The organism is Colwellia sp. SU-HH01172, from assembly GCF_057553355.1.
Genome location: NZ_BAAJMB010000010.1, coordinates 1 through 114,570 on the forward strand (window position 1 = coordinate 1; position 114,570 = coordinate 114,570).

Consider the following 114,570-nt stretch of genomic DNA (forward strand, 5'->3'; position numbering starts at 1 on the left):
TTAAAACCTTATGACTTAGTTAATTTATAAGTTAATTAATTCATAACGTTTTTTGTCTGATGACAATAGCACTGTAGACCCACCTGATCCCATGCCGAACTCAGAAGTGAAATGCAGTAGCGCCGATGGTAGTGTGGGAGTTCCCATGTGAGAGTAGGACATTATCAGGCTCCCTTTTCTTAAGGTATAAGTAAGCCCTTGTCTTTTGACAAGGGCTTTTTTCGTTTACAGTAGTGCAATATTTAAAATCTATACTTAAGGTAAGTGTATTAATGGCATGGCAACCAAGTATGAGTTGGCAGCACGCTAAGCAACGTGCACAGATACTAGCCACAATTAGAGGCTTCTTTAGCAAGCGTCATGTAATTGAAGTTGAAACGCCTCTACTGTCGAACGGCACAATTACGGATGTTTACCTCGATGCTTTTATCACTGAGTTTAATTACTCCGCTGATAGTGATATTGAGCAATCAATATCGTTATATGCACAAACATCGCCTGAATTCGCCATGAAGCGTCTTCTAGCCAGTGGCTATGGCTGTTGCTATCAAATATGTAAAGCATTTCGCCACGAACAGCACGGGCGCCATCATAATCCAGAGTTTACTATGCTGGAATGGTATCGACTCGGTTTTGATCATTTCCAATTGATGGATGAAGTTGCAGATTTATTATCTGCGGTATTGAGTTGTAGCGGCGTTGATAAAATTACTTATCAAGAGCTGTTTATGCGTGAAGTTGCCATAGACCCATTACTGACAACGAAAAGTGAGCTTCTTACATTAATTACTGCTCGTGGCATGTATAGTGATTGGCTTGCCAAAGAAGAGAGTATAGATACTTTATTACAGTTTGTAATGTCTGAGTTAATTGAGCCGAAGATAGGAAAAGAGCGTCCTTGTTTTGTTTACAATTTTCCTGCTAACCAAGCTTCATTAGCTAAAATTAGTTCGCAGGATGATAGGGTAGCGGAACGGTTTGAATGTTATTTTAAGGGTATTGAGTTAGCCAATGGTTTCAATGAGCTTACCGATGCAAAGCAACAAAAACATCGGTTTGACCAAGACAATAGAACGAGAGCTGAGCTAGGCAAAAAGCAAGGTGTAATTGATAAAAACTTTCTATCAGCCCTAGAGCACGGATTACCTCAATGTTCAGGTGTTGCTCTGGGAGTTGACCGGCTGCTTATGCTGGCATTTGATGCCGATTCAATTGATCAGGTGATTAGCTTTCCAATACAAGATGCATAGCTTCCCTAGTCAGGCATATTTAATTCTTTTAGTTTTCGAGTTAAGGTGTTTCGGCCCCAACCAAGGCGCTTAGCCGCTTCTTGCTTGTGTCCTTGAGTATGTTCTAAGGCACTGCTAAGCAAAACTTTTTCAAACTCTGGCAAGGCGTTATTTATGATATTACTGCTACCTTGCAATAGTTCGTTGTTTACCCAGGCCCTAAGGTTGTCCTGCCAGCTATTTTCACCACTAACAATTGCAACAGGGGCTTCAGTAAGTTCACTAGGTAAGTCATCAAGCAATACCTCTTTCCCACTGGCCATGACGGTAAGAAAACGACAGATGTTCTCAAGCTGTCTCACATTACCTGGCCACTCGCATTGCTCCAAATAACTTAAAGTAGACTTATGAAGGGTTTTGCTTTCGACAGAGAGCTCATTTGCAGCTTGCTTTAAAAAATGTAATGCAAGTTGTCCAATATCTTCCTTACGTTCTCTAAGGCTTGGAATATGTATTCTGATAACATTTAAACGATGAAATAAGTCTTCACGGAATTCGCCACTATTGACTCGTTCTTCCAAATTTTGATGAGTGGCTGCAATTATTCTGACATCAACTTTTATTGGTGAGTGTCCTCCAACTCGGTAGAACTGTCCATCCGCCAGTACCCGTAATAATCGGGTTTGAATATCAAGTGGCATGTCGCCAATTTCATCTAAAAATAATGTTCCTTGGTGAGCTTGCTCAAATCGACCTTGTCTAACTGCGTTGGCACCGGTAAATGCCCCTTTTTCATGGCCAAATAATTCAGACTCGATAAGGTCTTTAGGGATCGCTGCCATATTGAGTGGAATGAAAGGTGCTGTTGATCGTGGGCTATGCATATGTAAAGCATGAGCAACGAGCTCTTTACCTGTGCCTGACTCGCCGTTAATGAGTACGCTGATGCTTGAACGTGAAAGTCGGCCAATAGCTCGAAAAACTTCCTGCATTGAAGGAGCTGCGCCAATAATACCAACATTATCAACCGTAGGTATATTGAGTTGTTTCTTAGACTTTAATTCTCTGGCATGGGTTAATGCTCGGTTAGTCAGGTTGACAGCATCATCTATATCAAATGGTTTAGGTAAATATTCAAATGCGCCACCTTGGTAGGCATTAACGGCGCTATCAAGGTCTGAATGTGCGGTCATGATGATGACGGGAATATGAGTAAATCTGTCGTTGATCTGACTGAGTAGAGTCATACCATCAATATTAGGCATACGGATATCTGAAATGATGACTTCCGGCTGACTATGTTCAAGGGCAATTAATAGATCTTCAGGATTATGAAAGGTGCCAACGCTGATATTAGCATTGGACAATGCTTTCTCCAGTACCCAGCGAATTGAGCTGTCGTCATCGACTATCCAAACTTGTTCTGTGATCATTAGTTTTTCTCGCTGTTAAAAGGTAATAAAATGGTAAATTCTGTGTGTCCAGGTCGGCTTTGGCATGACAACTTACCGTTATGCTGATGAACAATGGTTTGACAAATAGATAGCCCTAAACCTGTGCCAGATGCTCTGCCAGAAACCATAGGGTAAAATAATGTGCTTTGAATATGTTCCGGTATGCCTGGTCCATTATCGATAATGGTAATTTCTGCACATAGTTTTATACGCTTACCGTTAATGGTTTTGTTGCTTGCAGCCCGAGTTCTAAGCGTAATTTTATTTTCACCACTCAGCACTTGAATGGCATTGTTGACAATGTTGATAACCGTTTGCTGCAGCTTGTCTTGATCAAAGATCATTTCTGGAATTGACGGATCATAATCACGTATTAAGGTGATATTTTTAGGATTGTCGTATTGAATGAGCTGAAAAACTTTCTCAATCACTATATGTATATTCTGCAATTTCATGACGGGCAGTTGGTTAGGCCCTAGTAAGCGATCAACCAAATTGGTTAGTCTATCGGCCTGTTCAATAATCATGGCAGTGTATTCTTTTTGTTCGCTATTTAGCTCTAAATCTAATAATTGCGCGGCTCCACGCAAGCCACCGAGAGGATTTTTGATCTCATGAGCTAAGCCACGAATTAAGTCTCGTGCAGATTCCCATTGTTGTTGCTGAAAAGCTTCTGCGCTGATCTGTTTTTGTTGGTCAATTTGTTTAAATTCCAACAATATGTGTGGTTGGTTATCAAAGTTGACCGATGATGCGGTAATTTCAACAGTAATTTTTCGATGATCAAAAAATTCTATGGTTACGTCACTATCGCTAAATTCTTGGCCAGTGGTCAGTAGCTGTTGCAGTCGGTTGTTATTAATTGGCGTGTTGTAAAATACTTGTTCGATAGGAAGTTGGTATAGTTTACTTAAACTTTTAACCAGTAAAGCTTCTGCCGCAGGGTTAACATAACAAATGCTGAGGTTTTTATCTAAAACAACTACCGCTGTTACCATTTGGTTAGGTAATGCTTGCTGGTAGTGAAATTTTAGCTTCTGTAAGTTTACGGCATTATTAGACATCATCATCCTTCGCACCAAAGTAGTGCGTTAAGTAACGAGTGTAAATAATTATGGTGCAATATGCACTTAAATCTTGCTAGTTAGCCTTGTTAACGGAGACTCTATGCATATAAAACGTTACAGGAGAAGATGTTGCAATAACCTTGCCTTTATCACCAAGTAAGACCATTTTTATTTGATGTTCGCCTCGATCAATATTTCTCAATACAAACATGGAGTGAGGTTGGGGTTTTTCGTATGGTTCGTCATCTAAATATAACTGTATTTTAAGGCCGCGCTTAAAGATGGGTTTTATTCTGCCAGCAACATAAACTGAACCTGTATTGTCGCGAACAGTGGCATTATTTTCTGGTTGAGTAATAGCAACTTGATATTTTTCTTCGATAACCTTTGGAGTGATATCTAGAACTGAAGTGTCAACGGAGGATTTAATGGTATTGGATTCTTTTACTTCTACTTCTTCAGCACCAGGTTTCGGGCTGTCTGAAAATACTAACACTCCTTGTTCATTGCGCCATACATATATTTTAGCCGAACCCGCAAATAACGGTGCCGCTTGCGTGAACAATATAAAAAATATACATATACGTGCAAATTTATTCAAAAATAAACTTCCTGTTCCATAGGTCTTTCTCTAATCTATCCAAATATTAACCTTTTCGCCACAAAAAAAGCTCACCGAAGTGAGCTTTTTTAGTAACTAACTATTTGAAATAGTTACACGCTGTAGTACATATCGAATTCAACAGGGTGTGTTGTTGAGTTTAATAATTCAACTTCTTCACGTTTTAAGCTGATGTAGGCATTGATCATGTCTTTGTCCATAACTCCGCCTTCAATTAAGAAGTCCATGTCATTTTCCAGCGCATCGAGTGCTTCTTCAAATGATGCCGCAACTTGTGGAATTGCTGCTGCTTCTTCTGCTGGCAGATCATATAGATCTTTATCCATTGCATCGCCAGGGTGAATTTTATTTTTGATACCGTCAAGGCCTGCCATTAGCATTGCTGAGAATGCTAAGTATGGGTTGGCTGTTGGATCAGGGAAACGTACTTCGATACGCATTGCTTTTGGTGTAGGTACAATTGGAATACGAATTGATGCCGAGCGGTTGCGGGCAGAGTATGCCAACATTACTGGAGCTTCAAAACCAGGAACAAGACGCTTGTATGAGTTTGTTGAAGCATTAGTAAAGGCATTTAGTGCTTTAGCATGCTTGATAATACCACCAACGTAGTAAAGCGCTGTTTCAGATAGTCCGCCGTATTTATCACCAGCAAATAAGTTAACACCGTCTTTAGCTAAAGACTGGTGAACATGCATACCTGTGCCATTATCACCGACAAGTGGTTTTGGCATAAAGGTCGCTGTTTTGCCGTAAGCGTGTGCAACGTTATGTACCACATATTTATAAATTTGCACTTCATCAGCTTTAAGTACCATAGTATTAAAACGACAAGCAATCTCATTTTGACCAGCAGTAGCAACTTCATGGTGATGTGCTTCAACAACTAAGCCCATTTCTTCCATCACTAAACACATAGCAGAACGTAAATCTTGAGACGAATCTACCGGTGACGTTGGGAAATAGCCGCCTTTTACACCAGGACGGTGTCCCATATTGCCTTCGTCGTATTCCGTACCAGAATTCCAAGAGGCTTCTTTATCATCAATCTTGTAGAATGAGCCGCTCATGTCGGTATGAAAGCGTACATCATCAAATACAAAAAACTCTGGCTCTGGGCCAATTAGTACTGTGTCAGCAATGCCTGTGCTACGCATGTAGTCTTCAGCGCGTTTTGCCACTGAACGTGGGTCACGGCTATAACCTTGCATCGTTGCTGGTTCAACAATATCACAACGAATGTTCAATGTTACCGCTTCAGTAAATGGGTCTAATACCGCAGAGTCAGCGTCAGGCATCATCACCATGTCTGATTCGTTAATGCCTTTCCAGCCTTCAATTGAAGAGCCGTCAAACATTTTGCCGTCTTCAAAAAAATCTTCAGTTACTTGATGATGAGGAATTGAAACGTGTTGCTCTTTACCTTTTGAATCAGTAAAACGTAAATCAACGAATTTGACGTCATGTTCTTTAATTAGATCTAAAACTGCGTTTGACATTGAAAGTCTCCGGTGTAGTGAGTTCTATATATTTTTAAAAAGTAATTTTCTATTGTCTGTGCATAAGCGAATATTATGCCAAAGCTAAAGTTATTGAAATGTATGGTTTTAATCTTTATTGATAATTCATAGCGCACTAATTTGGTGCGCGGTGCGCTGCATTGTGGTGCGTATGCTCTAATTTGGCCATTGGCAGTATAACAATTGAAAATTATTTTGTTATTAATAAAATTTATATTTTTTCAATACAGTGTATTTAATTGTACTTCTCCTGTACAATACGCGCCCAATTATAGCCCTATTGAGCAAAACGCCCGTGTTAGATAAATTACGTAATGTTGCCATCATCGCCCACGTTGACCATGGTAAAACAACTTTGGTTGATAAGTTATTAGATCAATCAGGTACTCTTGACGCCAGAAATGGTCTAGAAGAACGAGTTATGGATTCAAACGATATCGAGAAAGAACGCGGTATCACAATTTTAGCAAAAAACACTGCTATTAACTGGGGCGACTACCGTGTAAATATCGTAGATACTCCTGGCCATGCTGACTTTGGTGGTGAAGTAGAACGAGTAATGTCAATGGTAGACTCAGTGCTACTTATTGTTGACGCACAAGAAGGCCCAATGCCACAAACACGTTTTGTGACTAAAAAAGCTTTTGCTCAAGGTTTAAAACCTATTGTTGTTATCAATAAAATTGATAAGCCAGGTGCACGCCCTGAATGGGTAATGGATCAAGTATTCGATTTATTCGATAACTTAGGTGCCACTGACGACCAATTAGACTTCCAAGTAGTTTATGCCTCAGCAATTAACGGCTGGGCATCAATGGAAGAAGATGTTGTTGGTGACGATATGACACCATTATTTCAAACTATCGTTGACCAAGTGCCAGCGCCAGAAGCTGATGCCGATGGTTCATTCCAAATGCAAATTTCTCAACTTGATTATAGCTCGTACTTAGGTGTAATTGGTGTTGGTCGTATTACGCGTGGCAGTGTTAAGCCTAACCAACAAGTTACAGTAGAGGGTGCTAACGGTAAGTTACATAACGGTAAAGTAGGTAAAGTATTCGGTTACTTAGGTCTTGAACGTCATGAGACTGAGCTTGCTGAAGCGGGTGATATTATTGCCATTACTGGTTTAGGTGAGTTAAAAATCTCTGACACTATTTGTTGTCCAAATGAAGTTGATGCGTTACCACCATTATCGGTTGATGAACCAACTATCAACATGACCTTCCAAGTAAATACTTCTCCTTTTTCAGGTCAAGAAGGTAAGTATGTTACTTCACGTAACATTAAAGATCGCTTAGACAAAGAATTAGTTCATAACGTAGCGTTACGTGTTGAGCAATTAGATGATCCTGATAAGTTTAAAGTTTCGGGTCGTGGTGAGCTTCACTTAGGTATCTTAATTGAGAACATGCGTCGTGAAGGTTACGAGCTAGCGGTTTCTCGTCCTGAAGTTATCATGCGTGAAGTTGACGGCCAAATTGAAGAACCATATGAAACAGTGACCATTGATGTTGAAGAACAGCATCAAGGCCCTATCATGGAAAAAATGGGTATCCGTAAAGCGGAACTTACTGATATGGCACCAGATGGTAAAGGCCGTATTCGTATGGACTTTATTATGCCTAGCCGTGGTTTAATTGGTTTTCAAACTGAGTTTATGACGTTAACTTCAGGCTCAGGCTTAATTTACCATACATTCCTACAATATGGCCCTCACAAAGGTGGCGATATCGGTCAACGTTTAAATGGTGTAATGATCGCAAACGCTACAGGTAAAGCCTTAACTAACGCTATCTTTAATTTACAGTCTCGTGGCCGTATGTTAATTGGTCACGGCTTAGATATTTACGAAGGTCAAATTATCGGTATTCATTCACGTGATAATGACTTAACGGTTAATGCACTTAAAGGTAAGCAATTAACTAACGTTCGTTCATCAGGTACTGATGAAGCACAAACGTTAACGCCGCCTATTATCATGTCACTTGAGCAAGCGCTTGAGTTTATTGATAACGACGAGTTAGTTGAAGTAACACCTGATAGTATTCGTATACGTAAGAAGTTCTTAAAAGAGTCTGATCGTAAACGTGAAGGTCGCGCTGCTAAATAACGTATAGCTAGCCACTGACCTGAAAAACCATCTGAAGAGATTCAGGTGGTTTTTTTGTGCGTCATGTCTTTGACTAAGAGGCAATAAATGTAAGACATATCTCAAAATACTATCAGCAATTAGCACACTTAAAATTCAACATCGTTAGTTATTGTTAATAAAAACAGATGTTTGGTGAGTTTTTTTTGTCGTGTTTTTAGTCGCTTTCTAACATATCTCATTTCAGTTTTTTCTCTTCACCTTTTAGAACTTGTTTCAGGTGCTATATTTAATGTATCAACAAGCAGCTACAGCGCTTTTAAGAGCAACGTAAGGTTAAATATATGGAACCTAGTAAACTGGTACGATTAAATTGTTTATTTGAGAAAGCTGTGGCCAATAATGTAAAGTTATTAGAAAAGCGCGAACTTGATGAGCTCTACAATGAATTTATCAATGATGGACGTGATAGCGAAAGTAGTAATATGGTGATATTTCCTAGCACGAAGAGACGTACCGCGGGCTAAAGTTTTGCAGATAAAAAATAAAAATAAAAATAAAAATAAAAAAGAAATAGGATGTTTCTATGTCTCCAGAGCAATTAAAAACATTACAGCAGTTGAGTCAACTATTTGAAAGTGGCGCAGCTGGGCCAAAACAAATTAAGCAACTATCTGAGTTATTAGCAGAAATAAATCAGCTAGCGGATAGTTCTGAAGACAATTACGAACAGCTATTTTCGTAATTCCCCTTAAGCTTATTGGCTAAAACTATTTTCTATGATCTTTGCATCGAGAATATAAGCCATGTGCTTCCACAAGATACTTGAAAAAATGATATTGTAACAATGCACTATCGTTATTTTTGACATTACCTTAATATATAGCCAAGCTCTAAATAGCGTACTCACATAAAACTAAAGTGTGAAAGTTAGATCAATCAATAGTGGTATATATGTTATCTAAATTCGACAAAATTAAGCAGCATCGTTATATGATACGAATGCTAAGTTTTTTACACTTGTTTCTTAGCAATCTTAAAAAAGAACATATTCATGTCACCGCAGGATATTTGTCTTACGTGACACTCATGTCGTTAGTGCCATTAATGGTGGTTATGCTTTCTGTGATGACAGCATTTCCTATTTTTTCAGAAATTCGTGAATTGATTGAAAATTTTGTTTATCAAAACTTTGTCCCTGCGTCTGGTGATGTTGTGCAAGAACACATTACCGGCTTTGTTAGTAATGCCTCTAAAATGTCTGCGGTTGCTATCACGGCACTTTTCATTTTTGCTATGCTGCTAATTTCTGCCATTGATAAATGTCTTAATAAGTTATGGCGGGTTAATGAGAAACGTCGAGTGATGACCTCATTTTCAATGTACTGGATGGTTTTAACCTTGGGACCTGTGTTAGTGGGGAGTAGCTTAGTCATGACTTCCTATATTATTTCGCTGGTATCACTTGGTGATTATGATTTACTGGGCATAACCAATATATTTGTTCGTGCTTTACCGTTATTTGCTTCTATTGCGGCATTTTTTATCTTATACATGGTGGTGCCAAATAAAATTATCCCGGCTAAGTTTGCCTTTGCCGGGGCTACTTTAGCTGCCATTTTGTTCGAAATTGCAAAGAAATCATTTGCTATCTATGTTACTCAATTGCCATCTTATCAAGCAATTTATGGCGCATTATCAAGTATTCCTATTTTGTTTCTTTGGGTTTATCTGAGCTGGCTTGTGGTATTAATTGGTGCATTATTCACGGTATCGTTAGAGGATTTTGAATTAAAACAAAAAAATGAATTATTAGCGGAAAGCGTTGATTGATACGTAGTTTATAGTGATTAGTTGAAAGTCGTAATTTACTATATTTGCCGCTAAAATGATTATGTTCTTTGCAAGGGGAAAATATGTCTAGAATGCTTTTTCCGAATATTGCCGTTTATCAAAAAGAATGGTTAAAAGTTACAGGGGGGCACCAATTATATATTGAGCAATCCGGTAACCCAGACGGCATTCCTGTGATATATCTCCACGGCGGTCCTGGCGGCGGTTGTAGCCCAAATCATCGCCGTTATTTCGACCCCGAAAAATATCGTATTATTCTAATCGACCAAAGAGGTTGTGGTCGTTCTATCCCTTCGCCTAGTATAGATAACAACACCAGTGCCGATTTAGTTGAAGATTTGGAATATATCCGTCTGCATCTAAATATTACTCGCTGGTTGGTAGCCGGGGGCTCATGGGGAACGACGTTAGCGATTCTTTATGGTATTAAATACCCTGATGCAATATCGGGTTTTATTCTTCGAGGAATATTTCTCGGTAGCAGTGCAGAATATCAATGGCTTTATAGCCAATCTGGCGCGGCATGTTTTTTTCCAGAATACTTTCAAGAGTTTAGTCAGCATATTCCAACAACCGGGCACACAGAACTATTGCAGGCTTATTATCAGCTGTTAATTGGTAGCAATGAAATAGCAGCCATTGCAGCGAGTAAGGCTTGGTGTTTATGGGAGTTGCGCTTATCTACCATTGAGCATCACAATATTGATCAGGGCTATATTGATGATGCTCATCAAGCCTTATGTATGGCAAAAATTTCCAGTCATTACTTTGTCAATAGCTGCTTTATTGATGAAGGTTATATTTTAAATAACTTAGCAACGATATCTAAGATCCCTGCGATTATTTTACACGGTAGATACGATATGGTTTGCCAGCTGAGCAATGCTTATCAACTTGTACAGAATTGGTCTAATGCACAATTGCAAATTCTTCCTCAAGCCGGTCATGGTGGTTTTGAATCGCAAACTATTGATGGTTTTTGCAAAGCAGCAGATACTATGGCGAACTTTATTATCGAGCAGGGAAATTTGAATAAATGATCGCGTTATTGCAACGAGTAGCTGAAGCGAGTGTGAGTGTTAATAACCAGATAGTTGGTGAAATAGAACAAGGTTTATTAGTGCTTCTAGCTATTGAGCCGGAGGATAACCAAGCGAAAGCCAAACGACTGGCGGAACGGGTGGCGGGTTATCGCATCTTTGAAGATGACAACGGCAAAATGAACTTGAATGTTCAACAAGTTGCAGGAGAAATTTTAGTTGTTTCACAATTCACCTTAGCAGCTGATACCTCAAAAGGGTTACGTCCTAGTTTCACTACCGCGGCATCACCGAAAATGAGTGAAGAATTATATCAGGCCTTTTGTCAGCAATTACGCAGTTTTGGTTTTGAGGTTCCAACGGGAATATTTGGTGCCGATATGCAAGTAAGGTTACTAAATGACGGCCCAGTGACGATTAACTTACAATGTTAAATCTTCATTGTGGGCGCTAATATGATGTGCGAAATATTTTCGCCATCGACGATATTGCCACAAAGGAAGGTAGCTAGCTTTTGAGCGCTTTTTAAGATTAGTGATTGGCCAGTGACTGGGCAGAAGGTGAATGACAATATTAAGGTAGCGTGGAATATGAAAATATATGATTTGATGGCTACTTTGTAACTGCTGTAATATCGTTAAACAAAGATTAATTTCATGGTCATCAAGATCAGGTAAATTAATGGTTAAACAAGAATTTTCTGTTAAGTTATCGATTAATGCCGTTAATAGCTCGACTCGACTCTGAAAACTATTGGTGTGATGTTGATAAACGTCGCAAATTAACCAATCTACGTTGTTATTATCGGTATTTTGCAACCAATTGAGCGCTGAATCATTTTCAATGGTGACGCTATGCGCTAAGGGATTAAAAAACTCACTGAAACAGCGAATTACTTGCTGAGAAAGTTCAACACTGACGACCTCTATCTCAGAATGCAATGCTCTTAAAAAGCGGCTGATATTACCGCCCCCTAGCCCCAATTCTGCTATTCGCGTTGGCTTAAAAAAGAGTAACGGCATCAGTATCGCGTATTGGTGTGGCAAAGTTAATTTTTCAGGTTGGCGTAAATGCATAACGCTTTGGATAACGTCGTCAAACGTTAACCAACGATAATACTTATTCTCATTAATCGATATTTGGTCTTTGTCATTACTGAGGTAAACTAGTCGACCTTGATTAACATGTTGAGTAAGTTTCACGTGTTTTTAGCGCCCTGATTTAAATGGTTTAAGAGTAATAATAGATAATGTACACATGTAGAGCCCCAAAAGATAAAGTTGAATTAGCTGCTTATTATCAACTTCGCTGGCAAATACTACGTCAGCCATGGCACCAGCCTCTAGGCAGTGAAAAAGATGAATTAGAATCACAATCATACCATCGGGTAATTGTTGATGATATGGATAATATTCTAGGCGTTGGTCGATTGCATCAAAGTGCTCAACATCGCGTGCAAGTTCGCTATATGGCAATTGCTGAAAAAGCACAAGGAAAAGGTTTAGGAAAAGTATTACTTCAGGAGTTTGAGGAAATTGCTGCGCAGCGAGGAGCTAGTGAACTCGAGCTTAATGCAAGAGAAAATGCATTAGGGTTTTACGAGCAATGTGGTTATCAAAAAATTGGCTTTTCACACACCTTATATCAAGATATTGATCATTATAAAATGCTTAAGTCGCTTACTGGCTCAGCAGGGCATTTAGTAGAAAAAGCTCAGGCGTTACAAGAGATTTGGCATCAAACTATACCACTTAGCAAAGCGATGAATATAGCTATATGTCATTTTGATCAACAGCAGCTCATCACTAATTGTGAGCCTACATTCAATAAGAATTTACACAATACTATGTTTGCTGGCAGCATTTATACTCTAGCAACATTAACTGGCTGGGGCTGGGTTTACTTTGCTTTGCAAGAGTGCCAAGAGCAGGCGGATATAGTATTGGCAGAAGGTAATATTCGTTATCTTGCGCCATTGGCAGGGGTTGCGCATGCAAAAACCACTAAGCGCTTAGTTAGTGGTAGTAGTGATGCACTGACGTTGGGAAAAAATGCCCGTTTCACTATTGAGGTGCAAGTATATTGCGGCGATAAAATAGCGGCAATATTTACTGGCTGTTATGTTGCCGTTTTAAAAAGGCAACAGCTTGATTAAGCGCTGACAAGCAACACAAAATTCAGTTATCATGGTGAAATTAATTTTTACCAGGGAATAGGTCAACATGAACAAAGCAATATTCTTTCTTATTTTCTTTAGCTTTTTTGCTTTGGCAAATGAAGAGCTTGAGCAAGTACTGGATAGTTTTCACCAAGCGGCGGCCGAAGCAAATTATGATGAGTATATGGAGCTATTGGCTGATAATGCGATATATTTGGGGACAGATAGTGGTGAGCGTTGGAATAAATTGGAATTCTCTGCGTTTGTTAAACCCTATTTTAGCCAAGGTAAGGGTTGGTTATACCAGCCAATAGAGCGTCATATCTCTGTTACGCAAGCAAAAAATATCGTATTTTTTGATGAATTATTAGAGAACAAAAACTATGGTCGTTGTCGCGGTAGTGGCTTGCTTATTAAAACCAATCAAGGTTGGAAAATATTGCAATATAACTTATCTATTCCCGTACCAAATGCCATTGCGGATGACGTTGTTGAGTCGATTGAAGGTTACCGCAGCGAGCAAGCAAAAGGCGTTGGCTAAGTGTTTACAACGACGGTATCAATTTAATTAATTTATTGTGCTGTAAAGTGAGCGAAGTAGTGCGGTGACGAAAATTACTAATTGTGGAGAAACTCTTTTATGAGTGTGAGTATTATTGGCTGTGGTTGGTTAGGGCAAGCGTTGGCACAAGCTTTATTGGCTGAAAATATTGAAGTTCTTGCGAGTTATCAATCGCAATCAACGCTAGAAAAGCTTAATAGCTTAAATATACCGTCTACACAGTTAATGTTACCTATTACCGCAGATATCAATGAACTCGAAAATAACCTTGATATAGCTGGCGTTGAGCAAGCGTTGTTTCAACAAGACGTGTTAGTTATTGCTATTCCACCACAGCTAAAAAAGGGTCGATTAGATTATCCTTTGAAAATTCAGCAGTTGGTGAAATTAGCCGAATTAGGGCAAACCAAACAGATTGTCTTACTGAACACTACCGCTATTTATAACGGTTTAGTCGGCGAAATTGATGAAAGTAAAGCGTTGAACTTAAGTGCTGAAAAAGTTGAAACCTTGTTGGCTGCTGAACAAGCCGTACAGGAGTTTTCAAAACAGGTCCACATTTTACGTTTAGCAGGTTTAGTGGGACCGAATCGTCATCCAGGAAAGTTTTTACAAGCTGATCGTCTCTTTAAAAATGCTAGCGCGCAAGTAAATTTAGTACATCAAACTGATGTGGTAAACATTATTAAAATGTTGATTGAAGGCCGAGTAAAGCAGTCATCAAAAATTTATAATGTTGTCAGTGGTACTAAAATCAGTCGCAAAGATTATTATCAACAAACCGCAAAAGCGATGGGCTTAGTGGAACCCCGCTTTGAACAAGAGCAAGTTAGCAATGCCGGTAAGCAAGTTGTTGGTGATAAACTGCGCAAGGAATTGAATTATAATTATCTATATGATGATTTATTGCAGTGGGCGACAACAGTGAAAGTATAACGATTAGTGTCAATCTGTCGTTGTAACAACATCATTAGGAAGAAATAAGTTAAGGTTAATATTTTATGGCAAATAATGTTATTACCAAAACATTAAAAGCAATTTACCAATATAAAATAACATTGTTATTTTTACTGTTATGGGCACATGTTTCTTTATTGAATTTGTTTTACGTCTCGTACTCAGGTCCAGTGTTTCTTTGGCAGGAAAATAGCGAACCGATAACCATTCAAGTTCATTTCCTCATTGCCTTATTAACAACGGGGTTTTATCTGTTGGTAAGTAAATTACGGCAGGTAAATAAAGAAAAGAAAACCATCATAACTGATAGGATTTGGTTAGCATGTTCGTTGTTTTTAGTTTTTTCTATTGGTTTCCTTCTGCTATAACAATGATAAAAAACCGACGATCTTGTCGGTTTTTTATTACTTAAGACTCATTTCTTCTTTTCTTAGCTGAGCTACTTTTTATGAATGCCAGCGGTTGCTAGCCACTGTTGAAAATCGAGTAAATTAGCCGGCAAAATCACTTTAGTTGATTGTTGATTTAAGCCTTTCATTTGCTGTAAATATTGCTCACTTAATTGCATATCTAATGCTTGTTGACCGCCAGGTTGCTCGATGGCACTGGCGAGCTTGCTAATTGAATCACCGGTAGCTTGTGCAATAGCTAATATTTCAGCGGCTTTACCTTGAGCCGAGTTTATACGTCGTTGTTTTTCACCTTCAGAGAGGTTAATTAACTCCGTCATTTGCCCTTCAGAGCGATTAATACGACTGGCCTTGTCACCTAAACTTTTCGCTAATATTGCCCGACGTTCTCGCTCAGCGTTAACCTGCATTTCCATGGCATTGCGCACAGTGATAGGTGGCGTAATGTTCTTGATTTCATATCTGTGTACTCTAATGCCCCAACTTTCACCGGCTTTATCCAACACTTCTACAACTTTCGCACTGATAATGTCACGCTCTTCAAAAGTTCTATCCAATTCTAATGTCCCGATAACGGAGCGGGTTGTGGTTTGTGCCAATTGCATAGCGGCAAAGCGATAATCTGTTATGCCGTAACTGGCTTTAACCGCATCAACCACTTGAATATAAATAACGCCATCGACTTCCACATTTACTTCGTCTTTCGAGAAACATTCTTGTGGTGGTACATCTATGGTTTCTTCTTTGAGATCTTGAATAAAAGCCACGCGATCAATAAAGGGTAGCAAGACATGAAAACCTGCCGCTAACGTACAACGATACTTTCCTAAACGCTCAACCACATAAGCGGACTTTGTTGGTACTAAACAAATAGCTTGGAAAAACTTAAAGGCTAAGTACAAAAAGATAAACGCCCAAACCGCTAACACGGCTAATTCGATAGGATTTGCGTTAACTGGCATCATTATTTCGCTCCTTGAATATTTTGCGTTACTTTGTCCATACCTTGGAAGAAACCTTCAAGTTTAGCGACTTCACTTGGCACGATAGACACTTCGGCATTTTTGAGAATATTGCCGGTTTGACCAATAAATTGTTCTAATAAGCGCATTTTTATCGCTTGGTCACCGCTAGGCAATGCCGCCGCTTTTGCAATTAAGTTAATGCCCTCAGCAGAGGCTTGTGTGAGAATTTCTATTTCTTGCGCACGGCCATGTGCTTCGTTAATTTGCTTTTGTTTATCGCCTTCAGAAAGGTTTATGGCTTCTTGGCGCTCACCTTCTGACAAATTAATTGTGGATTCTTTTTCCGCTTCAGCTAACGTAATTTCAGCGCGTTTTTGCCGTTCAGCTTCCATCTGTTTTTCTAAGGTATGAATGACGTTTTCTGATGGCGTGATATTGCGTACTTCGTAGCGTAATACCTTAATTCCCCAAGGATCTGATGCTTTATCAATTTCTCGCACTATGGTTTCATTTAAGGTATCGCGTTCAGAAAATGTTTGGCTAAGGTTTAATTTACCAATTTCTGAGCGCATAGTGGTTTGTGCTAAATTGATGCTGGCGCGACGATAATCTTCTATGCCGTAACTGGCTTTCGCACCATCCATGACTTGAATATACACTAAGCCGTCAACACTAATTTGAATATTGTCACGAGAAATACAGCTTTGTGCAGGAATATCCAATACTTGTTCTCGAGTTTCGTGACGGTAAGCAACCCGATCAAAAAAGGGAATTAAAAAATGTAGTCCAGGTTGCATGACGGCGCGAAATTTACCTAAGCGCTCGATTACACATACCTCTTTCATTTGTACGATTAAGACTAGCTTTACCACAATAAACAGCAAAGCGAGAAAAACAAAGGTAATTGTTGCTAGCATAGGTATGCTCCTATTTTTATTTTAGATGTTAAATTAAGCGGGAGTTTATTTGATGGCTTCAACCACTAAAGAGATATTTTCTTTGCAAACAATTGATGCTTTGCTCCCAGGTGAAATGATCGAACCATCACTGAGCGCAGTCCACGTTGTGCCTTGAAACTTAACTCGACCAGCGTTAGTGCCTGGGCCTATTTGCTCAACAACTTGCACGGTTTTACCGTAAATATCGAGTTCTTCATGAACATTTTCTACTGTGGTATCACCGGCAAAAAAGCGATCAGTAAAAAAGTAAACCACAATTAATAACAGTGTTGCGAGAATAAACCAAGTGGTTAGGGTAAGCACCCAAGTATCGAGAATTTGTTGATGCACGCCAATTGCCACTAGCAGTGAAGCAATGCCTAAATTGAGGAGAATGCCACCGGGTACAAAAATTTCTAAACAGGCAAATAGTAAGGCAAGAACTATCCAAGTTTCAAAAAATAAAATGTATTCCATTACCACCTCCAATAAAACAATGACTATTAATTAGCCATTAACAGTGTATTAGAGACGGTAACAAGCTTGACATATTATGTCAAGCTTGTGTGAAGTGCTTATTTCTTGAGTGCGTTTAAATATAGGTTAACTAACATTAATCAAATTTAGCACTAAGCTCTCTATGCTCTAACTTAGCTGCAAGCGGCCTTAATATTCCTTCAGCAATAATTGCGGCATATAGCAGCACCAGCAAATTTACCGCGTAAGCTCGATGAAAAACAATGCTTTCTTCAACATTGGCATGTATGGCGATACTTCCCAACAATAAGCCAATGAAGGCCGCTCCGTAGATAAAAAATATTTGCTTTTTCAATATTATTGACAAAAATTCTGTCGCTGGTGTTGGCGATATCTCATTGGCGAATAAGTAACTAAGACCCTTAATTGACTTTATTAATCCTAAAGTGCCAAAAGAAATCACCGTAGCGGCATACATAAACAACAGCACAAATAAGATACTTGCAATATCAATGAACATGGTCAAATTCCCCGCAAGTACACCCAACATAATAACGGCTCCCATCACGACGAGCAGCGCTAAAAAACTTTGCATAATATTTTTCCTCTTCCAATTTACATCTAAGGTTGATGAAACAGGAAATAATTCTTTTGGAGAAATATTAAATGCTGCTGCTAGCGCCAACTGAGTTTCCGCTGAACTATTGCCATCTTTTTCTGCGCGTTGAATGGTTCTTAAGCTTAGGCCAGAGGCTTTGGCTAATAACTCTTGTGACCAACCATTATCTTTACGGAAAAATTTAACTCGTTCTGGGGATAAGTTTGAACTGAGCTTATTTAATTGATTCGTGTGCAATGAATACTCCTAAAATGTCATTCTCGTTTCGGTGGCCAATATGCAATTGAGCTGAAAAAATAGCGAGAGTTATGTTACGTCATTATAGCGTCATAGTTACGACAGGCCATATTTTATTGACTTGTAGCGAGCTTATCATGTTTCATTGCATCAAAATGCATGGGCGCTATTTTACCGTGAAAGACAAATAGTCTTAGAGAAATTCGGTACATACACGCTCATTCACATCGACATGTAAGGATATATTAATGTCGTGCTGCCATGGATGGCAAAGAACGACCATGTGATTGCGACATACCGCACATCCTGTGCATAAAAAAGCCAGCAGAAGCTGGCTTTTTAATAACTTAGTGGAATAATCAAATATTATAGTGATAAGTTATCTAAAATATCATCTTCAACTAGGTTGGCTAAGGTGACTTTAAGCTTAGGTGTGCGTGCCATTTCACGTTTAATAGCGAAATTAGCTTCTTCATTACGTGCCCAACTACGACGTGCAATGCCATTGTTAACATCAAACAGTAACATAGATTTTAGTCGGCGCTCTGCTGCTGCTGAGCCGTCAAGTAACATACCAAAGCCACCGTTAGTCACTTCACCCCAACCGACGCCGCCTCCATTATGGATTGAAACCCAAGTTGCGCCGCGGAAACTATCACCAATAACATTGTGAATCGCCATATCAGCGGTAAAACGACTACCATCATAAATGTTTGAGGTTTCACGGAACGGAGAATCGGTACCACTAACATCATGATGGTCTCGGCCAAGGACTACTGGGCCAATTTCACCATTGTTAATCGCATCGTTAAAGGCTTTAGCAATTTCCATGCGGCCTTGAGCATCAGCATAAAGAATACGCGCTTGTGAGCCAACCACTAGCTTGTTTTGCTTAGCGTCTTCAATCCAAGTGATGTTGTCTTGCATTTGTTGCTGAATTTCTTCAGGTGACTCTTGCATGATTTTTTTCAATACACTTGCAGCGATAGCATCTGTTTTATCTAAATCTTCTGATTTACCTGAAGCACACACCCAGCGAAATGGTCCAAAACCATAGTCAAAACACATAGGGCCTAAAATATCTTGCACGTATGACGGGTATTTAAAATCAATGCCATTTTCCGCCATAACATCGCCACCTGCGCGTGATGCTTCAAGTAAAAATGCATTACCATAATCGAAGAAATAAGTACCACGTGCTGTGTGCTTATTAACGGCATCAGCATGGCGCTTTAGAGTAGATTGTACTTTTTCTTTGAAAACTTCTGGCTCTTCACGGATCAATCGATTTGATTCTTCGTAGCTAATGTCAACAGGGTAATAACCGCCTGACCAAGGGTTATGCAGTGAAGTTTGATCTGAGCCTAAGTGCACATATATTTCTTGTTCATAAAAGCTTTCCCAGACATCGACGATATTACCGATATAAGCAATGGATACCACTTCATCATTAGCTTGTGCTGATTTAACACGAGCAATCAAGTCGTCCATATTGTCAATTAGCTCATCAACCCAGCCTTGCTGATGACGCTTAGTGGCGGCATTGGCATTAACTTCAGCACAAACCGTTACACAGTTTGCAATGTTACCCGCTTTTGGTTGCGCGCCGCTCATGCCACCTAAGCCGGCAGTCAGGAATATTTTACCTTGTGGGCTCTCACCCTTGTTTAGTACTTTGCGGAAAGCGTTCATTACCGTAATTGTGGTGCCGTGCACTATGCCTTGTGGGCCAATGTACATAAATGAGCCAGCGGTCATTTGACCATATTGAGTTACACCTAGTGCGTTGAATTTTTCCCAATCATCAGGCTGAGAATAATTAGGGATCATCATACCGTTAGTTACTACAACACGTGGTGCATCCTCACTTGATGGAAATAAGCCCATCGGGTGACCAGAGTATAAGTGTAAGGTTTGATCACTTTCCATTTCACTTAAATATTTCATGGCTAATAAGTACTGTGCCCAGTTTTGGAACACTGCACCGTTACCGCCGTAAGTAATTAGCTCTTCTGGATGCTGCGCGACAGCCGGATCTAGGTTGTTGTCTACCATCAACATGATTGCAGCAGCTTGTTGACATTTTGCTGGGTAATCCGTCACGGAATGAGCTTTTAGATCATAGTTAGGCTTAAAGCGGTACATATAAATACGGCCAAAGTCTTTTAACTCTTGAGCAAATTCAGTGGCTAATTCTTGATGCCACTCTTTTGGGAAGTAGCGTAGCGCATTTCTAACCGCTAACTGTTTTTCTTCACTAGAAAGAATGTCTTTACGTTTAGGGGCGCGGTTAGCACCTGCAGGGTAAGGCTTAGCTGCGGGTAATACCGTTGGGATCCCCTGTCTAATTGTTTCTGCAAAGCTCAGGGCTGTTTCTTGAAAATTTGTTGTAGTTGCCATAATAAAATTCTCTCTACTTACTTTCGTCGGTGCTAACGGTAAATGCTTGTGCTCTCACTAAGGCGATCATGGCATCAATATCAGGCTTTAATAGTCTGTCTTCTTCAAGTTTTGCCACTTTCTCTCTGATCACTGCAAAGTTTTTCTCAATAATGTCTGAGCACTTATTCGGGCGTCTAAAGTCAATGGCTTGCGCGGCATACATCAGCTCAATCGCTAAAATTTTCTCTAAATTACCTAAGATTTGGTTAAACTGTCGGCTTGAAATACTACCCATAGAAACATGATCTTCTTGTCCCATTGAGGTTGGCACACTATCAGCTGATGGTGGGAAACAAAGTGATTTGTTTTCAGTCACTAATGCCGCTGTGGCGTATTGTGGGATCATCATGCCTGAGTTTAAACCACCAGCAGTGGTTAACAACCGAGGTAAGCCGTGTAAGCCTTCAAGGAGTAAGTAACAACGACGGTCTGAAATATTACCTAATTCAGAGGCCGCAATAGAAGCGTAATCAAGCACCATAGCTAACGGTTGACCATGGAAACTACCACCTGAAATAGCTTCTTCGCTACTGATAACAATTGGGTTATCAGTAACTGAGTTCATTTCAATTTCAGCTAATTCTTCTAAATGGTAATAAGCGTTGCGTGATGCACCGTGTACTTGTGGAATGCATCGTAAAGAGTAAGGGTCTTGTACACGGTCACATTCTTCATGATCAGCCATGTTTTCTGAATTTTTAAAGAAGCTTCTCATGCGTGCAGCTACTGCTAAGTTACCTTTAAAAGCACGGGTTTGATGTAACTCTGCTCTAAATGGCGATTCACTACCTTGCATACCTTCAATACTCATAGCACCTGTTAAATCTGCTAGGTCTAATAAGTAACGCATTTTGGTTAAGCCAGTGATAGCGTGTGACAGAATAAACTGGGTACCGTTAATTAACGCTAAGCCTTCTTTGGCGTGCAATTCCATTGGCGCTAAACCATTTTCTTTTAGTGCTTGCGCCGCAGGGATAATTTTATCAGCTTGCCCCCCTTCACTTTGCCAGAATTCACCTTCACCAAGTAATGGTAAAAATAAGTGTGAAAGTGGTGCTAAATCACCTGATGCGCCTACTGAACCTTGCTCAGGTACCACAGGGATAAGATCAAGCTCAATAAAGGTTAGCATTCTTTCTACGGTTTCTAAGCGAATACCCGAAAAACCTTGGCTTAAAGCATGCACTTTAGTGATCAACATCAGTTTTGAAATAGCTTTGGCGATAGGCTCACCAACACCTACGGCATGGGTAATAAGCAGGTTTTTTTGCAGTAAATTAGTATCTTCTGGAGAAATTTGCGTATCGCATAATGGCCCAAAGCCAGTATTAATGCCATATACGGCTTCATCAGAAGCGGCCATTTTCTCAACACGTTGGCGACTTGTATTAATTTTATCTAAAGCTTCTTGGCAAAGTACAGCTTTGATACTGCCGTTGGCAATACCATTAACAATATCAAGATTTAGACGGTCGATACCATATTTAAACGTCATATTAACGCTCCTAAATTAAAAAACTAACTGGCTACTCGGTCGTTATCTATGACTAGCAGCCGTTCAAAAATTAAAAAACTAAATGGCTACCTAAGCGGTATTTATTACCAGGTGCCGTTAATATCGCTAAGCTGACAACGCCTTGGCTTGACCAAGTACGACGCTTAACCTGCAAACAAGGTGCAGACTCTGTAATGTTTAATAATTTACAGATATCAGCACTGGCAAGAATAGCCTCAACTTCATGTGTCGCTTCGGTTAGCGGCGCTTCAGAAGACAAATATTCATGCGGGGTAATTTTGGTGAAATCTTGTGTTAAGTAGTTAGCAACTAATTTGGGGTTTACGAAGCGTTGCTCTAATTGAATAGCCGCCTCGTTTTCAAAATGTAATACGCTAGAGAAATAAGCTTTATCACCGGTTTTTAATGATAACAAAATGGCCATTTCTTCGGTTACGTCAACCGCCTGTAATGCTAATTGCTGAGCATGATACTGATGACCGCGTTCATGAATTTCATCGGCAATATTGCGAATCTCTAGTAATGAAGATTGCGATTTAAATGTTGCAACAAAGGTACCTGAGCCTTGAGAACGTACCAATAAACCTTGCTCGGTTAATTCCTGTAGGGCACGGCGTGCGGTCATTCGGCTCACTGAAAATTGCTCGGTTAGCTCATTTTCAGAGGGCACTTTACTATGTTCAAGCCATTGACCAGATTCTATCTTTTCGCAAATGTATTGCTTGATGATGGTATACTTTGCGGGCTTTAATTGTGTCATTGTTATGCTCGGTAAATGTTGCAACAGGGTAATAACGAAAAGTCACTTTAACTTGTATATACAATCTCATCTTTTTTACAGTAGGTCAAGAGTTGTATATACAAGCTTGCTTGTTAATTTGCTATCGGTTAGAGTGCGAATTATTAATAATGCCAACTCACTTGGTATTAGAACCACTAACTATTAGTCACTAGTTTACTACATTGCAGCATGTAGGTTGAAACTAGCTGGCAATAAATGCTTTGGAATTTTTTATGTCGACTACAACTCAACATTGGCAAACACTTTGGATTAATGTAAATCTTGCAACCATGAGTGACGGTGCTAATAGTTATGGCACTATTGCACAAGGTGCACTGGCAATCGCCAATGGTAAAATTGCTTGGCTTGGCACAATGAACGAGTTACCGGCGTTTGACAATGAGGTTGTCACGGTAATTGATGGTGAAGGTGCTTGGTTAACGCCGGGTTTAGTTGATTGTCATACCCATCTGGTTTTCGGTGGTAATCGTGCCAATGAATTTGAAATGCGCCTTGAAGGCAAAAGCTACCAAGAAATAGCCAATGCTGGTGGCGGTATTGTTTCTACAGTGAAAGCAACACGTGCTGCCAGTGAAAGTGAATTGTTTGCTAGTGCGCATAAGCGTTTAACGGCGTTGCATCAACAAGGTGTTACCACGGTAGAAATTAAATCGGGCTATGGTTTAGATACCGCTAATGAAATAAAAATGCTGAAAGTTGCAGGGCAGTTAGCGCAAAGTTTGCCAGTGACGGTGAGAAGAACATTTTTAGGTGCTCACGCTTTACCTATTGAATATAAAGATCGAGCTGATGAATACATTGATTTAGTTACTGGTGATATGTTGCCGAAAGTGGCAAGTCTGCAGTTGGCTGACGCGGTAGATGTATTTTGTGAAGGCATAGGTTTTAGCATCGAGCAAACCGAGAAAGTATTCGCGGCGGCAAAGAAATATGGCTTGCCTATTAAGGTGCATGCTGAGCAACTCTCTAATTTAGGTGGCACAGCGTTAGCGGCAGAATATAACGCACTATCTTCTGATCATATTGAGTTTCTTGATGAAGCGGGCATTATTGCCATGAAAGCGGCAAATATGACTGCCGTTCTTCTGCCTGGGGCTTTTTACTTTTTACGAGAAACCCAACTGCCACCAATCGATTTACTGCGCAAACACGGTGTTAGCATGGCGATTGCCACGGATGCAAACCCAGGTTCTTCACCCATTACTTCAATTCAACTAATGCTCAATATGGCCTGTACGCTATTTCGTTTAACGCCGGTTGAAGCGTTAGCGGCGGTGACATCGCAAGGGGCTAAAGCGCTTGGTTTAGCTGACTCGAAAGGGCAACTTGCGGTTGGTTTTGACGCTGATATTGCCTGTTGGGATATTCAGCAACCAGCTGAATTATGTTATCAATTTGGTGTCAATCCACTCAATAAGTTAATGCAGGCGGGTGAGTTAGTTATCTAACGACTAATATTTTTGCCGCGCTAGTGCACCGGTTGTTAGAAAACAACCGGCTGTCGCTGCTGTACAAACTACATACGATTGATTAGTCTATGCAGATGTTCTCAGCAATGGGTTTGTTATGATGAATAACAGAGCTAGATCCTACTCGTTTTCTCTCTCTTTAGGTTTATGCTTAATTTGCAGTTTTTTTTCATTACCAGTTTTTGCCGCTAGCGGTACTTTTTCGTTTATTGAATTTAATATCGCCTTTGTTTTGGGATTGAGCCTACCGGTTTTATTACTAACTTTTGTTGTTAAGCCGTCTTCAGCTATTTCAAAGCGTTATCCCATTTTTTTAACCCTTGCTCTACTTTCTTTGCTTTACTCTTTAGCGTATATGCCACAGCGAAATGATTATGTCGCGTTAACCTTTTGTGCTTTGGTATTACAACTGAGTTTTTTTTGGACTGCGCAGTTTACTAGCCAGCACAGACCAGCAAGCAATACTAATTCAATGCTTTGGCAGGCCATAAGCTATGGCGTACTCTTGTTGTTATTTTTTACCGTGCTTTGGCTAGGTGTTGTCAATCCTGATAACGCTTGGCTCAGTTTTTGTTTGTTACAAGTATTGTTTTTTAGTAGTCAGCTTTTCTTGTTCTCACAAAATACTTTACGAAAGATAAGCCAGCGTTCTTTATTGCTAATAGCGGTTAATATCGCTTTTGCTGGTGCGGTTTATATTTGGTTAAATGATCAGCTGTCATATGATTTATTGGCAGCCCTCGCGGTGTTCACTTATTTGATGGTAATGGTAAATGGTTGTTGGCATGTCGCCTCGAGCTTAGTAAGTAGTCATAGTATTATTAAAGAAGCTATTGCGACGACTGACGCAATAATATTTGATCCTTCTACCAATTTACCGTCCTATTCATATGCGGTAAGAACCTTTGAATATCATGTTAAACATCAAACATCTGCACGATATGCTGCCGTTGCGTTCAAGCCGCTTAACTTTCAACAAGTTAATGCTGTTTTAGGGCATCATAATTCTGATATTCTGCTATTGCAGCTTGCTTATTGCCTGCAGAAATCAATTGAGGCTGACAGTGAATTACTAAACTTTTCCAATGCTGAGTCTCCGGTGCGTGTAGCTCGTTTACAAGGTTTGCACTTTTTGGTGGTTATAGATCTTGCACAAAGTAAACACAATGATGAAATTATTATTGAGCAACTTTGCCAAAAGTTAGCACAAGCTGTACCCGGACCAATGAGTTTCAAAAGTTTTTCATTATTTTTTAAATTGGTGTTTGGTGTTGCCTTTGTCGGTCAAAATAGCAATAACGTGAGTGAAGTTATTGCCTGTGCCGAAGATGCCTTGTTACAGGCTGATAAACAACAAAAGCAAGTCAGCTTTTTTGCCCAAGAATTAGCCACTTTTAATCAACAACAATTGCAGAAAATGGAGCAGTTGAAGCAAGATATATCGACTGGAGCCATTAACTGGCGTATACAGCCGCAAATTAAAATGGCCTCTAAACAGGTTTTGGGATTTGAGTTATTGTTAACTTGGCAAGACCGCGAAGGCGAAAAACTTGCTTTTAACGAGGTGATGGTCATTGCCGAGCAAAGTGGTGATGCCTATGCGTTGTGTCGAAAAATGGTGACACAGGCATTTACCTTTTTGCAGCAATTGCATCGTTTAGGCGCTAAGGTAGAAGTTGCGATAAAGCTGTCGAATAGCTGTTTATTAGAGCCTGACTTAGTCGATTATATTGAACAACAAGCAAAAGAGTTCGGCGTTGACTGCCAATATTTATTATTAGAAATTCAAGAAGAAATATTACTAAGTGCTTCTCTTGAGGCAAAAGCTAGCATTGATCAATTAAAATTCTTGGGCGTTAAAATTGCTATCGATGAATTTTCTGGCAGCTACGAGGCTCTGCGCTATTTAAGAAAACTGGCGGTAAGTGAAATTAAAATAAACTGTCAGGCTTTGGCACAAGCCGAAGCAGGCTCGTCAGATAAAGCGATCATTAATGCCTTAATTAATCTTACACGCAAGATGGACCTACCACTCATTGGTACTAATATTGACAGTGTAGTAATCGAAGATATGTTTCTTGCCATGGGGGGAGAATACGCCCAAGGTAAACACTATAGCTCAGGCGTTAATTTCCATGAACTGCCATTTTGGCTTGATGCTTGGCAGCAGCAATACGCTGCAAAAGTTTAATCGTATTATTCTATATCAAGCGGGTCAGGCGAGAGTATTATGCCGGTATTATCGGCATAAATGTGATCATCAGGTAAAAAAGTCACACCAGCGAAGTTAATGGCTAAATCACTTTCACCTGAGTCGATGGTACTAGCGCCGACGGGGATTGACAGTAGACCTTGGATACCAATATCAATATCCTCTAAGGCATCAACATCTCGGACACTGCCAAAACAAATAATACCTTCCCAATTATTTTTACTGGCAAGTTCCGCAATTTTAATATTAATTAGCGCACGTCGTGTTGAACCACCACCATCAATTACCATGACTTTGCCGGTGCCATCGGTACTCGCCACTTCTTCAATTAGGCCATTACTTTCAAAGCACTTTACCGTAGCAACTTTACCACCAAAGGAACTGCGGCCACCATAATTACTAAATATAGGTTCAAGTACATCGATTAAGTCTGTGTAAATATCACACAATTCTGAAGTGTTGTATTCCATAACCAGTCTCCTGTTGTGATGATTCCTCATTGCTAGTATAACGGCTAAGCGCTAAGGTACAACTGCTAAGTCGCTATAGTTGCTAAATATTTCAGCGCTAAACTGTGGCTTGTAATTCAACATAAAACACGATTTAATAACAATACTATCATCTTCTCTAAGAGTTGCATTTATGGCGGAAAGGGCATTTACCCATAGCTTAATCTATTCTACAGAAACTCTTATTTTTAGCATTCTTGCTTTGCTTCTTCTGGCATATTATCGCGGGCTAGGTCGCCAGTATGTTAAGTTTTGGATGATCAGTTTATCTGCGCTGGCGATTAATCAATTTTCGCTTGCCTGCCAATATATTTTTAATGAACAAGAGGTCGGTAGTTATATTGATATTGCTATCGCTATCTTGCGACAAGTTAGTCAGTATTTTCATATATTATTTTTAATTTTAGGTATTTATGCGGCTACTAAGCAGAAAGAGGTGTCGAAAAAAATCTTGCTTATTGGTGGGACGTCAGCGGTATTGATAGGCGTGTTAGCTGCTTTATCTTATGGTTTTGATGTGAGAAGTGTCTTTAATCGTTTTTATTTACGCGAAAGCTTAGCATCATTTATATTTGGTAGTGCCTTAATTGCTTCAGCATTCTATTTATATTCCGCCAAAATAAACCACTTTTCCGGAAAAATATTTTTCGCTTTTTGTATTTTAGTTGGTTGTCGTTACATCGCCTATTCCTTTGCATCGATTATCTTTTTAACCGAAGACTGGTTTCGTTACTTAACGCAAAATTTAGCCTATGTAGATATCGGTATTAATACGGTTTTAGGATTTATCGTTTTAATTTGGATGCAAGGGGCTGAACGTCATGTTGCGGCCACGGCAATAAACCGCGCTAAATATTTAGGTAAGCATGACTCGTTAACCGGTGTGTTAAATCGAGAGCAAGTGCTTGAAAAACTCACTAATGAGATGCAAATAGCCCAAGATAAGAACCAAACCTTGTGCGTATTTTTGCTAGATATTAAGCGCTTTAAATTTGTTAATGATACTTATGGTTTAAAAGTTGGTGATTTGATTTTAGGAGAAATTGCTCGCCGACTGAACCAAAGTTTATTAAAACCAAAAGTTGTTGGGCGCTTAAGTGGTGACTCCTTTATGTATGTTATTGAGTATGAAAATGAAAAGCAGCAAAAGATTGCCGCAGAACATTTACATACCTTAATTGCACGACCTTATTTAGTTGCTCAACAGGAAGTTCATTTACAATGTAGTGTTGGCTATTGTGAATTTCCGTTAGACGCAAAAATTGCCGATGATCTGCTACAAAGAGCCAACCTAGCGCTATTTCAAGCTGAAAGTAATAATATTCAAACGGTTAAGTATGAGCCGGGCATGCAGTCACAGGGCCGGCATTTATTAGCAATGGAAAAAGAAATTCGCCGCGCCATTAGCAATGAAGAGTTTATTCTACATTTTCAACCCCAACTTAATTTAAAGAACAATCGTTTGGATGGCGCAGAGGTTCTGGTTCGTTGGCAGCATCCGACCAAAGGCTTATTGGCACCCGGCCAGTTTTTTGATGATATAGAGGCGCTGAACTTATACAGTGAGTTAGACAATTATGTCTTGGAAAAAACCTGTCAAACCATTGCTAAGTGGTATCAAACTTATAAACGTCGGGTTCCTCTCGCCATAAATATTACTGCCGATGAATTTCAAGCCACTGATTTTATTAGTAACATTCAGGGGTTATTGATGAAATATGAAATTCCGCCAATTTACCTTGAATTAGAAGTAACAGAAAATGTTGTGATCACGGATATAGACCTAGTTATGAAAACCATTGTTATTTTACAAAATATGGGCATCAAGGTGTCTATTGATGATTTTGGTACTGGTTATTCTTCATTGGCCTATTTACGTAAACTACCAATAGATAAAATAAAAATAGATCGTAGCTTTATTCAAGAAGTGGCTTCTAATGATTCAGATTTAACCATAGTGAAAACTATGGTTGAGTTATCGCATGGTTTAGGGAAACGGGTATTAGCAGAAGGTGTGGAAACTCAGCAGCAACTACAATTGTTGCGTAATATCGGTTGTGATGCGGTTCAGGGCTATTTTATCAGCAAACCTATTTGTGAGGAAGAATTTACTAAGTACCTAAAGCGTAAATAATTTTAGTGAAAATTATTGCTATTTTCTGATGCCGTCTATACTCAAAATATCGTAATAAAAAGAAGAGTATAAACAGGGTATGTTAATAAAGCACAAACTTCTTGCCAACAGTGCTGTTGTTGGCGTTTCCATGCTATTCATGCTGGGATTGATCAATTATTCCGTAACGTCGTTAGAGTCAGATGTAGAAATTGCTAGGTTGATTGGCAATACCGAAAGTTTGGTATTGCAATTACGTCGAGATGAAAAGGACTTTATTGCTCGTAAAGACTTAAAATATATTGAAAAATTTGACGGTAATTTCAGTACATTACAAGCTGATATTGAACAACTTTCGATAAAATTCTCTGCTATTGATAAAGAAGTTGCAGAGCTAGCGCAATTAAGCACTGTATTAAATGAATATAGTGATTACTTTCATCAGTTTGCTGCAGCGCAACAACGTATTGGCTTGCACCCTAAGGATGGCTTATATGGTGAGCTGCGTTCTGCGGTGCATGGGGTCGAAGAGCTTTTGCAAGGAGCGGATTACAAATTACTGAGTGATATGTTGCAGTTACGGCGCAATGAAAAAGATTTTATGCTGCGACTGGATGAGAAGTATTTTCTTCGTTGGGGAACAAATGCCGATGATTTTATTACTCATGTCGAAGAAAGTGAGTTAACGCCTGGGGTTAAACAGCAGGTTATTGATAATATTACGGTTTACCGACAAGGCTTCGCTAACTTAGTGCAAGCGCAAAAAACCTTAGGTTTTGATTCCGACAGTGGCATTCAAGGGCAAATGCGTTCCGCGGTGCATAAAGTGGATAATATGATCGCGACTGTCGTTACTGTCAGCAAAGAAATTGTTGTTGAGCATGCAAATATGGTTAATGTTGTCGCCTACTCTGTATTTGCCGTGGTTTTAACATTGGCAATATTAATCGCATTGGTCGTTAGTCGCAGTATTTTGTCGCGCATTAATAATTTAAATGATGTCATGAACAAAGTCGCAGACACGCAAGACTTATCGATACGTGTCACTATGGATAATAAAGATGAAATTGGCGAAATGGCAGAAATATTCAATCAAATGTTGAATAGTTTTAGGCATTTGATCGTGCAAGTAAATCAATCGGTTGGAACACTTAATACCGCAACTCGAACCTTATCTGAAAATATCCATATCTCAAATGAAGGGGTTGATAATCAAATCCAACAAACCGACTTTGTTGCTACGGCGGTTACTGAGATGGTGGCTACTGTGGAGGAAATTGCTTCGAATACCCACGAGGCGGCAAACAAAGCGGAAACGACCAATAAAAATGCTAACGAAGGCCGAGCGGGCGTCGCGCAAACTATCAGTAAAATTGATGAATTGTCGGAAAAATTGTCAGATTCCGAAGTTGTTATTCATGCTTTAGCCAAAGACAGCGATACCATTGGCTCTGTGCTTGATGTTATTCGTGGTATCGCCGAGCAAACAAATTTATTAGCGTTAAATGCTGCAATAGAAGCGGCACGGGCTGGTGAGCAAGGGCGTGGTTTTGCTGTCGTCGCAGATGAAGTGAGAACACTAGCCAGCCGCACACAAGAGTCAACTCAAGAAATAGAAGCCATTATTAGCTCTCTGCAAGGACGCACCAAAGATATTGTTACCCATATGGCGTCATGTCGTAGTCAAGGTAAAGAAAGTGCTGAGCAGGCCAGTAGTGCCGGTGTGATGCTTGAGCAAATCACCGGCGATGTCACTAGTATTATGGAAATGAGTACGGCAATTGCTACGGCTATCCATCAGCAAAGTACCGTAGCCTCGGAAGTGAACGAGCATGTTGTTGCGATCCGCGATGTTGCCGAGCAATCTGGTGTCACCGCGCAACATAATGCGCAGATGAGTGAAGAGCTGTCAGAGCAAGCAAGAGTACTGCATGATGAGGTGAGTCAGTTTACCGTCTAACACCTGTATTTGAAAATATTGCTTAAGAAAAATTAAAAGCCTAAGTGATTATTCACTTAGGCTTTTTTTATCTATTAATTCAACTTGCTTACTTAACTTCTTTAATTTCTATCGTTGCTTCGCGGCTATTTATCGCGGAATTAACACTCTTCATATAATGCTGCCAGCGTTGTTCATATTCAGCGACTAACACTCGTAAATATTCATCGCTGTAGATATTGCTGTGGCCATCATCAAAGATTAATCGATAGCCATGCTTGCCGACAGACTCTATTGTTAATAGCTGTACTTGTTTTTTATGGTAGACCTTAGGTGAAAGACCTGTCGGCTGACCTTTATCATCTGTTGGAGCGAATACCCGTAAGTATTCGAAACTTAATTCAGCATTATTTTGTGCCTGATCTTCAAATGCTATTGATAAACATGCACTTTGACGATGAATGCTAAATTGACTGATATTACTCATAGTTTACTCCAACATTTTTCATAGCGTTTACTATAAAATAAAGCGGCTTAAGTCTTCGTCTTTAACCAGTTCATTTAAGATGTTACTGACAAATTCAGCATCAATGAGGATACTTTCGCCAGTACGGTCATTGGCACTAAATGACAATTCTTCTACTAAACGTTCCATCATAGTATGTAAGCGACGAGCACCAATGTTTTCTGTGCTTTCATTCACTTGCCAGGCCGCATTAGCAATCGCTTGAATGCCATCTTCACTGAATGAAATATCGACACCTTCAGTGGCGAGTAAAGCAATATATTGCTCTGTTAACGAGGCATTTGGCTCTGTTAGTATGCGGACAAAGTCGTCAGTGGTTAATGCCTGCAGCTCAACACGGATCGGTAATCGACCTTGTAATTCAGGGATCAAATCTGAAGGTTTAGACATTTGAAAGGCGCCAGAGGCAATAAACAATATATGGTCAGTTTTAACCATACCATGTTTAGTACTAACCGTAGAGCCTTCAATTAATGGTAATAAATCACGTTGTACACCTTCGCGCGATACGTCTGGGCCTGATGAGTCGCCACGTTTACAAATTTTGTCGATTTCATCGATAAACACAATGCCGTTTTGCTCAACCGCATAAATAGCTTTTTCTTTGATATCTTCTTGGTTAACAATTTTCGCTGCTTCTTCTTCCTGTAAGGCTTTAAAAGCATCTTTAATTTTTAACTTACGTTTATTGGTTTTTTCACTCGACATGCTTTGGAACATGTTTTGTAACTGCGACGTCATGTCTTCCATACCCGGAGGCGCCATGATCTCAACGCCCACTTGCGGTGCGGCTAAATCTAATTCAATTTCTTTATCATCAAGTTGGCCTTCACGTAATTTTTTACGAAATACTTGACGAGTGGAGTTATTGTCAGGCTTTTCATCATTACCAAAGCCATCACGAGCTGGCGGCAACAAAACGTCTAAGATACGCTCTTCGGCCGCTTCTTCGGCTAAGTGTTTAACGCGCGACATTTCTTGTTCTTTGGTAAGTTTTATCGCCATATCGGCGAGATCACGAATAATGGTTTCTACTTCTTTACCAACATAACCCACTTCAGTAAATTTAGTGGCTTCGACTTTAATAAAAGGAGCATTAGCAAGTTTTGCTAATCGACGAGCAATTTCAGTTTTACCAACACCTGTTGGACCGATCATTAAAATATTTTTAGGGGTAACTTCTGCTCGCAACTCGTCGTTAAGTTGCATTCTACGCCAGCGGTTTCTCAGTGCTATTGCCACGGCACGTTTTGCGTCGCTTTGACCAACAATATGGCTATCAAGCTCGTGAACGATTTCACGGGGTGTCATATTCGACATATTAATTCCTTACTAAATCTGGCGTTAAAGTTCGTCAATCACGTGTTGTTGATTGGTGAATACACAAATATCGCCAGCAATTTTTAACGATTTTTCGACTATTTCTTTTGCTGAAAGCTCGGTGTTTTCTAATAAAGCGGTTGCGGCTGATTGCGCAAAGTTACCGCCACTGCCAATGGCAATCAAGTCATGTTCGGGTTGCACAACATCACCATTGCCGGTAATGATTAACGAGGCCGTTTCATCGGCAACCGCAAGTAAAGCTTCAAGCTTACGTAATGCTCGGTCGCTACGCCAATCTTTGGCAAGCTCAACAGCTGCTTTTGTTAAATGACCTTGGTGCATTTCTAATTTGCTTTCAAAGCGTTCAAATAAGGTAAAAGCGTCAGCGGTACCACCAGCAAAACCGGCCAGTACTTTGTCATTATATAAACGACGCACTTTTCGCGCGTTGCCTTTCATTACTGTGTTGCCAAGAGAAACTTGACCATCGCCACCAATGGCAACTTTGCCATTACGTCTGACAGAAACTATAGTAGTCACAAATAACCTCGTACATTTTGCCCACTGAGATAGTCGGCTTGTCTAATGTAGAATAGATAGGGGATAGCTCGGCCTTTTTCAAGGGAGCTGCTAGGAATAATCGCAATTTTTTATTGGAGAATTGTTTTTAAAATACGGCGGACAATACTAGGGGCTGTTGATCTTTGTTTATTAATTCAGCTGAGAGTTAAAATTGCCTTAATTAAGGCGAAAATGGTGCAATTTAGTCATCTAAATCAGTCATTTTCAACGCAAAGTAAGGCAATTTTAGACTCAGCCCTTTGGGTAATGGCTATTTTTAACGCTAGCAGCATTAGAATCTCACTTATTTGGAACAACCAAACATCGTTCATTCTGCTTTGCTAACGTTAAAAATAACCTATTGCTGAAAATATAAACAAAGATCAACAGCCCCTAAGCTGTATTGTCCGTATTGGTGCTTAGGGTTAGTTCCAGTTCCAAATTTTACAGCCATGCACAGAATTATTCTTTAATTTGTGTTTATCTTTTTCAGCGCCACGTTTTTTAGCGTAAGGACCTAAGTAAACTTTATACCAAGTTGCTGAAGTACCAACAGATTTACTGACTTGAGCTTCTAAGCCTGTAAAGGCTATTTTCGCCTTTAATGATTCAGCTTGTTTACGGGTTTTAAAAGAGCCACATTGCATTTTATAAGGCCCTTTTTGAGTGACCTCATATTCACCAACTTCAACCTCTTTACTTTTTAAGTCATCAACATAGGTCCATTTTTCTTCTGGCGGCTTCGGCAATTCAGTGCTTTTGGCTTGTACTGTTTTAGTTGTTTTTGGTGTTACAACAGTTTCAGGTTGCTTATCTTTGATGGTCCATAGCAAATAGCCAAAGCTTGGTAGCGCAATGAATAAAAACAGGGCAATCATTTTGACCTTTAATGAGATGGCAGGAGCAGGCTCAACATTTTTTTTATACGGACTTTGCTTTTTATTTTTTGCTCGCGAGCGGGAAACGTAATCTTGATGCGCCATGAAAAACTTTATACTGGAAGACTTTCGCCAATTCTAACCAACTGGTAAAAAAATATCACTACTTGTCTACGATATATTGTAAATGCTTATGAGTGAGCAGTATTACCAGCTTAAATCGATAGGATCAACGTCAACTGACCAGCGAACTTTTGACTGCCACTCATTATTGACATTATTGTGCACGAGTTGAAATATGGCTTGGTGTAGTTGCTTACGAGATTTCGCCTGCAAAATTAAATGGTAACGGAATTTGCCAGCCTTTTTCTCCATTGCCGCAGGCACGGGGCCAGCGAATTGGCAGCCATCAAACGTTGTTGTAGATAATGCCCGTAAGAATTTTTCCGGATAAGAGGGATAATTTGCTTCGGCGCGAAATAGTGCTTGAAAACTAAACGGTGGCAGCATGGCTTGCTGTCGTTCTATTAACGCTTGCTGCGCAAAATGTTGATAGCCATTATTGACTAAGTCTTGTAACAACGGGTGGTCAGGAAAGTTGCTTTGCACCATCACTTTTCCGGGTTTACTGGCTCGCCCAGCTCGGCCAGATACTTGTACCAGTAATTGCGCCATATGTTCAGCTGCGCGAAAGTCGTAACTAAACAAAGCACCATCAACATCGAGAACCGCCACTAAAGTAACATCGGGAAAGTGATGACCTTTAGCCAGCATTTGTGTGCCAATTAACAGCTGATGCTCTTTGTCATTGACTTGCTGTAATAATTTCGCCAATTCGCCTTTTTTACGGGTGCTGTCTCGATCAATACGTACCGCGCTATAATCAGGAAATAGCGCACTAATTTTTTCTTCTAATTGCTCAGTGCCTTGGCCGAGCGCTTTAATTCTTACGCTACCACAACTGGGACATTGTGGCGGAATGCGTTTCTGGCTACCGCAATGATGACATATTAAGAGCCGTTGCCCTTGATGCAAAGTATAAGGTTTATCGCAACGCAGACAGTCGGCAATCCAGTGGCACTCTTGACAATTAATTGCTGGCGCATAACCGCGGCGATTCAAAAATATTAACGCCTGCTCACCCCTTGCTAAGGTATTTTTTATTGCTTGTTTTAAGGTGCCGGAAAGGCCGTGCTCCATTTGCTGTTGCGCAACATCGATTAAGGTGATTTTTGCGGTTGAGGCATTGCCTGCGCGCTTTTTTAATTGGTGATAATGGTAACGCCCCGTTAAGGCGTTTTGCAGGGTTTCAAAACTTGGCGTGGCACTGCCAAGTACAATCGGAATGTTTAATTGCCGTGCTCTTAATATCGCAATATCACGACCGTTATAACGAAAGCTGTCTTGTTGTTTAAATGATGCGTCATGTTCTTCGTCAACAATAATCAAGCCTAAATCATGTAGTGGCGTGAAAACAGCCGAGCGAGTACCGATAACAATTGCTGCTGAGCCACGTTGTGCTTCTAGCCATGTTTGTAGACGCTCTTTATCGTTTAGGCCGGAGTGATGTAGGCAAATAGGCACATTAAAACGCTGTTCGAATCGGGCCAAGGTTTGTGGTGTTAAGCCAATTTCAGGGACCAGTAGCAACACTTGCTTATTTGCTGCCAGAACATCTTCCATGGCTTGTAAATAAACTTCAGTTTTGCCGCTGCCGGTGATGCCATCAATTAAATGACAAGAAAACTGCTGTTGCATTTCCTTAATCGTCGCCACTATTATTGCTTGTTCGGCAGAAAGCTCTAATCGGTTAGCTTGTTGTAATGCACTTTCTTGCCAAGTGAATTTTTCAACCGTGCGTGCTTTAGCGTAAATAAATTGTTTTTTTTCTAAAGCGTTTAATTGTGCTTTGTTAAAGCCTAAGGTTAATAACTCTGACCAAGTTAGGCCTTGGTGTTGTTTGAGTAAGCTTAGTAATTCAGCTTGCTTTGGTGCGCGTTTTTGTGTCGCAGCCAGTTCTTCGTCGGTTATCGATTCATTGGTTAACCAAATTTGTGGTAATTCCACATCAGGTTGTTTTATTTGTCTTAACAGCACAGGTAAAGCTTGTTGGAAAACGTCACCAATCGGGTGATGGTAATAGTCAGCGCAACGTTGCAAAAAGTTCAGTAGCTCAGTTGAAAAGTTAAAGTTGTCTTTAACACGGCTTAATATCGGCTTTATTTTTTCTGCGGCGTATTGTGTTTCTTCGTCGATGGAAAGCACTATTGCAACAACTTGCCGTGAGCCAAAGGGCACAATTACGCGCTCGCCACGCTTAATAGGATTAACATTTAACTTTTCTGGCAGTTTATAAGTAAACAATTGACGCATAGGAACAGGAATCGCGACTTGCAGGTATTTGTCAGTTGAAGTTAGTGCCACAAATTTTTGTCATGTTAAAACCAAATGTTAGCTTTATTCTACTGGTAAATTGTCTTAAGCCAAGCGAGAAAATTAACAGAAAGAGACTTTTAACTAAGAAAGTGATTAATTGCTCATTTTTTAGCGATATTTATTGCCATGATGGACATGTTGCTATAATATTCGCCTCCATTATTTTTAACTCGTATGGTGCTTGGCAGCAATAATGACTGATCAAGTGGCGATGCGGCCTTAACAGAGGTTCCCATGAAAGACGGTATTCATCCAAATTATGTAGAGTTCAAGGCAACTTGTTCTTGTGGTCACGTTATTACAACTCGTTCAACTGTAGGTAAAGACTTACACTTAGACGTATGTTCAGAGTGTCACCCATTCTACACTGGTAAGCAAAAAGCTGCTGAGACTGGCGGTCGTGTTGATAAATTCAACAAGCGTTTCGGTGCTCTTAGCAAGAAGTAATTCTGCTAATTTACCAGATGAAAAAGCGCCTTTTGGCGCTTTTTTTATGCCGGTAATCTTTTCTCACTTAAAAAATTTAATTTATTTTTACTTTCCTTTAAACCCTTTTACGGCATACTGCATCTAACCTAATAATTAAGCTAAACATCGAGAATTTACTTTTTGGATAAGTTAAAAATTATTGATGCCCATGAACGTTTTAGTCCAGATGTTGAGTCACAATGGATAGCGCAAGCTCAACAGGGGGATCAGCAGGCATTTCACCACTTATATGAAAATTATCATCGTCGAATTTATGCGCTGTGCTGGCGTATGATGGCGGATAAAGACAGTGCTGAAGATGTGTGTCAGGAAGTGTTTGTGCAATTGTGGCAAAAAATAAATAATTTCCGTGGCGAAAGTAAGTTTTCAACTTGGTTGCATAGTGTCGCAACTAATATTGTCTTAGGACACATTCGTAAGAATAAAACTTGGATCCAACGTATCTTTAGTATTGAAGAGCAAGTTGCAGAGGACATTACGGTAGAAATGCCTGAGCTCTCGAACTTAGATAAAAAGATCCAAACGTTACCGGAAAGAGCAAGACAGGTTTTTGTTTTGTTTGCTATTGAAGGCTATCGTCATGAAGAAATTGCGAAAATGTTAGGCATGGCAGTCGGCTCAAGTAAATCGCAATATCATCGAGCAAAGGGTTTATTACGCGAGTCGTTAAGTGAGTAAAATATGAAACAGACAATGACCGAAAGTAAAAAAGCAGAACAAAACTTGCGAGACGCCATTGCAGAATTGCCGCAAGAAATGACGCCAGAGCGTGATTTATGGTCAGGTATTGAAAAGGCTATCAACCAAAATGCCCAAGCAGCAAAGCCAAGTCAAAATACGAAAGTCTTTATGCCGACAGCATGGGCAGCATCAGTGGTAGCCGCTGTACTACTAACATGGGTAACGTTAGGGCCGCAAACAGACAGTGGCCAACAGCCAATAAATTTAGTTGCTGAGATGCAGCGAGACTTTGAACAACAAAAACAAACCATGTTAGTGAGCTTTGGTACGCCAAATGTTAGCGAACTACCTGATGCCATGCAGGCTGAATTGACTAAGTTGAGTTCTGCACAAAAAACAATTAGCAAAGCGCTGGTTGATGATCCTAATAATAGTGACTTGTTAAATCTATTACGCTGGACACAGAAGCAAGAGTTAGATTTACTAAAGCAATTATATAGTCCACAGTGGCAAACAATATAGTCGTTATTTAGTTGTTATAAAATACGAATTTAAGAGGTTTATATGGGAAACTTACGTAATTATTTACCACTGCTATTGCTTGCGAGCGCGATGCCAACAATGGCTGGTGAGCAAGTTGATGAATCAATGTCTTTAGGCAACGCTAAAAGTGTCACGATTGAAAACTTGCGTGGTGAAGTGAAAGTATCTGGCAATAATGGTGATACTGTTTCTGTTGTTGGTGAACTAGACGATAAAGCTGAAGGGCTAACTTTTGAAAAATCAGGTTCACGCATCATTATTAAAGTTGAAATACCGCACAATAATCATAATGGTTGGGGGGCTGATGGCTCGAATTTAACCATCGAACTTCCCAAACATGTGCGAGTGAGCTTTAAAGGTGTCTCTTCAAATATTGATATCAATAATTTTACTCACGGTGCTGAAATTCAAACGGTAAGTGGCGATGTCAAAGCAAAAGACTTATTGCAACAGGTTGAATTAACTACTGTAAGTGGCGATATCGACAGCAGAAACTTATCAGGTAAGCTGCGTCTTTCATCGGTGAGTGGTGATATTGAAGATCGAAATTCAGATGGTCGCGCACATTTTAAAACCGTAAGTGGTAGTCTTAATTCAAGCTCTAGTGCCAATGAAATTTCCGCTAAGTCAGTGTCGGGTGACATAGATTTACACTTAGCGAAAATTGATGAACTGATCGTTTCAACGGTAAGTGGTAGTTTTACTGGCGACTTGTCTTTAAATGATAACGGCTTACTTAAAATGTCGAGCGTCAGTGGCAGCTTGGAAGTTGATTTTAAAAATGACGTACAAGCCAGCTTTAATTTAAAAACCAATGCCGGTGGCGACATTGTTAACCGTTTAACATCTGCCAAAGCAAAGCGTGCTAAATATGGCCCTAGTTCTAAATTATCGTTTGAAACGGGTAATGGCAGCAGCTCAGTGCGTGCAAGCACAGTAAGTGGACATATCGAAGTTAAATAATGGCCTAAAGCATCAGAAACACTAAACGTCAGCGCCCATCTTCGCAGGCGTTTAGTGAATATTCAGGCTAACACCAAGCTTTTCTATCAACGCCATTATTTTACCGCCTCAATAATATTTCTTTTCAATCTATCATTTTGCTTAATGGCAATTTCTGCTACATTAGCTCTCTTTATTTTCGAATAATTTTTTAATACTCGTTGCTGATACAATTACGTCAATAAGTAGAGATTATCGCCAAGCGTTTAGGGTGTAATATGGCCGATCGAAAGCCAGCCAAGTTTAGTAAAAATAACCAGTTTCCTCGTGATAAACAAATTGATGAACTTAAAGTTCCGCCACATTCGTTGGAGGCTGAGCAGTCGGTTCTCGGTGGTTTATTGTTAGACAATGAAACCTGGGATAGAGTTGGTGAGCGCGTGGTAGCGCAAGACTTTTACAGTCGTTCACATCGTATCACTTATGAAACTATCGGTAACTTAATCGAGTTAGGTGAGCCGGTTGATCTGATCACTTTATCGGAAGCCTTGGAAAACGATCAAAAGTTAGAAGATGCTGGTGGTTTTGTTTATCTTGCCGAGATGATGAAAAACACGCCAAGTGCTGCCAACATTACTGCTTATGCCGATATTGTTCGCGAACGCGCAGTAACGCGTGAGATGATCAGCGTTGCCAATGAAATTGCCGAAGCGGGTTACGATCCGCAAGGGCGCACCAGTGCTGACTTGCTTGATTTTGCCGAAACCAAAGTGTTTGCCATTGCCGAACAACGAGCCAATAAATCTGAAGGCCCTGAAAACATCAGCTCAGTGCTAGAGAAAACGGTCGATCGTATCGAAAAACTGTGTTCAGCGCCAACCGGCGGTGTTACTGGGGTATCTAGTGGTTATACCGATTTAGATAAAATGACCGCAGGCCTACAAAAGTCTGACTTAATTATTGTTGCCGCTCGTCCATCAATGGGTAAAACCACCTTTGCCATGAACTTGGCCGAACATGCGGCGATGACTGAAGATAAGCCGGCGCTTATTTTTAGTTTAGAGATGCCGTCAGAACAAATCATGATGAGGATGCTAGCCTCATTGGGTCGTATTGACCAAACTAAAATTCGTACCGGTCAGTTAGAAGATGAAGATTGGGCGCGTTTATCATCAACCATGGGCTTGTTGATGGAAAAAGGCAAAATGTTTATCGATGACGCGGCCGGTTTAACACCGACTGATGTGCGCTCAAGAGCACGTCGTATTGCCCGAGATCACGGCGGTATTAGCTTGATCATGATCGATTACTTGCAGTTAATGCGCGCACCGCAATTTGCTGACAATCGTACCTTAGAAATTGCCGAAATTTCACGGTCATTAAAAGCACTAGCGAAAGAATTAGAAGTGCCCGTTGTTGCTTTATCTCAGTTAAACCGTGGCTTGGAGCAAAGGTCAGACAAACGACCAATTAACTCAGATTTACGTGAATCGGGTTCAATTGAGCAAGATGCCGATTTAATCATGTTTATTTATCGCGACGAGGTTTACCACGACGACTCTGAGTTTAAAGGTATGGCTGAAATCATTATCGGTAAGCAGCGTAACGGACCTATCGGTCGTGTGCCGTTGACCTTCCAAGGTCAGTTCTCACGTTTTGACAATTATGCTGGCCCACATGTGCTTGAAGAAGACTAAACAGTAATGACCTTGCGCACAGCGACAGCGGTAATTGACTTAAAAGCGTTAAGTAGCAATTACCGCCAAATCCAGGCTTTATCTCCTGATAGCAAGGTATTAGCGGTATTAAAAGCTAATGGCTATGGCCATGGCTTAGAACGTATTGCGAAGGCGTTACCCAATGCTGATGCATTTGGCGTTGCCCGCATTGATGAAGCGCTAGCGTTAAGAGCGGCAGGTATTGTTAAGCCGATAGTGTTACTTGAAGGCTTTTTTGCCAAAGAAGATATTGATATTCTTGCCGTCAACAACCTACAAACCATAGTGCATAACAGCCAGCAACTTGCTGCCATACTTAATGCTGATTTAGAAAAGCCTTTAAAAGTGTGGTTGAAAATTGATACCGGTATGCACCGCTTAGGCATTAACCCTGAGCAGCTTGAGCATTTTTATCATGCTTTAACGCAATCAAAAAATGTTCAACAACCTATCGTCTTGATGAGTCATTTAGGTTGTGCTGACGAAAAAGAAAACACCGCAACGCCAAAGCAAATTGCCTTATTTGAACAGCTAACAGAGAAGATGCCATTAGAAAAAAGTTTGGCAAATTCTGCTGGTGTATTGGCTTGGCCAGAAAGTCATTACCAATGGATTCGTCCCGGGCTAATGCTTTATGGTGTTTCGCCATTGCCTGCCAATATCGAGGTTGACGGCATATTACCTGTGATGACCTTGCAATCAAGTTTAATTGCGATACGTGAAATTGCGGCAGGTGAAGCGGTTGGCTATGGCGGTGCTTGGGTAAGCGAAAATAAAACCACGATAGGTGTTGTTGCTATCGGATATGGTGACGGCTATCCGCGTCATGCTCCTAATGGTACGCCAGTGTTAATTAACGGTCGTCGAGTGCCTCTGATTGGTCGAGTTTCTATGGATATGATCACCGTTGACTTAGGCACGGATAGTAACGAGCAAGTAGGCGATCTCGCGACCTTATGGGGTAAAGGCTTACCAGTAGAAGAAGTGGCTGAGTTTGCGACCACTATTCCTTATGAGTTGTTGTGTAATATAACTCGTCGCGTGCATATTCAACTGGCTTAAATAAGTTGGTGCTTACTCATTACCTATCAACTCGTTTTATGCTAGTTACTATTCTCCGCTAAGTGTTAATACTAAGGTTCGTGAGCCTGCGTGATCTCTATGTTCACCTAAATAAATTCCCTGCCAAATTCCTAAGTTCATTTTGCCATTTGTTATCGGCACACTAATGTTGCTACCTAAGGTGCTAGCCTTGATATGGGCGGGCATATCGTCAGGCCCTTCATAGGTATGTTGGTAGTAGGGAGCATTTTCGGGGACAAACTTATTAAAATGACGTTCCATATCATCACGCACTGTTGGGTCCGCATTTTCATTAATCGTCAGTGACGCTGAAGAGTGCTTAATAAAAGTGTGTAAAAGGCCACAATGAATGGGTGGAAGTGTCGAAAGTGCCTGTTCAATCTCTGATGTGATCAGGTGAAAGCCGCGAGTATAAGGTTTTATTGATAATTCAATTTGTTGCCACATATTCTTCTCTGCAAGTGGAAAGTTCATATCATAGCATTAGTATTGTTTATTTTTCATATCAGAGGATAGGGGGTCTGAACAACGTCACTCTTTTGTCTCGATGTGCATGTTCTTACATGGATGTAAGTTATTAGTGGAATGCAGGAGCAATTACCGAGATGCACTAATGCCTTGTAAGACAGGATGTCTGAGAAAGGCATGAACATAAAAAAGCCCCGAATAAACGAGGCTTAACTTGCGATAAAACTTGCTTATTTATCGAAGCTAAATTCTATAAAGGCTCTACCATGCTCAGACGATAACGGAATAATAACAATTGGGCCATCGGCTTTATGGTTAATGGTGTGGTCTTTACCTGATACAACCATAGGTGTTGCCATATCAAACTCAAAACCTTTTTCACTTAGCATACGCTTAGCGCCGCCGGTGACCATATTGGTAATTTCGCCGACTAAATCAGTAATTTCTTCGTTGATTTCGTCAGGGCCTTCGCCAACCATACCTTTCATTGTCGCTAAAGCTAGTTTACCTTCAAACGTAATAGATAATGACCCTTTGGTTTGCTCACTCACCATTCCAATTAAGCCAGAAACATCACCTTGCGCCACTTCATTCTTTTTCAAGCGGGGTTTTTCAGGTGTCAGCTCCATTTGTGCCATAGTTGACATAACATTAAGCATTGAAGACAAAAACGGGTTAATAAACTCTACATTCATGAAGTTTTCCAAAACCTTTTGGTTTTACTAGTGATTTGATTTTGCACGTATATGAGCAAAATGTAAATCTACCAGCACTAATAATTATTTTCTATTTTATTAATAGTAACTGATCTTTTGAAAGTTAGGCTACCTTTTATCGTCTTATCATGAAAATTAACAGTATTTACCTGTTTTGGATAACTAGCAGTTAACAAACGGTTTGTTATTTTTAAGCCTATTAGCGAATGTTGAAACGGACCTTCTTGATAAATTAAAATATTACCTTTGTTTATTTCAAGCCCGATCCAGCGTAGTGGTATCGCCTGCTCATGATAATGAAGTTGAAAATGCTCTTCAACGTATTGCTGAATATAGTTTTCGTAATCAGCATGAGCAACTGAGAAATGAATTTGTTTTGCTTCTGCAATCGCATTTTCAATGTCGTGTGCGGTTATTTGGTGAATAACTTCTATCGACTGGCTTTGTTCATTTATGGCTAAATCAGTAATGCTAAAAAAGTAACGGTGGGCAAGCGCATTCGCGGCTAGCCCACACAATAGCAAAACTAAAAAGCGTTTAGCTAGGGTTGATAACATTACTCTTGCTCAGCCTTATCTTTTGCCTTTGCGTCAGTGTCTTTGTCATCAGCACTTTTCAATTTAACCTTGTAGTCACGCATCATGTCTTTTTTCTTACGCTTGTAAAGGTCAAAGCGTGACTTAATTGGGCGTGCTGGCCAGTAGTTGTTATTTACGTCTACGTCAGCGGTTTCCCAATTAGGATCAACAGCAATGGCGGTAATTTCTTTATCACGAATAAGTAGTTTAGACACTTTCTTGCTATTACGACGCCAAATTTCAGCAGGAAGCGTTACACGCTCAACTGTGTTGTCAGCAAAGGTTAAGTCTAAAATTATCGGCATTACTAAGCCGCCTTTGTTTTCGAAATCAACAATGTAGAAGTTTCTTTCGTCTAAAAGTAAGTCTTTTTGCCATTGCTCTAGCTTTTTGTTGCTCGCGTTATATTTATTGCGTGCTTTGTTGGTTGCGGTAAATTTGTCGTGCTCGTTGTAAAAATCTAACAACTCGGGTTTGTCTTGGGTGCGAACCCAATGCCCCTTATTACGAATGTCACTAATAAACTCTGGTTTCTCGTTATCTAGTGCACGTTCCCACGCTTCTTCTGTATCTGGGTTTTGGCTATTCGGGCGGTACAAGTGAATATTACCTAAGGCAATATCAACATGATCTGTAGTGTAGAACCAACCACGCCAGAACCAGTCTAGATCGACACCTGATGCATCTTCCATGGTGCGGAAAAAATCAGCTGGAGTCGGGCGTTTAAATTTCCAACGTTGTGCATATTCTCGAAAAGCAAAATCAAATAACTCACGGCCCATAATGGTTTCGCGCAAAATATTTAATGCCGTTGCTGGCTTACCGTAAGCATTGTTACCAAATTGCAAAATTGACTCTGAGTTAGTCATAATAGGCACTTGGTTATTACTTTTCATGTAACTGGTAATATTGGCAGCATCACCGCGGCGAGAAGGATAATTTTCTTCCCACGCTTGCTCAGCAACAAATTGTAGGAAAGTATTTAAACCTTCATCCATCCACGTCCATTGACGCTCATCAGAGTTGACAATCATTGGGAAATAATTATGGCCCACTTCATGAATAATAACGCCGATTAAGCCGTATTTAGTCGCACGAGAATAAGTTTTCTCACCGGTTTTCTTGTCTAACGTTGGGCGCGGACCATTGAAGGTGATCATCGGGTATTCCATGCCACCCACTGGGCCGTTGACTGAAATTGACACCGGGTATGGGTAATCAAAGGTATACTTATTATATTGCTCCATGGTGTGGATAATGGCTTCAGTAGAGTACTTTTCCCATAACGGGTTACCTTCTTTCGGGTAGTAAGACATCGCCATAGTGTCGGTTTTGCCGCCTTTATAGCCTTGTGCATCCCAAATGAATTTACGACTTGAAGCAAAGGCGAAGTCACGCACATTTTTCGCTTTAAATTGCCATGTTTTGGTTTTTGTTGAGCGAGACTTCTCGTTTTCAAGTGCTTCTGCAGGCGTAATTACTAATACGGGCTTATCAGCCTTTTTGGCTTTCTCTAAGCGCTTACGCTGAGTTTTGCTTAATACTTCTTTCGGGTTTTGTAAAACCCCGGTTGCCGCTACAACATGATCAGCCGGTACGGTAATGCTAACGTCATAGTCACCAAATTCTAAGGTAAACTCACCGCTACCAATAAATTGTTTATTTTGCCAACCCATTACGTCGTAGTAGGCTGCTGCACGTGGGAACCAGCTGGCAATTTCGTAAAGATAGTTTTTATCTTTTTTAAAGTATTCATAACCTGAACGACCACCTAACACTTTTTGCTCGTGCAGTTGGTAATTCCAATTAATGTTTAATTCAACACTATCACCAGACTTAAGTGATTTTGGTAAATCAATGCGCATCATAGTGCCATTAATTATATAGTTTAAGGCTTGACCGTTTGCACCAGTAACTTTAGTAATGTCGTAACCACCTTTGAAAGTGTCAGACTCAATAGCGTTGCGCAAGCCGCTATAAGTTATTTTCTTTTTCGGCGCAGTACGAGTAGTTTTTGAACTGGCATTTTCTGCTAATTTATTTTGATCTAATTGAAACCATAAATAGCGCAAGGTATCGGGAGAGTTGTTGGTGTAGTCAATGGTTTCACTACCCGACAAGGTTTGCTTTTCGTCATTTAGCGTAATGTCGATTTTATAATCGACATCTTGTTGCCAATATTGATGGCCCGGAGCCCCTGACGCTGTGCGGTAAGTATTTGGCGTCGGTAAATTCTCCTCTAACTGGCGAAATTTGTCGTCGCTAATGCTGCTTTTTGCCAAGGCTGAGCCACTGGCAGCAACACATAAGCAAAGTAAGACTGACTTAATTGAATATTTCATATTTTCCCTGATACGTTAAAGTCGAATGAAGTATTAAAAGGTAAACTTAATAACCATCCTTTATAACATTTCTCCGACTGGGGAAATGTAACTGAAGAACTAAAATGCGACAAAATGCCTAAAAAATAGGTTGAGTTGTTATTTGAAATAAACGACATATTCCAAATTAAATAAATTTTAGGTGCATTATCTGCAATATAGTTTCTCTAGGATAATATATACCGACTTTTATTCTTGTTCTTTAGTTGTTGTCAGGAAAGGTAAATACTGCGGTTGCTGCCTAATATAAGTGTTCCTTAATACGCGTTATTTCGATTGATTTATTGACTGTTAGTACAATTATATTTTCAAGTTTCATTTCGATTTTTTTTGTCAATTTTATTTAATAAATTTGCGGCTCCTTCCCAACAATATTTTCACTTCACTTTTTTAATCTAAAAAACTTTTCAAATGGTTATGTGTGATTGCTTGATAGCTTAATTTAATACTTATAAATGCTAATTTTGGCGGTTTATATTTCTGATTGATATTTGACCAGAAGGTCAGCTTGTGAGAAATTAGTTGTTGCAAAAATGTAAATTAAAATTATAAAAAAATTTAAATAGTGCCCGTTATGTAATCTTTTTGTCACGTAACGATGCCACATTGCTCAACAACCCAAGTAAAAAATAAACTGCTGAGGAAATCAAAATGAAATTGAGAACTGTTGCGCTCTCATTATCGTTATTTGCTGGAAGTACGTATGCAGATACCATAATAGATGCCTGTTTTAACTGCCCCCCTTTAGACCAAATAGCCGACGCTGATACCTTTAATGACGCCGAGTATTATGCTGACGCCATTGCTGCGATTAGCAGTAATTCATCTGCCGTGACGATTAAAGAGAATATCACTGCCGCGATCACAGCAAATCACAGGAACTTAACCTATTCTGAGGTTTGGACTGCCTTAACAAAAACTGATGAAGACCCGAACAATACCGATAATGTTATTTTACTTTATAGCGGCATATCTCTCGCTAAAATGTCGAATGGCAGTGGCTCACAAAGCACCAATCAAGACAACTGGAACCGTGAACACGTATGGCCTAAAAGCCATGGTTTCTCTAGCTCTAGCTTAGAAGCATACACAGATATTCATCATTTAAGACCTACAGACATTTCGATCAATTCGTCACGTGGCAACTTAGATTTTGATAACAGTGACTCGCCGTTAAGCGAAGCACCTGCTAACCGAGTTGACAGTGACTCATTCGAGCCGCGTGATTCAGTAAAAGGCGACGCTGCCCGCATGATCTTTTATATGGATACCCGTTATGAAGGCTTTGACGCAACGCCAGATTTGGAAGTGGTTGACCGTTTAACATCAACTAGCGAAGCGGCACTTGGTCGTTTATGCCGTTTACTTGAATGGCATAATGCCGATCCAGTAGATGCCACTGAACAAGAAAGAAACCGCAGAATTTACGAATTCCAAGGTAACCGTAACCCGTTTATTGATCACCCAGAATGGGTCGAACTGCTATATAGCGCCGAAGCATGTTCTGGCGATGGTGACAATGGTGGTGGCGATAACGGTGGCGGCGACAATGGCGGCGGAGACAACGGCGGTGGTGATAATGGTGGCGGCGATAACGGCGGCAGTTCATCAAGCGGATTGTTTATTTCTGAGTACATTGAAGGTAGTAGCTTTAACAAAGCCCTTGAAATATTTAACCCATCAAACACTGACATTGATTTGTCAGCAGACAACTACCAGTTAGGTCGTTTCAGTAATGGTGGCACCACGCCATCTATGATCAGCTTAACCGGCACCATTGCTGCTAATGGCACCTTTGTTATTGCCAATAGCCAAGCGTCGACAGCAGTAACCGACTTAGCTGATCAATTAAGTGGCTCACTAAGTCATAACGGTGATGATGCTTATGTACTTTACAAAAATGACGAAGTCGTTGACTCATTTGGTAATGTTGGTGAAGATCCAGGCTCAGCATGGGGCAGCGATACCAGCACCACCAAAGACAACACTTTACGTCGTAATGAAACCGTTGTTAGTGGCGACACCATCATTAATGATAATTTCGACCCAGCACAAGAATGGACCGGCACAGGTAAAGATGACTTTTCAGACTTAGGTTTGCACACCATCATTAACCCTGAAATTTTTATCTCAGAATATATTGAAGGTAGCAGTTTTAACAAAGCGTTAGAATTTTACAATCCTTCACCGTCTGAGGTTGACCTAGCGGCTGAAAACTATCAGCTTGGTTTATTCACTAACGGTAACACTAGCGGCAACATGATCACCCTTGACGGCATCATTGCTGGCAACAGTGTTTATGTTATTGCTAACACAAGTGCCGACAGTGCCATTCTTGATGTTGCCGACCAAGTTACCGGCTCTCTTAGTCACAACGGTGATGACGCTTACGTACTTTATAAAAATGGTGAAGTAGTCGACTCAATTGGCCAAGTTGGCGTTGACCCAGGTTCACAATGGGGTAGTGACTTAACCAGCACTAAAGACAATACCTTAGTGCGTAAAGCAGCAGTAACTGCCGGTGATACGATTATTGATGACGAATTCGACCCATCGCTTGAGTGGGAAGGTTTTGCTAATAACACTTTCGATAACATTGGCGAACATGAAAGTTCAGGTGGCGGCGATCCAATCAGTTTAATCGGTGAGTGTGCTGACCCGGCAACTTTCATTAGTGCTGTGCAAGGTACAGGCTTTACTTCTCCTGTGGTTGGTGAAGTACATATAATTGAAGGTGTCGTTACTGCCTCATTCCCAGCATTGAATGGTTTCTTCGTACAAGAAGAAGATATGGACCAAGACGCCGACAGCCTAAGTTCTGAAGGTATCTTCGTTGCAGTATCAAACGACGAATATCCAGTTCAAGGTAGCGTAGTACGTGCTATTGGTAGCATTTCTGAAAGCTACGGAAAAACTCAACTTAACTTAAGCGAAGCGTTTCTTGATTGTGGCGTCGACAGTGTTGCCGCAACGACTTTAAGCTTACCGTTTAGCTCAAGTGAAGCACGTGAAAGCATCGAAGGCATGTTAGTTTATGTTGAAGATACCTTAATGGTAACCGACAATTACAGCTTAGGTCGTTACGGCGAAGTTGGCTTATCAAAAGGTCGTGTTTACGTACCAACTAACATTCACCTTCCAGGCTCAGCTGAATACACAGCATTAGCGGCAACCAATGCGCTAAATAGCATTACCCTTGATGACGGAATGAATGGTTCAAACCCTGATGAGGTTATTTACCCAACTGGCGGTTTATCGGCTGACAACACCCTACGTATGGGTGACTCGGTTGATAATCTTGAAGGTGTAGTGGATTACAGCTTTGGCAAATACCGAATTATTCCGACCCAAGAGCCAAGTTTTACTGATACTAATGCCAGAACGGCAGAGCCAGAGCTAGTAGAAGGTAACTTACGTATTGCCAGCTTCAACGTCTTAAACTACTTCAATGGCGACGGCATTGGCGGTGGCTTCCCAACGTCTCGCGGCGCCGACACTGCAGAAGAATTTGAACGCCAACGTAACAAAGTTATTAGCGCAATTTCTACCATTGAAGCCGACATTATTGGTTTACTGGAAGTAGAAAATGATGGCTTTGGTGAGCACAGTGCAATTCAAGACTTAGTGAACGGTTTAAATGCCGTGGCACCAGCCGGTGTTCACTACAGCTTTGTTAATCCGCATATTGCCGCTGATCCAGAAACAGGTATTGAATTATTAGGTGGCGACAGCATTAAAGTGGCGATGATCTACAACGACTTAGCTGTTACCGAATTTGGTACTACTGCGTATTTAACTGACTTCCCGTTTGAATACCATAACCGTCCGCCAATGGTGCAAACGTTTAGAGCCACAGAAACCGGTGAGCGACTAACTGTCGCAATCAACCATTTCCGTTCGAAAGGTTGTTCTAGTAGCGGTGGTGTTGAAAACGAAGACAAGTTAGACGGCCAAGGCTGTTATAACTTACGTCGTGTACAAGCAGCAGAAGCTATTACCGCATGGTTAGCACAATCGCCAACCGGTGTTGAAGACGAAGATGTATTAATTATTGGTGACTTAAACGCTTACAGCAAAGAAGACCCAGTAACCACACTTGAAAACGCAGGTTACACTAACTTAGCGCAGAAATTTGTTGGTGACATGGCTTATTCTTACGCCTACCGTGGTGAAATTGGTACTTTAGATCACGCGCTCGCATCAGCTTCATTAGCTGAGAAAGCGGTTGATTTAACCGAATGGCACATTAACGCTGACGAACCCTTAATTCTTGACTACAACACGGAATACAAAAACGAAGAGCAAGTGCACACTATGTATAATAGTGACGCTTACCGCGCTTCTGACCATGACCCTGTGGTAATGGAATTCAACGGTGAAACACCAATGCTAACCAAAAGCAAAATTAAAGAAGGTTTAGGCCCAAGAGCACGTTGGAAAACATTCCGTTTCCGCGTACCCAAAGGAGCAGTTAGCTTTAAAGCTACGATAACTGGCGGTATTGGTGAAGCCGACCTTTACGTGCGACATGGTAAAAAGCCAAACAGAAGAAAGTTTGACTGTGCGCCACGTTTAGAAGGTAACGAAGAAGTTTGTGAATTTATCAACCCTGAACCGGGTAAATGGCGAATTCGCGTGCGTGGCGAACGTTTTTATGACGATGTAACCTTAAAACTAGAAGCGGTATATCCAGAGCGTTTACACAAAAAACACTAATTGCTACTGTAAAACTATTGAGCAATTAAAATGATCAAAGCCAACGAGTAATGTCGTTGGCTTTTTTGTGTTTAGCTGTTTTGTTGTAGCTGGAAATAAACTTGCCTTTAAACCCTTGCGCTTAAGGTAGTAGTAAAAATTAAAAGGTCTTCAGTTCTGTGTTGAGTATTGCTCAGAAGTCTGCATAATAAACGATTGTGCTTTAATAATTACAAGGATAGTTATATGTCTGAAAATAGAGAAGAATATTGGGGAATGCCCCTAAATACCTACTGTATGATGATTCACTTAAGTCAATTGTCTAGTATCATTATTCCAGGGTTAGGCTTTATTTTACCTATCGTTATGTGGGCAACGAATAAAGACAAACATGAAAGTATAGACCAACACGGAAAAACAACACTTAATTGGCTAATTAGCCTGTTTATATACTCTATCGTGTGTGGGGTTTTAGCTTTTATATTTATAGGGATAATTGGCCTAATTGTATTGGCAATACTTAATTTCATCTTTGCAATCATTGCCGCTATTAAGGCTAATGATAACCAATTATGGGTTTATCCTCTTAGCATTAGGTTTATTAAGTAAACCATTCAATAGCGTCTAAACAAACCGCGCTTTAAAGGCACTTGGGCTAAGGCCAATTACTTTAATAAACACTTTGCGTAAACTGTTGACGTCGTCGTAACCGACGTTGGCAGATATTTGTTCAAAACTTTGTTTGCTGGTTTCTAATAACTCACAGGCTTTTTGTACGCGCAGGCGTTGAATGTATTGCATTGGCTTGAGTGAGGTTGCGCTGGTAAAGTGTCGTAAAAAAGTGCGTTCACTTAATATGGCAATTTCTGCCAATTTGCTAATGGTGATTGGCTGTGAAAAGTTGGCTTGTAGATAATGCTGCACGTTAAGTATCGCTTGGTTGCCATGACTAAATGACGGCGTAAAACTGCCATAGTAACGTTGTTCTCGCTTACCAGTATCAACAATCAGTAGCTTACCTAGTTTGCGCATAATATGCGGCTTCATAAATTGTGCAACTAGCTCTAGCCCTAAATCTAGCCACGACATTAGCCCACCAGCACAAATAATATCACCGTCGTTTATTAATAAGCTTTCTATATTTAATTTCACTTTTGGAAAAGTGTCGGAAAACTGTTCCGCTAACTGCCAATGAGTAGTTGCCGTGCGGTTATCAAGTAAACCCGTATGCGCCAAGGTAAAAGCGCTGGCGCATGCCGAGCACAATATTGCCCCTGAATGATGGCTGGTTTTTAGCAGTGATAGTAGTTCTACAGGTGGCTGTTGAAAGTAGGCTTCATTAGAATTTGGCGGCAAAATAACAAGTTCAAAATGTTGGCTGGCGATAGTATCAAACTGAGTATTAAGTTGCTCATGCTGAATAAGGTGAATGACAAAAGTGCTATCTAACTGCTGCTGATTGGCAATTTTGTTCGCCATGGTAAATAGTTCAGTTAAACCATGCACGGCACTTTGCAGTGCTTGCGGGTAATCAATTAGCGCAATATGGATTTGTTTTGTCATTATTAAACCGTTTTATGTCAGTTACGCCATAGGTATGAGTTGTGCAAGTTTTGCATAATATCACCCACTAACCAAGTATTAAGCTAATCGAAAAAGCTAGGAGCTAAACATGACTGAGCAAAAAACAGGGCAAAAACAAGTTTCACAACCAGCGCAAGCACACGTATTACAAGCAGTTAACGAGGCAAGTGCTAGATGGAAAGCGGCCTTTAACCGTGGTGACTATGTAGGTTGTGCGGCGCAATACGAAGTTGATGCGGTAATGAATGCCATGCCATTTGGACAATTTAAAGGCCGAGAAGCCATTCAAGCATTTTGGCAGCAACTTATTGCTGATGGTTTTTCAGATGTTGACTATGTTGAGCCAAGCATTGAAGTGCTCGATGACAACAGCGCGGTATTAAAGTCAGGCTGGAAAATGAATAAAGCCGCCGGCATTATCACCAATGAGCTATGGGTTATACAAAGCGACGGCACAGCTAAGTTACGTGAAGATGATTTTGTAGCGCAGTAGTATTGGTGATTTATCCAGTAAAACTTTGAAGTTATAGCTTTTCTATACGAGATATCGCATTTAAAAGCTTTGCTTTATTTGTTTTTAGATTGTTGTAAACTATCTGAAAAATAGTATTTTATTTGAATCTGCTCCGTATAAAAAAGGATTTTTATGTCTTCAAAGTTTTTAAAATCAATTCTCGTTTTTAATCGCTCACAAAATAAAGCACCAAACTTTATTCTGATTTATCTATTAATTTCACTGTTTTGGCACAACCAGTTCTTTATCAGCTTAATGTTGCAAGAAGGTGGCTTTAGTGAAAGGTTAAATACTGCATTGTCAGAAAACACTCATCAATATATTGCGGTACTGTTTTTAACTGTTTTATTTTTCAGCTTGCGTTTAACGTATCTTTATTTTGCTAGCAAAACCAATGAGTTTATTGAAGCAGACGAGCCTATTGAAAAAAAAATAGGCGGCGACCAAATTTTTACGGAAAACAAAGACGTTGTTCGCTTACTCGATTTATTGGAAGAAACTAAAGTGAAACTAGCGAGAGTAAAGGAGTCTGAAGCACAAGCCCAGTCAGATAAAACTGCCGCTATTAGCGAACGGCTTGCGCTACAAGCAGAATTGGATTTAGCCATGGCAGATATCGCCATATTAACTAAATCGAATGAAGAACTTAAAACCAAATTAAACGAATTCCAAACCGCTTGAGCTGCAATGTTACGATACTGATGGCTTTTGTTAAGTGTAAAAGAGACTTATTGCTTAACATCTGCTTTGTTGGTGATACGCTCTAAGAAGATAACGTTTTTATCTGGGCTATTCAGCTTGGCACGACGAAAGCCATTTTTTTCCATTACCTTAATTGAAGCAATATTATTGATTTCAACCCCTCCGACGAGGGAGCGGATGTTCTTGTCTAAATATGCCCAATTAACTAGTCCGTTAATTAACTCACTGCCATAACCTTTAGCCCAATAAGCTTCACCTAGTAGGTAGCCAATATGCAAATCTACTTGTGCCTGCTCTGTTTCATCGTCATAGAGAAAAGCAAAGCCAATAATTTCATCGCTTGCTTTGAGCTGGATGGATAACAAGCAGCTTTCTTTAATTCTTTGTTGCCACCATTTACTGGCCTCTTGATAGCTTGTAATGTTTTGCCAGTCAGCGGGTAGCGAGCTAGTGACTGCTGGCGTTAACAATTGCAAAACTTTATCTGTGTATAACCGTTTACTGTCGTCATCAACTATTTGAGACTTAACACTTTTAATTAATAGTCGTTCTGTATGAAACGTGCACCTTTGGTGTAACGGTAAACGAGCTGTCATGGTAAATCTCCTTTGTAGAGGTTTGTCAAAATGCTTTCTTATTAAGCTTACACCTCTATGCTTTATAACCTGTGATTATTGAGGCAGTGGCATTTGGCTCTCTGTGTTCGGTATTTGATATATTTGAAAAGCCACTATTACTGAGTAATTCGACAATACCATTTCTGCTTTTAAGTTCATGATGGCATGACAAACCATCGTTATCGTCAATTGGAGCTTGGCCATATTCCTCTGACTCTTCCCAGAGATCGTCAATAGAAATAAACCGACCTGATGGTTTTAGAATTCTCAATACTTCTTTAAGCCCAGCTTTAACATCTAGCCAATGATGCAGGGTATTAACGGCTATCACTAAATCGCAACTTTCATTTTCAGCCGGTATGTTTTCTGCCCCGGCAAGTAAAAAGCTTATGTGTTGTTGGTTATTATTGGCTGTAAGTTGTGAGGCTATTTCGAGCATTTTAGGTGTTGGGTCGATGCCCGTAACATGTCCTGTTGTCAGCTTACTGGCAATGGCTCTAACAGCGGCTCCGCTGCCACAACCTATATCTAAAACTGTTTCTGAGGGTAAAAGATTGCAGAATTCAGGAATTTTTTTGTGCAGTAGCAGCTCTCCCCATTGGTTGACGTATTCTTCTGTATGCTTGTCGTTCCATGCACTAGCGAGTTGGGCATTTGGGTTGTTTTTTATCTGTGTCATATTTTCACTCATTAAGGTTAGTCTGTCTAACCATTATCTTTATTTTGGTTAGTTAGTCAAACTATGTTTATTTTTGAAGATGTTCAGATAAAATGCGAGTGCTAGTTACATATATATATATTTTCTGGGAAATTCTTTAAATTATGAATAGTTAGCACTTTTTTTTCAGAAATGTTATTTTGTTAGATAAGCTAACTAAATGAATTGATTTAATAATGGTTTAACTATGGATTTGGAATATTCTCTAATAAAATTTCAGCGCATAATATCTAGAACGTGGGATATTCAAACGTTTGATAATAAAGAAAACAGTTTGAGCTATAGCGAATTTGAGTACTTGTTATGTGTTCATATTGCTGAGAATGCTGAAATTGATCCGGCCAGTGAAAAGCATGACGATAGTACGCATTTATCGGCACTGGCTGCTGAAATGCAAGTGCAAAAGTCTTCGGCTAGTGTCATGGTGAATAAATTGGAAAAGCGAGAATTAATATATCGCGCCACTTGTCAGTATGATGCTAGGGCACAGCATATATTGTTAACTGAAAAAGGCCGGAAATTATTCTTAAGTATTCAAAGCTCTGTTTATAAAAACTTGGCAAAGTCGTTTAAAGGCATGTTAGAAGATAAAGAGTATGATGATTTTACGAAAACACTCGCCAAGATTTGTGCTAGTTATCCTAATGAAAGTTGATCGTGAAAACGCTGGTTTTTAGTCGTTTACCGCTTTTTGTGCCTAACTATTATTTGCCTTTTTAAGAGGCGTATCATGGAGCTATATGAAGTTTGAAGTATTAACTAGGCATCATTTAAAACCATTATTAGATTTTGAGTTAGAAAATAAAGCCTGGTTTGAATCATTAATCGAGCCAAGAGCTAATGACTTTTACTCTGAGCAAGGAGTAGGTGAGCATATTGCCGAGCAAATCAATCATATGAATTTAGGCACTGCTTATTGTGGTGTGCTTATTCAAGATAACGTTATAGTCGCTAGAGGCAATCTAAAAGGTATTGTGGATAATAAAGCGTCTGTAGGTTACAGAGTTTCAAAGCAATTTACCTCCCAAGGATTTGCAAGCGCCTGTTTAACTGAGTTAATTAAAATAGCGCAACATAAATTCGCCATCAAAATGCTGTATGCTCAAGTTTTAGATAATAACCCAGCATCACAACATGTGTTGGAAAAACAAGGCTTCAAAGTTATTGGTAATAAACCGAATTTTATCACTTTGAATAATCAACAACTTGCTTGTAGTGAGTTATGTTTAAAATTAGTGGTAAACGAATAACCGCAGTTGGCAACTTTCAAGTTGTTAACTATGTCAGCTAACTTAATATTAAGTCTAGGTAATTGGGCGTTATGCTTTAAGGATAAACCATGATGAAATTCATATATTTAGTACCTCTTCTTGTGAGTTTTTCTTCTTTTTCTCAATCATTTACTGAGGAGAAGGATGGAATTCAGTTAAATGACAACAGCTTTCCGTGGGAGCTGGTAATTGATAGAGGCAAGATTTTAGGCTGCGTTTATGAAAACAGGTTTTATTCGTTGGGGGCTATTTTAATTTTAGAGTCATTGCCGCGAAAGTGTGCTTTAGCAACCGATAGAAATGGTGTTTGGCAGCAACTGTCTGAATCAGAAATGATTAATTTTGAAAAAAATATAAAAACACAGCAAAAATTAGAAAGAGAGTCGACTTATATAGGTAGTAAGCCGATAAATAGAGAAGAGGCTCGATTGATACGTTATTTACGCAAGGTAAAGGAATTTGCTGATAAGAGTAAAAATTAATAACGATCGTATCAAAGCTGAAAAGGCATTACTTAAACTGAAAAAAGTGCAAAAACATAAAAATGCGCTTTACTATTTTTAGCGATCAACGGATGAAGATATCTGTGAAAGAGAAACGTAGTAATGACGTAATATTGAATGCGATAGCGGATAAGTCAAAAGACGCTAAAACTAGAAAGAAAGCCCTATGCTAAGGTGTTTGATTTAATTGAGCGGAGCGACCCCCGTTTTAGTAATACGGGGGTAAAGTCTTTTATTAAATGTATTAGTATTTTTAACATTTTAATTAATAATTTGTTGAGGCTCATCTTAGTCTAATGTTAAGGTTTTGTTTTTAAGAGTGTTTTAGGTTTTTTGATTTATGGGTCAATTGAAGTTTATCGCGTTATGTTTTCAGCAAAATTATTTGGCTGGTGCTGTTATGGCAATGGGTGTCCCTTTTACAGTTAAATTGATAAATGATTTAAATAAGCTAGGTATTAATTATACTGAGTTTGTATTCTGGGTATTGGGTGTATTAGGCTTGGTTTTGGGGGTATGTTTATCTCATATGTCAAAAGTCAAAGGTTCCAAAGTTAACTGGGAGAACTGGGCTTTTGTAGCGAATAATAAGGCTATCGGGTTAGTTGTTCTGTTATTCACTTTGTCACCAATGATATTAAAGCTAGGATTGCACCCTAACATTAACTATCAACCAAATTTGATTTTTTACTCTTATTGGTTTTGTGGTCTTAATTTTTTCTTTTTTATACTATTTTTTAAAGTATTGGCGCCTAAAGTATATAAATTTTCAGATTATAGTGACTTTATTGTTAGGTCAGGATCGTTTATTCATTTGAGAGATGAAATTTCAGAAGTCATTTCTAATTTAGATAAATTGAGAGACAAAGATAAAGATAAAGATCCATATTTAGACTCTGATATTAAAATTTTGAAATCTATTGGTCAAGATAATGACTTATCACTTCCTGATGCATATGAGATTCTCCGAAAGCGCTCTTCATATATAGGGGCTTATAGAGTAGAGTTTGTAGGAATATTCATATTAATTCCTGTATATATTTTGCCATTGCTTTTTATTGCTAATATAACTCTGGTTGCTACAGAAGCATCAAATCTTCTTTATGACACTAATTCCTACGTAGATTCGATATTTGGCTCTTGATTGAATTTATTGTGTAGTTTATGCGGAAATAACTGAGTATAAACCTGCGAAAGAACATTTAAATTTCTATGTCCTGTAACTTAGGCTACTTCTTCAACAGAGTAGCCTTATTTGAATAATCTGAACACTCCTTCACGCCATATAGTTCAACCTGTATAACTTTACAAATCTGCATCTTCAATATTTAGATCTAATACTACGCGTAAAGAAATAATTCTATTGGTTTCCAACTCATTAACATAGTTTCCTGAACGCGTTTTTTTAATAAATTATAGCGAGTTCTTTTTTACGGAAAGTTTTAGATTCTCGGTGTATAATCGCATTGTTTTTATAACAACAATGCCACAACGGTAATTGAAGTCAGCATTGGCTTTAGCGCGTTTTGTCATTGTGAATGATGCCATTGAGAATCTAACTTATTTATGGTGTATCAAAGATCGAAACTGAAGGTTATTCAAAGTAATTCATACAGTAGTAATTGTAAGGTAGAAAAGTGTCAAGCCCAGTAAAACCAATAAACTCAACAAATTCAATAAGTCACCGGCTTTCTATAGCACCTATGCTCGATTGGACTGATCGTCATTGTCGTTATTTTTATCGCGTAATGTCAAAGCACACTGTGTTATACACCGAAATGGTAACAACAGGGGCGATTCTATTTGGTAAAGGCAATTACCTTGAATATAACGAGCAGGAGCATCCTTTGGTGTTGCAGCTTGGTGGCAGTGATGTAAAAGCGATGACGGAGTGCGCAAAAATTGCTGAACAGCATGGTTATGACGAAATTAACATTAATGTTGGTTGTCCGTCTGATCGTGTGCAAAATGGCATGTTTGGCGCGTGTTTAATGGCTGAGCCGCAATTGGTTGCTGATTGTGTATCGAGCATGCAAAACGCTACTAGTATTCCTACTACGGTTAAGTCTCGTATTGGTATTGATGATTTAGACAGCTATGAATTTTTGCACCAGTTTATGACGACGGTAAGTGCTGCAGGTTGTCAGCATTTTATTATTCATGCGCGTAAAGCTTGGCTAAGTGGTTTAAGCCCGAAGCAAAATAGAGATATTCCGCCTTTGGACTACCAAAGGGTTTATCAAATTAAACAAGATTTTCCTGAGTTAGAGATTTCAATTAACGGTGGAATTAAAAGTTTTGCAGAAGCTAATGATCACATGCAGCACATTGATGGCGTGATGATCGGCCGAGAAGTTTATCAAAACCCTTATATGCTAGTTGAAGCTGATAATGCTATTTGGCAAGCCAATGAGCCGGTGAAATCACGGCAAGCAGTTATTAATGAAATGGCGATATATATTAACCATCACGTTGCTAATGGCGGACGTGCCTGGCATGTAATAAGACATATGTTAGGTTTGTGCAATGGCTTAGCGGGAGCGAAACAATTCCGTCGCTTTTTAAGTGAAAACTGCAGCGGTAAAGAAGTGTCTGGTGATATTCTGCAACAAGCTTTTGATAGAGTGGTACAGCTAAATCCAGACTTAAACCTAGCCGTATAATTTAGCTAAAGCTTGTGTGTTAATTTGTCGCACTCGCTGTAAGTATGCGAATGGAAAATCCCGATATCGGTATGTGGCTTCTCGATTTCGGGACATTTTTAGTGTTAATTCTACTTTTCTCACAGTACTACTATAAATTCGCTATAAGTTAGTTAATTTAACCACACCGCTTGTCTATTAAGGCATTTTTAACAAATTATATTATTTTGTAAAAATTAAATTCAATTAAAAAACAATGAGTTAACATTTTTTTCGATCCTTGGCACAACCTTTGTAAGTGTTTATGCAACTTAACTAGTAACAATTTAAAATTATAGCTGTATTAACTGCTAAAAAGGAATGCTGCAATGACGAGCTTAACCATGTTATTTACCCTATTTATGTTACCCGGTGTGTGTATGCTGGCGACGTCGTTTGTTGTGGCGCGACTAGAGCAAGGAAAAAAAACTATTTTATCTTAAGATTCATAGCAGGATTATTTTGATACTAACCTTGTGATGTCATTTATCTGATGGCGATAAGCTAAGTTAGTTTTTATCTTGTTATGATTTTGTCACTTTGGCTATTTGTATATTTGATTTTTAGACAACTTTTCTTGCCACTTTTTTGTAATTTACCCGAGCTGTAACACTGTACTTTGTCATAAATCTCAGTTAATTTTGCTAGATGTTTATTGGTAATGTTCTGACATCATGACTTATTTTCAACAACTTATTTCTTGTACTGACCTGCATTCAATTCTAGATAGAAAAGATCTTGTGTTATTGGACGCGAGTATCCCTCCGGTTGGTAAAATGCAAGCGCCCGCACATAGTTGGCCAACCTATGCTATTCCCAATGCTCGTCGTTTTGACTTAAACCAAGACTTCTCTGATCTCGATAGTGAACAGCCTCACACTATGCCATCAAGTGAACATTTTGAACTTGCCGCGCGGGCATTAGGTGTTAGTCAACAAAGCCAGATTGTAGTTTATGATGACCTTGGTTTATTTTCCGCTGCACGCGCTTGGTATATGTTTAAGGCAATGGGGCACAAAAACATTGCTGTATTGGATGGAGGTTTACCTTATTGGCTGTCATTGAATAAGCCGATAGTAGAAAAAGCTGTAGGAGACTCTGTATCAGAAATTAACAACCTAACTGGTGATTTTGTTGCTCAAGCACAAACGGGATATTTTTGTGATTGGCGGGAAGTAGAACAACAAACAAAGCAACAGGAAGAGTTAATTCTTGATGCCAGAGCTAACGACCGATTTAAGGGGACCGTTGCAGAGCCACGTGCGGGTGTACGCAGTGGTCATATACCAACTTCAAAAAACTTACCTTATGCTGAACTATTTAATCATAACTCTGCCCATAACTTATTTAAATCACCAGATGAGCTGGTTGAAATATTCAAAGATTTAAATGCTAATAATACGCCTATGATTATGAGTTGTGGCTCAGGGGTAACTGCTTGTATTTTAGCCTTAGCGGCTGAGTTGAGTGGCTTGAGTGATGTTCGTGTTTATGATGGTTCATGGAGCGAGTGGGGTTCATTAGCCCATACGTCGATTGAAACAGGCTAACCTTGCTATAGCAATAAATGATGCTTTTAACGCTCGATAAGTAATAATTCAACGGCAGCGCCATGCTGCCAAACTCTTTTTTAATCATTTGCACATCACTTTCTCTTCGGTACTAAATTTCATCTCTAACTAGATAAAATAAGTGTTGGTTAATTTAACTAACCTAAGTGATTATATTGACCAATTTTTCGTGTGACATATTATGTCGTTAAATTAATGCTAGTTGATGGATTTATTAAAACCTAACAATAACAATCAATTAAAAAGTTTTTCTTAGTTGGCACAGCACTTGTAATAGTAATATCAGAAATCAACAAGAAGAGTTAAAAACTGACTTTTCATGTTACTGACATAAGGATATTAATAATGAAACTATTACAAAGTAAACAAGCTTTAAGCACCGTTTTATTATCTTGTACGTTGCTATTTACTATCAGCGCTTCTGCACAAGAAGCTTCTTTAGAACACAGTTTAGCAGCAACTGTACAGGCACAAGGACAAAAGGTTGCGCGTGATTTATCAGCGGAAGTGTCAAATTCAATTAAAGCTGAACTACGTCGCTTTTCAATGCGCTACACAACAGTTGACACGCAAGAAGTTGCGGCTGTGTCGAAGCAAACGAAATTACGTCAACAAAAACAAAAACCTTCAGAAGAGTAATAGGAGAAATACCATGGGCATGTTTTCACGATTCACAGACATTATTAACGCGAACATTAATTCAATGTTAGATAAGGCTGAAAATCCGGAAAAAATGATCAAGTTGATCATTCAAGAAATGGAAGAAACTTTAGTTGAAGTGCGCTCTACCGCGGCAAAACATATTGCCGAGAAGAAAACCGTAATGCGCAATATTCGCGAAATGGAAAGTCGTGTTGCTAATTGGCAGCAAAAAGCTGAGTTGGCGCTAAGTAAAGGCAGAGAAGATTTAGCAAAATCAGCCCTAGTTGAAAAGCAAAATTGTACACAAAAGCTTGCTGAATTTAATGAAGAACTAGCTCAGTTTGATGAGTACCTAACTGCTGTGCAACAAGACGGCCAGCGTTTGCAAGAAAAACTTACTGAAGCTAAACGTAAACAAGATGCTTATAAAGTGCGTCAACAGTCGGCAGAGGTCCGCTTGAAAGTTCGTGAAAAAGCCGCGGTTTATAATATTGATGAAGCGATTAGTAAATTCGAACGTTATCAACAAAAAATCGACCGAGTTGAAGCAGAAGTTGAAGCGTACGATATGACATCAGCAAAAGACTTGGATAGTCAATTTCGTGAGCTTGAGAAGGATGAGAATATCGAGCAAGAGCTTGAACAACTTAAGCAAAAAGTTGTTAACGGCTAATAGAGCCTAGAGGTATTAGTGTGGCATCTTCATCATGGTTAATTGCTGGTGTTATGTTTATAACACCAGTGGTTAGTTTTTTTATCGGTGCCGGGCTACTCATATTTTTTAAGATATTGTGCAAAGATCCGCAAGTTGGACATGAGGAGTAAGTAATGAGTTTTAATCGTGAATATTCAGTTAACAAAACCTTAACTAAAGATGTCGTTCATAAAAAATTATCAGGTGTGTGCGGTGGTATTGCGAAACATTACAATGTGCCTCGTATAGCCGTTAGAGCAGGTGCTATTGTTGCGTTGCTAATGTTCCCTGTTGCTACCGGTGTTGCCTATTTAGTGGCAACATTATTAATGCCGACTAAAACTCGTAGCTATTAATTTATAGAGCAAAACGAAACGGCGAGATGTTTATACGGAGAGGAAATTAAAATGTCATTTTTTAAGTCTTTGTTTTTAGCTATTTTTGCCACTATGTTCTTAACTTATGTGTTAGGTGTCAGCTTTATCGAATTATTAGATGTTGATATTTACATGAATGAGAAAATGATTGAACCTTTAAAGGCAATTAGTATCTCAGCATTAGTTGTGGTGCTACTGGTTTTAGTTGCTTTAGCAATAGCCATGAGTGTATTTGGCTCATTAATTTTCGTTGCTATATTACTGTTGGGTGGCGGGGCAATGTTATTTATAGGTGTTTTTTGGCCAATTATTTTAGTTGCTATGGTGATTTGGTTGGTGAGCCGAGATAAACGAACGCCACAATATTAATTTCGAATAAACTAATAATAAAAATACAGGACGTAAAATGAAAAAAAAGTTGATGATCTTAGCGCTCGTTTGTTCAGTAAGTACAGCGAGTTATGCGGACATGAAATCAGTGCAAGAGGCATTGGAGAGTGAGGATGTAGCGCTTGCAGAACAAACCTTAAGTGCTTTATCAAATGAAGAAAAATCCAGTGTTGCAGGGCAAGTATTATCAGGACGTTTATTACTGGTAAAAGATCAAACAGAAGATGCCTTTGATTATTTTGAAGACTTGCAAGAGCAGCATAGTAATAACGTTGATGTGAACTATTATTTAGGTGTTAGCGCTGTGATCATGGCGCAAAAAGCCAGTATTTTTTCAAAATTGGGTTATGCGAAAGACTTCATTAAAGCGATGGAAAAAACCGTTGAACTAAAACCGGACCATCAAGACGCTCTAAATACCTTAATTGGTTTTCATTTAAATGCCCCCGGTATTGCTGGTGGTGACACTGAGCAAGCACTTACCTACGCTAAACAGCTTCAGCAATATGATGCCGAGCAAGGCTATAGCCAAATTGCCAATGTTTATTGGCAAACAGAAAAACCGGAATTAGCAGAAAAAACCATGAATGAAGCTTTTACTAAGTTTCCCGAAAGTGGCATTTTGTATTTTTCTCGCGCTAACGTAAGTATTCAAAAAGAAGCGTGGGACAGTGCTCGGGAAGATCTTAAATTGGCGATTAAATATGCTAAAGACGATGAAAGAAAAAGCCGGGCGTTATATCAACAAGGTAAAGTATCAGCAGAGTCGGGTGAACAAGCTGTGTTAGGTATTGAAGCGTTAACTCAAGCATTACCCATAGCAGATAAGCAATATCAACCTTGGGTGAAATATCGTTTAGCGCAATTATATATGCAAGAAAAAGAGCTAACTAAAGCAAGTAAGCTTGTTGCACAAATCGATGTCAGTGAAGATGAAGAATTAGAAGGGAAAGTGAAGAAACTTAAGAAAAAACTGAAAAAACTGATTAGTTAATTAACGGCTAGCTTTGCTAAGTTTAAGGTTATAAAAAAAGCTGAAACAACTTCAGCTTTTTGATTTAGTCGCTTAAATAAACTCACTATTTAAAAAAGCTATTTAGAATGGTTTTACATTCATCAGTATTAACTAAACGTTTGAATTGCTCTGCTTCATTTTCCATTACTTGTGGTAGTAATGCTTGGGTATGCGCTTTCATTAACTTACGACTAGTTAAAAGCGAGTCTAATGGTAGTTTTGCTATGTTTTCAGCTGTTGCTAAGGCAGTGCTTAGTAATTCATCTTCAGCACAAATATCGTTAATTAAACCGTATTCCATCGCCTGTTCAGCATTAAACATTTTACCTAACACTAAAAGTTCGAATGCACGGTTGTGACCAAGGCGTAATGGCAACAATAAGCTTGAGCCTGCTTCAGGACTTAGGCCTAACTGAGTAAAAGGTAGTTTAAATTTGGCATTATTGGCCGCATAGATCATGTCGCAATGTAATAATAATGTGGTGCCAATTCCCACTGCTGGGCCTGCTACTGCGGCAACAAGTGGTTTTTCGAGTGCTGCTAAAGCTTTAACTAAATCGAATGCGGCTAAATCGCCACTTTCACTGCATTTGATAAAGTCTTGCAGATCATTACCGGCGCAAAAGCATTTTTCGTCACCTTGAATTAAGACACAGCGAATATCATTATTTTCATTGGCAAGGGTAAAAAGGCGACAAAGTTCCAAGTACATGTCGTTGTTTAAGGCATTTTTCTTATCAGCGCGATTGATGGTTATTGAGAGAACACCATTGTGTTCATTTGAAAGAATTAAGTTATCCATTTTGTTCTAGCTTAGTTACAATAGTGATGTTGAATCATAATATGGATAAAAAAGGATGTATAGCGGCTTATGATGAATATACTGAAACCTGTTTTTTTACTAGTATTATTAACTAGTAATGCAGCTCTGAACATCAGTTTTGCCAAGCAAGGGCTGGCGATTACTGCACAAGATAGCTTTGTTAGAGAAACTATTCCCGGAACGAATATTTCCTCTGCCTATATGACGTTGAATAATGGATCTGACAAAGATTTACGTTTAGTCTCAGCAATTAGTTCAGTTAGTGAACGAGTTGAAATTCATGAACATACTATGGACGGTGGCATGATGAGAATGCGTCAGCGAGATTTTGTTGAAATACTAGCTAAAGACAGCACGGTATTTCAGCCATCAGGATATCATTTAATGATCTTTGATTTAAAACAACCGCTAAAAGCCGATGAAAATATTATCATCACTTTGCAATTTGACGATCAGTCGAGCATTGATGTGAAATATCTGGTTAAGGGTCTTAAACAGAAGCAGCACCATCATCATTAGGAGTAACTTATGAGTGTTAATATTTCAACCAAGGCAGTGATTTCTGCTTTTTCCGGTTTATTCATTATTTTATATTTTTTAGGTGTTTATTGGAGTTTTGAACCTGAACAAATGGATATTCGTGCCGAGGTGACTAAAGCTGCTAGCGCCGAAAATGTTGCTCCTGTTGTTGGTTATACTACCACTACAGCGTTGATACGAGTGACGGAAACCTTATTAAATAAACCCGGTGGTTATTTAGCTAATGACGCCATTCCTCCTTCAGTATTTCTTGATAATATTCCTGCTTGGGAGCTAGGCGCGCTTGAAATGATCCGTGATATGGCTTTGGTGATGCGTCAAGAGTTTAGTCGCTCCCAGTCTCAATCAGTTGAAAATAAAAACTTAAAAATTGCGCAACCACAGTTTAATATTGATCACACGAGTTGGGCGATACCAAGTGCCGAAGGCGAATATCAAAAAGCCATTAATGAGCTTTACGCATACCGTACTGCACTCACACAAGTAAATAATCAGTCGGCACAGTTTTATGCACGTTCAGATAATTTACGTGCTTGGATCCAGGAAGCGACTAAACGTTTAGGCAGTTATTCGCAACGGTTAAGTGCAAGCGTTGGCCGTGAGCAAATTAACGTGGATCTTGCTGGTGACAGTGTGGCACAGCAATCAACAAACACGGCTTCTAGCATGCAATTGAAAACCAGTTGGTGGGTAATTGATAATGAATTTTACGAAGCTCGTGGTGCCTGTTGGGCCTTATTACATTTCTTAAAAGCAATTGAAATTGATTTTAATGATGTATTAGAAAAGAAAAATGCTAAAGTGAGCGTCCAACAAATTATTCGAGAATTAGAAGCTAGCCAAGAAGCTGTTTGGAGCCCAATGGTTTTAAATGGTGATGGTTTTGGTATGCTTGCCAACCATTCTCTAGTAATGGCAAATTATATATCACGTGCAAATGCTGCACTGATTGATTTAAACGACTTATTGAGTCAAGGGTAAAATAAACATGAAAAAATTAGCGTTAGCGGCAACACTTGCCTCTGTTTTATCAGCGAATGTTCAAGCGGATGCCTTAGGTATTTATCTTGGTGGCCAAGTATGGGATAACCAAGCATCAGGTACATTTGGTGACGGTAGCTCACAAATTGACTTTAACTTGGTCGATGAAAAGCAAAATAGCTTTTACATTGCTTTTGAACATCCATTACCTTTGATCCCTAATTTACGTGTTGCATCAACGTCATTAGAAACTGATGGCATGACAACCTTAGATAGTGACTTTGATTTTGACGATGAAACCTTCTTGGAAGGTGCGAATGTTCATGCCGATTTTGATGTAAGTTATGTTGATTACACTTTGTATTATGAGTTATTTGATAATGATTTATTGTCTTTTGATTTTGGTTTAACCGCTCGTGATTTTGATGGTGATGTTACGGTTTCATCACAGCTAACAACGAATGCTGGCACTGTATCTCAGTCTGACAGCATTGCGGTAACAGATATTGTGCCTATGTTATATGTTGCAACGAATGTAGGACTGCCGCTTACAGGGTTAAACTTATATGCCCAAGGTAACTTTTTGTCAATTGACGATCATACTTTATACGACTATGAAGTAGGCGTAAGTTATGAACTTATCGATAACTTAGCGGTAGATGTTAATATTAACGCTGGCTATCGCTCAGTTAAGCTTGAGTTAGATGATTTGAATGATTTATATTCGGATATAGAATTTGACGGTGTATTTGTTGGCACAACAATTCATTTCTAATTCTTAAAGTAGTTAACCAGCTCGGGATAAGCAAAACGCTACAGCAGCGCTATTAAAGCCTATTTCTACGTTGTTCAAGTTGCCAATAACTCGTTATTGGGCACATTTAGACGCCTTGAACTAGGCATAAATACCATTACTGTCGGTTGAGTGTTGATGATGCTTTGAAATAGTGATGTTTTTCATTCTCATTATTCAGAGTTCAGATTAGTTATTTAATAAAAAAGCAGGGCTGAGAAATCAGCCCTGCTTTTTTATTGTCATCTCATTAATATTCCTTTTCACTTTAAGTGACCAAATCGTAAGATAGCTATGTTGTGGCTTTAATATATGGCGTTATAAAAAGTTCTTAATGGTTTTAAGCAGGTAAGTTGTAGGCGCTGGGTAAATATAGCGTGTGTTTTATGTTGTAACCTACTGATAGAAGGGAAGAGTTATTGCTGAAGTGATTTTACTAAAGCTTAAGTGATAAAAGTAATATGCAGGTAAATAAAAAAGCCATCAACATTTGTTGATGGCTTTCGTTTATCTTAGTTAATTAAAACTAAAGTACGCCTAGATATTACGCTTTTTTACGACGGGTAAATAACATAGGAGTAAGTAGTAACATTAACCAACCAAATGAACCACTAGATTTCTTATTAACGATTGAAGCAGATGCTACGGTCGTATCGGTATTACCGTTGCCATCATCAACTGTTAATTGGAATGAAATCGTTTCATCTTTTGAAACTTTTGGTGCTTCAAAGCTGAATGATGCAGCACTAGCGTCGAAACCAACAGGTGTACCTGATAGTTGCACCCACGTGTACATTAATTCATCCGCATTCGCATCAGAAGATGTGGAACCATCAACAGTTACAGAAGAACCTTCAGTAACTGTTGAAAGCCCTGTAATTGCTGCTACAGGAGCTACCTCTACTACACCAAAGGTATAGACAGACTCGGCTGTATCACTACCTAAAGTATTAGTTAACTTAAGTTCTTGCTCTGTACCAGCTGCACGAGGTATGAAGTCAAAACTTACTTCTAATACGTCAGTAGATTCTCCTACTACGCGGGTAATATTCCATGTGACCATATCGCCAGAAACTTCACCACCGTTACTTGCATTGGTGAATTCATGTCCTTCAGCAGAAGCCGTTAGTGTGTAAACCTTGTCCTCGTTAGTGAAATTAGGTGCAATAGCAAATGATGCAGACTGTGCTTCACCTGGATTCATGGTTTGTACACTATTTGTTAAATCATCCGAAGCACTATCTGAAACATCAGTTTCACCTAATGTAATAGACCAAGGTAAAATAAGGTTACTATCAGCGTCTTTTAATTCAATTAAACCAGCGGTATTTGAAGCGCCAGTCCAGCTTAGCGTTAAATCAAAGCTTTCTTCATTTTGAACTAATGATGTTGTTACTCCTTCACTGATTGAACCCTCAACGAACTCTGTTGTTGAAACTTGTACATCAACAGCGTCTGTTGCTCCAGGTGCAGAAGCGGTATATGCATCAACAACCACATAGTATGTGTCTGCAGGAAGGTTAGTAATAGATACTATTTCATTTGAACTTGCGCTACCACTTGATCCAACTAGAGCAAATACTGAGTTCAAAATACGTAAGTCGGCATCAGGAGCTTCGTCAGAGCTTGTTGTGAATACAGCCTGAGGTACTACATCATCAAATGTAATAGTGAAGAAGTCTAAATCACCATCTGTAACAGCTAATGTACGCTCTTCAATAACTTTTGCTTCATATGTTGTAGCAGTCACTGTACCGGTTAGGTCTTTAGACTTTAATCCAGTATAGGTAATTGACCCATCTGCACGGTTTGCAACAATTGACGCATCTGTTGGTAAGTTATCGCCCGACACTTGTACCATGACAGGCAATCTTGCATTAGGAATACCTTCTGATACTAATGTCACATCACCGAAGTTCCATGCATTAACTTCTGCTTCGCTCACATTAGCAGTTACCGTAATGGTTTGGGTGTCACCGGCTTTAATATCAAAACTTGCTGGTGAAACAGTTAGCGCCATCTTGCTAGCAATTGGTGCATCACCTTCGTTTGCACCTGGCGTGGCAGGTGTATTTGTAGTCACAGTCCAGCTTGCATCTTTAGTTGCAGTAAATGTACGAGTCCATGAACAGGTATCAATACACTTAGTGTTAGCCATTGATGGAATGTTTAACGACGAAGGAACACCAGCTACTGCAGGATTTGCTTTCATGTAGTTAGCAAATGTCTCGTCCATAATTAAGCCTGTATTCGTCGCTAAGTTAACTCGAATACTACCTGATCCCATATCAAATACATCAGCGTCTGTTTCACCATCTTCTTTACGAACATCTTGTGAAGCAGTTAACATTAGTGCAGAACGTATGTTGTCAGGCGTCCATGTAGGGTGTGCAGATTTAAGTACAGCGCCAGCGCCAGCGGTATGAGGTGCTGACATTGATGTTCCTTGTAAGAACGCATAGTCAGCCGGAGCCGTACCTGTGTTATCATGCCCAAATTGTTGATCAGAGTATGCAGCGTAAATAGAAACACCTGGTGCAGTAACTGACGGAGTCATGATATCCGCAACGGTATTGTTTGGACCACGTGAAGAGAAATCAGCCATATCATCCGCTTGACCAATCTTAAGTTCACCTTCAGAAGCGGTAATTGTCGCCATGTGATCGGTACCAGTGGCTAACCATGTGCGTAAAGCATTACCATTGGCATTGTCAATATGAATACCAGGTACAACATATACGTCATTCGCAACAGAATTTGAACCGCCATCGATGTTGCCTAGTACAAAACCACCAGCTCCACCTGCTTCAACATTAATCGCTTTTTGCACACGAGCTATTGCTCCACGGTCACAAACAACGATTTCACCATCAAATGTTCCTTCTGGGAAAGGTTGTAAACACTGTTCTGGATCGCCAGTAGGATCGTTTGAGTTTGTGTAATCACCTGCCCAGACAATCTTAGCTGTAATACCGCCAGATGCACTTTTACCTTCAAGCGCCGCTAATACAGTGTCGCCACCAGTAAAGTCACCAATTTGCTTATCAAATGCTACTTCACGACCATGAGTTGAAGCACCAACTACTGTATACCAAGGAGCATTCTTTGAAGTCGTATTTGCACCTGGACCATCATTACCTGCTGATACCGCAGAGAATATACCTGCTTCCTGTGCTGCTAAAAATCCCTGCTCTGTTGAGCTAGTCCATGGGTTACCGCCACCACTAATAGAGTAGTTAAGTACATCTACTCCGTCTGTTACAGCATCGTCTAGTGCAGCAATTATAGCAGCACCAGGACATCCTGAGTAGGTATCACCGCGATCACCAGGGAGACAAATTTGGTAGGCAACAATATTTGCGTGTGGTGCAACACCTGAAATTTGCTCAAACTCAAAACCTGTAGTGTTTATGCCATCGCCTTCAGCCTCACCTGTCTCAGCATCTACTAACGGTACTTCTTTCAAGATATTACCACCAGCGGTACTAGCTGTATGAGAGCCATGGCCGCCGTAATCTTCACCATTTTTTGCAGGAGGTGTATCACCAAATACGGATTCATCATCATAGGCATCAGTTACAGAAGCGTATGAACGCACACCAATTAACTTGTCGTTACACATAGATGCGAAATCACCAGCACAATCGCCTACGTAAACACCAGCACCCCAAGGGTTGGTGTGGTCATAGCCATCACCACCGACATCCGCGAACGACGCGTGATCAGAGTTTACGCCGCTATCAATAACACCGATAATTACCCCTTCACCCATATTGGTTGCTGTAGGTCCTTCACCTTCCCATACTTCAGTTGCGCCGATATGAATTGGACCAGTATCAGTATCCATTTGTTCCATACGTTCACGTTCAACAAATGCGACATTGCTCAAAGTTGCTAATCTAGCTGCTTCGTTTTGTGTTAAACGTAATGCCATACCATTGAAGGCATTTTTATAGCGATAGACAACTTCAGACTTTTTGCCTAATAGTGATGTTGCTTGAGAAAGAAACTCTTGTTGTTTGTTTTCAAGGAAGTTTGTGTATTGTACAGCTTCTTTTGAGTTAACATCTAAACGCAACTCGTCGCGTACTTGCTGTGATGACATTTTGCTAGTAGCTAATTTTGCAAATAAATCTTTTTTAGCTATCTTAGGACTTGTTGCCGCTAAGCCTGCGATACTACCGTCATAAGTAGCTAATGGCATTTCTTTTAAACGCACAATATAGGTATATTGTCCTGAGGCTAATTCAGCTTCGTAAAAAAACTTGTTAGCTACAGCAGAATTGAGTGGTGCTTTAACTTTGCTTGGTGCTGTTGCTGCGATTGATTGACGTGCATCATCAATACTCGCCATTGAGCTTAATGAAACAGACATTAGGGCTGTTGATACAGCTAATGCGACTTTATTTCTCACTGGTTATCTCCTTTGCACTTTTAATAAGTGCCTTTATTATTTTGTAGCTGAAAAATTAATCTTAATTCCCTGAATTCAGCTATCCATTATTTTTATGACGAAAACTATTTTTATAAGTTTAAATCGAAAATCCGCAAAAATGCGACGCTTAAACATAGCACATGTAAAAAGAATGTAAATAAGTTGTATCAAGATGATTGCTGATTTAACGAAATTAATGGAAAAGTGGCAAATAGAGTTTACAAAAGTGCCGATGTACGCATCAAAAATGAACAGTAAAACAGACCCAAAAAGAGTAGTAATGGTTGGGGAATAAAATGTTTAGGAGTTGTGGGAATGAGGAATAGCTTACAAAGACGCATGTAAGCTATATAGCTAACTGATTGATATTAATGCGTTGCGCTGTCAATAAATTGTGTTAATTGTGGACGTTCAAACTTATAGGTTGTCATGCAGTAATCACAGGTCATTGATACATTGCCTTGCTCAGCAAGAATGTTTTCCAGTTCGCTGGGCTCTATTTGTGAAATAGCTCCTAAACATTTTTCTTCTGAACAGCTGCATTTATAACTGACTGTTTGTGGTTCAAATATCCTCACTTCTTCTTGATGATAGAGGCGATACAATAGTGCTTCGCTGTCTAATGAAAATATTTCTTCATTCTTGATGGTATTAGTGAGCTGGCATAAATGCTCAAAATCGGATTGTTGTTTTTCTTTATCTTCACCGTCTGGCAATAGTTGAATCAAGGTACCAGCAATTTCAGTGGTATCAGCATTACCATACAACCAAATCTTCGTCGGAATTTGTTCCGAAACATCAAAATAGTGTGCTAAACATTCCGCTAAAGTGTCTTGTTCAAGAGCAACAACTCCTTGATAAGGTTCACCACTGTTTGGACGTATGGTGATAACCATGTTGCCTTTGCCGATTAGCTCTTTAAGCGTCGTTGCCTTAGTGTCAGCTGTCATGCGGGCGATACCACGCATTTCTTGCTGATGGTTGCCATTTACCGCCATATAGCCAATTGGACCATCACCTTGCAACTGAACAGCAATTTCACCTTCAAATTTTAAGGTCGCTGTTAATAGGCATGTAGCAGCAACAAGCTCGCCTAATAACTGTTTAACACCAGTTGGATAATCATGTGGGGCTACAATATCTTGAAAACTTTGCTGCAAATTAACTAACTCGCCTCTGGCGTGCATGTTGTCAAATAAATAGCGATTTAATACGTCTGTTTGTCTTGTCACTGTTTAAATCCTTTCTTTCAAATGTCGAATTTGTCGACGTTGTTTCTTGTCGGGCTTGGTATCACTGGCCGGGCTGAGCAAAATACCTTGTTTTCGAGCTAAGCTATTTTTCTCTCGCGTTTGAATACTCTCAGAGGTTTCTTGATAAAGTGTTTGCGCAAAAGTGGCGTCACGCCTTTTATCGGCAAGGGCTATAATAATAACGTGCTTTTCTTCAAATCCTTGTCTCAGCGTAATACGATCGCCTAATGCTACTGCTTTGCCAGATTTGGTGCGCTGACCATTATAGAAAACCTTGCCGCCATCGATCATTTGCTTTGCGATAGCACGGGTTTTATAAAAACGCGCAGCCCATAGCCATTTATCTAATCGTGTAGACTGTTTACTTTCTACAGAGTTATCGCTAGTTTTGGCCATTGTTTTGCTTTTACCCAGTGATGGTGATATAAAATTGGCGAAAGTTAGCATAACTCTATGATTTACGCCAGTTCGATTGTATTTGTTTACATTTTTTAAACTAATTATAGTTAAAAAATAATTTGACGTCTTGTTGACAAGCGCTCGGTCAAGTATCATCAAAGTGAATTAAAATTTCCAGACAATAAAATTATTATAAAATGTCATTAACGAATAACTTATCAAATACGTTTGATCAGCTGTCAAAACTTCCCCAGCGAAAAGTCACGCAAGTGATTATTTTTTTGTTGCTTTGTTATATTGCCTACCTCTTTGCACAAATTACTTGGTTAGCAATGCCGCAACAAAATACCGCTTCGGTTTTAAAGACAAGTGGTTCACAAAGCAATCAATCTTCAGTATCAAAACAAATAAATGTTAAGGCTATCGCTGGGCTGAATTTATTTGGGGCATTTTCTCAACAAGCGGTTGAGAAAGTTGAAGAGGTGGTGATAGAAAACGCGCCTGAAACACGATTGAAATTATTATTAACGGGGGTTGTTGCCAGCAGTAACAGAGCGACGGCCGCGGCAATTATAGAGAGCTCTGGCAAGCAAGAAACTTATGGTATTGGTGAGAACATTAAAGGTACACGTGCAGTACTAGAAAATGTTTTTAACGACCGAGTATTATTGAAGGTATCAGGGCGTTTAGAAACCTTGATGATTGAAGGCATCGACTTTAATAAAAATGCAAAAGCGATAAAACAATCGCCGACAACTAAACAAAGCAAACGACAAAGTGCGCCATCTAGAAGGCTTTCTTCTCCTAATGTTGTTGACCAAAGAAATAATAAAACTCTAACCAAAAGCACGAACTCATTAAGAAAAGATTTAGATGATGACCCAGGCAAAATTACCGATTATTTGAAAATATCGCCAAAGCGCGAAAATGGTAAAATTATGGGTTACAGATTAATGCCCGGAAAAGATCCAACTTTCTTTCAAAATGCGGGTCTTAAGTCTGGAGACGTTGCAGTACAAATGAATGGTTTTGACTTAACTGAGCCCAGAGAAGCTGCTCAGGCCTTGAAATCTTTAAAAGAACAACGAGAAACATCATTATTACTTGATCGTAATGGTGATATGACAGAAATACTTTTCAGTATCGATAATTAGAATTAAAAAGGAAGAATACATGCGCAAATTATTAAGCGCTCCTTGGTATAAACGTAGTGTTACTGGGGTTGTTACGGCCATTATGCTAAATGGTGTTTTGCTGTCAGCAAATATTGATGCGGCTGAATATTCGCCAAACTTTAAAGGCACTGAAATCGCAGAATTTATCAACATTGTTGGTAAAAACCTGAAGAAAACCATGATCGTTGATCCCAATGTTCGCGGTAAAGTTAATGTGCGTAGCTATGACCTGTTAACGGAAGAACAATATTATCAATTTTTCTTAAATGTCCTCGAAGTCTATGGTTTTGCCGCTGTAGAAATGGATAATAATGTTGTTAAAATTATCCGTAACAAAGATGCAAAAACGTCATCAATACCGGTTGTGGGTAATGAAAACCCAGGTGCGGGTGATGAAATGGTTACCCGTGTTGTCGAAGTGAAGAATGTTACTGTACGTGAACTAACCCCGTTATTACGCCAGCTGTCAGATCAAGCCGGTGGTGGTAATGTGGTTAACTACGATCCTGCTAACGTCATAATGCTGACGGGCACGGCTGCCGTTGTTAATCGTTTAGTGAAAATAATTGAGCGAGTTGATAAAGCGGGCGACCAAGATGTGCAGATTATAAAGTTAAAATATGCCTCCGCTGGTGAAATGGTGCGTATTATTGAGGCGATGAACAAATCAGCGCAAGGTAAAGCCGCGGGCACGCCAACCTTCTTAATTCCGAAAATTGTTGCAGACGAACGTACCAATAGTGTGATAGTTAGTGGTGAAATCCAGGCTAGAGAACGAGTTGCTCGTTTAGTTTCTCGTTTAGATAGCGAGTTAGAATCAAACGGCAACACCCGCGTTTATCACCTGAAATATGCTAAATCAGAAGACATGGTTAAGGTATTACAAGGGGTCAGCGAATCTATCGAGTCGGATAGCTCAGGTTCGAAAAAATCATCGAAAAGTAGTAAAAGCCGAAATGTCAGCATTGATGCCCATGAAGACACCAATACCTTAGTGATCACTGCTCAACCGGACATGTTGCGTTCACTTGAAGCGGTTATTCGTCAATTAGATATTCGTCGTGCACAAGTACTTATTGAAGCGATTATTGTTGAAGTATTTGAAGGTGATGGCGTTAATTTAGGGGTGCAGTGGTATAGTGAAACCGGTGGTTTTACCCAGTTCACCAATGGCCCTGCCACTATTAGTTCTATTGCCGGAGCCGCTGTTTCAGCCCAAGGCGAAGAGGGCAATACCGTAACGGTTACTAACTCTGATGGTGGTTCAACAACAACAACAAACCCTGATACTGATGGTGATTACAGTTTATTGGCTGAAGTTTTGGGCTCAGTTAGCGGTACTATGTTTGGCATTGTTAAAGATGATTGGGGCGCAATCGTCCAAGCGGTAAGCTCTGATACTAATTCAAACTTACTATCAACGCCAAGTATCACTACGCTTGATAATGAAGAAGCCTACTTTATTGTTGGTCAAGAAGTGCCAATTATTACGGGTGCAACAACGGGTAGCAGTAATAGCAACCCATTCCAAACAGTAGAACGTCAAGAGATTGGTATTAAGTTAAAAGTTACGCCACAAATAAATGAAGGCAGTGGCGTACAGTTGACCATTGAACAAGAAGTTTCTTCTGTTAGTGGTGCCACTGGCGTTGATATTTCGATTAACAAGCGTGAAATTAAAACTACGGTTATGGCAGACGACGGTGCTACCGTTATTCTCGGTGGCCTGATTGACGAAGACGTGCAAGAAAGTGTGCAGAAGGTGCCTTTGCTTGGTGATATTCCATTTATTGGCCATTTATTTAAGTCAACCAGTAATACTAAGCGTAAGCGTAACTTAATGGTGTTTTTACGCCCAACTATTGTTCGTGATGGTAAGTTAATGAACGACTTAAGCAAAGAAAAATATAATTATATTCGAGCACAAGAAGTGGCGAGCCGTGAAGCTGGTTTAGAGCTAATGGATGATGAAAAGCTGCCAATTTTACCTGAATGGAATGACGTATTATCTTTGCCTCCTTCATTTGAAGAGCATATGAAGAAGATAGAAAACGAAAAATTATCCACGAATAAAGACGATTAGCAATGAGTGATATTGATTCTGAAACGCAAGCATTTGTTGCCGCTAGTGAGGTTGATGCAGAACAGCACAACCTCGACAATGACCTGATTGAAAACGATGGAATTCGCTTTCGTTTGCCATTTGGTTTTGCCAAGCGTCACAGTGTTTTAGTACAGCATAGTGATGATGGTTTGTGTTTGATGTGCACTGAGTCTTTAAGTGCAGATATTTTGTTGGAAGTACGTCGTGTGTTGAAAGCACCTTTTACCATTGAGGTGAAAAATGCCGATGAGTTTGAGCAACAGTTAACGATAACTTATCAAAGAGACTCTTCCGAAGCCCAACAAATGATGGAAGATATTGGCAATGAGGTTGATTTATATTCGCTTGCCGATGAAATGACCGAAACGGAAGATTTGTTAGAAAACGAAGACGACGCTCCGATCATCAAATTGATCAACGCCATGCTCAGTGAAGCGATTAAAGAGAATGCATCTGATATTCACATTGAAACATTTGAGCAGGCCTTGCAAATTCGTTTCCGTGTTGATGGTGTCTTACGTGAAGTGCTAAAGCCCAATCGTAAACTCGCCTCTTTGTTAGTGTCACGTATCAAAGTTATGGCAAAACTCGATATTGCTGAAAAACGTATTCCACAAGATGGCCGAATTTCTTTAAAAATTGCCGGACGTGCCGTTGATGTTCGTGTTTCTACCATGCCAACCGGCCATGGTGAGCGTGTAGTTTTACGTTTATTAGATAAAAATTCCACTCGATTAGATTTACAAGATTTAGGCATGACTGACGGTAATCGGGCGCGCTTTTCCGACTTAATCGATAAACCACACGGCATTATTTTGGTGACAGGCCCTACCGGCTCAGGTAAAAGTACCACGTTATATGCTGGCTTAAGTCAAATTGATAGCAAAGAACGCAATATTTTAACCGTTGAAGACCCGATTGAATATGCGATTGAAGGTATCGGCCAAACCCAAGTTAATACTAAAGTTGATATGACCTTTGCCCGTGGCTTACGTGCCATACTGCGTCAAGATCCAGATGTGGTGATGGTTGGTGAGATTCGAGATTTAGAAACGGCGCAAATCGGTGTGCAAGCGAGTTTGACTGGTCACTTGGTACTTTCAACGCTGCATACCAATACCGCCGCTGGCGCCATTACTCGTATGGAAGATATGGGGGTTGAACCCTTCTTACTTTCGTCAAGTTTGTTAGGGGTATTGGCACAACGTTTGGTGAGAACATTATGCCCGCATTGTCGAGAGTGTTGTGCAACTTCGGCAGAAGAGCGTCGTTTATTGCAGTTAGCAGATGACGATCAAGCACCAATTTTTCGAGCGGTTGGCTGTGAAGAGTGTAACTTCAAGGGCTATCGAGGCAGAACCGGTATTCATGAGTTGATTGTGGTTGATGATAAAGTGCGTGAGCTAATTCATAACGGTAAAGGTGAGCAAGTTATCGAGAAGTTTATTCGCAAATCAACACCCAGTATTCGCCGAGATGGCTTTGATAAAGTGATGTTGGGTGAAACCACCATCGAAGAAGTGCTAAGAGTGACACGAGAAGATTAACTATGGCTGCTTTTGATTATCAAGCGGTCGATAGCCGTGGCAAGAATAAAAAAGGTGTCATCGAAGGGGATACCCCAAGGCATGTTCGCAGTTTACTTCGAGAGCAAGGCTTAATGCCAACGGAAGTGACACCGAGTTTACAAAAAAATAAACAAGAAGGTAAAAAATCACGATTTGGTGGCGGTAAAAAAATATCAGCCTCAGAGCTTGCTTTGATAACGCGCCAACTTTCCACCTTAGTTGAATCAGGCTTACCCATTGAAGAATCACTAATGGCGGTGGCTGAGCAATGTGACAAAAACTCATTGAAAAGTATGGTGATGGCAGTTCGAACAAAAGTCACTGAAGGTTATGGGCTAGCGGAAAGTATGGCGGAGTTTCCGCAAATCTTTAATCGCTTGTTTCGGGCTATGGTGGCTGCGGGTGAAAAATCAGGTCATCTGGATAAAGTACTGGATAGGCTTGCTGACTACACCGAACAACGACAACAGCTAAGATCACAACTCATTCAAGCACTGGTTTATCCCATTATTATGACGGTAGTCGCAACGGGGGTTATTGCAATATTATTGACCGCTGTGGTACCTAAAATTGTTGGTCAATTTGAACATATGGGCGCTAATTTACCCGGTACAACTAAGTTATTAATCGCCAGCAGTGATTTTTTACGAGATTACGGTTTAGCCATTGTCTTGATTATTGCGGCACTGATGTTGATTTGGTCGCAACTATTGAAAAAAGCCAGTTTTAAGTTCGCTTATCATAAGCACTTTCTTGCTTTGCCTGGTATTGGTAAAGTCGCAAAAAGTATTAATACCGCAAGATTTGCCCGTACCTTGAGCATTTTAACCGCTAGCGCCGTTCCTTTATTAGAGAGCATGAAAATATCTGGTGAAGTACTAGACAACCTTTTCATTAAGCAAAGCGTGAAAGAGTCTGCTGATAAAGTACGTGAAGGGGCAAGCTTGCGAGTATCATTAGAGCAAACAAAACTTTTCCCGCCTATGATGCTACATATGATCGCCAGTGGTGAAAAAAGTGGTCAACTTGAACATATGCTTGGTCGTGCGGCTGACAACCAAGATCGAGAGTTTGAAGCCATTGTTAATATATCATTAAAGGCCTTTGAACCCGCTTTAATGGTGGTTATGGCAGGGATAGTATTATTTATCGTTATGGCTATTTTACAGCCAATTCTTCAGTTAAATACATTAATAGGAAGTTAGAAATGAAAGCAGTAAAGAATGTTCGTGGTTTTACCTTATTAGAAGTTATGGTGGTGATAGTAATTTTAGGTATATTGGCCAGTATGGTCGTGCCAAACTTAATGGGTAGCCAAGAACGCGCAAATATGCAAAAAGCTGTTTCCGATATTAACGCCCTAGAAACGTCATTGAGTATGTATAAAATGGATAATTATAAGTATCCAAGTACAGAGCAAGGACTAGAAGCGTTAGTAACAGAAACGGATATTGAGCCAACACCGCGTCGTTTTCCTGAAGGCGGTTATGTTAAGCGTTTACCTAATGACCCATGGGGCAGTGAATATCAATTATTGAATCCAGGTGAACATGGCAATATGGATGTTTTTTCGATGGGACCTGATGGTGAAGCTGGCACTGATGATGATATTGGTAACTGGAATTTAGGCGACTTCCAATAATCAGTAAAACTGATTTTTGCTAATTATGAGCATGAAGTATAAGCAAGTGCCGGACAATAAATATTGTCGACAATCTGGCTTTACCTTAATTGAAGTTATGCTGGTCATTGTTTTGATCGGTATCATGGTGTCTGCGGTACAGTTTACTTTTTCAAGTAGCAAGCCTGAGCAAATATTACAACAAAACAGTGCCCGCTTTGCGGGCATTTTTGACGTTGCAGCAGAGTACGGCATGTTAAACAATGTCGAGCTAGGACTATATATTGATGAAAATACTTATCAATTTCTTGGCTATGACGGTGTGCGTTGGTCGCCAATTGCAGACAAGCCGTTGTTTGAAACCTATACCTTACCTGAAGGGGTAGAAATCTCATTGCAACTTGATGATTTGCCCATTGAAGAGGAACTTTTGTTTGATCCTGAGTTATTAAATAACGAAGAAGATGAAGATAGTTTTACTGAAGAGGAAGAGAAAAAAATTATTCCTCAGGTCTACATCCTTTCTGGCGGTGATATTACCCCATTTAGTCTAACATTTGAGCTAGCTGACTTTGCCTTTGATGAAGGGGAAGATGTCATTTTTAAAGTGTCAGGAATTTATGCTACCCCGTTAACCATAGAAGGACCATTGGCTAATGTTAACCGCGGTTAAATATGCTCAGCATAAGCTTGTCAACGGCTTCACCCTTATTGAAGTGATGTTAGCGATGGCGATCTTTTCCGTTGCTGGTATTGCTATTTTGGGAACTGCTGACACCAATGCGCGTAACTTAGGCCATTTGGAAAGTAAAATTGTTGCTAGTTGGGTGGCATCTAACCAATTGGTTGAGGCGACGTTAGATACGACTTGGCCACCAAAAAATAATAAGAAAGGTAAAGTGGAACTTGCTGGATTGGAGTGGTTTTGGCAGCAAAAAGTCATTAAAACTACAGACACAGATCTCCGTGCTATCGTGATGGAAGTACGGTTAGAAGAAAAAGACGAGTCAGCACTCAGCAGTTTAATGACCTATGTCTCAAAGAACACTCAATGAACGTCCTAACCGCCACTAAGCCCAGCCCAATAAAATCAACTAAATTGGCGATAAAACAAAAAGCGCTCGGCTTTACCTTGTTGGAAGTCCTAATTGCTATTGCCATTTTTTCTGTGATCAGCATGGCAAGCTTTAGTATTTTTCAAACCGTGTTAAATAGTGATGAACTCTCTAAAGAGCGCACGGAAAGAATTAATGAATTACAACGCGGATTTTTAATTATAGAACGGGATATGTTGCAAATAGCGCGACGCAGTGTACGTTTAAACGGCGAAGCTCCGCAGGAAGGCTTTTTACATACCGACAATGAAAGTTTTTCAAGTAGTGAACAGGCGTTAGGATTTGTTCGCCACGGTTGGACTAATCCAGGTTTATTGTTACCGCGCAGTGACGTGCAATCCGTTGCCTATCAGTTGAATGAGAATGTGCTTGAACGTTTGCATTTTAATTTTGTCGATGCCGTGTTAGGTGAAGAAGCTAAGGTTAGGCCGCTTATATCTCAGGTAGAAAAATTAGATTTTGAATTTTATGACGGCAAAAAATGGCAGCAAACTTTGCAAGAAAATACCTTGCCGGTTGCTATTGCGATTGAGCTTGATACCACAGACTATGGCCTTATTCGCCGTCAGTTTCTCGTTGCAGGTGATAGCCTGCTAGATAAGGACGAGACAAGTGATTAAGGCTAATGCGCAAAAAGGCGTAGCATTAATTACCGTGATGCTAATTGTGGCATTGATTGCAATACTAGCGACACAAATGACCGCTCGTTTACAGCTGCAAATGCAACGCACCACTAATATTGGCTCAAATCAGCAAGCGTATTGGTATGCCATGGGGGCGGAAGCCTTTGCAAAAAGCGTATTAAAGAAGTCATTTGAAGACAATGAAGAAGTTACCAGTTTAGAGCAAATGTGGGCACAAGGTGAAAATACCTTTCCGGTTGATTTTGGTGAAATTACCGGTGAGATAACCGATTTGCATAGTTGCTTCAATTTAAATGCCTTACGTACCGAAGTTAGTAGTGGGAATAATGCAAGCACTAAGTCGTTACCGAGAAAGGCCTTCGAAGAATTGTTGATTGCGTTAAATATTGAGGGGGTTGGAAATTTTGAAGCTGAGTCAATGGCTGACGCATTAACTGACTGGCTTGACGAAAATGACAGTATTTCTAGTGCTGGCGGTGCAGAAGATAGTGACTATGCCGCGAAAGAGTTTCCATATTTAGCCGCAAATAATTACTTGGCCAGTATTGGTGAATTAAGAGTCGTTGAGCATTTTACTGTGGCGGTAATTAATAAGCTAAAAGATTACGCATGTGTACTACCTGATACAAATTTGAATCTAGTAAATATCAATACCATAGCGCAAGATAAGCCTGAAATACTTGTAGCTATGTTGGGGATCAGTCAAAATGATGCATCACAAGCTTTGTCTAGTCGTGAAGATGAAGGCTTTGCAACGGTTGATGATTTTTTTAGTCTACCTGAATTGAGTAAAGCGAAGGTTTCAACAGAGCAGAAAGAGCAATTTACTGTGAAAAGTGAATATTTTAACTTGCAAACCAAGGCAAGTTTTAATGATAGTTACTTTGCTATGAAAACCATTATGAAAGTAGAAAATAAAGATAGTATTAGTGTGATCAGTCGTAGCATAGGACGAGAATAACTTTGCTATGAATAGCGTATTTAAAGTGACAGTGAAGTGGCAAATAAAAATAATATAAATGTGATCAGTCGCATCATAGGACGAGAATAATGGGCGAAACCTTATTTATCCGTTTAGGCAGCCAATTTGACAGTAAAATACATTGGCTGGTTAAAACTAACGGACAAGAAGAAATTATTGCTAGTGGTGAGTTACCCAATGCAGGTGAATTAACACAGTTAACCGCAAAGGCAAAGTCGCGCGACATTGTTACCTTTGTGCCTGCCTGTGATATTGCTATAAAAAGTTTAACCGTCCCCGGTTCTTCACAGCGGGCAATTCGTTTAGCCGCCCCTTACATGCTTGAAGATGAGCTAGCACAAGATGTAGAACAATTGTTTTTTGCCTTTAGTGAGCAAAAGCAAAATGAACAGGGTAACAACTGTTTTATTGCGGCGTTAGAACGAGAGCAGTTATCGTTATGGCAACAGTGGTTAAAGGCTGCAGACATTTTCTGTAAAATTATGATCCCTGATGCTCTGGCATTACCTGTCAACGCTGAGCACTACACGGCGGTTATGTTAGACGATCAATTTCTTATGCGCTTGGACACTTGGCAAGTGATGTCATTTGAAAGTAATGCTTGGCCGTTTATTGCGGCGCAGTTAAACAATAGCGCAGCTAAAACAATTCAAGCATATTCGCCACTAGCAAATCTGCCTGATGATTTGAGCATCGAATTTTTACCAGAAGAGCTGCCATTAGCTATTTTAGCAAATCACCACTCAGTAAAGTTCAATCTACTACAAGGCGAGTTTCAGGTAAAAGAAAAGCGCTCAGCAACATCAACCAATTGGCTTTGGGTTGCAGGCTTTGCCGTTTTTGCGTTAGTGCTTAACTTTACCTTGAAAGGCTCAGAGCTCTATCGTTTATCGAACCAGCAAGCAGCAGTAGAGCAAGAAATTGTTGCCAGTTATAAAAGCGCATTTCCAGACGCTAAGCGGGTAAATGTTGCTACGATTCGTTCGCAACTCAAGCGCAAATTAACGGAAGTTGGTAATAGTGGCGATTCTGCGGGTTTTTTACCTTTATTAATTAACCTCGAACCCGCCTTAGCCAGCGTGCCAGAAATTGAACCTCAAACATTGAAATTTGATGGCAAACGCAAGGAAGTACGTATGCAAGCTGTTGCGAAAGATTACCAATATTTTGAAAAGCTAAAAGTTGCTTTGGAAAAAAGTGGTTTGTCGGTAAACCTAGGTGCGCAGAATAACCAAGGTGAGCAAATTTCAGGGTCTTTTAGCATCAGCGATAATTCATCTAAGGGGCGCTCATGAAAGCTTGGTGGCAGCAACTAAATGTGCGCGAGCAAAAGCTGGTGATTGTGATGTCAGCGCTGGTCTCTATATTCATTCTGTATAGCCTGATTTGGCAACCACTGAATGAAGGCATTGCTGATAAAAAATTAAAAATTGAACGCCAGCAAGCTTTGCTAACTTGGGTAGAAGAAAATACTCAACGATATCAGCAAGCAAAGCGCAGTGGTGGTAGAAGCAGCGGTGAAAGCTTATCTAGTATTATTAATCGCACCTCGCGCATAGATAAGATTAATATTACCCGAATGCAGCCACAAGGCGATGATTTGCAAGTATGGATTGATGAAATATCTTTCAATGCACTATTGTCATGGTTAGAAAAATTGGCAAGTAGAGAAGGGCTGCAAGTTAAGAGTATTGATTTAAGTAAGGCGGAACAACAGGGTGTTGTTCGTGTTCGTCGATTACAATTAGGAAAAAGTTAATGAAAAAGAACTTTGCTATCGTGGCAATTTTTCTCGTTTTATATAGTGTTTTTGTTATTGCACTTATGCCAGCTAGCTGGTTAATAGGGCAAATTAAGTTGCCGAAAAATGTTGCGGTAGCAGGTATTGAAGGCAGCATTTGGCAGACAAAAATTTCACAAGTTATGGTTGATGATATTTTGCTTAATCAAGTGCACAGTTCATTATCACTGTTCTCAGTACTGATGCTAGACCCTAAACTTAATATTACTTTTGGTAATGCATTAGTTAATGGCCCGGAAGGACAACTTAGCGTTAGTGGTTTACTTGCAGAGTTGACCGTTGAAGAAGCCAAAATTAATGTGCCGGCCAATATGGTAACTGCAAAATTGAATTTACCCATTGACGTAGTGGCACATGAAACGCTTGATATTAACATTGCGAGGTTTGTGGCTGGTAGCCCGATTTGTAGTGAACTTATTGGCGACCTGCAGTGGCGTAACGCTGCGGTTACGGCCCTTGATGAAAAAGTAAAACTTGGTAAGTTGTCGGCGACATTAAGTTGTGAGCAAGGCGAACTTATCGCAGAAGTTGAGCCGAAAAATGACTTAGGCCTTAGCTATCGTGCACAAATCAAAAAAGGTGGTCGTTTTGCCGGTAGCGGCTACTTAACACCGGGGACAAAGTTTCCTGAACAACTCAAAGGGGCGTTAAGCTTTTTAGGCAAAGCAGATAAACAAGGTCGTTATCGTTTAAAAATATAACCACCATAAACTCTGCTGTTAGGGTGTATTAATGTCAATCATATAAAGGCGTACTAGGTTAAACTTGTACGCTTTATTTCTACTAAAAGCTCTCGATAATCGGTTATGGCGGGATAATGACTAATGCACCGGCTTTCTTGCTGGCTATCGGGGTTAGCAACGGCCAATAGGTGCTTAATACCATACTGCTTAGCAGAATCTAAAATCGTTAAACTATCATCAACAAATAGCGTACTTTCTAGATTAAAACCGTGCTTTGCTTGTAGCCTTTGCCACAGTAATTGCGATTCCTTAGTGACACCAAATTCATGGGTTGAATATAAGGTATCAAAATATTGATCTAATTCAGTGCGTTCAATTTTTAGCGATAAACTGTCAGGGTGAGCATTTGTAACTAAAACAATATCTCGTCCTGAAGCTCTCAATGCCGTTAAAAAGTCATGTGCATCATCGCGTAACCTGATCAAGTGCTGCACCTCACGCTTCAACTCGGTAATCGACAAGTTAGTTTGCTTGGCCCAATAATCTAAGCAATACCAATCAATGGTGCCTTCAACTTTTTTATAGTGACTTAGTAATAAGTCTTTTGCCTGCTCGAGGCTAATATTCTTACTTTCACTATAACGTTTAGGTAAATGATGAAGCCAAAAATGATTGTCAAAATGCAAATCTAGGATGGTTCCATCCATATCCAGTAAAACAGTTGAAATTTTTGACCAATCAAGCATAGATTTTATCCTAGAAACACGTTTATTATAGGATTATACCCAAGAGGTTTCGCTGTGTATTCAATGTTATTGCAGTTTTACTAAGTTTGAGTTTTTTCCATTGAGGCTTTGCCTCATTTTCTGTTGCGATTAAAGGGCGTTATGAGCACAAATAAACAGTTACCGAAAATTACAGCCTGTAAACAGGTTGCGAAAAGTCGCTTGTTTGCCGTTGAGCAAATTGACCTGAATTTTAGCAATGGTGAAAAACGAGAATATGAACGAATACCGAGTAGTGGTCGAGGTGCTGTAATGATTGTACCTATGCTGGATGCCGAAACTATGTTGCTGGTTCGTGAATATTGTGCCGGTACTCATAGTTATGAATTAGGCTTTCCAAAGGGGCTTATTGATCCCGGTGAAGAGGCATCGACTGCGGCCAACCGAGAGCTGAAAGAAGAAATTGGTTATGGTGCAGAAAAGTTGACCTTCATTCATCATGTTGCCACCGCCCCGGCTTTTTTTGACGCAAAAATGACTATTTTTCTAGGCGAACAACTTTATTCGGAAAAATTAGTTGGTGATGAGCCGGAAGAGTTGGAAGTGGTACCTTGGCGTTTGGCTGACTATCAAGAGTTACTCGCGGCGAGCGATTTTAATGAGGCCCGCAGTATTGCTGCGTTATTATTAGTTAAAGATCACTTGGGAGCTATTTAATGAGCCCAGACAAACTATTATCTATTGCAATTGAAAGTGCTAAAAGTGCAGGGCAAGAAGTTGCTCGATATTATAAACAAAAAGACTTTACCTCAGAAGTTAAAGCTGACAACAGCCCGGTAACAAGTGCAGATATCGCATCAAACGATGTTTTAATGGATAAGCTGAGAACCTTAACCCCTGACATTCCCGTGATCTCAGAAGAAGTTGGTGCTTTGCCGCTGGCTGAACGAGGCAAATGGTCGCGTTATTGGTTATTAGATCCTATTGATGGCACAGGTGAGTTTATTATTGGTAGCGGTGATTTTGCTGTTAACATTGCGCTGGTTGAAAATGGTTGGCCTAGCATTGGTGTTATTCATGCCCCAGATCATCAGCTAACTTATTACGGGCAAAATAATTTAGGCGCTTTTAAAGAGGATAACCTTGCCAGCCATAAAATTCAGGTTGCTGAATACGATGGTAAACGCCGTATAAAGGTTGCTATTAGCCGACGCCAAGATATAAATTTAATGGGGCAATATTTAAATGATGAGTTTTCCTATGATCATATCGCCCTTGGCAGTTGTTCATTAAAGAACTGTTTAATCGCCGAAGGTGGTGCCGACTGTTATTTAAGGGTTGGCCCAACAGGTGAATGGGATACTGGTGCTAGCCATTGTATAATTGAACAAGCGGGTGGCAGCATTATTGATAGTGAGTTTAATCCCTTAACTTATAATCAACGGGAAACCTTAATGCAGCCAGATTTTCTATCATTAGGGAATAAAGCGATACCATGGCAACATGTGATTAAACCGCACCGAGCGATGCGTTAGGCCATTGGGGTAATTGATGATATATTGTCAGCAATTCGCTGTGGTAAAAGTGTTAAGTCGTCGTTAAATATACTAAATATGGTGCAAACCTAAATTAAACAATGGAGTGCTTAATGCGCAAATCTACAAAAATATTGCTAACTCTATTTTCTTTGGCGCTAATGAGCTTACCTAGCTTAGCGGCATGGAAATTAGACAATGAAAATTCACGACTTAATTTTGTTTCAGTTAAAAAAGCCAGTATTGCTGAAAACCACAGTTTTAAAAAGTTAGAGGGCAGTATTGACAATAATGGCAAGGTTAACATTAAAGTTGATTTGACCAGTGTTGATACCAATATTGCCATTAGAGATGAACGGATGAAAAAGTTTCTGTTCGAGTCGGATAAATATCTTTCAGCTTTATTTAATGCTCAGCTAGATAATAAAATGTTGGCGACGCTAAAGGTCGGGGAAAGTCGTGTAACAAGTGTCTCTGGTACATTGAACTTTCATGGTCAAAGCCAAGCCATCATGATAGACGTTAATGTTAGCAAGCTTAGTAAAGACAGCTTGTTTGTGACCACAGTTAAACCATTCTTTATTAAAGCGGATGCCTTCGGTATTGTCGCAGGTATAAATAAACTAAAAGAATTGGCGGCGTTACCTAGCATAGACTATGTTGTGCCAGTGAATTTTTCGGTAACTTTTACTCACTAGTTGCTATTTTCACTACAAGCAAAAAAGGCACTTCAAAAGTGCCTTTTTTGTTTTTGATATCTGCTAATGCCGTAGGATTAGAATTGATATAAAAGCAAAATGTTATTGCTCTTCTTGCTCAATACCTTCCACAAACTGGTCTGCTGGCAAAATATTTACCGTTTCATGTAGTTCAGAATATACAAGTAATGCAGTTCCTTGTGACAACTGCTGATATACCTGCTTAATTTTGTCGCTAAGTGCAACATCTTCACTGCCATACTCGGTGCCTTCTCTAAGCACAAAGTTTTCAATAATTGCCGTTACTGTTTCTTTTGGTAATGTCTCTAATGGAATAATCATAAATGTCTCGAAAAAAATTCGGGTATCCGTGTTTCTAACCAAAATTGTGGTTTGAAAGGGTTGTTACCACTGATAAAGCCAACATGGCCACCACGCTCACTGACTTCAAAGGTGATATTGTCAGGTAATCGTTCAATTGCCGTGGTATTAGCGTGGCACAAGAACGGGTCATCGCTAGCGTGAATAATCAAGCACGGGGCTTGAATATCATTAATAACATCACGACCACTGGCTTGTTGATAATAATCATTTGCGTCGATAAAACCATTAACAGGTGCTGTCACCATTTGGTCAAAATCTCTGATAGAGCGAATAGTTAACAACTTGCTTTTATCGATATTAGTAAGCAAATTAATCTTCATCTTTTCCAAGGTGCTATTTTTTAGCATATCAACAAGGTATTTTTGGTAAACGCGTGAGAAGCCTTGGTTTATCCTATCGCAACAACTTGATAATTCTAGTGGTGCACAAATAACACTGGCGGCTTGATAAATATTTTCTTTTTGTTCGGCCAAGTAACGCGTTAGTACATTGCCCCCTAGAGAAAAGCCAACAATGGCTTTTTTGGCTTGCGGGTAACTGTTAGCTAAATGGCGGCTAAAGAAGTCGACATCGCAAGTTTGGCCGCTATGATAAGACTTTGCCATTCGGTTTGGTCGGCCACTACAGCCTCGAAAATGCATTAAAACCCCAACCCAGCCTTTTGCTTTAATCGCTAAAAGCATGCCCTTGGCGTAATGGCTATTTTTAGAGCCTTCTAAACCGTGTAAAACCGCGATAATGGGCCGGTTGCAATCAGAGCTTACTTTCTCAGTCCAGGCTAAATCGACAAAATCGCCGTCAGGTAGCTCTAAGGTTTCATCGCTGGTTTCTATGCTTTGGTGACGTCGGAAAAATTTCGCCGCCATGGTTTGGATATGGCCATTTTTAAGCCACCAAGCAGGCGAGAATGAACTTTTGGTAAACATAAGGTTATCGAGGCTGAAAAATATAAAAAATTATTGTACGGTAAAACGGCGTTAATGCCCACCTAAGGTCGATAACTTAGTTAAAAGTTGACGGTATGATGCACTAAACTAATTGATTTATTAATAAGCCTTTACGCGACTCTTCATCTTTTTTATTAATAATGGTTGCTTGAATCAATGTCGCCGTTTGTTGTTGTTCGGCTGATGCATTAGCAATGTCTGTGTCTTCAATTCTAGAGCGAGATGCTGACGTATTAACAAATTGCGTGTCATAGGTGGCAACTTGACTGGCTAGTGCATTACTTTCTGCGCCTAAATTGGTGGCGGTTGCGCCTAATACACTGCTTGCGTCAGTTATTGCTTGTTGGCTTGTTGCTGGATCGGTGGCATCTAGGCTAGGTAGAAAGTTATCAACACCCAATGTTTCACTAGCAACGGCGTTAATTTGCTCGGTTAATTGGTCCAATTCACCTTGAATTGCACTACTATCACTTAATGGGTTAGCAGACTGAATGGAAAGTTCGTTGGCACGTTGTAAACTTTCGTTGATGGCACTTATGCCACCAGCTTGGACGTTATTCTGGTTAACTTGATCTTGAGCGTTAAAGCTAAGTTGCTGAGTACTGTTTAGTTCTGCGGTTAATCTTGAGGCAATTTGTAACCCAGCAGGGTCATCAGCGGCTGAATTAATACGTTTGCCAGAGGCGAGCTTTTCTTGTTCTTTTTCCTTATCCTGCTCAAGGCGCTGCAATAGGCTTAAAGAACTCGATGCTTGGTTGACTGATAATTCCATAACACACCTATATACTCATGATCCGCTGCTAGTGAATCATGAGTATAGCAAAATAAGTAAACTCACGCTAAAACTGTACAACCCTATCAGTTGATAGCTAAAGTTGGCTTATTAGTGGTTACTTTTCATCTTCACTTATATGTTTTAAAAAGTAGTAGACATAAAAGCTGCAAATGCCTAATACAATAGCCAAACCAATAAATGAGATAAGTACTACGGGATCATTGATTAGCATATCTATAATGTTCATAACTCACTCCTAGAGAAAAGAAATAGCTTAAGTAAACATTGTAAATAACTCATTCGATTCGATTATTGATTTAGATCACTGTCATATTCACTTTTTCCTTCGGGATAGAATTTTTACGGTTTTAGTTGCGATTTAAATCAAAATCTCGATACCAATAGGTACCACAAGTAAAACTGCAGCAATATAAGCAAAGCGTTGTTGAACTAAGCTATTGTGCTTGTTCATTGTTAAACCAAAGCAGGGTCGTAGAATATTGATACGCTTAATGACTTCATAACTGAACAGACAGGCAATAATGGTGCTTGAAATGAGGAGTAAGGGTTCTAAAGTTGCCCCTAACTGTAGCTTGGACAAGTGGTAGCCAATAACAATAATGAAGGTTTGATGAAGGATATAAAACGGGTATACCGCTTCATTTAAATACTGCAGTTGTTTTGAGTTTTTATTAAGTAACTTATAGGCCAAGGAAAATAATGCCAGAACACCTAAAACACGCAGTAAACTGTAGTTGAACATGCCTAACATTAATAACCATGAATCATGACTTTTTGGGTTTGCAAGCTCAGCTAACCAGATCTGATCGTAAAAATAGATAAAGCTAACATAACCTGCAACAAAACTGCATATTAACCAAATTAAGTTAGCTTCTAGTCTTCGCCAAAAATTTTGCTGCCAGCCAATTAAATAGCCGTAAACCATAAAGGTGAAACCAAGCGGGTAACGTACCTCATTCATAGGCCAATTAATTTGGATAATAAACAATGGTAGCGTTGCAATAAGTATTGCGACAGGGCCTCGTTGTTTGAATAGCCAGTTAACGGCATTGACGATTTTTGCTGTGTTAAGTAACGGCAATAGGCAAAGTAGTAGCAATGAATATTGCCAAAGTGAGCGTAAAAACCATAAATGATTGACATCAATATGAGGCCAAATACCAGATTGATATTTATCGAAAACGCCATTGCCACCGCTAAAGAAAACCTTGATGAACTGCCAATAACTCATGTTGAGATCGCCGTTATTGGTCATTTCAATATAGAGTTGTGGTGGCACAACAATTAAAATACCAAATAACAAAGGTAATAATATGCGTAAAGAGCGCATGCTAATAAAGCGCCAAATGGTAACTTTCGCCATAATAAAGCGAATAGCAATTCCCGAAATAAGCCACAGCAAGGCCATACGCCAAGGCTCTACCAGTAGCATAATATTTTCTAATGGCTGTGAGCGATATTGGCTTTTAACGTGCCAGCCCCAGTTTTCGACATAGAACATGCCACAATGAAATAAAATCAATAAGCCAAAGGCGATCACTCTTAACCAATCAAGGTCGTATCTGCGCTTGGGCATTCGGCTTTTTTCAGGAATGAAAAGTTGTGTAAAGGCAGTTAATTTTTGCATTATTGTCGTGACTCAGTTTGCTTGTGATAAAGTGATAATCACTGATACACTAAATTAATGCCCACCTAAAATGCCCTAAAAACAATGGTTAGGGACAAGTGGTGGAATACAGGGATAGCAGTTAATTGTTTGAGACACGTTACCATGACTAAGCTGGCACATTTTCAAAAATATAAGTTACGTTATGAAGTTGTCGTACTCTTTATTTACTTTTTTATTAACAGTACGCTGCAGGCGACTTCGGTTATTATGGAAGCAAAGCGTAAAGGAGAGGCTATACCATTTGCCTTGTGGGAACCTTTTGTTTGGGAATATTCTAGTGCGTTAAGTGTTTTACTGCTGTTCCCATTTATGGTGGTTTTACTGCGCCTAGTACCTTTTAGTTGGCAGCAGTTAAAGCGCTCCATATTGCTTTATTTTTTAGCCTCAATAGTTTTTTCGCTGCTACATGTTGGCATTATGGTTGGGCTGCGCAAACTCGTCTATATTTTGGCTCAAGGCCATTATGACTTTGGTGATATTTGGTATGAACTTTTCTATGAGTATCGAAAAGACTTATGGGCTTTTATCTTTTTTATAGGCGTGATTAAAGCATATGAATTTATTTTGAGTCGTTTGTCGGGTGAAGCGAATCCCGTGGCGCAAGGTGAAGATGTTGATGAAAGCGCTGATAGCAAAAATGATATTGATCGATTGTTGGTTAAGAAATTGGGCAAAGAGTTTATTATCAAAATTACCGATGTTGAGTGGCTAGAATCAGCGGGAAATTATGTTAATTTACATATCAATGGTCGCATTTACCCTACCCGAGCCACTTTAACTCAATTAAGTGAAAAAATTACCGAGAAAGGTTTTTGCCGTATTCATCGCTCGCATGCCATCAATTTAAATTGCGTTGAATCGATCACGCCATTGAGTAGCGGCGACAGTGAAGTTAAGCTCAATAATGGCAAGATTTTGAATTTATCTCGTCGTTATAAAGATAATTTTAAAGCACGACTTGCCTAGTGACATTGGTTTTTGGGGAATAGTTCCGTGATACTGCCTTAGCCGTGGTACTTGTATTATGCTGACAGCTACTAACGAACAAAAAATATTATTTTGCTAGCAGTCGTTTATATAATAATTGCTTAATACCTTCGGTAGGGGCGGACGCTATTGCGAGTTCAGCGTATTTTTTCCCTCGAACGGCGTTGCCACAACGAAAAAGTAAATCAGCCTGCACCGTATACCAATGATAGGAATGATTTAGCCAATCGGGGAAGTCAGTCGATTCTAATACCGCTAACCCTGCTTGAGGGCTTTGCCATTCCGCAGTAGCAATTGCGCGATTTAATTGGTTTAGAGGCGACGGTGCTATCTGTTCGAGTAGTTGGTAACAGGCAACAATTTTATCCCAGCGAGTCTGACTAAATGACGGGGACAGACAATGTTCGGCAGCGATACTTGCCTCGATATGGTAGCGCGAAATGGTATCGCCGTTAGCTGATTGTGATAAAAAGGCCATAGCTTCTGCAATTTGTTGGCGGTTCCATTTATCACGGTTTTGCTGTTCTAGTAAAAGCAAGGCGCCACAATCATCTTGTCTTGCCTGAATTCTAGCAAGATGGAAATACATTAAGGCAAGCAATGCGTAACTATTGGGCAGCTGAGAAAATTTATTGTTGATTAATAACCTCGCTAAATGAGTGGCTTCTTGACATAAATCTTGTCTAATCGCTATGTCAGCATGTGAAGATAAGTATCCCTCAGTAAAAACTAAATATAAAACCCGATGTACTGACGACAGTCGAGTAGTCATTTCATCTCCGCTCATGCTTTCTAAGTTTGTAGTTAGATCTTTAAGGTCTCGTTTTGCACGGCTGTAACGCTTGTAAACATTAGCTTCAGTGATAAATAATCTTAAGGCAATTTCTTTAATACTAAAGCCACACAGACTTTTTAAGGTGAAGACTAGTTGAGACTCAATTGGAATTGCATCATTACAAGCGATAAAAAGCATACGCAGCATGGAGTCACTTATTTCACTAGCAAAGGGAATGTCTTGATGGTCAATTTTGGTGTGCTCTGAAATTGTATTATATTCAGCTAGCAAAATGTCTTGGCGTTTTGTTGCTCGAATTTCTGAAATAAGGTGATTAAAGGCGACTCGGTAAAGCCAAGCCGATGGTGTTTTAGGTTTTTCACCCTTGCGCCAAAACTCTAGCGCTTGTGCCATCGCCCATTGCACTGAATCTTCAATAGCTTCAATGTGCTGTATGCCTGTTCGGCGCAACAATAACGCCACAAGTTTTCCGTACTCGTGGCGAAATAAATGCTCTACTTGTTTTTGTTGTTTCAAAGGCTACAGATTTCTCTTATTTCAATACTGGTACCGGTATTGGTAACCATTGGACTTGCTTGGATGACGGTTATGGCTTCGTCTAGGCTTGTTGCTGTTAGCATCATATAACCGCCAACAATTTCTTTAAGTTCAATAAATGGCCCATCGGTAACACTGTCATGTCTTACCACGCTAGCAACAGAGCCTAATTTGTTGCCCATATCTAAAATGTTATCAGCAAAGTTTTGCTGCCAAGCTTGATACTTAGCGTACATGATTTCCATTTCCGATGCTGAAGGCTGTTCACAGCCGCCAGTTTCACTGCGTAATATGCACATATAGGTATTATTTTTCATTTCTTACTCCATTATAAATAAAAGGGGAACGTCATAAATTTAACTTATTGACTTAGTTATAACGCATCAACCTGAATATTTTGGACACTTATCTGAAAATATTTATTTTATTGCAGTAATTTTTTATAGATGCCGTGTTTTAAATGAATATAAGGCGGTATCAGAAGTTATTTGGTTTAGTGAGCTATTATGGCGGACAATACTTGAATTGCTGATTTTCGGTTGGTGACACTAGATGTTTTTTGGGATTGCTAAGGTACTTTTAATTGGTGCCGATATTTAATTTACGGGTTTTGCTTCTCGTTATTAAGTACCGCACATTATTGATGCGCTTAATTTTTATAAAATTAAACCCGCAATAGGGAGTTGCGGGTTTATGGTCATTGGGTAAGTTATTTGCGTTAAGAAAGCTTTCTTAATTTTAGCTCTCGTTGTTCGATGATTTTCCGGTAAATAGCATCAGCTTTTTCACGAGCAACTTTAATTTGCTCAATCGTTAGCTTATGTTCATCCATATCGCGACTTTTTTCTGCTGTTTTATAACCATTTTTCGCGGCAATAATATTCCAGATATACGACAGCTCGGTACTTTTCTCTACCCCTTTACCTTCAAAATACATTAACGCTAAGTTGAATTGCGCTAAGGCATAATTTTGATCCGCAGCCTTTTGATACCAACGTGAGGCTTGTAAATAATTGCGTTTTATACCATCACCGTTATAAAGCATAACGCCTAAATTGAACTGTGCTCGCGGTAGGTCTTTGTTGGCGGCACGCTCCATAAGCGCATATGCTGTTTTCAGATCTTTCTTTGTTACTTTGCCCTCACTGTACAACAGCGATAAATCAAATAAGGCTTCTGAGTAGTTTTGGGCGGCGGCCAAATTAAATAACTCAAGGGCTTTTTTAGCATTTTTAATCACGCCATAGCCATTTAAGTACATGATGCCCATTTGATATTGCGCTGGTGCATATTCTTCAGCAACCAGTGGCTCAAATTCGGCAATAGCGGCTTTAAATTCACCGCGATTTAATTCATATATGCCTAAATCTAGGTCGGCACTATTAGCTGAATTACTGGCAACTAGGGCAAAACTCAATATTGCTAAGATTAATTTTTTCATCATAATATCCTATATTTATGTTGTCCCAATGGCGAAAGTGACAAAATATCTTATGTTAAGTGTAGCAATAAATTTATAATGCTTGTGACATTATCTCTTCTATTTGTTCTTCCAAGTCGAGCCATTGCATTTCGTGCGCTTCAATATCTTGTTTGAGACTAGCCTGTTGCTTTAGCAAGGTTGTTAGTTGCGCCTTATGCTCTGCTTGATATATTTCGCTGTCGGCCAATTTGGCCTCTACTTCACTTAACTCGTCTTGGCCTTTTTGCACTAGTTTTTCAAACTTGTCTGCTTGTTTACGTAATGGTGATGCTTTTTTACGTAATTCTGCTTGCTCTTTGCGCAGCTGTTTTTTATCGATTTGTGGCTCGCTCACGACTTTATTTGCTTTCACCGTTTGCTTTTTATCGTCATTTAGCCATTGCTGGTAATCATCAATGTCACCATCAAAGTCGCTTACTCGGCCATTAGCGACCAAGTAAAATTCATCAACACATGATTCCAATAAATATCTATCATGGGCGATAAGGATGATAGCACCATCAAAGTCTTGCAGGGCCAACACCAGTGCCTGACGCATTTCTAAATCAAGGTGGTTGGTGGGTTCATCAAGCAGTAATAGTTGCGGTTTTTCTAACACGATAAGCGCTAATACTAAACGAGCCTTTTCTCCGCCCGACATAGTACCGACCTTGTCTAATGCTTGGTCACCACTAAAGCCAAAGCGGCCCAAAAAGGTTCTTGCTTGCAATTCTGTTAGCTCGGGCTTTGCTCGAGTTATATGTTCAATAGCACTGCTAGGTAAATGCAGTTGTTCGAGTTGATGTTGAGAAAAATAGCCAACCTTAAGTTCTTGTGCACAATAGCGCTCACCAGTGAGCAGTGCTAAATCGCCGGCGAGTGATTTTATCAAGGTTGATTTACCGGCGCCGTTACGGCCGAGTAAACCAATGCGACTGCCCGGCACTAAGGTCATCTCTACATTTTCTAGAATAATGGCTTCATCACTATAACCACAGACACTCTCTGTTAATGCTAGTAACGGGTAGGGTAAAGTCTCGGGTTTTTCAAAGTTGAAGGTAAATTGGCTATCAACATGGGCTGGTGCTAAGTCAGGTAATTTTTGTAATCGTTTTAAGCGACTTTGTGCTTGCTTTGCCTTACTGGCTTTAGCGCGAAAACGGTCAACAAATGAGGTTAAATGAGCCACTTCTTTTTGTTGCTTTTGGTATTGCGCATCTTGCTGTGCTAAATGTTCAGCGCGTTGACGTTCAAAGGCGGAATAGTTGCCTGAGTATAATTTAGCGCCTTGTTGCTCAATATGTAAAATTTGGCCAATAACATCATCAAGAAAATCACGATCATGTGATATCAAGACTAAGGTGCCGGTGAAGCGTTTTAACCAACGTTGTAGCCAAATAACAGCGTCTAAATCTAAGTGGTTAGTAGGCTCATCAAGTAATAATAAATCGGCACGACTAATCAAGGCTTGTGCCAAGTTTAAACGCATACGCCAACCACCAGAGAATGATTTTACTGGATTTGCCAATTGTTCTTGCAAAAAGCCTAAACCGTGTAGCAATTCACCCGCACGAGCGGGCAAGCTATAACCGCTAATCGCGTCAATTTGATTGATAATGGTGGCTTCTAACGTGCCATTGTCGTCAATACGGGCTTGTTCTAATTTTGCTTCTAGTTGGCGATATTCTATGTCGCCATCAATAACATAATCTAAAGCGGATTGCTCTAACGCGGGCGTTTCCTGCTTAACGGTTGCTATTTTCCAACTGGCTGGCATGGTGAGGTTTCCCATGTCAGGTGGTAAATTACCTAATAAGCTAGCAAACAATGAAGATTTACCACAGCCATTTGCCCCAACAAGCCCGACCTTATGATTTGGGTGTATGGTAAAACTTGATGATTTTATAAGGTATTTTGCGCCTCGGGCTAAACTTAAATCTGTGGCAGTGATCATTTATGGTTACTCTTTTTAATGCAGGGGGCTATTGTCGCTTTTCCTTAGGGGGTTGTTCAAGGTAAAATGACTGCACTAGGCATTTATCTTGTCTTTCTTAACTGATAATTAACTAAAAATTGAGTAAAAAGTGAAAAAACGATTTATAGCTGGCGCTACTTGTCCCAAATGTCAGGCAATGGATACGATGGCATTAACCAAAGAAAATGATGTTGAGACCGTAACGTGTGTCAATTGTGGCGAGCAAATGTCGCAGGCGGCAGAACATGTCGCGCAAGAAGTGCGGCCCAATGAACAGGTTATTGGTATATTCAAACAAGAATAGTGTCGAACGTTAGTGCGTTATTAAGCTAAGCAAAGATCTGTTTCTACTTAGCTTTAATGAGCTGTGAGCTAAATGTTTAATAATGCGGTGGTGGTGGCTCTATCTCTTCTTTACCTTGCGAGCTTGAGGAGTTTTCTTTAAGTCGTTTAGCAATTAAATTGAGTTGCTGTTTAAGTTCTGCAATTTCACTTTGATGGACTGACAGTTCATGATTGAGCTGCTCAATGATATCATCCTGAAAGGCATTACGGGTTTCCAACGATTCTATTGCTTGTTCTATTTCGTTAACTGATTTCACTATTTATTTACCTGCCATAATTCGGCGTATCCTGAAGAGCTTTCGGTGATCACTTGGTTATTATCTCTAAAAGCAACGCTGTACACAACCGCTCCTGCCGGACGAATATCTTCACGTGGCGTTACCCGCCAACTTGTTAGACGATCACCGGTGGCGATAGCCCAAATACTGACCTTGCGTGATGGTGCGCCGGTAAGTAGTTTGGTGCCGTCTGGAGAAAACTGCACCGAACTGAATACTTCTTGGCGATTAAAGTAATTTAGCTTAGAAACCAATTTGCCTGTTTTTAAGTCCCATATATTGGCTGATTTTTTGCTGTCGGCGGTAAAGGCATATCTGCCTTTGGGATCAAGTGCCACCATAGTGACTCGACTTGGGTGATTGAATCGATAGATCACTTGCCCTGATTGGGTGTCCCAAACGTAAGCGACAAAATCATTAGAGCCTGAAATGGCGACTCGGCCATTAGGCATCATATCGACGGCATTAATTTTTTCTTGGTGGCCAAGAAATTCCAGCCTTCTGCCATTGTCGGTGTTGATATGAACAACTTTACCATTGCTTTGCCCAATTAATAGATAGCGGCCATTATTGCTGACCGCAATATCACGAATATTGGATTCGCTTATCGACCAGAAACCTTCTGATTTTCCATCGGCTATATTCCATAACGAAAAGTCGTTTCGATTGGCCACTAAAGCATGGCTATTATTATCGGCAATATCGGCCACTAATACTAAGTTGTCGGCACTATTTTGTTGTTGTGACCAGCTATACTTTAAGGCGTTTTTATCAAGGTCCCAAAGGCTTAGGCCGTGATGTATTGATGATACCACGCTGTATTTACCATCATTTGAAATATTCGCCGCGTATGCGCCTTCAACCGCATGTTGCCATCTTTGCTCTGGTACTTGGCCACTTGGTTGACACGCCGAGAGTAATGTTAGTGAAAACAGTAGCTTGAGTGTTCGTATTGTTGAGTTACAGTTCAGCAAAATATTAATACTTTTTTCTTGTCTCATTTATCGTTAGTATAAGCCGCATTGTTTCACAATTCACACATATTTAATGACTTAGCGGGAATTTCCGACTGAGTAGTAAAACGGAGATATAAATGAAATTTTTTAAACCGACTGTAGTCGCCATTGCTTTATTGTCTGTAATGGGTTGTCAAGAACCAGCTAAACAAGAAGAAAAAGCCGCCGTTCTTGAAACTGAAATACAAAAACAAGCCTACGGTTTAGGTGCGTCAATTGGTATGTACATGGAGCGTAATTTAGAAGAGCACAATAAAATGGGCTTAGCATTAGATAAGTCACTTATTATTCGCGGCTTCACTGATAGCATGGACGGCAAATCGCAAATTGAAAAAGAAGATATTCAAGCATTATTGATGAATTTAGATCAAGCGATGAAAGCTAAACAACAAGAACAAGCAACAGCGAGTGCAGAAGCAAGTTTAGCGGAAGGGCAAAAATTCTTAGAAGAAAATGCTAAGAAAGACGGCGTGCAAGTGACTGAATCAGGTATCCAGTATGTTGTATTGACTGCCGCTGAAGGTGAAAAACCAGCAGCGACAGATACTGTTAAAGTTCACTACAAAGGTACCTTCTTAAACGGCGAAACTTTCGACAGTTCATATGATCGTAATGAGCCAGCTGTATTTCCACTTAATCGTGTAATTTCTGGTTGGACTGAAGGTGTTCAGTTAATGTCAGTAGGATCTAAATTCAAATTTACCATTCCTTCAGATTTAGCTTACGGACCAAATGGTAATCCACCTCGCATTCCTGGCAACTCAGTACTTGAGTTTGAAATTGAATTACTTGAAATTCAAAAGCCTAATGCAGCTCCTCAAGTTGGCGACAAGTAAAGTCGAATTTTTCATACTTGTTGAGCGTTTTGTAAATGAAAAAAGCCAACCTTAGCGGTTGGCTTTTTTGTGTCTATGCTCATAATATCTATGATTTGTTGCGAATTAAACTTTCAACATATTCGGCAATGGCTAAGCTCGAAGTTAGCCCAGGGGAATCTATACCAAATAGGTTAATGAGTCCCTGTACATGATGTTGTTTTTCACTTTGAATGCAAAAATCTTTAAAATCATCGTTAGGTCCTTGTAGCTTAGGGCGAATACCGGCGTAATCAGGTATTAATTTCTCACTATCTAGGTTCGGAAAATATTTGGTTATTGCTTCGACAAATTTTGCTTTCAAATTTGGTGATACTTGGTAATCGACGCTTGTTATATATTCAGTGTCAGGGCCAAATTTTAACTGACCTGCGGTATTTAATGAGGCATGAATGCCTAAACCATTCGCTTCAGGGATTGGATATATAAGCTGCTTAAACGGACTTTTGCCTTGATAGCTAAAATAATGCCCACGACAATAATGTAATTGAGGAATATCTGAACGAGGCATTTCGGCAATGGCTTTGGCAACGTCAGTGGCATGTAAACCAGCGCAATTGATCACATGCTGGCAATCAAGTTTAACTTCTTCACCTTGGCTGTCGAGTAATACTTGTATTCCAGACCGGTTTGCAGTCGCAGCAACGAAACGAGTTTGAGCAACAAATTGCGCACCGTTATGTTCGATATCAGCCAATAAACTCTGCATATAACTATGCACATCGATAATGCCCGTTGATGGTGATAATAAAGCTGCAGTTGCCGCTAATGCTGGCGTAGACTCGTGCAGTTGCGTTTTGTTTTGCCAAATTAAGTCATCAACACCATTTAGCTGTGCTTGCTTTAGAGTTTTGGCTAAATAGGCTTCTTCTTGCTTGCCATGGGCGACTAATAATTTGCCCACTCTTTGATGGGGAATATGGCGCTGTTGGCAGTATTGATACAATAACTTTTTACCACGTACACAAAGTTTTGCTTTTAAGCTCTGTTGTGGATAGTAAATACCGGCGTGGATCACTTCGCTATTACGGCTACTGGTTTCTTCACCAAAAGCTGAATTTTTATCGACTAATAAAACATTGTCATAGTGCTGGCTTAATCGAGCTGCTATGGCTAAGCCAATGACACCGGCGCCAACGATTAGTACATCAACTTTGTCCATTATACTTCCACTCACGCTCATGTATATTTGCTGAATACTTTAACATTTTATTTATTAATAGTAAGGGTGGATGATTTAATTACTGTTAAATCAATATATTGCCTTATATCTTAGTTGTTAGTTATTTAAATTAGCGTAAACTACCTTTAAATAATAAATCAGAACAGGGATCGATTTTGAAACTCTTTTGCTACCTTATATTAATTTTTTGCTCATTTTTGAGCTATTCTCAGGAAAAAAATACAATTGCTTCATTAGATAACGATGAAGGTTTTGCAATTATTGCTATTTATAGCAAAGGTTATGCGGAAAAAATTTTCCTTGAAGGTGCGGGGTTTAGTAATACTCATATTTTTGGTCCATTAGACTACGAGCAGCATTTTGATATTGTCAAGCTTAAAGCAGGAACTTACACTTGGGATAAAGTGCGTAGAAGAATTGGTACGAATTTAACGCAAACTTCTAAGTTCGACGACCAAAACTTAAGTTTTGAAGTTAGGGCTGGGAAACTTAATTATACAGGGTTATTGATGTATGAGACTGATAATAGTTCTTTTTCAGTAAAGATATTAAACCGAACTAGCATTGTTCTAGCAATTGCCAAACAAGACTTCCCTGAGTATTTGAAAGAGCTCGAAGTTGTAAATGCTATTTATCCAAATGATCAATATATAAAGTTTTTCTTAAATAAATCTCAACCTGTTGCAAAAGGAGAATAAAATGAAATTCTTTGTTTTTAGCCTTTGTATTATTCAAATGAGTTTTTTAGCTCAAGCCACAGATAACAGCATTACAAAGTTTAAATTAGATAAAAGTGTAATTAGACCTTTTTTTGAGACTACTGCTTATGAGCACTTTTCTTTGAGCCCCTCTGGTGAGCAAGTAGCTTATGTCAAAAAGAGTGCAGATAAATACCATATTATTATTGCTGATGTAAAAAAGGACAAAGAATATGAGATATTAACGGCAAACATATTTTCCATTGAAAATATAAAAACTGAAACATATATCAGAACGATTAAACATAGCAATAGCATTACAGATATAACTTGGTTAAGTAAAAACGTTATCGCGTTGCGTGAAAATTCAAAAGGTTATTTTCGTCGTTTTAAGATTGTTAAATTATATATTGAAGATGATGATATTACGGTCGATGATATTTCTTATTTGAATTTTAATGGCAAGTGGATAGATCCACTAACTGAATATGATTCAAACGCCATATTCGCAAAGTACAAAGATAATGAGATCAATGATAGCGGCATTCATATTGATTTATTTAGATTAAATTTAAATAAAAAAAATCTTGACGGCCAAACCAGCCGTAAGAAACGTTTAAATAGAGGTGGGCCTAAATTGTCAAAATGGTTATTAGACAATAAAGGTAACCGTACGGTTGGTATTCGCTATATAAATAAAAAGCCAGAACTTTTTATTCGTAAAGGCAAACGTTCTTCCTCATACAGATGGAATCATGTTTGGACTGGTAACGCCAATGACTTTTTTTTACCTGTATTGTACGATGAAGAAAGTTTAAAGCTATATGTAATATCCAATCATAGTACTGATAAAAAAGCTCTTCAAATATTTGACTTAGCTACACACAAAATTCGTGAAACTCTTTATGAACATAAAAAATATGACTTGGATGGCGTGATGGTATCTAATGAGTCGTTGAGTATTTTAGGTGTACAATTCATCGAAGGCGGAATAGTAAATCAGCACTATTTTGATGGTAGGCTACTGCAAATGAAAGCAGAGTTATCTAAGTTATCCAATTCAGAAAATATATACTCGATGGGTGTGGCGCGTGAAAATACAAATCGATTGTTTAGTGTTTCAGGTAGTGATAATAGTGGTGAAATATTTGTTTACCGAGAGAAAAGCAATGATTATAAACCATTAGTGACTCTTAAACCTTGGCTTCAAGATGTTGCATTGCAAAAAACACGAGTCATTAATTTAACTACTACAGATGAGAGTTCAATTGAAGCTTTTATTACTTTACCTAAAGGTATAAGTAAGCCACCATTAGTTGTTATCCCTCATGGTGGTCCAATAGGGGTCGCTGATTCGAGATACTATTCTCCTGAAATTCAAGTATTAGTGAATGCTGGTTTTGCTACTCTGCAAGTCAATTATCGTGGTTCTGGAGGGTATGGGAAAAAGTTTAAGCAAGAAGGTATGGGGCAATGGGGACAGCTAATTGAAGATGATATCGAATTAGCGCTAAAACATGTGAAAGACAACTTTGCGATAGACAAAGACAAGGTGTGCATAATAGGTGGTAGCTACGGAGGTTATTCCGCACTTTATAGTGTTATTCGCTCACCTGATTTATATTTGTGTGCCGCTTCTTTTGCTGGTGTAACTGACCTTGCATTACTTTTCCAACGTTCAGATGTCGAAAATGATGATGATGTGCAAGAACAACTAAGAGAAATTGTTGGCGATCCGACAACAGAACAAGAAAAGCTATTTCAATATTCACCAGTTTATAATGCTAAGAAACTTATAAAACCTCTTTTTATTGCCCATGGCACTGATGACAATAATGTTGATATTGAGCATGCATATAGACTAAGGTTTGCTTTAAAGGCAAACAAAATTAAACATGAGTGGAGTGTTCTGGATGGTTTTGGCCATGGTTTTGATACAGTTGATCAGGCCGAAATCTATTATAGTCAACTAATTAAGTTCCTTAATTTACATCTTCGAGAGTCAGAGTAACCGTAATAAATCATATAGGGAACAATGGTATAATTAGATTATTGTGCTTTTAACCAGTTAATTGCATCGAATTGATTGCTAAAAATCGCAATATTTTGTTGTTCCCTTGAAGGGGCATACTTTTCAATAATTGCTAAGGTGACAGGGGAGTCAATGACCATAGCTTTGGCAATCATATTTTGGCCATTGAGCCATTGATTATAACTTTCTAGCTCGGCATAAGCTTCGGGGGTACCACCAATAACTTCTAGATCGTCAACCAATATTGAAAAAGGGCCGCCATTAAACGTTGCAATCGTTTTTTTCATGGCTTGAGTGAAGTTTTCAGTACCTGCATCATTAAACGAACCAAATAACTTCAAGAAAATAATATTGTCTTGAACTTTAATATTATGCTCACCGTGCGCTATTGCCATGCCACTCCTCCCGATGATGACTAATATACTGTAATTTATAGAGGTTAAAGTATTTCCTCTCTAGCTAATAGTAGCCAATAGTCGAAACTGAAAAGTTGATATGTATCATCAAGTTTGTTGATCTTAGGCTAGGGTTAACGGTTACTTATTTTCTAGCTTGCAGCATTCCTAAGGGTAATTGTTGGATCAGTAGCTGCGAGCTCAAATATATTATCCAATTAATGTGACTTACTGTTGGAAAATAGCCTTGTCCTTGGTTGCCAAAAATCCAAAACTTACCAATAACAGCATCTGCGATCATAGCTAAAACCAGCCCTAAAGCGGCTAACCAGATGCGAATAGGAGCGTTTTTCCACGCAAACGACTTTACTAACCATATTGCAGATACCGCGAGAATACTGACTAGCACAGAGTAGCATGAAGTCATAATAGTAAGGGGAATGCTGCTGCCAGCAAGATGCATATCATTGTAGGTAAAAGTCGCAACGATAGCGGCTAATATAGCGCTTAAAATAATAATTGTTTTTGGTAAACCTTTTACTACGGCTAGCTTCGCGATAGCAACGACGAGTATCAGGTAACCAGGAAAAAAGAATATCACAGAGTCAGCAAGATAACTGTGCTTTATCAGGTCATCATATTGGTAAAACTGTTGGAGGAAATTGCGGTTAACAATATCACCAATAAAACAAAGTAAGAGAGAGTATAAGCAGAGTCGGCTGATTGAATAGGCTAAAGGGTTATGATGTTGACCAGTAAACTTCATAATAGCAATAGAGTTGATGATCACCAACATCATAGTCGCAAGCTCAATCAAGCCAAATATAATGCGCTCGTGTGATGTTTGCACAATAGTGAATATGCCAGCCATTGCCAGTAAACTTTGAGTTAAAGCGATTAGCCCAATTATGACGGCTATTTTACTAAAGTTATTAATAGTTTGGTCAGTGGTCATCGTCATTCTCAGTTGGTTACTTTACTCAAATTTAAGCCTTTGGCATTGTTCATTCAAAATTCCGGTAAAAGAATTTAGGCAATAAAAAAGCCTTACCGAAGTAAGGCTTGAAATGCTCGCTGTATGGTCTAGTTAAACTAGCTTCTTATTAATTTTTCTTTATTTTTATTATTGTTTTTCTGTAGCGCGGGACAATTTATAGCAAAGGCTTTTTCATGGTGCAACAACTTTAATAGAGCATATATTCCACGAATATTTTCGTATATACCAAGGTTTTTATGGCGAGAATATGCAAGCAGTAGGGCATTTTGACTAGAATAACTATCGAAAGTTAGCATGGCTTTAACGTTTGTTAATTTTTAAGCTGTAATCAAGTTGTAAAAAAATGTTATCTATCAAAGCGTAAAGTTCAAATTGAAGCGAAAAATATTGAGCTACTTTTTACTCGACTGGTTAACCACCTTGCTGGAACTTGATGAAATATAAACAAAAAATTGTAAAATATGCTGACACTTAGGTAAAAGTATTTAATGAAATAAATATTTTTATTTTTTTAAATATTTTACCATCTTAAATGTTTTGATGGTTTTTTGAGCGAAATCTGATGCTGCTTATTGTGACGCTTGTATGCTTTCTTTAAATAAAATTGCAAGATTCGGCGATAAAGTTTGTCTTTTGTCACAAAATTTAAAAAAATCGAGTTAAAAAAGGGCTTTGTACAAGCAGAGCTGACTTAGATTTGATTTGGGACATAGATCAATAAATATTGAAGTGCTAGAATGCGCGCATATTATAGCGGAGAAAAATTTTCATGACTGAATTAAAAAATGATACCTACTTGCGCGCATTATTGCGTCAACCTGTTGATTACACCCCTGTTTGGATGATGCGTCAAGCCGGTCGTTATTTGCCTGAGTATCGTGAAGTGCGTAAAGATGCTGGCGACTTTATGACAGTTTGTCGTGATGCCGATTTAGCCTGTGAAGTGACTATTCAACCATTGCGTCGTTTTCCGCTTGATGCTGCCATTTTATTCAGCGATATATTAACGATCCCTGATGCCATGGGCTTAGGTCTTTATTTCGAAACCGGTGAAGGACCAAAATTTGAGCGTCCGATCACTTGTAAGGCCGACGTCGATAAAATTGGTATTCCAGATCCTGAAGGTGAATTGCAATATGTCATGAATGCAGTTCGTACCATTAAGAAAACGCTTAACGGTGATGTACCCTTGATTGGTTTCTCTGGTAGCCCATGGACACTTGCCACATACATGATTGAAGGTGGTAGTTCAAAAGCTTTCACTAAGATCAAAAAGATGATGTATTCAGAGCCACAAACATTACACCTATTACTGGACAAATTAGCCGATTCAGTTATTTCATACCTTAATGCACAAATAGCAGCTGGTGCGCAATCAGTCATGGTATTTGATACTTGGGGTGGCGTGCTTTCACCAAGAGACTACAAAGAGTTTTCACTACAGTATATGGCAAAAATTGTTGATGGTTTAACGCGTCACAATGACGGCCGTCAAGTGCCGGTAACACTATTTACTAAAAATGGCGGCATGTGGTTAGAAGATATTGCGGCAACAGGCTGTGATGCTGTTGGTCTTGATTGGACTATTGATATTGAAAACGCTAAAGCCCGTGTTGGTGATAAAGTCGCACTGCAAGGTAATATGGACCCATCTATGTTGTATGCGCCATTGCCGCGTATTGAACAAGAAGTATCAAAAATATTAACCGGCTTTGGTGATGGTGGCACAGGTCATGTCTTTAACTTAGGTCATGGTATTCACCCAGACGTAAATCCTGAGCATGCTGGCCATTTTATTGATTCGGTACACCGCTTAAGTAAACCATTTCATAAATAATTGTTGCGGTTAGCTGTTATTATTACAGCGTAAGTTAATACATTAAAAGGAGCCTAAGGCTCCTTTTTTATATCTGAACTTTCAGCTATTTTATTGCTAGCTATTTCTATTAATAATAGTGCACAGTAAGTATGGTTATTACGCCAGCGCTAAATGGCGAATATTGCACTTGGTTATTGTTTTTAGATTAAGGTATGCTGGAGGCAGAAATTGATTTTTAATGGATATTATAATGACAACAAACACTAAATTATTTTCAGCATTGGCTATTTCATTGCTGCTTAGCGCATGTGGTAGTAGTTCAACAAACGATAAAGCTGACAATACGGCAAAAGAAAATGAAGTCGTAGTGTCAGAAGAAAAAAATATCGAGCAAGAAGCGACAAAGCTTGTTGCCACGCCAGTTAATGCTAACGACAAGCTAAAAGGCGATAATATGGAAGACATGAAGGAAAAAATAAAAAATGAATTTTCTGGTTGGCAGCGTGGCCGAGTGCAGTTTTTAAATTTAGAAGGTGGCTTTTACGGCATTATCATGGACTCAGGTAAGAAAATTTTACCGATGAACATGAAAAAAGAGTTTGCTCAAAATGGCGCGATAGTGCGAATTAAAGGTAAAAAGAAAAATATCATGACCATTCAGCAATGGGGCACACCTTTTACTATTACAGAAATTGAACTTATCAGTCCTGGTACAAAAGGCAACTCTGCTGACATGTAGGGTTATTTATGACAAGTTAGTGGTTGTGTCAATAACGTTAAGGTTTTACCACTAGCACTAACTTGTATTTGATATAAATTTCGATAGTCTTTTTCGCTAATTTCAGCGACGTCTAATTCACTGATCAAAGCGGATAGCTGTGGTGTGGTATTACTATGTCCCACCACTAAAACATTCTCTTTTCTCATTAATAATTCTAGAGAAAATTCTTTTAATTTTGCTGGTGAATACTGAGTAACAGTCAACTGCTGCTGTTTGGCTGTTGGATTTGCTGTCGCCATTGTGCGTTTATATGGCGTGCTATATACCTGCTTAAGTTTCACTTTTTCCAACATGCTAGCCAATTGCTGCGCGCGCTGTCTGCCACATTTCGTTAGTTGAGGATTTTTCTGATCAGGTTGCTTTTCCGCATGGCGTGTCAAATAAATGGTAAAGCTATCATTGGCTTGGCTTGCAAATGCCGATAACAACAATATGAGCAGCAAACTGTATTTCATAATTTTCTCTGTATTTGAACTGAAAACATTTTCTACGCGATAAAGCGCAAATGATTAGAACAAAGCTCAGCAAATGATAAAGCTAAACTTTGTTCGTTTTTTATTGATCAGAATAACCGATTTAAGCCATTTAACGCCGCGACACGAAAGGCTTCGGCCATTGTTGGATAGTTAAATGTTGTTTCAACAAAGTACTCAATATTATTGCCACCATTAGCTTGTTGCATAATGGCTTGGCCAATGTGAATAATCTCTGCAGCATTCTCACCAAAACAATGTATACCCAGTATTTCTTTAGTCTCTCGGTGAAAGAGTATTTTTAATGAGCCAACTAAGTTATTTGAAATTTGTGCTCGGGCAAGGTGTTTAAATTGTGCTCGACCCACTTCATAAGGTATTTTTGCTTCGGTTAATTCTTGTTCCGTTTTGCCAACAGAACTGATTTCTGGGATAGTATAAATGCCGGTTGGAATATCAACTGTTAGTTTAGTTTTACTATCTCCATCTAACATTGCACTAGCGCATATCCGACCTTGATCGAATGCGGCACTGGCTAAGCTTGGATAACCAATGACGTCTCCAACAGCAAAAATACTGTCAACGTCTGTTTGATAAGTCGCACTCACTTTTAATTGTCCACGGCCGTCAGCTTCCAAGCCTGCGTTTTCAAGTTTTAAATCGGCCGTATTACCGGTTCGGCCATTGGCAAAAAGTAAACAGTCGGCGCGCATTTTCTTACCCGACTCTAAATGCACTATGACGGATTCATCACTGGCTTCTACCTGCTCAATTTGTTCGCCATGGCGAATAACAACACCATTATTCCACAAGTGATAACTTAATGAGTCTGACATCTCGTCATCTAAAAATGATAACAATCGGTCGCGGGTATTGATCAGATCAACTTTTACTCCTAAGCCACGAAATATTGACGCGTATTCACTACCAATGACGCCAGCACCATAAATAATAATGTGTCGTGGTGAATGTTCGAGCGACAAAATACTGTCTGAGTCATATACTCGTGGATGCGAAAAATCGACATCGTCAGGGTGATATGGTCGAGAGCCTGTCGCGATAACTATTTGTTTTGCGGTGATAGTATCAATAGAGCCATCGTTGCGCAGTACTTGAATGGTATTTGCATCAACGAATGAGGCTTCACCATAAAAGTGTTCAACCTGATTGCGGTTATAAAAACCGCTGCGAAGGTTTACTTGTTTACGAATAACGGCAGATGCGTGACTTAGAATGTCTTGAAAAGTTAATTGCTTGGCATTTTGCCCGGCATTAAATAATGGGTTTGAGTTGTATTCAATTAAGCGGCTAACCGATTGACGTAAAGCTTTTGAAGGAATAGTGCCCCAGTGAGTACAACCACCACCAACATTATGATAACGCTCAATTATAGCAACGTGTTTATCACGTTTAGCCAAGTTCATTGCTGCGCCTTCACCGCCAGGGCCGGTGCCAATTATGATGGCATCAAAATCATAGTTTTTAGTGCTTTTGTTTGCTTCTTTTGTTTTAGCCTGTACTTGCTTGCTCAATGATTAACCCTTTAATTCCTGCCATAATTGGAAAAATTTTAGCAGGAATTAAATCAGAGGTAACTGTTTTTATGCCAGTTTCTCTACCATATGTTGCCAACTACGTCTTTGTTCTGCTAAAAGCTGTTTAATTTCTTGATATTGAGCCATGACTTCTGAGTTTTCAACATCAGCAATAAGTTGATCACGCTTACTGGCAAGCAAGGCTTTACGGGCAGCATAGAAAGCGTTTATCTTATGGATAAGCTCATCATATTCATGTTGTAAACGTTCGAGTAGTTGTTCGGCGTCAGGGTGCGCCGCTATCTTTTCTTGGCTGCGCAACAACATCATAGATAAGCGAGCTTTCTCGATTTTGTCTTCAGGTGTCACTCGTAACTTCGACGTTAATTTTAGCTTCTCACAACCTTTAATTAGCCATTTGGTTGGATCAAATTGCCACCAACGAATGCCATTGCGATAGTCATTTTCAAAAATATGATGAAAATTATGGTAACCCTCACCAAAGGTGAAAAATGCTAAAAAGCCGTTGTCGCGAGCGGTATTTTTTTCCGTGTAAGTTTGTTTACCCCAAATATGAGCTAATGAGTTGATAAAAAAGGTGGTGTGATGACTTAGCACCAATCTTAAAAAACCGAGCAATAATAAACTACTAATCACATCGCCATGCCACAAACCAAATAATAGCGGGATACCAAAATTCGTTAAAATAGTCAGTAGCAAATAGTGCTTATGCTGCCACATAACAATAGGATCTTTTTGTAAGTCACGAACGTTATCATAATTGTTGTAACGCTCTGGTTGAAAGTCTCTGATCATCCAACCTATGTGTGAATGCCAAAAGCCCATTTTGGCGGAATAAGGATCAACATGGTTTTTATCGACGTGTTTATGGTGAATGCGATGATCGGAAGACCAATGCAAGGCACTATTTTGCAAGGCAAATGCTCCGCCTAATGCGTAAATTATCCTAAGTGACCAGTGAGCTTGATAAGTTTTGTGCGACCACAATCTGTGGTAACCCGCGGTAATGGACATGCCGCAATAAACAAAACAAAGAATAGCGGCGGTGATTTCAGCACCATCAAAGCCGTGGGTAAAGGCACGGTAAGGTACAGCAATAACAGCGAATAAAAAGGTGATGCTAAATACAAATACATTTAGCCAAATGATAGGAGGTTTGTTCATTGATAGTCCATCTAGGATTAAATACTGAAATTTCAGTGTACAGTTGTACGCTATTTTAGCTTTAGCGAGCAAAGAGTCAAGTGTTGATTGGTGAATCTTAAGGTTTCATAAAAAATTCATAGTTGTGAGCTAAATCGGTGATTTAAGTCAATTTACTAGCAATATTAGCGATTTTCAGTATCATATCAACTGAGTTTTACCGTGATATATTTACTAGGTGTTATTGGCTATGAGTGGTATTAGAGCACTACAAAAAGAAAAAACCCGTCGACAATTGATCGATGCAGCATTGGGGCAACTCAGTAGTGAGCGTAGTTTTTCTAGTTTGAGTTTACGAGAAGTTGCTAAAGAAGCGGGTTTAGCACCGACCTCATTTTACCGTCATTTTAGTGATATGGATGAATTAGGCTTAACACTGGTTGATGAAGCTGGATTAACGTTACGTCAATTAATGCGTCAGGCAAGACAACGTATTGAAAAAGGCGGTTCAGTCATTCAGATCTCAGTGCATACCTTTATGGAGTTCATCGAAAATAACGGTAATATTTTTCGCTTATTGCTACGTGAACGTTCAGGCACATCGGCTGCATTTCGTGCTGCCGTTAATCGAGAAATACGTTATTTTACTTTAGAACTGTGTGATTATTTGCAACAGGCAAATAAACTGGATGCTGAAGTTGCCTATTTACAAGCCAATGCCGCGGTTACTATTGTTTTTAGTGCCGGCTCTGATGCATTAGATTGTGATAAAAAAGATTTAAACGAATTAGCACTACGAACAATTAAACAGCTAAGATTTATTGCTCGAGGTGCATTTGAGTTTGGCTTACGAAATGACGTGCGTAGTGAGTCTCGAAGCAAAGCTAAAGGCGAGACAAAATAACACCCGTTTCAACGTGATGGGTATATGGAAATTGGTCAAATAAAGCAAAGTGCTCTATTTTATGGGTTTTGACTAATTCTTCGAGGTTGTTACGCAAGGTTTCTGGGTTGCAAGAAATATAGATAATGCGCTCAAATCGGCTGATCAATTCTACACTGTCAGGATCAAGGCCGGCGCGTGGTGGATCTACAAGCACGGTTTGATAATTATAACTTGTTAAATCAAAGCCTTCTAAACGACGAAACACTCGCTCGCCATTCATCGCTTGGCTAAAATCTTCACTGGCCATTCTAACAATGTCAACATTTGTCAATTTATTTGCCGCAATGTTTACTTGCGCAGATTTTACCGAAGACTTTGAAATTTCAGTACCCAACACGCGATCAAAATTTTCCGCAAGTGCCATACTAAAGTTACCATTGCCACAGTAAAGTTCGATTAAATCACCGCCGGTATTTTTAGTTGCTTGTTGTGTCCACAACAGCATCTTTTCATTTACTACTGCATTGGGCTGTGTGAAGCTATTCTCTACTTGTTGATAATGAAACTGTTTATCACCAACTGTTAAGGTTTCCATAACATAATCTTTATCTAGGATAACTTTCTGTTTACGGGCCCTACCGATAATATCTACAGGAGCAATAGCGCTAAGACGTGACTTCAACTGCTGAGCTTGTTCAATCCATTCATCACCTAATTGTTTATGGTAAAGCAAGCTAACCAATACTTCGCCACTTATTGTCGAAAGAAAATCCACTTGAAATAAACGCTGACGTAAAATTTCATTGTCTTTAATATCGTCTAGTAGGGCTGACATAAATTGGTTTATCAACTTGCTCGCGACGGGAAAGTCATCAACACGAAATTTCTGCTTAGTTTCACTATCAAACATAATGTAATACAAATCATCACCTTCATGCCAAACCCTGAACTCAGCACGTTGACGATAGTTCAATGTAGGAGAGGTAAATATTTCGAAGCTAGGTAATTCAAATTGAGCAAAGCTTTTTGCAATTGTTTGCTGTTTTTCATCAAGTTGCTGTTGATAGTTGTCGGGGTGAATGTGGCTAAACATTGAAATACCTTGTTAATAGTGAACAGACGATGATATGAGGGCGCAGATTTTAGCGATTGCTCAGTTTTTGTCTACTAAATAGTGCTGGTATTTTAAGATAATTCAGTGTGAAACGATAGTTAAGGCTATTAGCTTAGGTAAACATAAATTTTAATAGTAAAATCTTTATGTACCCTAATTAATCTGTGCGCATTAAAAAGCCCACATTACGTGGGCTTAAAATACGGTGAGAATTTCTATTCAGCAGCTTTTTCTGGTCGTTCTTTCGCTTCACGAACTTTAAGTGTTCTTTGTTGAAACTCGCTATCATTTAGTTCTGATATGGCTTTATCAGCATCAGGTGATGATATTTCAACAAAACCAAAACCACGCCTTTTACCTGTATGCTTGTCTTTCATTAACCTGACAGATTGAACTTGCCCATATTCTGAAAACAATTCTCTAACAGCGGCTTCGTTGGCTCTATATGGTAAGTTGCCAACATACAATGTTGTGATGTTGGTATCGGCTTCTTGACTATTGCTGTTATTTGCTTTGCCAACAAGGGGCGCGATAAATGCACAGACAAATGCAACTATAGCAACACTTATATTATTTAATTCAAATGCGCTGCCGGCTAAAAAGTAAACGGCAATAGCGAATACCAACGCAACAATTAGCGTTAATGCTTGGGGAGACTTCATAATGTATACCTAATTATTATTTTATAAAAAACTTAAATTGCAATTCTATGTTACCCACCTTTTAGTAATGTGCAACTATAAGTGCAATTTTTATTCAATTTAATCAGTTAAATACCGACGACGCTTTTAAAGCATAATCCGCTATCTAACTTTTGGGATGAAAACACTTACGTCTTTTGACTATTATAGTCATGCTAAGAATATTTATTTTATGCAGACACTTAGGTTTTATCGTCGCTGGCTATATAGCTTTCAGTAGTTAAGCTGCTCAATGATGAACAATTCCCCATTAATCGCACATATAAATTGCACTCCGTACAAATAAAAAGCAAACGAACGAATTAACACAAATAAAGTGGATTTAACGGTTGACGTCGCCGCAAAAACCC

At 39.5% G+C, this 114,570-nt stretch carries 111 protein-coding genes and 1 rRNA gene; 63 read left to right on the forward strand and 49 right to left on the reverse strand.

The window, feature by feature from the left end:
* Window positions 1–55 precede the first annotated feature (55 nt).
* Window positions 56–170: ribosomal RNA gene (gene rrf / locus AC27JP_RS19545) — 5S ribosomal RNA — on the forward strand.
* Window positions 171–272: 102 nt separating this feature from the next.
* Complete coding sequence (gene epmA, locus AC27JP_RS19550) at window positions 273–1,250, forward strand: elongation factor P--(R)-beta-lysine ligase (protein ID WP_487117618.1); 978 nt, start codon at window positions 273–275, stop codon at window positions 1,248–1,250.
* A 5-nt stretch (window positions 1,251–1,255) separates the two neighbouring features.
* Here the strand turns inward: epmA and glnG are convergent, their stop codons facing one another.
* The 4 genes from glnG to glnA all read right to left on the reverse strand — a co-directional run bounded on the left by glnG (window position 1,256) and on the right by glnA (window position 5,871).
* Window positions 1,256–2,662: a nitrogen regulation protein NR(I) gene (gene glnG, locus AC27JP_RS19555; protein WP_487117619.1), complete on the reverse strand. Its 1,407-nt coding sequence runs from the start codon at window positions 2,660–2,662 to the stop codon at window positions 1,256–1,258.
* The gene (gene glnL / locus AC27JP_RS19560; protein ID WP_487117620.1) at window positions 2,662–3,753 is read right to left on the reverse strand and encodes a nitrogen regulation protein NR(II); all 1,092 of its coding nucleotides are present in this window, start codon (window positions 3,751–3,753) and stop codon (window positions 2,662–2,664) included. Before glnL ends, glnG begins: the two co-directional genes overlap by 1 nt.
* 70 nt (window positions 3,754–3,823) lie before the next feature.
* Window positions 3,824–4,351, reverse strand: coding sequence for a DUF4124 domain-containing protein (locus AC27JP_RS19565; RefSeq protein WP_487117621.1), 528 nt, complete (start codon window positions 4,349–4,351; stop codon window positions 3,824–3,826).
* A gap of 113 nt (window positions 4,352–4,464) precedes the next feature.
* On the reverse strand, window positions 4,465–5,871 hold the full coding sequence (glnA, locus tag AC27JP_RS19570) for a glutamate--ammonia ligase (protein ID WP_487117622.1): 1,407 nt from the start codon (window positions 5,869–5,871) through the stop codon (window positions 4,465–4,467).
* A 316-nt stretch (window positions 5,872–6,187) separates the two neighbouring features.
* Between glnA and typA the strand changes: the two genes are divergently transcribed.
* The 6 genes from typA to dtd all read left to right on the forward strand — a co-directional run bounded on the left by typA (window position 6,188) and on the right by dtd (window position 11,312).
* Window positions 6,188–8,005, forward strand: a complete 1,818-nt coding sequence (gene typA / locus AC27JP_RS19575; RefSeq protein ID WP_487117623.1) for a translational GTPase TypA — start codon at window positions 6,188–6,190, stop codon at window positions 8,003–8,005.
* Between the two features lie 323 nt (window positions 8,006–8,328).
* The gene (locus tag AC27JP_RS19580; protein WP_487117624.1) at window positions 8,329–8,511 is read left to right on the forward strand and encodes a hypothetical protein; all 183 of its coding nucleotides are present in this window, start codon (window positions 8,329–8,331) and stop codon (window positions 8,509–8,511) included.
* A 59-nt stretch (window positions 8,512–8,570) separates the two neighbouring features.
* A complete protein-coding gene (locus AC27JP_RS19585) occupies window positions 8,571–8,729 on the forward strand; it encodes a hypothetical protein (protein WP_487117625.1) in 159 nt (52 codons plus the stop codon).
* Between the two features lie 209 nt (window positions 8,730–8,938).
* Window positions 8,939–9,817, forward strand: coding sequence for a virulence factor BrkB family protein (locus AC27JP_RS19590; protein ID WP_487117626.1), 879 nt, complete (start codon window positions 8,939–8,941; stop codon window positions 9,815–9,817).
* Window positions 9,818–9,900: 83 nt separating this feature from the next.
* On the forward strand, window positions 9,901–10,878 hold the full coding sequence (gene pip / locus AC27JP_RS19595) for a prolyl aminopeptidase (protein WP_487117627.1): 978 nt from the start codon (window positions 9,901–9,903) through the stop codon (window positions 10,876–10,878).
* Window positions 10,875–11,312 (forward strand): D-aminoacyl-tRNA deacylase, encoded by a 438-nt coding sequence (gene dtd, locus AC27JP_RS19600; RefSeq protein WP_487117628.1) that lies wholly within the window; start codon window positions 10,875–10,877, stop codon window positions 11,310–11,312. Before pip ends, dtd begins: the two co-directional genes overlap by 4 nt.
* Here the strand turns inward: dtd and AC27JP_RS19605 are convergent.
* On the reverse strand, window positions 11,301–12,080 hold the full coding sequence (locus AC27JP_RS19605; protein ID WP_487117629.1) for a spermidine synthase: 780 nt from the start codon (window positions 12,078–12,080) through the stop codon (window positions 11,301–11,303). The genes dtd and AC27JP_RS19605 overlap by 12 nt on opposite strands.
* Before the next feature lie 47 nt (window positions 12,081–12,127).
* Between AC27JP_RS19605 and AC27JP_RS19610 the strand changes: the two genes are divergently transcribed.
* The 4 genes from AC27JP_RS19610 to AC27JP_RS19625 all read left to right on the forward strand — a co-directional run bounded on the left by AC27JP_RS19610 (window position 12,128) and on the right by AC27JP_RS19625 (window position 14,923).
* Window positions 12,128–13,033 (forward strand): bifunctional GNAT family N-acetyltransferase/hotdog fold thioesterase, encoded by a 906-nt coding sequence (locus AC27JP_RS19610; protein WP_487117630.1) that lies wholly within the window; start codon window positions 12,128–12,130, stop codon window positions 13,031–13,033.
* A gap of 67 nt (window positions 13,034–13,100) precedes the next feature.
* Window positions 13,101–13,577, forward strand: a complete 477-nt coding sequence (locus AC27JP_RS19615) for a nuclear transport factor 2 family protein (protein WP_487117631.1) — start codon at window positions 13,101–13,103, stop codon at window positions 13,575–13,577.
* A gap of 99 nt (window positions 13,578–13,676) precedes the next feature.
* Entirely contained in the window at window positions 13,677–14,534 is an 858-nt protein-coding gene (locus tag AC27JP_RS19620; protein ID WP_487117632.1) for an NAD(P)-binding domain-containing protein, read from the forward strand.
* 65 nt (window positions 14,535–14,599) lie between these two features.
* A complete protein-coding gene (locus AC27JP_RS19625; RefSeq protein ID WP_487117633.1) occupies window positions 14,600–14,923 on the forward strand; it encodes a hypothetical protein in 324 nt (107 codons plus the stop codon).
* Between the two features lie 71 nt (window positions 14,924–14,994).
* Here the strand turns inward: AC27JP_RS19625 and AC27JP_RS19630 are convergent, their stop codons facing one another.
* The 7 genes from AC27JP_RS19630 to hutC form a co-directional block, all read right to left on the reverse strand.
* Window positions 14,995–15,927, reverse strand: a complete 933-nt coding sequence (locus tag AC27JP_RS19630) for an SPFH domain-containing protein (protein WP_487117724.1) — start codon at window positions 15,925–15,927, stop codon at window positions 14,995–14,997.
* Between the two features lie 2 nt (window positions 15,928–15,929).
* Window positions 15,930–16,847: an SPFH domain-containing protein gene (locus AC27JP_RS19635; protein ID WP_487117634.1), complete on the reverse strand. Its 918-nt coding sequence runs from the start codon at window positions 16,845–16,847 to the stop codon at window positions 15,930–15,932.
* 45 nt (window positions 16,848–16,892) lie between these two features.
* Window positions 16,893–17,345 carry an NfeD family protein gene (locus tag AC27JP_RS19640; RefSeq protein WP_487117635.1) on the reverse strand — a complete coding sequence of 151 codons (453 nt, stop codon included), beginning with the start codon at window positions 17,343–17,345 and terminating at the stop codon, window positions 16,893–16,895.
* A gap of 136 nt (window positions 17,346–17,481) precedes the next feature.
* Window positions 17,482–18,201 (reverse strand): helix-turn-helix domain-containing protein, encoded by a 720-nt coding sequence (locus tag AC27JP_RS19645; protein WP_487117636.1) that lies wholly within the window; start codon window positions 18,199–18,201, stop codon window positions 17,482–17,484.
* Window positions 18,202–18,567: 366 nt separating this feature from the next.
* Window positions 18,568–20,601 (reverse strand): urocanate hydratase, encoded by a 2,034-nt coding sequence (hutU, locus tag AC27JP_RS19650; protein WP_487117637.1) that lies wholly within the window; start codon window positions 20,599–20,601, stop codon window positions 18,568–18,570.
* Window positions 20,602–20,614: 13 nt separating this feature from the next.
* Complete coding sequence (gene hutH / locus AC27JP_RS19655; protein ID WP_487117638.1) at window positions 20,615–22,138, reverse strand: histidine ammonia-lyase; 1,524 nt, start codon at window positions 22,136–22,138, stop codon at window positions 20,615–20,617.
* 70 nt (window positions 22,139–22,208) lie between these two features.
* Window positions 22,209–22,919: a histidine utilization transcriptional repressor HutC gene (gene hutC / locus AC27JP_RS19660; protein WP_487117639.1), complete on the reverse strand. Its 711-nt coding sequence runs from the start codon at window positions 22,917–22,919 to the stop codon at window positions 22,209–22,211.
* 254 nt (window positions 22,920–23,173) lie between these two features.
* On the opposite strand from hutC, the gene hutI reads away from it, so the two are divergent.
* Together hutI and AC27JP_RS19670 are read left to right on the forward strand one after the other, a co-directional pair.
* Window positions 23,174–24,409 carry an imidazolonepropionase gene (gene hutI / locus AC27JP_RS19665; protein WP_487117640.1) on the forward strand — a complete coding sequence of 412 codons (1,236 nt, stop codon included), beginning with the start codon at window positions 23,174–23,176 and terminating at the stop codon, window positions 24,407–24,409.
* A gap of 118 nt (window positions 24,410–24,527) precedes the next feature.
* Window positions 24,528–26,621: a bifunctional diguanylate cyclase/phosphodiesterase gene (locus AC27JP_RS19670; protein ID WP_487117641.1), complete on the forward strand. Its 2,094-nt coding sequence runs from the start codon at window positions 24,528–24,530 to the stop codon at window positions 26,619–26,621.
* Window positions 26,622–26,626: 5 nt separating this feature from the next.
* On the opposite strand, the gene rraA is transcribed toward AC27JP_RS19670, so the two are convergent.
* The gene (gene rraA / locus AC27JP_RS19675; protein ID WP_487117642.1) at window positions 26,627–27,112 is read right to left on the reverse strand and encodes a ribonuclease E activity regulator RraA; all 486 of its coding nucleotides are present in this window, start codon (window positions 27,110–27,112) and stop codon (window positions 26,627–26,629) included.
* Window positions 27,113–27,284: 172 nt separating this feature from the next.
* On the opposite strand from rraA, the gene AC27JP_RS19680 reads away from it, so the two are divergent.
* Both AC27JP_RS19680 and AC27JP_RS19685 read left to right on the forward strand, forming a co-directional pair.
* Complete coding sequence (locus AC27JP_RS19680) at window positions 27,285–29,285, forward strand: putative bifunctional diguanylate cyclase/phosphodiesterase (RefSeq protein WP_487117643.1); 2,001 nt, start codon at window positions 27,285–27,287, stop codon at window positions 29,283–29,285.
* A 79-nt stretch (window positions 29,286–29,364) separates the two neighbouring features.
* Window positions 29,365–31,224, forward strand: coding sequence for a methyl-accepting chemotaxis protein (locus AC27JP_RS19685; RefSeq protein ID WP_487117644.1), 1,860 nt, complete (start codon window positions 29,365–29,367; stop codon window positions 31,222–31,224).
* A gap of 88 nt (window positions 31,225–31,312) precedes the next feature.
* On the opposite strand, the gene AC27JP_RS19690 is transcribed toward AC27JP_RS19685, so the two are convergent.
* The 5 genes from AC27JP_RS19690 to priA all read right to left on the reverse strand — a co-directional run bounded on the left by AC27JP_RS19690 (window position 31,313) and on the right by priA (window position 36,915).
* The gene (locus tag AC27JP_RS19690) at window positions 31,313–31,690 is read right to left on the reverse strand and encodes a gamma-butyrobetaine hydroxylase-like domain-containing protein (protein WP_487117645.1); all 378 of its coding nucleotides are present in this window, start codon (window positions 31,688–31,690) and stop codon (window positions 31,313–31,315) included.
* Window positions 31,691–31,720: 30 nt separating this feature from the next.
* Window positions 31,721–33,049 carry an ATP-dependent protease ATPase subunit HslU gene (gene hslU, locus AC27JP_RS19695; protein WP_487117646.1) on the reverse strand — a complete coding sequence of 443 codons (1,329 nt, stop codon included), beginning with the start codon at window positions 33,047–33,049 and terminating at the stop codon, window positions 31,721–31,723.
* A 24-nt stretch (window positions 33,050–33,073) separates the two neighbouring features.
* Window positions 33,074–33,592: an ATP-dependent protease subunit HslV gene (hslV, locus tag AC27JP_RS19700; RefSeq protein WP_085300640.1), complete on the reverse strand. Its 519-nt coding sequence runs from the start codon at window positions 33,590–33,592 to the stop codon at window positions 33,074–33,076.
* Between the two features lie 446 nt (window positions 33,593–34,038).
* Window positions 34,039–34,596, reverse strand: a complete 558-nt coding sequence (locus AC27JP_RS19705) for an SPOR domain-containing protein (RefSeq protein ID WP_487117647.1) — start codon at window positions 34,594–34,596, stop codon at window positions 34,039–34,041.
* A 102-nt stretch (window positions 34,597–34,698) separates the two neighbouring features.
* Window positions 34,699–36,915: a primosomal protein N' gene (priA, locus tag AC27JP_RS19710; protein ID WP_487117648.1), complete on the reverse strand. Its 2,217-nt coding sequence runs from the start codon at window positions 36,913–36,915 to the stop codon at window positions 34,699–34,701.
* 246 nt (window positions 36,916–37,161) lie between these two features.
* Between priA and rpmE the strand changes: the two genes are divergently transcribed.
* The 6 genes from rpmE (at window position 37,162) to alr (ending at window position 42,362) form a co-directional block, all read left to right on the forward strand.
* Complete coding sequence (gene rpmE / locus AC27JP_RS19715) at window positions 37,162–37,374, forward strand: 50S ribosomal protein L31 (protein WP_487117649.1); 213 nt, start codon at window positions 37,162–37,164, stop codon at window positions 37,372–37,374.
* A gap of 162 nt (window positions 37,375–37,536) precedes the next feature.
* Window positions 37,537–38,094: an RNA polymerase sigma factor gene (locus tag AC27JP_RS19720; protein WP_487117650.1), complete on the forward strand. Its 558-nt coding sequence runs from the start codon at window positions 37,537–37,539 to the stop codon at window positions 38,092–38,094.
* A gap of 3 nt (window positions 38,095–38,097) precedes the next feature.
* Complete coding sequence (locus AC27JP_RS19725; protein WP_487117651.1) at window positions 38,098–38,619, forward strand: hypothetical protein; 522 nt, start codon at window positions 38,098–38,100, stop codon at window positions 38,617–38,619.
* Between the two features lie 42 nt (window positions 38,620–38,661).
* Window positions 38,662–39,603, forward strand: a complete 942-nt coding sequence (locus AC27JP_RS19730; RefSeq protein ID WP_487117652.1) for a DUF4097 family beta strand repeat-containing protein — start codon at window positions 38,662–38,664, stop codon at window positions 39,601–39,603.
* A gap of 257 nt (window positions 39,604–39,860) precedes the next feature.
* Window positions 39,861–41,279 (forward strand): replicative DNA helicase, encoded by a 1,419-nt coding sequence (dnaB, locus tag AC27JP_RS19735; RefSeq protein ID WP_487117653.1) that lies wholly within the window; start codon window positions 39,861–39,863, stop codon window positions 41,277–41,279.
* Window positions 41,280–41,291: 12 nt separating this feature from the next.
* Complete coding sequence (alr, locus tag AC27JP_RS19740) at window positions 41,292–42,362, forward strand: alanine racemase (RefSeq protein WP_487117725.1); 1,071 nt, start codon at window positions 41,292–41,294, stop codon at window positions 42,360–42,362.
* Window positions 42,363–42,410: 48 nt separating this feature from the next.
* Here alr and AC27JP_RS19745 read toward each other — a convergent pair whose 3' ends face one another.
* The 4 genes from AC27JP_RS19745 to AC27JP_RS19760 all read right to left on the reverse strand — a co-directional run bounded on the left by AC27JP_RS19745 (window position 42,411) and on the right by AC27JP_RS19760 (window position 46,487).
* Window positions 42,411–42,830 carry a secondary thiamine-phosphate synthase enzyme YjbQ gene (locus tag AC27JP_RS19745; protein WP_487117726.1) on the reverse strand — a complete coding sequence of 140 codons (420 nt, stop codon included), beginning with the start codon at window positions 42,828–42,830 and terminating at the stop codon, window positions 42,411–42,413.
* A gap of 251 nt (window positions 42,831–43,081) precedes the next feature.
* On the reverse strand, window positions 43,082–43,546 hold the full coding sequence (locus AC27JP_RS19750; RefSeq protein ID WP_487117654.1) for a chemotaxis protein CheX: 465 nt from the start codon (window positions 43,544–43,546) through the stop codon (window positions 43,082–43,084).
* A 77-nt stretch (window positions 43,547–43,623) separates the two neighbouring features.
* A complete protein-coding gene (locus AC27JP_RS19755; RefSeq protein WP_487117655.1) occupies window positions 43,624–44,124 on the reverse strand; it encodes a DUF6702 family protein in 501 nt (166 codons plus the stop codon).
* Complete coding sequence (locus tag AC27JP_RS19760) at window positions 44,124–46,487, reverse strand: M1 family metallopeptidase (RefSeq protein ID WP_487117656.1); 2,364 nt, start codon at window positions 46,485–46,487, stop codon at window positions 44,124–44,126. The genes AC27JP_RS19755 and AC27JP_RS19760 overlap by 1 nt, the downstream gene beginning before the upstream one ends.
* Before the next feature lie 690 nt (window positions 46,488–47,177).
* Here AC27JP_RS19760 and AC27JP_RS19765 point away from each other — a divergent pair.
* Window positions 47,178–51,242 (forward strand): ExeM/NucH family extracellular endonuclease, encoded by a 4,065-nt coding sequence (locus tag AC27JP_RS19765; RefSeq protein WP_487117657.1) that lies wholly within the window; start codon window positions 47,178–47,180, stop codon window positions 51,240–51,242.
* A 225-nt stretch (window positions 51,243–51,467) separates the two neighbouring features.
* Entirely contained in the window at window positions 51,468–51,830 is a 363-nt protein-coding gene (locus AC27JP_RS19770) for a DUF4870 domain-containing protein (RefSeq protein WP_487117658.1), read from the forward strand.
* Between the two features lie 15 nt (window positions 51,831–51,845).
* Here the strand turns inward: AC27JP_RS19770 and AC27JP_RS19775 are convergent, their stop codons facing one another.
* Window positions 51,846–52,784, reverse strand: a complete 939-nt coding sequence (locus AC27JP_RS19775; RefSeq protein ID WP_487117659.1) for a GlxA family transcriptional regulator — start codon at window positions 52,782–52,784, stop codon at window positions 51,846–51,848.
* A gap of 109 nt (window positions 52,785–52,893) precedes the next feature.
* Between AC27JP_RS19775 and AC27JP_RS19780 the strand changes: the two genes are divergently transcribed.
* Together AC27JP_RS19780 and AC27JP_RS19785 are read left to right on the forward strand one after the other, a co-directional pair.
* The gene (locus AC27JP_RS19780) at window positions 52,894–53,298 is read left to right on the forward strand and encodes a YybH family protein (protein ID WP_487117660.1); all 405 of its coding nucleotides are present in this window, start codon (window positions 52,894–52,896) and stop codon (window positions 53,296–53,298) included.
* Window positions 53,299–53,451: 153 nt separating this feature from the next.
* A complete protein-coding gene (locus tag AC27JP_RS19785; RefSeq protein WP_487117661.1) occupies window positions 53,452–54,000 on the forward strand; it encodes a hypothetical protein in 549 nt (182 codons plus the stop codon).
* 47 nt (window positions 54,001–54,047) lie between these two features.
* Here AC27JP_RS19785 and AC27JP_RS19790 read toward each other — a convergent pair whose 3' ends face one another.
* Window positions 54,048–54,617, reverse strand: a complete 570-nt coding sequence (locus AC27JP_RS19790) for a GNAT family N-acetyltransferase (protein WP_487117662.1) — start codon at window positions 54,615–54,617, stop codon at window positions 54,048–54,050.
* A 55-nt stretch (window positions 54,618–54,672) separates the two neighbouring features.
* Entirely contained in the window at window positions 54,673–55,317 is a 645-nt protein-coding gene (locus AC27JP_RS19795; RefSeq protein WP_487117663.1) for a class I SAM-dependent methyltransferase, read from the reverse strand.
* Window positions 55,318–55,543: 226 nt separating this feature from the next.
* Here AC27JP_RS19795 and AC27JP_RS19800 point away from each other — a divergent pair, with 226 nt between their 5' ends.
* The 11 genes from AC27JP_RS19800 (at window position 55,544) to AC27JP_RS19850 (ending at window position 64,479) form a co-directional block, all read left to right on the forward strand.
* A complete protein-coding gene (locus AC27JP_RS19800) occupies window positions 55,544–56,011 on the forward strand; it encodes a MarR family winged helix-turn-helix transcriptional regulator (protein ID WP_487117664.1) in 468 nt (155 codons plus the stop codon).
* An 85-nt stretch (window positions 56,012–56,096) separates the two neighbouring features.
* A complete protein-coding gene (locus AC27JP_RS19805; RefSeq protein ID WP_487117665.1) occupies window positions 56,097–56,606 on the forward strand; it encodes a GNAT family N-acetyltransferase in 510 nt (169 codons plus the stop codon).
* 89 nt (window positions 56,607–56,695) lie between these two features.
* A complete protein-coding gene (locus AC27JP_RS19810) occupies window positions 56,696–57,109 on the forward strand; it encodes a DUF1496 domain-containing protein (RefSeq protein ID WP_487117666.1) in 414 nt (137 codons plus the stop codon).
* 361 nt (window positions 57,110–57,470) lie between these two features.
* The gene (locus AC27JP_RS19815) at window positions 57,471–58,274 is read left to right on the forward strand and encodes a hypothetical protein (RefSeq protein ID WP_487117667.1); all 804 of its coding nucleotides are present in this window, start codon (window positions 57,471–57,473) and stop codon (window positions 58,272–58,274) included.
* 493 nt (window positions 58,275–58,767) lie between these two features.
* On the forward strand, window positions 58,768–59,793 hold the full coding sequence (dusA, locus tag AC27JP_RS19820; protein WP_487117668.1) for a tRNA dihydrouridine(20/20a) synthase DusA: 1,026 nt from the start codon (window positions 58,768–58,770) through the stop codon (window positions 59,791–59,793).
* A 692-nt stretch (window positions 59,794–60,485) separates the two neighbouring features.
* Complete coding sequence (locus AC27JP_RS19825; RefSeq protein WP_487117669.1) at window positions 60,486–61,361, forward strand: sulfurtransferase; 876 nt, start codon at window positions 60,486–60,488, stop codon at window positions 61,359–61,361.
* A gap of 366 nt (window positions 61,362–61,727) precedes the next feature.
* On the forward strand, window positions 61,728–62,021 hold the full coding sequence (locus tag AC27JP_RS19830; RefSeq protein ID WP_487117670.1) for a hypothetical protein: 294 nt from the start codon (window positions 61,728–61,730) through the stop codon (window positions 62,019–62,021).
* A gap of 13 nt (window positions 62,022–62,034) precedes the next feature.
* Window positions 62,035–62,697, forward strand: a complete 663-nt coding sequence (gene pspA, locus AC27JP_RS19835) for a phage shock protein PspA (RefSeq protein WP_487117671.1) — start codon at window positions 62,035–62,037, stop codon at window positions 62,695–62,697.
* A gap of 155 nt (window positions 62,698–62,852) precedes the next feature.
* On the forward strand, window positions 62,853–63,074 hold the full coding sequence (locus tag AC27JP_RS19840) for a PspC domain-containing protein (protein ID WP_487117672.1): 222 nt from the start codon (window positions 62,853–62,855) through the stop codon (window positions 63,072–63,074).
* A 51-nt stretch (window positions 63,075–63,125) separates the two neighbouring features.
* Window positions 63,126–63,464 (forward strand): hypothetical protein, encoded by a 339-nt coding sequence (locus AC27JP_RS19845; protein ID WP_487117673.1) that lies wholly within the window; start codon window positions 63,126–63,128, stop codon window positions 63,462–63,464.
* Window positions 63,465–63,501: 37 nt separating this feature from the next.
* On the forward strand, window positions 63,502–64,479 hold the full coding sequence (locus AC27JP_RS19850; protein ID WP_487117674.1) for a tetratricopeptide repeat protein: 978 nt from the start codon (window positions 63,502–63,504) through the stop codon (window positions 64,477–64,479).
* Window positions 64,480–64,564: 85 nt separating this feature from the next.
* Here the strand turns inward: AC27JP_RS19850 and AC27JP_RS19855 are convergent, their stop codons facing one another.
* Window positions 64,565–65,302, reverse strand: a complete 738-nt coding sequence (locus AC27JP_RS19855) for an enoyl-CoA hydratase-related protein (protein WP_487117675.1) — start codon at window positions 65,300–65,302, stop codon at window positions 64,565–64,567.
* Window positions 65,303–65,371: 69 nt separating this feature from the next.
* On the opposite strand from AC27JP_RS19855, the gene AC27JP_RS19860 reads away from it, so the two are divergent.
* The 3 genes from AC27JP_RS19860 to AC27JP_RS19870 are packed head-to-tail and all read left to right on the forward strand — an operon-like array spanning window position 65,372 to window position 67,619.
* Window positions 65,372–65,842: a copper chaperone PCu(A)C gene (locus AC27JP_RS19860; protein WP_487117676.1), complete on the forward strand. Its 471-nt coding sequence runs from the start codon at window positions 65,372–65,374 to the stop codon at window positions 65,840–65,842.
* 9 nt (window positions 65,843–65,851) lie between these two features.
* Entirely contained in the window at window positions 65,852–66,844 is a 993-nt protein-coding gene (locus AC27JP_RS19865) for a DUF2333 family protein (protein WP_487117677.1), read from the forward strand.
* Between the two features lie 7 nt (window positions 66,845–66,851).
* Entirely contained in the window at window positions 66,852–67,619 is a 768-nt protein-coding gene (locus tag AC27JP_RS19870) for a TIGR04219 family outer membrane beta-barrel protein (RefSeq protein WP_487117678.1), read from the forward strand.
* A 562-nt stretch (window positions 67,620–68,181) separates the two neighbouring features.
* Here AC27JP_RS19870 and AC27JP_RS19875 read toward each other — a convergent pair.
* From AC27JP_RS19875 to hslR, 3 genes are all read right to left on the reverse strand, one after another.
* Complete coding sequence (locus AC27JP_RS19875; protein ID WP_487117679.1) at window positions 68,182–72,051, reverse strand: S8 family serine peptidase; 3,870 nt, start codon at window positions 72,049–72,051, stop codon at window positions 68,182–68,184.
* Between the two features lie 389 nt (window positions 72,052–72,440).
* Window positions 72,441–73,304: an Hsp33 family molecular chaperone HslO gene (gene hslO, locus AC27JP_RS19880; protein ID WP_487117680.1), complete on the reverse strand. Its 864-nt coding sequence runs from the start codon at window positions 73,302–73,304 to the stop codon at window positions 72,441–72,443.
* A gap of 3 nt (window positions 73,305–73,307) precedes the next feature.
* Window positions 73,308–73,721 (reverse strand): ribosome-associated heat shock protein Hsp15, encoded by a 414-nt coding sequence (hslR, locus tag AC27JP_RS19885; RefSeq protein WP_487117681.1) that lies wholly within the window; start codon window positions 73,719–73,721, stop codon window positions 73,308–73,310.
* Between the two features lie 200 nt (window positions 73,722–73,921).
* Between hslR and gspC the strand changes: the two genes are divergently transcribed.
* The 12 genes from gspC to AC27JP_RS19945 all read left to right on the forward strand — a co-directional run bounded on the left by gspC (window position 73,922) and on the right by AC27JP_RS19945 (window position 85,435).
* Window positions 73,922–74,878 carry a type II secretion system protein GspC gene (gene gspC, locus AC27JP_RS19890; RefSeq protein ID WP_487117682.1) on the forward strand — a complete coding sequence of 319 codons (957 nt, stop codon included), beginning with the start codon at window positions 73,922–73,924 and terminating at the stop codon, window positions 74,876–74,878.
* Window positions 74,879–74,897: 19 nt separating this feature from the next.
* Window positions 74,898–76,982 carry a type II secretion system secretin GspD gene (gene gspD, locus AC27JP_RS19895; protein WP_487117683.1) on the forward strand — a complete coding sequence of 695 codons (2,085 nt, stop codon included), beginning with the start codon at window positions 74,898–74,900 and terminating at the stop codon, window positions 76,980–76,982.
* Window positions 76,983–77,065: 83 nt separating this feature from the next.
* Window positions 77,066–78,550 (forward strand): type II secretion system ATPase GspE, encoded by a 1,485-nt coding sequence (gspE, locus tag AC27JP_RS19900; protein ID WP_487117727.1) that lies wholly within the window; start codon window positions 77,066–77,068, stop codon window positions 78,548–78,550.
* Window positions 78,551–78,552: 2 nt separating this feature from the next.
* On the forward strand, window positions 78,553–79,776 hold the full coding sequence (gspF, locus tag AC27JP_RS19905; RefSeq protein WP_487117684.1) for a type II secretion system inner membrane protein GspF: 1,224 nt from the start codon (window positions 78,553–78,555) through the stop codon (window positions 79,774–79,776).
* Window positions 79,777–79,778: 2 nt separating this feature from the next.
* Window positions 79,779–80,213, forward strand: a complete 435-nt coding sequence (gene gspG / locus AC27JP_RS19910; protein WP_487117685.1) for a type II secretion system major pseudopilin GspG — start codon at window positions 79,779–79,781, stop codon at window positions 80,211–80,213.
* 31 nt (window positions 80,214–80,244) lie between these two features.
* Window positions 80,245–80,865: a type II secretion system minor pseudopilin GspH gene (gspH, locus tag AC27JP_RS19915; RefSeq protein WP_487117686.1), complete on the forward strand. Its 621-nt coding sequence runs from the start codon at window positions 80,245–80,247 to the stop codon at window positions 80,863–80,865.
* A complete protein-coding gene (gspI, locus tag AC27JP_RS19920) occupies window positions 80,849–81,247 on the forward strand; it encodes a type II secretion system minor pseudopilin GspI (RefSeq protein ID WP_487117687.1) in 399 nt (132 codons plus the stop codon). Before gspH ends, gspI begins: the two co-directional genes overlap by 17 nt.
* The gene (gene gspJ, locus AC27JP_RS19925; protein ID WP_487117688.1) at window positions 81,244–81,927 is read left to right on the forward strand and encodes a type II secretion system minor pseudopilin GspJ; all 684 of its coding nucleotides are present in this window, start codon (window positions 81,244–81,246) and stop codon (window positions 81,925–81,927) included. The genes gspI and gspJ overlap by 4 nt, the downstream gene beginning before the upstream one ends.
* Window positions 81,920–82,912, forward strand: a complete 993-nt coding sequence (gspK, locus tag AC27JP_RS19930; protein ID WP_487117689.1) for a type II secretion system minor pseudopilin GspK — start codon at window positions 81,920–81,922, stop codon at window positions 82,910–82,912. The genes gspJ and gspK overlap by 8 nt, the downstream gene beginning before the upstream one ends.
* 89 nt (window positions 82,913–83,001) lie before the next feature.
* Window positions 83,002–84,228 (forward strand): type II secretion system protein GspL, encoded by a 1,227-nt coding sequence (gene gspL, locus AC27JP_RS19935; protein ID WP_487117690.1) that lies wholly within the window; start codon window positions 83,002–83,004, stop codon window positions 84,226–84,228.
* On the forward strand, window positions 84,225–84,692 hold the full coding sequence (gene gspM / locus AC27JP_RS19940) for a type II secretion system protein GspM (RefSeq protein ID WP_487117691.1): 468 nt from the start codon (window positions 84,225–84,227) through the stop codon (window positions 84,690–84,692). Before gspL ends, gspM begins: the two co-directional genes overlap by 4 nt.
* Window positions 84,692–85,435: a type II secretion system protein N gene (locus AC27JP_RS19945; RefSeq protein WP_487117692.1), complete on the forward strand. Its 744-nt coding sequence runs from the start codon at window positions 84,692–84,694 to the stop codon at window positions 85,433–85,435. Before gspM ends, AC27JP_RS19945 begins: the two co-directional genes overlap by 1 nt.
* 53 nt (window positions 85,436–85,488) lie before the next feature.
* Here AC27JP_RS19945 and yrfG read toward each other — a convergent pair whose 3' ends face one another.
* On the reverse strand, window positions 85,489–86,163 hold the full coding sequence (yrfG, locus tag AC27JP_RS19950; protein WP_487117693.1) for a GMP/IMP nucleotidase: 675 nt from the start codon (window positions 86,161–86,163) through the stop codon (window positions 85,489–85,491).
* Between the two features lie 141 nt (window positions 86,164–86,304).
* Between yrfG and nudE the strand changes: the two genes are divergently transcribed.
* The 3 genes from nudE (at window position 86,305) to AC27JP_RS19965 (ending at window position 88,375) form a co-directional block, all read left to right on the forward strand.
* Window positions 86,305–86,859 (forward strand): ADP compounds hydrolase NudE, encoded by a 555-nt coding sequence (gene nudE / locus AC27JP_RS19955; RefSeq protein ID WP_487117694.1) that lies wholly within the window; start codon window positions 86,305–86,307, stop codon window positions 86,857–86,859.
* Complete coding sequence (cysQ, locus tag AC27JP_RS19960) at window positions 86,859–87,677, forward strand: 3'(2'),5'-bisphosphate nucleotidase CysQ (RefSeq protein ID WP_487117695.1); 819 nt, start codon at window positions 86,859–86,861, stop codon at window positions 87,675–87,677. Before nudE ends, cysQ begins: the two co-directional genes overlap by 1 nt.
* A 113-nt stretch (window positions 87,678–87,790) precedes the next feature.
* Complete coding sequence (locus tag AC27JP_RS19965) at window positions 87,791–88,375, forward strand: YceI family protein (RefSeq protein WP_487117696.1); 585 nt, start codon at window positions 87,791–87,793, stop codon at window positions 88,373–88,375.
* 102 nt (window positions 88,376–88,477) lie between these two features.
* Here AC27JP_RS19965 and AC27JP_RS19970 read toward each other — a convergent pair whose 3' ends face one another.
* The 5 genes from AC27JP_RS19970 to AC27JP_RS19990 form a co-directional block, all read right to left on the reverse strand.
* Window positions 88,478–88,717, reverse strand: a complete 240-nt coding sequence (locus AC27JP_RS19970) for a YheU family protein (RefSeq protein ID WP_487117697.1) — start codon at window positions 88,715–88,717, stop codon at window positions 88,478–88,480.
* Complete coding sequence (locus AC27JP_RS19975) at window positions 88,714–89,685, reverse strand: hydrolase (RefSeq protein WP_487117698.1); 972 nt, start codon at window positions 89,683–89,685, stop codon at window positions 88,714–88,716. Before AC27JP_RS19975 ends, AC27JP_RS19970 begins: the two co-directional genes overlap by 4 nt.
* A gap of 103 nt (window positions 89,686–89,788) precedes the next feature.
* The gene (locus AC27JP_RS19980; protein ID WP_487117699.1) at window positions 89,789–90,478 is read right to left on the reverse strand and encodes a flagellin; all 690 of its coding nucleotides are present in this window, start codon (window positions 90,476–90,478) and stop codon (window positions 89,789–89,791) included.
* 118 nt (window positions 90,479–90,596) lie between these two features.
* Window positions 90,597–90,728 (reverse strand): DUF3149 domain-containing protein, encoded by a 132-nt coding sequence (locus AC27JP_RS19985; protein WP_487117700.1) that lies wholly within the window; start codon window positions 90,726–90,728, stop codon window positions 90,597–90,599.
* A 132-nt stretch (window positions 90,729–90,860) separates the two neighbouring features.
* Complete coding sequence (locus AC27JP_RS19990; RefSeq protein ID WP_487117701.1) at window positions 90,861–92,129, reverse strand: acyltransferase family protein; 1,269 nt, start codon at window positions 92,127–92,129, stop codon at window positions 90,861–90,863.
* Between the two features lie 144 nt (window positions 92,130–92,273).
* Here AC27JP_RS19990 and AC27JP_RS19995 point away from each other — a divergent pair, with 144 nt between their 5' ends.
* Window positions 92,274–93,137, forward strand: coding sequence for a LytTR family DNA-binding domain-containing protein (locus tag AC27JP_RS19995; RefSeq protein WP_487117702.1), 864 nt, complete (start codon window positions 92,274–92,276; stop codon window positions 93,135–93,137).
* A gap of 88 nt (window positions 93,138–93,225) precedes the next feature.
* Here the strand turns inward: AC27JP_RS19995 and AC27JP_RS20000 are convergent, their stop codons facing one another.
* The 4 genes from AC27JP_RS20000 to AC27JP_RS20015 all read right to left on the reverse strand — a co-directional run bounded on the left by AC27JP_RS20000 (window position 93,226) and on the right by AC27JP_RS20015 (window position 97,907).
* Window positions 93,226–94,470, reverse strand: a complete 1,245-nt coding sequence (locus AC27JP_RS20000; protein ID WP_487117703.1) for an RNA polymerase sigma factor — start codon at window positions 94,468–94,470, stop codon at window positions 93,226–93,228.
* Window positions 94,467–94,808 (reverse strand): YciI family protein, encoded by a 342-nt coding sequence (locus AC27JP_RS20005; RefSeq protein ID WP_487117704.1) that lies wholly within the window; start codon window positions 94,806–94,808, stop codon window positions 94,467–94,469. The genes AC27JP_RS20000 and AC27JP_RS20005 overlap by 4 nt, the downstream gene beginning before the upstream one ends.
* Before the next feature lie 401 nt (window positions 94,809–95,209).
* A complete protein-coding gene (locus AC27JP_RS20010) occupies window positions 95,210–95,935 on the reverse strand; it encodes a tetratricopeptide repeat protein (protein WP_487117705.1) in 726 nt (241 codons plus the stop codon).
* 70 nt (window positions 95,936–96,005) lie between these two features.
* A complete protein-coding gene (locus AC27JP_RS20015) occupies window positions 96,006–97,907 on the reverse strand; it encodes an ATP-binding cassette domain-containing protein (RefSeq protein ID WP_487117706.1) in 1,902 nt (633 codons plus the stop codon).
* Window positions 97,908–98,037: 130 nt separating this feature from the next.
* Here AC27JP_RS20015 and AC27JP_RS20020 point away from each other — a divergent pair, with 130 nt between their 5' ends.
* Window positions 98,038–98,232 carry a YheV family putative zinc ribbon protein gene (locus AC27JP_RS20020; RefSeq protein WP_487117707.1) on the forward strand — a complete coding sequence of 65 codons (195 nt, stop codon included), beginning with the start codon at window positions 98,038–98,040 and terminating at the stop codon, window positions 98,230–98,232.
* 76 nt (window positions 98,233–98,308) lie between these two features.
* On the opposite strand, the gene AC27JP_RS20025 is transcribed toward AC27JP_RS20020, so the two are convergent.
* Both AC27JP_RS20025 and AC27JP_RS20030 read right to left on the reverse strand, forming a co-directional pair.
* A complete protein-coding gene (locus tag AC27JP_RS20025) occupies window positions 98,309–98,530 on the reverse strand; it encodes a SlyX family protein (RefSeq protein WP_487117708.1) in 222 nt (73 codons plus the stop codon).
* On the reverse strand, window positions 98,530–99,552 hold the full coding sequence (locus tag AC27JP_RS20030; protein WP_487117709.1) for a WD40 repeat domain-containing protein: 1,023 nt from the start codon (window positions 99,550–99,552) through the stop codon (window positions 98,530–98,532). The genes AC27JP_RS20025 and AC27JP_RS20030 overlap by 1 nt, the downstream gene beginning before the upstream one ends.
* Window positions 99,553–99,644: 92 nt before the next feature.
* Here AC27JP_RS20030 and bamJ point away from each other — a divergent pair, with 92 nt between their 5' ends.
* Window positions 99,645–100,403 (forward strand): BamJ family beta-barrel-assembly machinery protein, encoded by a 759-nt coding sequence (gene bamJ, locus AC27JP_RS20035; protein ID WP_487117710.1) that lies wholly within the window; start codon window positions 99,645–99,647, stop codon window positions 100,401–100,403.
* An 88-nt stretch (window positions 100,404–100,491) separates the two neighbouring features.
* Here bamJ and AC27JP_RS20040 read toward each other — a convergent pair whose 3' ends face one another.
* Window positions 100,492–101,604 carry an NAD(P)/FAD-dependent oxidoreductase gene (locus AC27JP_RS20040; protein WP_487117711.1) on the reverse strand — a complete coding sequence of 371 codons (1,113 nt, stop codon included), beginning with the start codon at window positions 101,602–101,604 and terminating at the stop codon, window positions 100,492–100,494.
* A 176-nt stretch (window positions 101,605–101,780) separates the two neighbouring features.
* On the opposite strand from AC27JP_RS20040, the gene AC27JP_RS20045 reads away from it, so the two are divergent.
* The gene (locus tag AC27JP_RS20045; RefSeq protein ID WP_487117712.1) at window positions 101,781–102,323 is read left to right on the forward strand and encodes a hypothetical protein; all 543 of its coding nucleotides are present in this window, start codon (window positions 101,781–101,783) and stop codon (window positions 102,321–102,323) included.
* A 1-nt stretch (window position 102,324) separates the two neighbouring features.
* Window positions 102,325–104,334, forward strand: coding sequence for an alpha/beta hydrolase family protein (locus tag AC27JP_RS20050; RefSeq protein WP_487117713.1), 2,010 nt, complete (start codon window positions 102,325–102,327; stop codon window positions 104,332–104,334).
* Between the two features lie 38 nt (window positions 104,335–104,372).
* On the opposite strand, the gene AC27JP_RS20055 is transcribed toward AC27JP_RS20050, so the two are convergent.
* On the reverse strand, window positions 104,373–104,750 hold the full coding sequence (locus AC27JP_RS20055) for a hypothetical protein (RefSeq protein WP_487117714.1): 378 nt from the start codon (window positions 104,748–104,750) through the stop codon (window positions 104,373–104,375).
* 145 nt (window positions 104,751–104,895) lie between these two features.
* A complete protein-coding gene (locus AC27JP_RS20060) occupies window positions 104,896–105,705 on the reverse strand; it encodes a hypothetical protein (RefSeq protein ID WP_487117715.1) in 810 nt (269 codons plus the stop codon).
* A gap of 811 nt (window positions 105,706–106,516) precedes the next feature.
* Between AC27JP_RS20060 and hemE the strand changes: the two genes are divergently transcribed.
* Both hemE and AC27JP_RS20070 read left to right on the forward strand, forming a co-directional pair.
* The gene (gene hemE, locus AC27JP_RS20065; protein ID WP_487117716.1) at window positions 106,517–107,584 is read left to right on the forward strand and encodes a uroporphyrinogen decarboxylase; all 1,068 of its coding nucleotides are present in this window, start codon (window positions 106,517–106,519) and stop codon (window positions 107,582–107,584) included.
* A gap of 232 nt (window positions 107,585–107,816) precedes the next feature.
* Window positions 107,817–108,305, forward strand: coding sequence for a hypothetical protein (locus AC27JP_RS20070; RefSeq protein ID WP_487117717.1), 489 nt, complete (start codon window positions 107,817–107,819; stop codon window positions 108,303–108,305).
* 2 nt (window positions 108,306–108,307) lie between these two features.
* Here the strand turns inward: AC27JP_RS20070 and AC27JP_RS20075 are convergent, their stop codons facing one another.
* From AC27JP_RS20075 to AC27JP_RS20085, 3 genes are all read right to left on the reverse strand, one after another.
* A complete protein-coding gene (locus AC27JP_RS20075; protein WP_487117718.1) occupies window positions 108,308–108,802 on the reverse strand; it encodes a phosphoglycerate mutase family protein in 495 nt (164 codons plus the stop codon).
* Window positions 108,803–108,909: 107 nt separating this feature from the next.
* Window positions 108,910–110,352, reverse strand: a complete 1,443-nt coding sequence (gene sthA / locus AC27JP_RS20080) for a Si-specific NAD(P)(+) transhydrogenase (protein ID WP_487117719.1) — start codon at window positions 110,350–110,352, stop codon at window positions 108,910–108,912.
* Window positions 110,353–110,421: 69 nt separating this feature from the next.
* Entirely contained in the window at window positions 110,422–111,540 is a 1,119-nt protein-coding gene (locus AC27JP_RS20085; protein WP_487117720.1) for a fatty acid desaturase, read from the reverse strand.
* Between the two features lie 229 nt (window positions 111,541–111,769).
* Between AC27JP_RS20085 and fabR the strand changes: the two genes are divergently transcribed.
* Entirely contained in the window at window positions 111,770–112,423 is a 654-nt protein-coding gene (fabR, locus tag AC27JP_RS20090) for an HTH-type transcriptional repressor FabR (RefSeq protein WP_487117721.1), read from the forward strand.
* On the opposite strand, the gene trmA is transcribed toward fabR, so the two are convergent.
* Entirely contained in the window at window positions 112,404–113,498 is a 1,095-nt protein-coding gene (trmA, locus tag AC27JP_RS20095) for a tRNA (uridine(54)-C5)-methyltransferase TrmA (RefSeq protein WP_487117722.1), read from the reverse strand. The two genes, fabR and trmA, sit on opposite strands and share 20 nt — an antisense overlap.
* A 236-nt stretch (window positions 113,499–113,734) precedes the next feature.
* Complete coding sequence (locus AC27JP_RS20100; RefSeq protein WP_487117723.1) at window positions 113,735–114,181, reverse strand: RNA recognition motif domain-containing protein; 447 nt, start codon at window positions 114,179–114,181, stop codon at window positions 113,735–113,737.
* Window positions 114,182–114,570: the final 389 nt, after the last annotated feature.

Bases quoted from the DNA above. Each gene is read 5' to 3' on its own strand.
- epmA (WP_487117618.1), top strand. From the start codon at position 273: ATGGCATGGCAACCAAGTATGAGTTGGCAGCACGCTAAGCAACGTGCA.
- glnG (WP_487117619.1), bottom strand. From the start codon at position 2,662: ATGATCACAGAACAAGTTTGGATAGTCGATGACGACAGCTCAATTCGC.
- glnL (WP_487117620.1), bottom strand. From the start codon at position 3,753: ATGATGATGTCTAATAATGCCGTAAACTTACAGAAGCTAAAATTTCAC.
- glnA (WP_487117622.1), bottom strand. From the start codon at position 5,871: ATGTCAAACGCAGTTTTAGATCTAATTAAAGAACATGACGTCAAATTC.
- AC27JP_RS19580 (WP_487117624.1), top strand. From the start codon at position 8,329: ATGGAACCTAGTAAACTGGTACGATTAAATTGTTTATTTGAGAAAGCT.
- AC27JP_RS19585 (WP_487117625.1), top strand. From the start codon at position 8,571: ATGTCTCCAGAGCAATTAAAAACATTACAGCAGTTGAGTCAACTATTT.
- AC27JP_RS19590 (WP_487117626.1), top strand. From the start codon at position 8,939: ATGTTATCTAAATTCGACAAAATTAAGCAGCATCGTTATATGATACGA.
- pip (WP_487117627.1), top strand. From the start codon at position 9,901: ATGTCTAGAATGCTTTTTCCGAATATTGCCGTTTATCAAAAAGAATGG.
- dtd (WP_487117628.1), top strand. From the start codon at position 10,875: ATGATCGCGTTATTGCAACGAGTAGCTGAAGCGAGTGTGAGTGTTAAT.
- AC27JP_RS19610 (WP_487117630.1), top strand. From the start codon at position 12,128: ATGTACACATGTAGAGCCCCAAAAGATAAAGTTGAATTAGCTGCTTAT.
- AC27JP_RS19615 (WP_487117631.1), top strand. From the start codon at position 13,101: ATGAACAAAGCAATATTCTTTCTTATTTTCTTTAGCTTTTTTGCTTTG.
- AC27JP_RS19620 (WP_487117632.1), top strand. From the start codon at position 13,677: ATGAGTGTGAGTATTATTGGCTGTGGTTGGTTAGGGCAAGCGTTGGCA.
- AC27JP_RS19625 (WP_487117633.1), top strand. From the start codon at position 14,600: ATGGCAAATAATGTTATTACCAAAACATTAAAAGCAATTTACCAATAT.
- AC27JP_RS19630 (WP_487117724.1), bottom strand. From the start codon at position 15,927: ATGCCAGTTAACGCAAATCCTATCGAATTAGCCGTGTTAGCGGTTTGG.
- AC27JP_RS19635 (WP_487117634.1), bottom strand. From the start codon at position 16,847: ATGCTAGCAACAATTACCTTTGTTTTTCTCGCTTTGCTGTTTATTGTG.
- AC27JP_RS19640 (WP_487117635.1), bottom strand. From the start codon at position 17,345: ATGGAATACATTTTATTTTTTGAAACTTGGATAGTTCTTGCCTTACTA.
- hutU (WP_487117637.1), bottom strand. From the start codon at position 20,601: ATGGCAACTACAACAAATTTTCAAGAAACAGCCCTGAGCTTTGCAGAA.
- hutH (WP_487117638.1), bottom strand. From the start codon at position 22,138: ATGACGTTTAAATATGGTATCGACCGTCTAAATCTTGATATTGTTAAT.
- hutC (WP_487117639.1), bottom strand. From the start codon at position 22,919: ATGACACAATTAAAGCCCGCAAAGTATACCATCATCAAGCAATACATT.
- hutI (WP_487117640.1), top strand. From the start codon at position 23,174: ATGTCGACTACAACTCAACATTGGCAAACACTTTGGATTAATGTAAAT.
- AC27JP_RS19670 (WP_487117641.1), top strand. From the start codon at position 24,528: ATGATGAATAACAGAGCTAGATCCTACTCGTTTTCTCTCTCTTTAGGT.
- rraA (WP_487117642.1), bottom strand. From the start codon at position 27,112: ATGGAATACAACACTTCAGAATTGTGTGATATTTACACAGACTTAATC.
- AC27JP_RS19680 (WP_487117643.1), top strand. From the start codon at position 27,285: ATGGCGGAAAGGGCATTTACCCATAGCTTAATCTATTCTACAGAAACT.
- AC27JP_RS19685 (WP_487117644.1), top strand. From the start codon at position 29,365: ATGTTAATAAAGCACAAACTTCTTGCCAACAGTGCTGTTGTTGGCGTT.
- AC27JP_RS19690 (WP_487117645.1), bottom strand. From the start codon at position 31,690: ATGAGTAATATCAGTCAATTTAGCATTCATCGTCAAAGTGCATGTTTA.
- hslU (WP_487117646.1), bottom strand. From the start codon at position 33,049: ATGTCGAATATGACACCCCGTGAAATCGTTCACGAGCTTGATAGCCAT.
- AC27JP_RS19705 (WP_487117647.1), bottom strand. From the start codon at position 34,596: ATGGCGCATCAAGATTACGTTTCCCGCTCGCGAGCAAAAAATAAAAAG.
- rpmE (WP_487117649.1), top strand. From the start codon at position 37,162: ATGAAAGACGGTATTCATCCAAATTATGTAGAGTTCAAGGCAACTTGT.
- AC27JP_RS19725 (WP_487117651.1), top strand. From the start codon at position 38,098: ATGAAACAGACAATGACCGAAAGTAAAAAAGCAGAACAAAACTTGCGA.
- AC27JP_RS19730 (WP_487117652.1), top strand. From the start codon at position 38,662: ATGGGAAACTTACGTAATTATTTACCACTGCTATTGCTTGCGAGCGCG.
- dnaB (WP_487117653.1), top strand. From the start codon at position 39,861: ATGGCCGATCGAAAGCCAGCCAAGTTTAGTAAAAATAACCAGTTTCCT.
- AC27JP_RS19745 (WP_487117726.1), bottom strand. From the start codon at position 42,830: ATGTGGCAACAAATTGAATTATCAATAAAACCTTATACTCGCGGCTTT.
- AC27JP_RS19750 (WP_487117654.1), bottom strand. From the start codon at position 43,546: ATGAATGTAGAGTTTATTAACCCGTTTTTGTCTTCAATGCTTAATGTT.
- AC27JP_RS19755 (WP_487117655.1), bottom strand. From the start codon at position 44,124: ATGTTATCAACCCTAGCTAAACGCTTTTTAGTTTTGCTATTGTGTGGG.
- AC27JP_RS19760 (WP_487117656.1), bottom strand. From the start codon at position 46,487: ATGAAATATTCAATTAAGTCAGTCTTACTTTGCTTATGTGTTGCTGCC.
- AC27JP_RS19765 (WP_487117657.1), top strand. From the start codon at position 47,178: ATGAAATTGAGAACTGTTGCGCTCTCATTATCGTTATTTGCTGGAAGT.
- AC27JP_RS19770 (WP_487117658.1), top strand. From the start codon at position 51,468: ATGTCTGAAAATAGAGAAGAATATTGGGGAATGCCCCTAAATACCTAC.
- AC27JP_RS19775 (WP_487117659.1), bottom strand. From the start codon at position 52,784: ATGACAAAACAAATCCATATTGCGCTAATTGATTACCCGCAAGCACTG.
- AC27JP_RS19780 (WP_487117660.1), top strand. From the start codon at position 52,894: ATGACTGAGCAAAAAACAGGGCAAAAACAAGTTTCACAACCAGCGCAA.
- AC27JP_RS19785 (WP_487117661.1), top strand. From the start codon at position 53,452: ATGTCTTCAAAGTTTTTAAAATCAATTCTCGTTTTTAATCGCTCACAA.
- AC27JP_RS19790 (WP_487117662.1), bottom strand. From the start codon at position 54,617: ATGACAGCTCGTTTACCGTTACACCAAAGGTGCACGTTTCATACAGAA.
- AC27JP_RS19795 (WP_487117663.1), bottom strand. From the start codon at position 55,317: ATGACACAGATAAAAAACAACCCAAATGCCCAACTCGCTAGTGCATGG.
- AC27JP_RS19800 (WP_487117664.1), top strand. From the start codon at position 55,544: ATGGATTTGGAATATTCTCTAATAAAATTTCAGCGCATAATATCTAGA.
- AC27JP_RS19805 (WP_487117665.1), top strand. From the start codon at position 56,097: ATGAAGTTTGAAGTATTAACTAGGCATCATTTAAAACCATTATTAGAT.
- AC27JP_RS19810 (WP_487117666.1), top strand. From the start codon at position 56,696: ATGATGAAATTCATATATTTAGTACCTCTTCTTGTGAGTTTTTCTTCT.
- AC27JP_RS19815 (WP_487117667.1), top strand. From the start codon at position 57,471: ATGGGTCAATTGAAGTTTATCGCGTTATGTTTTCAGCAAAATTATTTG.
- AC27JP_RS19825 (WP_487117669.1), top strand. From the start codon at position 60,486: ATGACTTATTTTCAACAACTTATTTCTTGTACTGACCTGCATTCAATT.
- AC27JP_RS19830 (WP_487117670.1), top strand. From the start codon at position 61,728: ATGAAACTATTACAAAGTAAACAAGCTTTAAGCACCGTTTTATTATCT.
- pspA (WP_487117671.1), top strand. From the start codon at position 62,035: ATGGGCATGTTTTCACGATTCACAGACATTATTAACGCGAACATTAAT.
- AC27JP_RS19840 (WP_487117672.1), top strand. From the start codon at position 62,853: ATGAGTTTTAATCGTGAATATTCAGTTAACAAAACCTTAACTAAAGAT.
- AC27JP_RS19845 (WP_487117673.1), top strand. From the start codon at position 63,126: ATGTCATTTTTTAAGTCTTTGTTTTTAGCTATTTTTGCCACTATGTTC.
- AC27JP_RS19850 (WP_487117674.1), top strand. From the start codon at position 63,502: ATGAAAAAAAAGTTGATGATCTTAGCGCTCGTTTGTTCAGTAAGTACA.
- AC27JP_RS19855 (WP_487117675.1), bottom strand. From the start codon at position 65,302: ATGGATAACTTAATTCTTTCAAATGAACACAATGGTGTTCTCTCAATA.
- AC27JP_RS19860 (WP_487117676.1), top strand. From the start codon at position 65,372: ATGATGAATATACTGAAACCTGTTTTTTTACTAGTATTATTAACTAGT.
- AC27JP_RS19865 (WP_487117677.1), top strand. From the start codon at position 65,852: ATGAGTGTTAATATTTCAACCAAGGCAGTGATTTCTGCTTTTTCCGGT.
- AC27JP_RS19870 (WP_487117678.1), top strand. From the start codon at position 66,852: ATGAAAAAATTAGCGTTAGCGGCAACACTTGCCTCTGTTTTATCAGCG.
- hslR (WP_487117681.1), bottom strand. From the start codon at position 73,721: ATGGCCAAAACTAGCGATAACTCTGTAGAAAGTAAACAGTCTACACGA.
- gspC (WP_487117682.1), top strand. From the start codon at position 73,922: ATGTCATTAACGAATAACTTATCAAATACGTTTGATCAGCTGTCAAAA.
- gspD (WP_487117683.1), top strand. From the start codon at position 74,898: ATGCGCAAATTATTAAGCGCTCCTTGGTATAAACGTAGTGTTACTGGG.
- gspF (WP_487117684.1), top strand. From the start codon at position 78,553: ATGGCTGCTTTTGATTATCAAGCGGTCGATAGCCGTGGCAAGAATAAA.
- gspG (WP_487117685.1), top strand. From the start codon at position 79,779: ATGAAAGCAGTAAAGAATGTTCGTGGTTTTACCTTATTAGAAGTTATG.
- gspH (WP_487117686.1), top strand. From the start codon at position 80,245: ATGAAGTATAAGCAAGTGCCGGACAATAAATATTGTCGACAATCTGGC.
- gspI (WP_487117687.1), top strand. From the start codon at position 80,849: ATGTTAACCGCGGTTAAATATGCTCAGCATAAGCTTGTCAACGGCTTC.
- gspJ (WP_487117688.1), top strand. From the start codon at position 81,244: ATGAACGTCCTAACCGCCACTAAGCCCAGCCCAATAAAATCAACTAAA.
- gspL (WP_487117690.1), top strand. From the start codon at position 83,002: ATGGGCGAAACCTTATTTATCCGTTTAGGCAGCCAATTTGACAGTAAA.
- gspM (WP_487117691.1), top strand. From the start codon at position 84,225: ATGAAAGCTTGGTGGCAGCAACTAAATGTGCGCGAGCAAAAGCTGGTG.
- AC27JP_RS19945 (WP_487117692.1), top strand. From the start codon at position 84,692: ATGAAAAAGAACTTTGCTATCGTGGCAATTTTTCTCGTTTTATATAGT.
- yrfG (WP_487117693.1), bottom strand. From the start codon at position 86,163: ATGCTTGATTGGTCAAAAATTTCAACTGTTTTACTGGATATGGATGGA.
- nudE (WP_487117694.1), top strand. From the start codon at position 86,305: ATGAGCACAAATAAACAGTTACCGAAAATTACAGCCTGTAAACAGGTT.
- cysQ (WP_487117695.1), top strand. From the start codon at position 86,859: ATGAGCCCAGACAAACTATTATCTATTGCAATTGAAAGTGCTAAAAGT.
- AC27JP_RS19965 (WP_487117696.1), top strand. From the start codon at position 87,791: ATGCGCAAATCTACAAAAATATTGCTAACTCTATTTTCTTTGGCGCTA.
- AC27JP_RS19970 (WP_487117697.1), bottom strand. From the start codon at position 88,717: ATGATTATTCCATTAGAGACATTACCAAAAGAAACAGTAACGGCAATT.
- AC27JP_RS19975 (WP_487117698.1), bottom strand. From the start codon at position 89,685: ATGTTTACCAAAAGTTCATTCTCGCCTGCTTGGTGGCTTAAAAATGGC.
- AC27JP_RS19980 (WP_487117699.1), bottom strand. From the start codon at position 90,478: ATGGAATTATCAGTCAACCAAGCATCGAGTTCTTTAAGCCTATTGCAG.
- AC27JP_RS19985 (WP_487117700.1), bottom strand. From the start codon at position 90,728: ATGAACATTATAGATATGCTAATCAATGATCCCGTAGTACTTATCTCA.
- AC27JP_RS19990 (WP_487117701.1), bottom strand. From the start codon at position 92,129: ATGCAAAAATTAACTGCCTTTACACAACTTTTCATTCCTGAAAAAAGC.
- AC27JP_RS19995 (WP_487117702.1), top strand. From the start codon at position 92,274: ATGACTAAGCTGGCACATTTTCAAAAATATAAGTTACGTTATGAAGTT.
- AC27JP_RS20005 (WP_487117704.1), bottom strand. From the start codon at position 94,808: ATGAAAAATAATACCTATATGTGCATATTACGCAGTGAAACTGGCGGC.
- AC27JP_RS20010 (WP_487117705.1), bottom strand. From the start codon at position 95,935: ATGATGAAAAAATTAATCTTAGCAATATTGAGTTTTGCCCTAGTTGCC.
- AC27JP_RS20015 (WP_487117706.1), bottom strand. From the start codon at position 97,907: ATGATCACTGCCACAGATTTAAGTTTAGCCCGAGGCGCAAAATACCTT.
- AC27JP_RS20030 (WP_487117709.1), bottom strand. From the start codon at position 99,552: ATGAGACAAGAAAAAAGTATTAATATTTTGCTGAACTGTAACTCAACA.
- bamJ (WP_487117710.1), top strand. From the start codon at position 99,645: ATGAAATTTTTTAAACCGACTGTAGTCGCCATTGCTTTATTGTCTGTA.
- AC27JP_RS20040 (WP_487117711.1), bottom strand. From the start codon at position 101,604: ATGGACAAAGTTGATGTACTAATCGTTGGCGCCGGTGTCATTGGCTTA.
- AC27JP_RS20050 (WP_487117713.1), top strand. From the start codon at position 102,325: ATGAAATTCTTTGTTTTTAGCCTTTGTATTATTCAAATGAGTTTTTTA.
- AC27JP_RS20055 (WP_487117714.1), bottom strand. From the start codon at position 104,750: ATGGCAATAGCGCACGGTGAGCATAATATTAAAGTTCAAGACAATATT.
- AC27JP_RS20060 (WP_487117715.1), bottom strand. From the start codon at position 105,705: ATGACCACTGACCAAACTATTAATAACTTTAGTAAAATAGCCGTCATA.
- hemE (WP_487117716.1), top strand. From the start codon at position 106,517: ATGACTGAATTAAAAAATGATACCTACTTGCGCGCATTATTGCGTCAA.
- AC27JP_RS20070 (WP_487117717.1), top strand. From the start codon at position 107,817: ATGACAACAAACACTAAATTATTTTCAGCATTGGCTATTTCATTGCTG.
- AC27JP_RS20075 (WP_487117718.1), bottom strand. From the start codon at position 108,802: ATGAAATACAGTTTGCTGCTCATATTGTTGTTATCGGCATTTGCAAGC.
- AC27JP_RS20085 (WP_487117720.1), bottom strand. From the start codon at position 111,540: ATGAACAAACCTCCTATCATTTGGCTAAATGTATTTGTATTTAGCATC.
- fabR (WP_487117721.1), top strand. From the start codon at position 111,770: ATGAGTGGTATTAGAGCACTACAAAAAGAAAAAACCCGTCGACAATTG.
- trmA (WP_487117722.1), bottom strand. From the start codon at position 113,498: ATGTTTAGCCACATTCACCCCGACAACTATCAACAGCAACTTGATGAA.
- AC27JP_RS20100 (WP_487117723.1), bottom strand. From the start codon at position 114,181: ATGAAGTCTCCCCAAGCATTAACGCTAATTGTTGCGTTGGTATTCGCT.